This is a genomic window from Kineococcus sp. GCM10028916 (assembly GCF_042674865.1).
Taxonomy (GTDB): domain Bacteria; phylum Actinomycetota; class Actinomycetes; order Actinomycetales; family Kineococcaceae; genus Kineococcus.
Map to the genome: position 1 here is coordinate 55,735 of NZ_JBHTFM010000020.1, position 112,526 is coordinate 168,260.

The following is a 112,526-nucleotide window of genomic DNA, read 5'->3' on the forward strand; positions in this document are numbered from 1 at the left end:
ACGGCGGGCGGCGGGTGCGGATGTACGAGATCGCCGACGGCGGCGACGCGGGGGCCGCGATCGCCGCCCGGGGGCGGTTCGCCCGCAACGCCGTCGTCCAGGGTGCCGCCGCGGAACTGTTCAAGGCGTGGGCGGCGACGGTCCGGGCCGGGTTGTCCGGCACCGGGGGACGGATCGTGCTGTGCCTGCACGACGAACTGCTGCTGCACGTCCCGGAGGCCGAGGCCCAGCAGGCCGCGGAGCTCCTGACCGCCGCCCTGGACCAGACCGCCGCCCGCTGGTCGGCGGGCAGCGGGGTGCGCTTCGTCGCCGACGTCTCGATCGTCAGGCGGTGGTCGGAGGCGAAGTAGGACACCCCGACCCCGCCCGGGACCGGGGTGCGGTCACTGGCCGCCGAAGGCGCTGACGTGCTCGGCGGCGAACTCACCGAAGGACCACGGCTGACCCGTCGCCTCCAGCACCGACCACCACAGGTCGCCGTGCGGGTCGACCTGGTTGCGGGCCGAGACGGCGAGGGCGATCGGGATGTGCACGAAACGCCGGCGCCAGCGGCCGACCACCATGTTCGTCCGGCCGGCCATCGCGGCGTGGACCGCGGCGTGCGCGAGGCGGATGCAGTAGACGCTGTCGTAGGGGTTCGCGGGGACGCTGCGGATGACGTAGCTCGGGTCGATGTAGCGCATGTTCAGCTCGAGGTCGTGCTTGGCGAAGTCGTCGGTGATGGCCTGGCGCAGCAGTCGGCCGACGTCCTGGAGCTTCTTGTTGCCCGACGCGTCCTTGAGGCCGTCGTCGTCGAAGAGCTCCTGCCCGGCACCCTCCGCGGCGACGACGAGGGCGTGGCCCTGGGTCGCGACCTTCTCGCGGAGCTTCTCGAGGAACCCGCCGGGGCCCTCGAGGCTGAACGGCACCTCGGGGATCAGCACGAAGTCGGCGTCGTTCTGGGCGAGTGCGGCGTAGCAGGCGATGAAGCCCGAGTGGCGCCCCATGAGCTTGACGATGCTGACGCCGTTGGGCGCCGTCCGCGCCTCGACCTTCGCCGAGCGGATCGACCGGGTGGCCTCGCTGAAGGCCGACTGGAAGCCGAAGCTCTGGTCGATGAAGGGGATGTCGTTGTCGATCGTCTTCGGGATGCCGACGATCGCGATCTTGAGGTCGCGTTCCTTGATCTCGGCGGAGATCTTCTGGGCGCCGCGCATGGTGCCGTCGCCGCCGATGACGAAGAGGATCGAGATGCCCATGCGCTCGAGGCAGTCGACGACCTCGACGGCGTCCTGCTGGCCGCGGGAGGTCCCGAGGATCGTGCCGCCCTCGCCGTCGATGTTGCCCACCGACTCGGGCGTCAGGTCGACGACGTCGTGGCCGTAGCGGGGGATGAAGCCCTGGTAGCCGTTCTTGAACCCGTGGATCCGGCGGACGCCGTAGTGGGTGGTGAGTTCGGAGACCAGGCCGCGGATGACGTTGTTGATGCCCGGGCAGAGCCCACCGCAGGTGACGATCCCGACGCGGGTCTTGGAGGGGTCGAAGAAGATCTTCTTCCGCGGCCCGGTGGGTTCGAGGCTGGGCAGGTCCTCGAGGTCCCCGTCGCGACGGGACACCTTGGAGAGGGTGTCGTCGAAGAGGACGCGGTCGGTCTCCTCGATGTAGTGGTGCGTCGTGCGCCGGGCCTGGAGGCGGGGGGCGAGCGGGGAGTCGACGGTGCGCGGTCCGAGCGCCTCGACGGTGAAGTCGATCGGCTCACGACGCGCGGGACTGTCGATGGGCTCAGCCATGGCTGCGCTGGTCCTTTCCTGGCGACGACGTCGAGGTTCCATCATCGGGCACCCGTCGTGACTCCCGTCACGGCGGGGTCCCTCAGGAGTGGGGTTCCTTCCGGTCGGCGAGGCGCTGCAGCATCGCGTTGTAGTCGTTGAGCTCGGCGTCACCGTCGCGGGCGGCCTTGCGGTCGCTGCGGCGGTTCTCGCGGGTGTCCGAGCGGGACCAGCCGATGGCCACCCCGAGCACCAGCAGCAGGGTCGGGAACTCGCCGATGCCCCAGGCGATGTCGCCGCCCTCCTGCTGCTTGGCGAGCAGGTTCGCGGTCGGGGTGATGTGGGCGAACCAGTCCGGTGCGAGCAGCGTCGTGCCCACCATCAGCGAGACGCCGAAGAAGGCGTGGAAGGCCATGGTCGCCAGCAGCAGGATGAGCCGCAGCGGGTAGGCGGGCCGCTGCGGGCCGGGGTCCACGCCGATGAGCACGGAGGCGAAGAGGTACCCCGTGCTCAGGAAGTGGACCATCATCAGCTCGTGCCCGACGTGGGTGCGCAGCGCGAGCTCGAAGAGCGGCGAGAAGTAGAAGACGATGATCGACCCGGCGAAGAGCACGGCCGCCACCAGCGGGTGCCCCAGGATCGCGAAGTAGCGCGAGTGGACGACCACGAGCAGCCACTCGCGTGCGCCGCGGGAGTGGTCGCGACGGGCGGGCAGCACCCGCATCGCGAGCGTGACGGGGGCTCCGAGGACGAGCATCGGCGGCACCGCCATCGTCAGCAGCATGTGCTGCATCATGTGCGTGCTGAAGCTGATCCGGCCGTAGGCGGCCGGGCCCCCGTTGGTGACGAAGAGCAGCGCGAGGCAGCCGAGCACCCACCAGATCGTCCGGCCCACGGGCCAGCCGTCGCCGCGCCGGCGCAGCCGCCGGACCCCGACGAGGTAGCCGACCAGCAGCAGGCCGCCGATGGTCAGCCACAGCAGGTCCGGGCTGGTCCGGGTGAACCAGCGCACGATGGTGAACGCCGGCGGGACGGGCTCACCGAGCAGCGTCGCGGCGGCCGAGGAGCTGGGGTCGCTGTCCGGGACGGGGGTGGGGCTGCGGCTCAGCGCGACGCCGAGGCCCGTCGCGGCGCCCATCAGGACGAGTTCGCCGGCGGCGATGCGGAGGAAGGCCCGGGGCCGCTCGGCGAGCAGCGGGATCGTGCGGCGGCGGTGCCAGACCCCGAACGCGCCGAGCCCGACGAGGGCGACGACCTTGCCGACGACGAGCGCGCCGTAGGCCGAGTCCAGTCCGGACCAGCCGCCGAGGCGGACCGAGGCGTTGAGGACCCCGGACAGGGCGACGGCCGCGAAGCACCACAGGGCGACGGTGGAGTACCGGGTGGCGAGGGTGGTCAGGTCGACGGCACGGCGCCCCTTCGCGGGCCCGGCGGAACGACCGGTCAGGGGTGCGACGAGGAGCACGGCCCCCAGTCCCCCCACCCAGAGGGTCACGCCGATGAGGTGCATGGCCAGTGAGCTGACGGCGGTCTCGTGCGAGGACGACCCCGACGCGTGCCCGGACAGGGAGAGCGGGAGGAGCGCGATCACGCTCACCGCCGTCCCCCAGGCGGCGCCGGTGGGCCCGGTCGCGGCGGCTCCGATCGTCGCGGCGACGGCGGCGAGGACGGTCGTGACCAGCAGGGCGCGTCCGAGGTCGATCGACTGGGCGAACTGCGCGAACTGCGCGCCGAAGTCCGAGCCCCCGGGGGCCGCGCCGATGATGTCCATGGCCGTGAGGACCAGGACGAGGAGCGCGGCCACGGCCCACACCCCGGCGGCGACCCCGCCGATCCGCACGGCGCGGGTGAAGGCGTCGCTGGGTTGCGGGAGCAGGAACGTCGCCACCGCGAACCCGCCGACGGCGAGCGCCGCGGACAGGTCGTGGACGGTGCGCGCGATCGGCAGCCCGTAGCGGACGAGGGCTCCCGGGTCACCGAGGGCGGGGACGGCGAGTCCGCCGCCGAGGGCGAGGGCGGTGAGCAGGACCGCGAGCGCGGCGAGGAGGACGGCTGCCGAGGTCAGCAGGGCGCCGGTGATCGGGGTTGCGCTGCGGGCCGGGCGGGTAGGTGCGGCCACGTGGCCAGGGTAGGTCGTCACCCTGGGGATCGCCGCCCCGTCCGGGGCGTCCTCGGTCACACCGGCCGACGAGGGGCTCGCCGGCGGGGACCCGGAGGGTCAGGCGCTGGCGCGGACGGGGGCGACGGCGGTCGCGACGTCGAACCAGACGGTCTTGCCGTAGCTCTCGACGTCGACGCCGTGGGCGTCGGAGAGCGCTTCGACCAGGGCCATGCCGCGGCCGTTGAGGGCTTCGGGGTCGACGTCGCGGCGCTGCGGGAGGCGGGTGTTCTCGTCGCCGACGCCGACGCGGACGTGCGACCCGGCGTGCCCGACGCGCAGGACGACCTCGCTGCGGCCGTGCAGGACGGCGTTGGTGACGAGTTCCGCGGTCAGCAGCAGCAGCGTGTCGACGACGTCCCCGAAGATCCCCTCCGCGATGCACCAGTCGGCGACGAAGTGCCGGGCCGCGCGCGAGGACATCGGGACGGGCGCCAGCGTCGTCTCGTGCGACCAGTCCGTGAACGACACTCCGTGACTCTCCCGATACGTAGGGTTACCAAGCACCGTAGCGCAGCGTCGCTCGAACGGCGTAGTCCGTCGCGTCGGTACGTGCAGGAGTCCGTGCGAGGACCCGGACCGGGCCTGTTGATCCATCACCACGCTGTACCCCCCGATACGTGCTTGCGGCTGGTAACTTGTTTGTAGTTGCATGTAGCAGTCAAGGATCCGACCACCGCGTCCGATGACCTCGCAGACACCGTCTGGGCGGTCATCTCCCGGGTGGTACTTCGTCCCGCCCGCACTCACCGTTACACCCAGTGAGTACAGCCAGTGAGCGGCGGGGCGCACCGGTAACGTCAGCCCACCTCCCTGGAGCCCACGCATGACCTCTCCCACCCGGAGCGCACGGCGGTGACCACGACCACCGAGCCTCCCCGCACCAGCACTGCACTGCCGCAGCCGACCCCCGCGACGCCGGTGCCCACGCACGAGCAGCAGCTCGCCGCGCTCTCCGACGAGGTCAGCCGCCAGGTGCGTGCCCTGCACTCCCTCAAGGCCCGGATGGCGCGCGGGCAGTCGGAGGTGGAACGTGCGATGCACGTCGTCCTCTTCGTGCTCGCCGACGCCGGACCCCTGCGGGTCAGCGCCCTCGCCGAACGCCTCGGCACGGACCCGTCCACGACGAGCCGCCAGACCGGCGAGCTGGTCAAGCGCGACCTGCTCCGCAAGCTCCCCGACCCCGACGACCGTCGCGCCAGCCTGCTCGCGGTCACCGACGCCGGCCACGACGTCGTCGCGACCATGAAGCAGCGCCGCCACGAGCAGCTCGCGGCGGCCGTCGACGGTTTCGACGCCCGCGAGCTCACGGTGTTCACCAGCCTGCTCGCCCGGTTCGTGGACGGCCTCGAAGGGGCCCACCCCGAATGCCTCCGCCCCACCTCCACCCCCGCCGCCCAGGAGAACGCATGAGCAACACGACCGCCGGTTCGTCACCGGCGCACTCCCCCTCGGCTCCGGAGATGCCGGTGCTCACGCACCGGCAGATCCTGGCGATCCTCTACGGGTTGCTGCTGGGCATGTTCCTCGGTGCGCTCGACCAGACGATCGTCTCGACCGCGATCCGCACCATCGCCGACGACCTCGACGGGTTCTCGCTGCAGGCCTGGGCCACGACGGCGTTCCTCATCACGTCGACGATCTCCACGCCGCTCTACGGCAAGTTGTCGGACATGTACGGACGGCGGCCGTTCTTCATCGCCGCCATCGTCATCTTCGTCGTGGGTTCCGCGCTCTGCGGCATCTCGACCTCGATGTACGAGCTCGCCGGCTTCCGCGCCCTGCAGGGTCTCGGCGCCGGCGGTCTGATGTCGCTCGCGCTGACGATCATCGCCGACATCGTCCCGGCCCGTGAGCGTGCGCGCTACCAGGCCTACTTCATGATGGTCTTCGGCACCTCGAGCGTGCTGGGCCCCATCGCCGGCGGTTTCCTCTCCGGTCAGTCGACGATCCTCGGCCTCACCGGGTGGCGCTGGATCTTCTGGATCAACGTGCCGCTGGGCGCCCTGGCCCTGACCGTGGTCCTGAAGAACCTCAAGCTGCCCAAGCGTTCCACCAAGCACCGCATCGACTGGCCGGGTGCGCTCACCCTGATCATGTGCCTCGTGCCGCTGCTGCTCGTGGCCGAGCAGGGCCGCACCTGGGGCTGGTTCAGCGCCGGTTCCATCGCCTGCTACGCCGTCGGCCTCGTCGGTCTCATCGGTTTCATCCTCGCCGAACGCGCCTACGGCGAGGAGGCGCTGCTCCCGCTGCGCATGTTCCGCGGTCGCACGTTCTTCGTGGGCAGCCTCAGCAGCCTGATCCTCGGCATGGGCATGTTCGGTGGTTTCGCCGTCCTGCCGCAGTACCTGCAGGTCGTCAAGGGCTCCACCCCGACGGAGGGCGGTCTGCAGATGCTGCCGATCGTCCTGGGCATCATGTCGGCCAGCATGATCTCCGGGAAGGTCATCGCCCGGACCGGGAAGTACAAGTTCCTGCCGGTCATCGGCACGGGCCTCATGGTCATCGCGCTGTTCGGGTTCTCCCGCGTCAACGCGGACACCCCGATCTGGCAGACCATGATCTGCATGCTGCTCATGGGCTGGGGCCTCGGCGGCAACATGCAGCCGATCATCCTGGCCGTGCAGAACGCCGCCGCCCGCACCGAGATCGGTGTCGCCACGAGTTCCGTGACGTTCTTCCGCCAGATGGGCGGGACCCTCGGTACCGCGGTGTTCCTGTCGATCCTGTTCTCCTCGCTCGGCGGCCACATCGCCGACGAGTACGCCAAGGCCGGCCCGACGCCGGCCTTCCAGGCCGGGCTCGCGCAGGCGAAGCTCGACCAGCCCGGACTGCAGGCGACGCTGGCCAAGGCGACGGACAACACGTCGATCCTCTCGACGCTGCCCGACGCGGTGACCCACCCGTTCAAGGTCGGTTTCACCGACTCGACGAGCCTCATCTACCTCGTCGCGGCGTGCGTCATGCTGCTCGGCTTCATCACCGTGCTCTTCCTGCCGGCGCTCCCGCTGCGGGGCGCACCCGGTGCGGCTCCGGCCGGCCCCGGCCCGGAGGGTGCCGCCGCGGCCCCCGTCGAGGCAGCCGGCGCCCCCACCGAGGCGATGGCCCTCACCGCGCAGGGGAAGGCGCCGTCCACTGGCGGCTCTCCCTCCTCCGCCGGTACGGTCGCTGCCGTGGACGGGATGGCACCGGGAGAACTGGCCGAACGCATCCGCAGCGGTGTGCAGCAGGCGAAGGCCGCGCAGCTCGCCATGGAGGAACTCGCCCTCGAGGCGGGACGCCGCGAGGCCGCGTTCGACACCGCCGTGGAGAACCTCCGCGAACTCGGACTCGACGAGTCCTCGATCGAGGCCGCCCTCGGTGAGGAGGCCTCGGCTCCCCGGGGTCGCCACGCGGGTGCCCCCGAGGAGGCCGTCGAACCGGCGCGCGAACAGCTGGGTGCGCAGAACTGACGCGCTGACCTGACGCGCCGACCTGACGCGCTGACCTGACGCAGGACGGCCCCGGAACGCACCCGCGTTCCGGGGCCGTCCTGCGTTCCCCCTCGTCACGGAAGACAGCCTTCCCTTGCCATGCGTAGGCTCACCTTATTTTGACAAAAGCAAAAGAAGAGGTATGTTCGTCGTCATGAGCCCGCTGGACGACACCGCGACCGAGGAGCTGCTGCGCACCGCAGGCCTGCGCAGCACCGCACCCCGCCGCACCGTCCTGCAGGTCCTGGAGGACCACCCGCACCAGACCGCCGCGGGTGTGGCGGAACTGCTCGGGGAGGCGGGAGCCGGCATGTCCCGCCAGAGCCTCCACAACGTGCTGGAGGACCTGACCCGCACGGGTGTCCTCCGCAGCATCCAGCCCGTCGGGTCCGCCCCGCGCTACGAGACGAAGGTGGACGACAACCACCACCACATCGTCTGCCGCGAGTGCGGTGCCGTCTCCGACGTCGCCTGCGCGACCGGGCGGGCCACCTGCCTGACCCCGGCGTCGACCCCGGACTTCGCGGTCGTCGAGCACGCCGACATCACCTGGTCGGGGTTGTGCGTCAACTGCGCTCCCACCACGACACGCTGACCCGCCCGACCCGCTGACCCCACCGAAACCCAGGAGGACACCGTGACCACCGTCGACGACGTCAAGACCGCCGGCCTCACCCAGGAGAAGGTCGCGGGCTTCAACGCCAGCTCGCGTCTGAACAGCGGCCTGCAGGAGGTCCTCGTCGACCTCACCGCACTGCACCTGCAGGGCAAGCAGGCCCACTGGAACATCGTCGGCGCGAACTTCCGCGACCTGCACCTGCAGCTCGACGAGCTGATCGACGCCGCCCGCACCTACGCGGACGACGCGGCCGAGCGCATGCGCGCCGTCGGTGGCATCCCCGACGCCCGCCCGGGCACCGTCGCGAGCACCACCAGCATCGGCGACTTCGGCGCCGACGAGATCTCCACCTCCGCCGCTGTCGAGGCGATCGTCGCGATGACGCGACGCACCATCGACACCATCCGCCGCGTGCACGACCCGATCGACGCCGAGGACCCCTCGACCGCCGACCTGCTGCACGGTTTCATCCTCGGCCTCGAGAAGCAGGCCTGGCTGATCGGTTCGGAGAACCGGGCGCCGCGTCGTCGCTGAACGACGACAGCCCCGGTGGGGCTGAGACGACACAGCCCCGGTGGGGCTGAGACGACACAGCCCCGGTGGGGCTGAGACGACACAGCCCCGGTGGGGCAGGATCGGCACCATGCCGAGCCTGCTCATCACCGGGGCCGCCGTCGTGACGGTGGACGCCGCCGGGACCGAACACCCCCAGGGGTACGTCCTCGTCCGCGACGGGGTGATCGCCGCGGTCGGTGCGGGCGAGCCTCCGGCCGGGACGACCGCCGACCGCGTCGTGGACGCCCGGGGCCACCTGGTGACCCCGGGCTTCGTCAACACCCACCACCACCTCTACCAGTGGGCGACGCGGGGTTTCGCCGTCGACAGCGGGCTCTTCGACTGGCTCACGACGCTCTACCCGATCTGGGCGCGCCTGGACGCGACCGACGTCGAGGCCGCGGCGCGCGCCGGCCTCGCGCGGTTGGCCCTCACCGGCTGCACCACGTCGATGGACCACCACTACCTGCACCCCCACGACGGCGGCGACCAGCTCGCCGCGAGCATCGAGGCCGCCCGCACGGTGGGGCTGCGCTTCTCCCCCACCCGCGGGTCGATGGACCTGGGGAACTCCGCCGGCGGTCTGCCGCCCGACTCCGTCGTCGAGACGATCGACACCGTGCTGACCGCGACGGCCGACGCGGTGGCCCGCCACCACGACACCTCGGCGGGATCGATGGTCCGCATCGGGGCGGCTCCGTGCTCACCGTTCTCGGTCACCCCGGACCTGTTGCGGCAGACGGCCGCGCAGGCAGCGGAACTCGGGATCCGCCGGCACACGCACCTCGCCGAGACCGACGACGAGGAGGAGTTCTGCGCCCGCACCTTCGGCGCCCGTCCGGTCGAGGTGCTCGAGGACCTCGGGTGGCTCGGGCCGGACGTCTGGCTCGCGCACTGCGTCCACCTCTCCGACTCCGACATCGCGACGCTGGCCCGGACGGGGAGTTCGGTGGCGCACTGCCCGAGTTCCAACGCCCGCCTCGGCGCGGGGATGGCCCGCACCCGCGACCTCCTCGCCGCGGGCGTGACCGTCGGCCTGGGCGTCGACGGCGCCGCGTCCAGCGAGCAGGGCAGCCTCGCCGACGAGCTGCGCCAGATGGTCTACACCGCCCGCCTGCGCGGCGGCCCCGACACCATGAGCGCCCGGGACGCGTTGCGCGCCGCCACGATCGGGGGCGCCACCTGCCTCGGACGGCAGGAGGAGATCGGTTCCCTCGAGGTCGGCAAGCGCGCCGACCTCGCTCTCTGGGACCTGCGCGGCCTCGGTCACGCCGACCTCGACGACCCCGTCGTCGCGCTGGTCATCGGCCCGACCCCGCCGTTGGCGTTGTCGACCGTGGAGGGCCGGGTCGTCGTCGAGGACGGTGAACTGCGCACCACCTCGCAGGAGCAGGCCGTCGCCGACCTCGTCGCCGCCCGCCGCCGCGTCCTCAGCCGGCGTTGACCACCGGCCGCCGGCTCCGCGCCACCAGGAGACCGGCGGCCACCGCCCCGAGGGCGAGCGCCACCCCGCTGGCGAACACCGAGGTGTGCACGCCGACGACCGCGCCGAGCAGTCCGACGGTGAAACCGCCGCCGACCCGCAACCCGCCCGAGGCCATCGAGTAGACGCCGACGGTCCGGCCCCGCACCGCCGGATCGGCCTTGAGCTGGACGATCGTCTGGGTCACCGAGACCGACACGATGTTGGCCAGGCCGCCGACGACCAGGACCGCCACGGCGAGCGGGAGGTTCCCGCTGACCGCGAACGCCGCGACGGCAGCACCGAACAGGAACGTCGAGACGACGGCCGCCGCGAGGTTCGGGCGGACCCAGCCGGTGGCCTCCAGGACGATCCCGCCCACGACCCCACCGAGGCCGTTGGCGAACAGCAGGACCCCGTAGGCGGTGTCGGCGGTTCCCGTCCCGAACTGCTCGGCGAACTCGGGCATGACCGTCTGCAGCGCGGAGCCGAGGAACAGCGAGGTGAGACCGGCGACGGCGATCGCGCCGGCGATCTCCGGGTCGCGCATCACCTGCCGGGCCGAGCGCAGGGCACCGAGCGCACCGATGCGTTCGCGCGCGACGATCCCCGAACGGGTGTGGCCGGTGAACCTCGTGCGCAACAGGAAGACCGTGAGCGGCAGGTAGATCAGAGCGTTGACGAGGATCCCCGTCTCGGGTCCGAACCCGACGAGCAGCGCCGACCCGGCGACCGGGCCCAGCAGCACGCCGAGCCCCTGGAACGTGGAGTTCATCCGCACGGCGCTGGGGAGTTCGTCACGCCCGACGAAGTCCTGCAGCATCATCTGCTCCGCCGGTCGCCAGAGCGAACCCGCCGTCCCGTGCAGCACCAGGAGGACGCAGGCGGCGGGGATGCTGAGGTGGTCGGTCACGAACAGGACGCCCCAGGAGATCGAGACGGCCATGAACAGCAACTGGGCCACCTGGATCACCCGCCGGCAGTCGTAGCGGTCGGCCAGTCCGCCGAACCACACCGAGAGCAGCAGGAACGGCGTCCAGTGGCTGATGACCTGGAAACCCGTCAGCGCCGGGGAGTGGAACTGCTGCCAGAGCACCCAGTAGGTGATGACGTGCTCGACGTTGTCGGCCATCATCGACAGCATCCCGCCGACGAGGTAGGGGCCGCAGTCCCGGTTGCGCAGGGCGGCGAACCGCCGGACGGGCGCGGGCCCGGCGGCGACGGGTTCCGGGACGTGGGTGGGGTTTCCGCAGCCGGCGCACACGGGCGGGCCCTCCTCTCGACGGTGGGTCAGTGCCTCGGCAAACTACCACCATTCCGAGACACGGTGTACCGGTATGGTCGGGGGATGACCACCGGACCCGTAGGCCGCCCGCGCAGCGAGTCCGCGCGCCACGCCGTCCTGCGCGCCGTCGACGACCTCCTCGTCGAGGTCGGCTACGCCGGGGTGACGATGAAGGGGATCGCCGAACGGGCGGGGGTCGGGCGCCAGACGGTGTACCGGTGGTGGTCGACGACGGCCGAGATCCTCCTCGAGGCCTGCGTGGACGACGCCCGCGAGGAACTGGCGACGGCCCCGCAACCCGACGCCCACCGCGAGGTGCACGGGTACCTGCGCCTGCTGGAGGCGTTCCTGCTGCACTCCCACGCCGGCGCCTGCTACCGCGTCCTGCTCGGGGAGACGCAGCACGACACGAGGGTCCGCGACCTCGTCGCGCGCGCCGACATCCTGGCCCCGAGCGCCCGGGCCTGCCTGGAACGGGTCGGCGCGCACCTGGGACGGGACCGCCTCACCGACGACCTCCACGTCGCCGAACTGGTCGGTCCGCTCGTCTACTCCGTCCTCACCACCGGCCGTGGCCCCGACCTCGACGCCCTCACGACGCACCTCCTCACCGCCTGGGCGTGAGACTGGCCACTCGAACGGGCGCGAGGACGGACCGGGCGGCGCGTCGGCGCTACCGTCGGTGCCCATGACCGCAGAACGCAAGGTGCACATCGTCGAGCCCCGCTACGCGCGCACGTGGTTGCTCGTCAACGCCACCCGGACCGAGCTGTTCGACGTGGCCGCCGCCTCCCGGGCCGACCAGGTCGTGCTCGACCTCGAGGACGCCGTCGACCCGAGCCACAAGGACTCCGCCCGGGACGACGCCGTCCGCTGGCTGAGCGACGGCGGAGAGGCCTTCGTCCGGATCAACGACGTGACGACGCCGCACTGGCGCGACGACGTCGACGCCCTCAAGGGTGTCCCCAACCTGCTGGGCGTGATGCTGGCCAAGACCGAGGCCGGTGAGCAGGTCGAGGCGACCTACCACGCCCTGGGCGGTCAGACCCCCGTCGTCGCGCTGTGCGAATCGGCCCTCGGCATCGAGGAGGCCCGCGAGATCGCCTGCGCCCGAGGGACCTTCCGTCTCGCCTTCGGCTCCGGGGACTACCGCCGCGACACCGGTGCCAGCGCCGAGGACCTCGCGATGGCCTACCCCCGCAGCCGTCTCGTCATCGCCAGCGCGATCGGCAAGCTCCCCGGACCGATCGACGGCCCGACCACGGGCGGCGGCCACCCCGAGCTGCGCGAGGCCTCCTCGGTCGGGGTCGCGATGGGGATGATGGGCAAGCTCTGCCTCGACGCCGAGCAGTCCAACGTCATCAACGAGGTCATGAGCCCCAACGTCTCCGACGCCACCTGGGCCCGCGACTTCATCGAGAACTTCGAGAAGAGCGGCGGGGTCGTCCGCGACGGGTCCGACCTCCCGCGCCTCGGCCGGGCCCGGCGCATCCAGGAACTCGCCGACGCCTTCGGGATCCAGCCGCTCTGAGCCCGTCGGCAGGTGCACGGGGAATCTGAACGAACCAGCGCACGCTCCACCCGGACGGCGTAGTTTCTACCCTGGATACTACTGAGCGTCGTCCAGGGAGAACAGATGGTCACAACGATGACGCACGGACGGCAGCGACGCTCCTGGCGGGCGGTGCTCGCGGGGACGGCACGGACCGTCGGACGCGCGGGCGCCGCCCGAGGACGGGCCACCGCTGCCCCCGCGACCGTGCTGCGACGCACCGCCTACGGCCTGGCCACCCTCGCGCTCGCCGCGGGCTCGACGACCGCGCTCGCCACCTCGGCGAACGCGCTGGACGCCGGCGCCCGACCCACCCTGAAGACTGTGCGGTCCCTGCCCTTCACCGGTCACGGCGACGAGGACGGCAACGGGGACGGGGGCCGGGGGACGGTCCGGGCGAACGCCGCCGTGAGCGCGGCCTGCAACGGCGGGAACCCGATCTCCGCACCGCAGTGGTACTCCGTCGGCAAGAAGGTGACCGGCTCGCTGCGGGTCGTCGTCGACGGGGTCTGGTACCCGCGCGGGATCGACCAGTTCCCCACCGGTTCGGCCGTCGTCGACCACTGGAGCGGGGAGGTGCTGGCCTGCACGGGACAGACGCTGCCCCGGGCCAGCCGCCCCGTGGACGTGGTGGGCTTCACCACCGTGCCCTACGGCTACTCGCCCTACAGCCCGTTCGACCTCGTCACGACCATCGTCCCGGCGGCCTCCGCGCCACCGGCCAACGACGAGGTGATCGACGCCCAGCCCGTCCCGGCCCTGCCGTTCACGTCCCACGTGGACACCTCCCTCGCCGACGCGGACGGTCCCGACCTGATCGACTACGAGCACTGCCTGCTCTCAGCCATCAACCCCGTCAAGGCCGGCACGGCCTGGTACCGCTACCGCCCGACGAAGACCGGTCCGGCGCCCGTCGTCTCCGTGTCCCCGTCGACGAACTGGACCGCGGGCAACACCGACGGCGGGGTGGGCCTGCGGTCGGGGATCCTCGAACTGCGCAGCGACGGCAGCACCCGGCTCGTCACGAACGACGACCCCTGGGACTGCGACACCCCCGTGCGGCTCACCAAGGGCAGGACCTACCTGATCGGCGTCGCCTACACCTGGGACGAGTACAGCGACTCGGTGCCCCTCACCGGAGGCCCGATCGACGTCTCGGTGACCGCCCGCTGAGCTGCGGCCAGGTCGTCTCGCCATGATCTTCAGCAGCAATGTCACGGAAAGTACCCGAGCGATCACCTTGAAGACGTAACTTCCTCCTGGGGAGTGACAGAGAGTCAAATCAGGGGGATCTCATGAACGCACGTCCGTCCGTCGCCGCCCGCCGCCGCACGCGGTGGTCGGGAATCGTCGTCGGGGCCGCCCTCGCCGGCGCCGTCGTGGCCGCGGCGCCGGCCCAGGCCGCCACCTCGAGCTCGACGGCGGCCACCGTGCGCACCCTCCCGTTCAGCGGCAGCGGCAGCGCGGACGGCACCGGCACCGGCGGACACGGCACGGTCCGGGCGAACCGGGCGGTGGCCGCGGCCTGCAACGACGGCCGGGCCCTCAGCGCCCCGCAGTGGTTCGCCGTCGGCAAGAAGGCCACCGGGTCCCTCGTCGCCACGGTCACCGGTAGCGGCGCGGGCACCGCGGTCATCGACCACTGGAGCGGCGCGGTCCTCGCCTGCACCGGCGGGACGGTGGCGCGCGCCAGCCGCCCCGTCGACGTCGTCGCCTACTTCAGCGCCCCGACCGGTGGCGCCCGCTTCGACGTCACGATCGCCGGACCGTCCGCGACCGCGCCGTCGAACGACCGGCTGGAGAACGCGCACCCCATCTCCGCGCTGCCGTTCACGACCACCGCCGACACCTCCGCCGCCGACGCCGACGGCCCGGCGCTGAAGGACTACGAGCACTGCGAACTCTCGAACTGGTCCCCGACCCAGGGGAACACCGTCTGGTACAGCTACCGCGCGGCCGTCACGGGCCCGGCCCCGGCGATCTCCGTCTCCCCCGCCACCGGCTGGGCCGACGCGGACACCCACGGGAGCTGGGCGCAGCAGGCCGGGATCCTCGAGGTGCTGCCCGACGGTGGGACCCGGCTCGTCACCAACGACGACCCGTGGGACTGCGACACCCCGGTCACCCTGCAGCAGGGCACGACCTACCTCATCGGCCTTTACTACGGCTGGGACGCCGACCAGGACAGCGTCCCGGTCAGCGGCGGCCCGGTGAAGCTCTCCGTCACCGCACGCTGACCGGGAACCCTCAACTCCGGACGAACGCCGAACCGTCCACCCGGACGACCTGGCCGAGGTGCGCGCCGAACCCGAAGATCCCGGCCGTGCTCCACGCCGTGGAGTAGAGCTGACCGTCCACGACCTTCAGCGACAGCGGCATCGTCACCTGCGCCGCGGTGCGCACACCCGCCCGGTCGACGCGGACGATCCGGCCGACGGTGCTCGGGTCGAAACCGGCCGGCGGCGGCCCGTCGCCCGCGGGCAGTCCCTCCAGGAGTTCGGAGACGTAGACCGCCCCGGAGTCCCCGACCGCCACACCCGTCGGGGCGCTGAACCCGGAGATGGTCCCGAGGACCTTCCCGCCGAAGGGGTCGAGCACGTAGACCCTGCCCTGTCCGGGCGCCTCCCCCGAGAGGGTCGAGACGTAGAGGTTCCCGTCCGGGCCCCACGCCAGACCGGTGGGGACCGGGTCGCAGCCCGTGTGCTGCGGGTCGTTGTTGGGGCGTCCCTTGCAGGGACCCGTCGTGACGACCGGCGGCACGAAGAACGTGCTCACCTTCCCGTCCGGGGCGGCCACGAGCACCGCGTTCGCCCCGGCGTCGGCGACGAAGACGCGGTTGTCGAAACCCCGGCCGGCGAGGACGGCGAACGGGTTGCTCAGGGCGTCCAGCGGAGCCCCGTCGGGCCCGAACTGCTGCTGCCCGTCGGGGTTGTTGGCGAGTTCGTAGGCCGCGAGGTCGGCGATCCTGTGCCGGGGCTTCCCGGTGACCGTCGAGTACAGCGTCGACGCGCCGGGGGTGCCCGCCTCGCCGGTGACGAAGTAGAACGTCTCGAACTTCCGGTCGACCCCCGACGGTCCGGGGATCTTGTTCAGCCGGGTGTAGGGGCGCGCCCCGGGAGCGAAACCGCTGATCTCACCGGTCGAGCTCTCGGAGACGTAGAACCTCCCCGCCCAGTTCGACAGGCCCGTCGGGTCGTCGAAACCGGTCGCGACGACCGTCACCGGCGCGGGGGCCGGCGCGGCGTGGACGGGGGTGGCCAGGACCACCGAGGCGGTGGCGGCCACGAGGAACACTGCTGCAGAACGGAGGCGTTGCACCATTGCACTTCTCCTCGGTCACGGGAACCTCACAGGCTCCCCTGAGCGAAGAAGGTAGACCTCCGAACACCCCGGTGAGAAGACCTCACCCGGAGTGATCACCGGAGGGGGTGCCGGATCAACTCCAGGTGAGCGCCCGCGCCGGGTCCTCGAGGATGGCGGCGATGTCCGCGAGCGCCCGCGAACCGCTCTCGCCGTCGAGCATCCGGTGGTCGAAGGAGAGGCCGAGCGTCGCGAGGTAGCGGGGTTTGACCTTCCCCTTGTGCACCCACGGCCGCTGCTGGATCTTGCCGACCGCCAGGATGGCGGCCTCCCCCGGGTTGAGGATCGGCGTGCCGGTGTCGATGCCGAACGTCCCGACGTTGCTGATCGTGATCGTCCCCTCGGCGAGGTCCTTCGGCGAGGCCTTGCCCTCCCGCGCCGTCCCCGCGAGGCCGTTGAGGCGGACGGCGAGGTCCTTGAGCGACAGTTCGTCCGCGTCCTTGATGTTGGGGACGAGCAACCCCCGCGGCGTCGCGACGGCGATCCCGAGGTTGACGTAGTTCTTCACCACGATGACCTGGTTCTTCTCGTCCCAGGTCGAGTTGATGTCGGGGTTGCGCTGCACGGCGACGATCAGGGCCTTCGCGACGAGCAGCAGCGGCGAGACCTTGATCCCGGCGTACTCGGGGTCGAGCTTCAGCCGCTGGACGAGCTTCATCGTCCGGGTCGCGTCAACGGTCGTGAACACCGTGACGTGCGGGGCGGAGAACGCGCTCTCCACCATGGCCGCCGCGGTCGCCTTGCGCACGCCGCGGATCGGGACGTGGCGTTCCCGGGCGTGCTGCTCGACGCGGCGCTCGGGTTCGGGGGGTGCGGTGGGGACGAGCGCCAGGACGTCGGCCCGGGTCACCGTGCCGCCGGGGCCCGTCGGGGTCGCGTCGGCCAGCAGCACGCCGAGGTCGCGGGCCAGCTTGCGGACCGGGGGTTTCGCGAGGACGTGCGGGACGACGTCGCGGCCCACCGGGGCCGCCGGAACCGCCGGGACCGCCTGCGGGACAGGCGCTTCCACGCTCGGTACGGCGCCGCGGCGGCGCCGGCCCACGGTCTCCCGGGTGCCGTAGCCGACGAGGGTCGCCCCCGAGCCGCCGTCCTGCGCCCCGGCCGTCGCCGGAGCGGTCGCCTCGGGGGCGGGCTCCGCGGGCGCCGTCGTCGTGGACGCCGTCCCGTCGTCGACCACGACGATGTCCCGGCCCACCTCGACGGTGTCACCCTCGGCGACCAGCAGTTCCGCCACCACCCCGGCGTAGGGGCTCGGCAGTTCGACGAGGGACTTCGCGGTCTCGATCTCGAGGAGGACGTCGTTCACGGCGACGGTGTCACCGGGTTTGACCTTCCACATCACGATCTCGGCCTCGGTGAGGCCTTCACCGACGTCGGGCAGGGCGAACCGCTGGTTCAACGGAGTCCTTCGGGGGTCTCGAAGTTCTGGGAGTTCTGGGAGTCGGGGTGCAGGAGGTTCAGGCGGCGAGGGACTGCTCGACGGCGTCGAGGACGCGGTCGACGCTCGGCAGGTAGTGCTCCTCGATCCGGGCCGCGGGGTAGGGCAGGTGGTACCCGCCGACCCGCTTGACCGGCGCCTCGAGGGAGTAGAAGCACGCCTCCTGGATCCGGGCCGCGACCTCGGCCCCCGGGCCGTGGAACACCGGCGCCTCGGTGACGACGACGAGACGTCCGGTGCGACGCACCGATTCCGCCACCGTGTCGACGTCGAGCGGGGAGATCGAGCGCAGGTCCACGACCTCGAGGCTGGTGCCGTCCTCGGCCGCGGCGGTGGCCGCGTCGAGGGCGAGCTTCACCGTGGGGCCGTAGCAGACGAGCGTCGCGTCGGTCCCGGCGCGCAGGACCCGCGCCCTGTGCAGCGGGGTGACCTCACCCGGGCCGAGGTCGACGTCCACGTCGCCCTTCTCCCAGTAGCGGCGTTCGGGTTCGAGGAAGACGACCGGGTCGGCCGAGGCGATGGACTGCTGGATCATCCAGTACGCGTCGTGCGCGGAACTCGGCATCACGACCCGCAGACCCGCGGTGTGGGCGAACAGCACCTCGGGGCTCTCGGAGTGGTGCTCCACGGAACCGATGCCGCCGCCGCTGGGGATGCGCAGGACGACGGGCACCGACAGCTTGCCGTGGGACCGGGCCCGGAGCTTCGCCAGCTGGGTGGTGATCTGGTTGAACGCGGGGAAGACGAAACCGTTGAACTGGATCTCGCAGACGGGGCGGTACCCGCGCAGCGCCATCCCGATCGCGCTGCCGACGATGCCGGCCTCCGCGAGCGGGGTGTCGATGACGCGGTGCTCGCCGAAGTCCTTCTGCAGACCGTCGGTCACGCGGAAGACGCCGCCGAGGGGTCCGATGTCCTCCCCCATGAGCAGCACGCGCGGGTCGCGGTCCATCGCGGCCCGCAGGCCGGCGTTGATCGCCTTGCCGATCGGCATGGTCTCCATCAGGACGCCCCTCCGACGAGTTCTCCGTGAGCTTCGCGGTCGTGCTGTTCCCAGGCCGCGAGGAACTCGTCGCGTTCGGCGAGGACCTGCGGGTGCGGTTCGGCGTAGGCGTGGTCGAACATCGACACCGGTTCGGGGTCGACGAGGGCGATGACCCCCGCGCGCAGTCGGGCGGCGAACTCGTCGGCCTCGGCGTTCAGGGCCGCCTCGTAGTCGTCGTCGAGGATGCCCTCGGAGCGCAGGTACGTCCGGAACCGGTCGATCGGGTCCTTCTCGCGCCAGGCCTCGGTCTCGGCGGAGAGGCGGTAGCGGGTCGGGTCGTCGGCGGTGGTGTGCGCGCCCATGCGGTAGGTGTAGGCCTCGATGAACGTGGGGCCACCCCCGCTGCGGGCGCGTTCGAGCGCGGCCCGGGTCACGGCGAGCACGGCGAGGACGTCGTTGCCGTCGACGAGGACACCGGGCATGCCGGCCCCTTCGGCGCGGCGGTGCAGCGGGACGGTCGACTGGCGGGCGACGGGTTCGGAGATCGCCCACTGGTTGTTCTGGCAGAAGAAGACGACGGGGGCCTGGAAGACCGCGGCCCAGTTGAGCGCCTCGGACGCCTCGCCCTGCGAGGTGGCGCCGTCACCGAGGTAGGCGACGACGGCGGTGTCGCGCGCGGGGTCGCCGGTGCCGACGGCCCCGTCGCGCTGGACGCCCATGCCGTAGCCGACGGCCGGCAGCAGCTGCGCGGCGATCACGAGGGTGTAGGGGTGGACGCCGTGCTCGACCGGGTCCCAGCCGCCGTGGTCGACACCGCGGAAGAGGCTGAGGACGTGCACCGGGTCGATGCCGCGGGCCAACGCGGCACCGTGGTCGCGGTAGGTGGGGAAGACGTGGTCCTGGCGGCGGGTGGCCTGCGCGGAACCGACCTGCGCGCCTTCCTGGCCGCGGGTCCCGACCCACAGACCCAGCTGGCCCTGGCGCTGGAGCGCCTCGCCCTCGGTGTCGAGGCGGCGCAGCACGACCATGTCGCGCAGCAGCCCCAGGAGCTCCTCCGGTTCGAGGTCGACCTCGTGCTCGGGGTGGTCGCGGCGGACGCCGTGCTGGTCCAGCAGCTGGACCATGTCGTCGTGCCGTCCGGGTACCTCGTGCTCGGCCCGGTCCGGGCCTTCCGCTGCGTCGCTCACGTGCGTCCTCCGCGTGTCGGGGGGTCGTTCGGTGCTGCCTGTGGTGCACGTCCCCGCGGCGAACCTACGGTTCCGTACGTTACGGGAGCGTACGTTACGGGTCCGTAGCTTGGGAACCGCCACACGGGGCCGAACACGAACCCTCCCCACCGACCGGGGGACGCTCCGGGGGTCAGGACACGAGGGTGGCGGCCACCTCGAGGAAGCGCTCGTTGGCGACGGTCTCGGCCACCGTCACGCGCACACCGGCCCCCGCGAAGGCCCGCACGACGAGCCCCTCGGCGGCGAAGGCGTCGGCGAGCTCGAGCGCCCGCTCGCCCACCGGCAGCCAGAGGAAGTTGCCCTGCGCCTCGGGGACGTCCCAGCCCTGCTCCCGCAGCCCGGCCACGACGCGGTTCCGCTCCACGACCAGAGCCCCCACCCGCTCCATCAGCTCCGCCTCGGCCGCGGTCTGCAAGGAGGCGACGACCGCGGCCTGCGCGATCGCGGACACCCCGAACGGCGTGGAGGACCGGCGCAACGTCGACGCGACGTCCGGGTGCGCGAGCGCGACCCCGATGCGCAGGCCCGCCAGCCCGTAGGCCTTGGAGAAGGTCCGCAGCACGACGACGTTCGGGTGCTCGCGGAACACCTCGACACCGTCCGGCACGTCCGGGTCGTCGACGAACTCGCGGTAGGCCTCGTCCAGGACGACCAGCACGTCGGCCGGCACCTGGGCCAGGAAGTCGTTCAGCTCACCCCGGCGCAGCGCCGGCCCCGTCGGGTTGTTCGGCGAGCACAGGATCACCAACCGGGTCCGCTCGGTGATCGCCGCGAGCATCGCGGGCAGGTCGTGCCGGGCGTCCGCGGTCAGCGGCACCTCGACCGTCGTGGCGTCGGAGATGGCCGCGACGATCGGGTACGACTCGAACGCCCGCCACGCGTAGACGATCTCGTCGCCCGGGGCGCACGTGATCTCGGCCAGCTGGGCCAGCAACCGCACGCTGCCGGTCGCCGCCGCGAGGTTCTCCACCGCGACACCCCAGCGCGTCGCGACGGCCGCGAGCATCGCCGTGGCCGCCGGGTCGGGGTAGCGGTTCACGTCGGCGGCGGCCCGCGAGATCGCCGTCAGCACGCTCGGCAGCGGCGGGTACGGGTTCTCGTTGGAGGAGAGCTTGTAGACCTCCAGCCCCTGACGGGCCACGGCCGGCTTCCCGGCGACGTAGGCCGGGACTCCCGCCATGTTCGCCCGCAACCGCGGAGCCGCAGAGGTGCCGGGGATCGTCGTCATGGGCGTCAGGGTACGGAGACCCCGCCCCCCACCCGCTCCAGGTAGGCCTGCGCCGCGCCCAGGTCCCACAGCTCGGCCATCTTCTGGCCCATGTCGAAGAGGTTCGCCGCCTGCACCGAGGCGTCCCGGTCCCCGCAGGCGTCGGTGACGACGAAGGGCGTAAACCCGTGCTGCAGGGTGTCGAGGGTGCTCGCCCGCACGCAGCCCGACGTGCTGAACCCCCCGATCAGGACGGTGTCCACCTCGAGGGCGTGCAGCCGCGCGGCCAGGTCGGTCCCGAAGTAGGCGCTGGGGTACTGCTTGACGATCTCCACCTCCCCCGCCTCCGGGGCCAGCCCGTCGACGTAGGCGGCGAAGGGGCTGCCCGGCCCGAACGCGCGCAACCCCGGCACCTTGCGGAAGAAGACCCCCGCGTCGCTGCCGTCGGCCGCGATCGCGACCCGGGTGATCACGACGGGGACGCCGGCCGCCCGGGCGCTCGCCAGCAGGCTGCGCATGGCCTCGGCCGCCGCGAGCGCCGGCGGACCGGCGTAGACGTGGCAGCCGGGGTCGGTGTAGGCGCAGGCGGGATCCACCAGCAGCAGGGCGGGGCGCGCTCCCGGGGTGAGCCCGGCACCGAACCCGGCCCCGGCGTAGTCGTCGACGCTCATGTCTCAGGTCTCCTCGGGGGTTGTGGACGCGACGCGGGTGCTGCGCCGGACGGGAAGGGCCACGCAGGCGGCCAGGGCCAGGAAGGCGAGGACGGACAGCACGACGAGGGCCGCCCGCACCCCGTCACCGAAGCTGCCCAGCGCCGAGGGCGCCGCCGACAGCGCACCGGAGTAGGCGTCGGCGCGGTCGGCGCCGGACAGCCCCCCGGTGGCGATGCCGAGCGCCACCGCCGTGCTCAGCAGGAACCCGACGTTCTGCAGGGCCGAGCGGACACCGTTCGCGATGCCGCGCTGGGCGGCGGGGACGGTGAGCATCAGCAGGCTCGTCCCGGGGGTCATGAACAGCCCGGTGCCGGCCCCGACGGCGAACAGCCCGACGAAGACGCCGGTGTAGGCCCCGTCCGGGGTCAGCACGACGGCGAGCAGCAACGTCCCGACCAGGACGACCGCACTGCCGGCGGTGACCATCGTCCGGGCCGCCACCCGCCCGACGAGGTTCCCCGCCACGACCGCCGCGACGGTCGTCCCGAGGGCGAGTGGGCTCACGAGCAGGCCCGCGGCGAGAGCGTCGTGGCGGCCGGTGGACTGCAGGACGAGGGAAGCCAGGACGACGACGGCGTACTGCGCCGCCGCGTTCAGCAGCACCGCCGCGTAGAGCGGGCCCCGCATGCGGTGCACCAGGACGCCCAGGTCCACCAGGGGCGAGGGGCGCCGCCGTTGCCGCGCCACGAAGAGCACCCACAGCAGGGCCGCCACGACGCCGCAGACCACGGCCGGGCCGACCCCGTCGAAACCCGTCGCCGCGAGGACGTCGGGCGACAGCGTCAGCAGGGTCGCCGCCAGGGCGAGCGCGGACAGCACCGCCCCGACGCCGTCGAAGCGTTCCCGCGGGGCGGTGCTGCGGGCGGTCCGTGGGAGGACCGCGGCGGACCAGACGAGGCCCACCAGGCAGATCGGCAACGTCACCAGGAAGGTGCCGCGCCAGCCGAGCAGGGTCGTCGCGGCGCCCCCGGCCAGCGGGCCGATCGCCTGCGTCACCGCCGCGACGGTCGCGTTCAGCCCCAGCCCCTTCCCCAGCGACGCGGCGGGGAAGGTGTCGGTCAGCAGCGCCGTCGTGTTCGTGACCAGCGCGGCCGCGCCCACGGCCTGGACCGTCCGTGCGGTGATGAGGAGTTCCGGACCGGACGCCAACGCGCAGGCCGCGGTGGCGAGGGTGAACACCACGTAGCCCGCGAGGTAGAGCGGTCGGCGCCCGACGATGTCCGCGAGCCGGCCGATGGCGAGGATCAGGGCCGTGGTGACGAGCATGTAGGACAGCAGGACCCAGCTCGACTGCGCCGCGCTCGCCCCGAGTTCCCGGGCGATCGTCGGCAGCGCGACGTTCACCCCGGAGATGTTCAGGAACACGGCGACGACTCCGGTGCTGGTGGCCGAGAAGACCGTCCAGGGGTTGCGCGCGCTCACGTCGGCACGACCGCCACGAGGCCGGGCGGGGCGGCGAGGTGGTGTTCGGTGACCGACTGGAAACCCACCCCCACCCCGAGCAGCACGGCCTCCGCGAAGGGGCGCGCGACGAACTGCACCGCCACGGGCAGGTCGTCGCGGCCACGGCCGGCGGGGACCACGAGGGCGGGGAAACCCGTGAGGTTGAACGGTGAGGTGTTGCGGGGGACGATCTCCTGCAGCGGGACGCGCTCGCCGTCGACGTCGGTGGTGAGGTCGTCGAGGTGCGGCGCGGTCGTCCCGACGCCCGGGGTGAGCAGGACGTCGACCCCCGCGGCGTCCATGACCGCGAGCTGCTCGCGCTGGGCCACGGCCCGTCCGCGCAGCGCCCGCAGGTAGTCCGCCGCGCTGGCGGCCGCACCGCGGCCGAGGCGTTTCCGGGTTCCCGCGTCGAAGAGTTCCAGACGCTCGACGTTCTCCTCCTGGGTGGCCGTGAGCTCCCCCGAGAGGACGACCAGCGCGTCGGCGTACGCGTCGGCGGCGGTGGGGAGGTCGACGTCCACCACGAGTGCCCCGTGCGCGCGCAGGACTTCGACGGCGGCGTCCACCGCGGCGACGACGGCCGCGTCGCAGCGTTCCTCGAACCAGCCGCGGACCCGGCCGATCCGCCGGCCCACCAGGCCGCTCTGCGCCCAGACCTGGGCCGGTCCGACGCGGGGCACGTCGTGGGCGGCGGTCGGGTCCGACCCGTCCGGGCCGGTCACGACGGACAGCACCAGGGCGGCGTCGGCCGCGCTGCGGGTCATCGGACCCACGTGGTCGAGCGTCCACGACAACGCCGCCACCCCGGTGCGGGGGACCAGACCGTGGGTGGGTTTCAGGCCGGTGATCCCGCACAGCGCGCTGGGGACGCGCACGGAACCCCCGGTGTCGGTGCCGAGGGCGAAGGGCAGGACGCGGGCGGCGACGGCCGCGGCGGAACCCGTCGAGGAACCTCCGGTCCAGCGGCCCGCCCGCCACGGGTTCTCGACCGCGCCGTAGCGCGCGTTGACCGCGAGCCCGCACGCGAACTCGGTGGTCGCCGTCATGACGACGGGGATCGCCCCCGCGGCCCGCAACCGGGCCACGACGGTCGCGTCGCTCGTGGCGACGCGGTCGCCGGTCTGGTGCGAACCGCAGGTCACGACCGTTCCGGCGACGTCCACGATGTCCTTGACCCCGAAGGGGATCCCCTCCAGCGGGCGGGCCTGCCCGCTCGTCCAGCGCCGGGAACTCTCCCGCGCCGCCTCGCGGGCCCCGGCGCAGACGGCGAGGAACGCCGTGGGGGCGGGACCGTCCGGGCCGGTCGCGGCCAGGACGTCCTCGACCACGACGACCGGGTCGGCACTGCCGGCGGCGTAGGCGCGCAGCAACCCGGCGACGCCCAGCGTCCCCTCGGGGGGTTCCGGCACCGGACCGGTGGCAGGTTCGGGGCGAGGAGCCGTGCGGAGGAACTCCTGCGCCGCAGCCGGTTCGGGGACCTCCGCCGAGGGTGACGCGGGGTGCGGGCGGGCCCGGCGACCGGCCAGCAACGCCTGGAACTCGGCGTCGGACGCCGCCTCGGTCCTCAACTGCTCGAGCAACGCCCTACCCCGTTCGATCGATCAGACGTGCTGGTTCCTCGTGCTGGTTCTCGTGCCGTTCCTCGTGCCGGTGTTCCGCGTCAGGCCGTGGCCGGTGAGGGGGACGGGATCTGCGCCCGGCTCAGCATGAGGGGCTGGATGCGTTCGCCGAAGGCGTCCATGCCCCCGAGGAAGTCGTCGAAGGTGAGCATGATGCCCTTGACCCCCGGGATCTGCGCGACCTCGTCCAGCATGCGCGCGACGGATGCGTAGGAGCCCACGAGGGTCCCCATGTTGAAGTTCACGGCCCCCTCGGGCAGGGCGATGGTCTTCGCGGTGGAACCCTCACCGGCGGTGGCGTCGGCACCGGCCTCGTCGGCCTGGTAGTTCAGCGCCGCCAGGTCGGCGTTGTCGTGGTAGTCGTGCCACTTCGCCATCGCGAGTTCGTCGGTCTCGTCGGCGATGACCATGAACAGGGCCAGCGCACCGGAGTCGCGACCCGAGGCCGCGACGGCCTTGACGTAGCGTTCGGCGGTGTCGCGCATGGCCTGCGGCGTGTTCACGCCGGTTCCGAGCAGGAAGTCGTAGTCGGCGTGCTCGGCGGAGAACTGCATGCCGGTGTCGGACTGCCCGGCCGCGACGATGTCGATGTGTCCGGGTCTCGGCGACAGGACGCAGTCGTCCATCCGGTAGAACTCGCCCTCGAGGTCGCTGCGACCCGTCTCGGTGAGGTCCCGCAGGACCTGGACGTACTCCCGGGCGCGCGCGTAGCGGTTCTGGAAGTGCTCGTCCCCCGGCCAGACGCCCATCTGCGCGTACTCACCCGGAGCCCACCCCGTCACGATGTTCACCCCGATGCGGCCGGGGGCGATCGAGTCGATCGTGGACACCATGCGGGCGACCAGCGCCGGCGGCAGGGTGAGGATCGCGGTCGAGGCGTAGAGCTTGATCTTCTCGGTGACGGCGGCCAGGCCGGCCATCAACGTGAACGACTCCAGCGCGTGGTCCCAGTACTCCGTCTCGCCGCCGAACCCGCGCAGTTTGATCATCGACAGCGCGAAGTCGAAACCGTACGCCTCGGCCTTCTGCACCACCTGCTTGTTCAGGTCGAACGTGGGCATGTACTGCGGGGAGGACTTGGAGATCAGCCACCCGTTGTTGGCGATGGGGATGAACACGCCGATGTCCACGAGGAACCTCCTGGGTCGTCTGCTGCAGCCGTGACTGCGAATGTACGAGGGCGGTGTTGCTCGTTCGTCTCGCTCAGGTGAACGCTGTGTTTCGCCGTCGTCCCCGTTCCCCGGGTACGTCAGAGGCGCGTCAGCGGCGCGTGGAACCGCGCTCGACGAGCTCGACGCCGAACTCGCGGACGAGGTGCGGGGCGTCGGGGTCGGCCATCCGGGCGAACAGCGCGTCGGCCGCGACCCGGGCCATCTCGACCAGGGGCTGACGCACCGTGGTGAGGTCGATCATCGACCAGCCGGCCCAGTCGAGGTCGTTGTAGCCCACGACCAGGAGGTCCTGCGGAACCCGCAGCCCCAGACGCCCCGCGGCATCGAGGACCCCGAGGGCGATGTAGTCGGTGTGGCCGAACACCGCGTCCGGGCGCACGTCGGCGGGCACGTCGAGCAGCTCGAGGGCGGCGGTGAGCCCGAAGGCGGGGCTGACGGGCCCGCGCCGGACGTGCGCCGGGTCCACGGACACCCCGTGCCGGCCCAGTTCCTCGGCGAACCCGGCCGCCCGCCGGGTCAGGCTGGGGTTGTCCTGCGGGCCGGCCACGACCGCGATCCGGCGCGCTCCCCGCTCCCACAGGTGCCGCGCGACGAGTCGCCCACCCCCGACGTTGTCGGAGGTGATGCGGTCCACCCGTTCGCCGAGCTCGCCGTCGACGTCGCGGTTCAGCACGACGAGCGGCAAGCCCACGTCGACGAGCTCGGCGACGGCCGCGGCGTCCGTGCGCGCCGACAGGTAGACGATGCCGTCGACCAGTCCACCCCGCAGGGAGTGGAGGTCCTCCTCGAAGCGTCCGGACTCCTCGTCGTGGTCGGCGAACAGCAGCACCCGGTGCGCCCGCGCGTGGAACTGCTCCTGCAACGTCTGCACGAGCAGCGGGAAGGAGGGGTTGCGCAGATCCCCGGAGACGATCGCGATCGTCGCCGTCCGGCGGGTGATCAGGCTGCGGGCCGAGAGGTTCACGACGTAGCCGAGCTCGCGGGCCACCTGCCGGACGCGCTCGCGCGTCTGCGGGACGACGCGGGTGTCCCCCCGCAGGGCGCGGGAGACCGTGGACTGGGAGACGCCCGCGGCCCGCGCGACGTCGTAGCCGGTCACGGGTCCGCTGCGGGCGGTCTCGGCCGGGGTGACTGCGGAGTCGCTCACGGTACGGATCCAACCAGCGACCTCCCCCGGACACCGCTCCAGGACCGCGACCGCGCGGCGCAACGAGTTCGATCACTCCGGCGAAACGCCCGGGAAACAATTGCGGTTGACTCTGTCAACGTCACGTCACCACCACTCGACCCACGCTGGAGAGGTACCGCCCGTGTCCGACGCCCCTGGAACGACTCCCCTCGAACTGGTCGCCTTCGAGGACGACCCGATGGCCCTGCGCACCACCTTCGCCCTCTTCCCCTCCGGCGTCGCCGCCCTCTCCGCGATCGTCGACAGCGGCGACGGACCCGAACCCGTCGTGCTGGTGGCCTCCTCCTTCCAGGTCGGCATCTCCCTCGACCCGCCACTGGTGCTCTTCGCCGTCCAGCACACCTCCACCAGCTGGCCCAAGCTGAAGGCGGGCGCCACCGCCGGTGGCCGCATCGGCGTCTCCGTCCTCGGCGAGGCCCACGACCTCGCGGCCCGCCAGCTGGCCTCCAAGGCCGCCGACCGCTTCGCCGGCATCGACACCACCACCCTCGACTCCCGTGCGAACTTCGTCCACGGTGCTCCCGTCTGGCTCGAGTGCTCGATCTACTCCGAGGTCCCCGCCGGTGACCACGACGTGGTCCTCCTGCAGGTCCACGCGATGGGCAACGCCCCCGACACCGAGCCCCTGGTGTGGCACTCCTCCGCCTTCCGCACCCTGACCCCGAAGGCCACCGCCTGATGCGGACCGTCGTCGTCTGCGGCAACCCCAAGGTCGCCTCCCGCACCCTGACCGCCGCGATCACCACGGCGCAGCTGCTCTCGGGAGGTGACGAGGTGGGCCAGGTCGTCGACGTGGCCACCCTCGGCCCCGGCCTGCTCGGCTGGGGCGACCCGACGGTGGCGCAGGCCGTGACCGACGTCGCCTCCGCCGACCTGCTCGTCGTCGCCTCGCCCACCTTCAAGGCGACCTACAGCGGGCTGCTGAAGCTGTTCCTCGACCAGTTCGCGGGCGGCGAAGGCCTGCGCGGGGTCACCGCGGTCCCCCTGATGCTGGGCGCCGCCCCCACCCACGCGCTGGCTCCCGAGCTCCTGCTCAAGCCGGTGCTGTCCGAGCTGGGTGCGGCGTGCCCCGCCCCCGGGCTGTACCTGATCGACCGGGAGGCGGAGGAGAAGGGCGCCGAGACGCCCGCCCTGACCGCCTACGTCGAGCGCTGGGGCTCCACCCTGCTCGCGACCGCCGGCGCGGGGTCGACCCTCTCGGCGTAGTGGTCGAAGGTCTCCACCCGGGCTCCGGGAGCGTCGAAGAAGGCGCTCCCGGAGTCGCGGAAACCCTGCAGCGCAGGGTCTCCCGACCCGTCGACGAGCTGCGCCGTCGCGATGTAGGCCGACCAGCCGTGGGCCTTCAGCGGGTCCTGCGCGATGTCGGCGGCGAAGCGGGGGTCGTCGCCGACGTCGCGGGCGACGACGGTGCGGTGCGCCGAACCCGCGGCGGTCTCGCCGTCGAGAGCCGGTACGAGGTCGCCCGTGTGCTCCAGCGAGAGCACCTCCACCGAGTCCGGGACGTCGATCCCGTCGATGGGGGAACCCGCCGTCACGACGTGGGTGACGTCGAACTCCGCCCGCACCGCGGGGTCGGCGGCCAACGCCGCCGCGGTCAGCCCACCCTGGCTGTGACCGGCGAGCATCACCGGTTGACCCGCGCCGACCCCCGCCTGCCGCATGGCCTGCACGACGGCGTCGGCGGTCGCCGTCGGTTCCCCGGCGACCGCGCGCAGGTTCGTGGTCAGGTCCATCGGGGTCCTGCCCGCAGCCGGGACCGGTGTCCAGGTCTGGGTCCCGGGGATCTCCACGACCCACGCGACGCCGCCGTCGGCCTGGGTGATCCGTTCCAGCCGGATCCCGCCCGGCGCGGGTGTCCCGGCAGGGGCCAGGCGGCCGCCCACGGAGGCCTGTCCCTCGTACCCCGTCGACTGGTGCGCGACGCCGTCGAGCACCTCGGCGATCCCGCGCGGCGGCCGGCTGGGGGTCGCCCGGGCCGTGGTCGCGGGACGGACCGCGACGCCGGTCTCCCGGAACACCGGGGCGACCGCGCCCAGGGCGGTCAGCGCCCCGGCGACGCCCGCGACCCCGTCCACCCGGGGGAGCCCCGCCGCCTCCAGCAGGTACGGGGTCGTGGCCACGACCTCCTGGGCGACCTCCGGGTGCGCCGCGAGGAACCGGCCGACCCCGCGGAGGTCGTCCGCCACCGCGTCGTCGACGCCGGCGAACTCCTCGCCCGCGTCCGCGCCGAGCTCCGCCAGGTCGACGGTCCCGGTCCGCAGGACCTGCGCCACCGCCCCGGCCAGGACCCGGTACTCCGCGGTCCCCACGTGCCGCAGCACGTCCGCGCCGACGACGACGGCCGTGGCGCCGGCGATCTCGGGAGCCCACTCCACGACGGCCTGCGCCACGGCCCGTCGGGCGACGGCGACGACCGCGTCGGCGACCTCGTCACCGACGCGGTAGCGCAGGGCGGCGGTCTCGACCTCGACCGCCAGCGCGGCCAGCGTCGCGGCCGCCGCGACGGGGGTCCGACGCCCGACCAGGAGGTCCCCGATCGCCGTGGCGACCCGCGCCGCACTGGCCGGGGCGATCGCGGCGCTCGCCGCGAACGCCGGGTCGGTGGCGATCGAGACGAGGTCCAGTCCCACCACGCCGAGGTCGGCGGCGAGCGCGGCCAGGCGGGCGGCGGCCGCGTCCAGGGCGTCGGGGTCCACCGCGTACCCGGTGTCGACGGTGAGGTCCGCGCTCACGACGCCACCAGCTCGAGCGCGCGGACGTGCTCGGTCACCCGCCCCGACAACCGGTCGCACGTCTCGGCGACCCCGGCGACCTCCTGGGCCGCGTCGCCCAGCCTCGCCCGGAACCGGGCCGCCGCCAGCCCCGTCCAGTCGCCCGTGTGCACCGCACCCAGCTGCCGGTGCACCGACCGCACCCGTTCGGCCACCTCCTCCACCCGGCGCGTCAACGCCACCTGCCCCAGATCCATCCGTCCTTCTCCCTCCGTGGAACCCCAGCCCGTGGACGGTAGGCAGGCGAGGGTGGCGTCGCCGGGGATCGGCGACGGTCTGTGGACGGTCCGGCCCGACGTGCCCGCTGTGGAGACCGCGGTGACCATGGACCGGTGCCGTCCACCGCCTTCGTGAAGCAGCAGACCGGGGTACCCGCCGCCGCCTTCGCCGCCGAGGCCGCGGGGCTGCGGTGGCTCGCGGACGCCGGTGGGGTCGCCGTCTGCCCGGTGCTCGAGGTGCGCCCCGACGCCCTGGTCCTGGAGCGGGTCCGCGAGCAGCGTCCCGACGCGCGGGCGGCCGAGCGGTTCGGACGTGACCTCGCCCGCACCCACGCCGCCGGGGCACCGCGCTTCGGAGCCCCACCTCCCGGCGTGGACGGCGACACCTGGATCGCGACCCTCCCGCTGCCGATGACCGGGCCCGTGACCGGGCCCGTGACCGGGCCCGTGACCGGGGGCGACGCGGGCTGGGGGACGTTCTACGCCGAGCAGCGCGCGCAGCCCTACCTCCGCCTGGCGCGTGACGCGGGCACGTTCGACGCCGCCGAGGTGGCTGTCGTGGAACGGGTCTGCGAACGACTCACGGCCGAGGACCCGGCCCTGGTCGCCGGGGCGGACGGGCCCGCGCGCCTGCACGGCGACCTCTGGTCGGGCAACGTCCTGTGGTCCGCCGACGGCGCCGTCCTCATCGACCCCGCCGCGCACGGCGGGCACCCCGAGACCGACCTCGCGATGCTGGAGCTGTTCGGGCTGCCGCACCTGGCGCGCGTCCTGGACGCCTACGGGGAGGCGGCCGGCACCCCGGACGGCCGGCGGGAGCGGGTTCCGCTGCACCAGCTGCACCCGTTGCTGGTGCACGCCGTCCTCTTCGGTGGCGCGTACGCCGCGCCGGCGCTCGAGGCCGCGCAGAGGGCGTCGGCCCTGTGACGCACAGCTACCCCGTCGAGGTCCTGCACCTGCTCGTCTCCCCCGAGCACGCCTACTTCGGCCGTCCCCGCGAGGGCGCCGCCGACGTCGAGACCCACGACCTCGACGCGGTGGAGGTCGTGGCGGGCAAGGGGATCCGCGGCGACCGGTTCTTCGGCAAGGCCGCGCACATGGACGCCGCGATCACGTTCCTGGCCGTCGAGGCGTGGGAGGCGGTCGCCCACGACCTCGGACTGGCCGCGGTCCCGGACCCGCTGCTGGCCCGGCGCAACGTCGTGGTCCGCGGCGTCGAGCTGGACCCGCTGCGGGGGCACGACTTCGACCTGGTGACGGCCGCGGGGTCGGTGACCGTCCACGGCGGACGTCCGGCCGCCCCGTGCGCGTGGATGGACCGGATGGTCGCCGACGGCGCCCACGCCGCGTTGCGCGGCCGCGGCGGGTTGCGCTGCACCCCGCTGACCGACGGCAGGATCGCCCGCGGGCCGGGGGTGCTGCACTCCCCCGTCGAGCTCGACCCCGCTCGGGCCGGGGAGGCCGTGCGGCGGCGGACCCCGCTGCCCTGAGGTGCGCGCGGGCCGGGTCGACGCCACGGTGGAACCATGGTGAAGAAGGGCGACGAGGTCAGCTGGAACACCCCGCAGGGCAGGACCGAAGGGGAGGTCGTCGAGGAGAAGACCGACGACTTCGAGCTCTACGGCAAGCACCGCAAGGCCTCCGAGGACGACCCGCAGGTGATCGTCAAGAGCGGCAAGTCCGGCAAGGAGGCCGCCCACAAGGAATCCTCCGTCGACGAGACCTGACTCCCGCGGGGGCGTGGGACCATGAGGCACGTGACCGACTCGGCCGTTGCCGCCTCCCCGTCCAACGCCCCCGCCAGCTTGGGCGAGCCCGCGCTCGGCCCGCTCGACGGCCGCTACCGCCGCTCCGTCGCACCGCTCGCGGAACACCTCTCCGAAGCCGCGCTGAACCGTCGCCGCATCCACGTCGAGGTCGAGTGGCTGGTCTTCCTCGGCACCCACGACGTGGTCCCGGGCGTGCGCCGGCTCACCGCCGACGAGATCGCCTTCCTGCGCGAGCTGCCGCTGCGCTTCGACGCCGCGGCCGTCACCGAGCTCGGCGAGATCGAGCGCGTCACCGTGCACGACGTCAAGGCCGTCGAGTACTGGATCAAGCGTCGCCTCGAGGGCACCTCGCTGGTCGACATCGCCGAGCTGACCCACCTCTTCGCGACGAGCGAGGACATCAACAACCTCTCCTACGCGCTGATGGTCCGTGACGCCGTCGCCCAGGTCTGGCTGCCGGCCGCGACGAGCCTCGTCGACGACGTCGTCACGATGGCCCACGACCTGCGCGACCTGCCGATGCTGTCGCGCACCCACGGCCAGCCCGCGACGCCGACGACGCTGGGCAAGGAACTCGCCGTCCTCGCCCACCGCCTGCGCCGCCAGCTCACGCGCATCGCCGGTGCGGAGTACCTCGGCAAGTTCAACGGCGCGACGGGGACCTACGCCGCGCACAAGGCCGCCGTCCCCACGACGGACTGGCCGGCCGCCTCCCACGAGTTCGTCACCGGCCTCGGCCTGACCTGGAACCCGCTGACGACGCAGATCGAGTCCCACGACTGGCAGGCCGAGCTCTACGCCGACGTCTCCCGCTTCGGCCGGGTGCTGCACAACCTCTGCACCGACGTGTGGACCTACATCTCCCTCGGCTACTTCGCGCAGGTCCGCGGGCAGGGCACCGTGGGGTCCTCGACGATGCCGCACAAGGTGAACCCGATCCGCTTCGAGAACGCCGAGGCCAACCTCGAGGTGTCGGGCGGGTTGTTCCGGGTGCTGGAGGAGACCCTCACGACGTCGCGCATGCAGCGCGACCTCACCGACTCCTCGATGCAGCGCAACATCGGCGTCGCGTTCGGGCACTCGTTGCTGGCCATCGAGAACGCCCAGCGCGGCCTCGCCGGGCTCGACGCCGCCCCGGCCGCCCTGGCCGCCGACCTCGACGGGAACTGGGAGGTCCTCGGCGAGGCCGTCCAGTCCGTCATGCGCGTGCACGGGCTGCCCGAACCCTACGAGCGCCTCAAGGAACTCACCCGCGGCCGCAAGGTCGACCAGGCCAAGCTGCGGGAGTTCGTCGCGGGTCTCGGCCTGCCCGAGGGCGAAGCGGCCCGGCTGTCGCTGCTGACCCCCGGCGACTACACCGGCGACGCGTCGGCCCTCGTCAGCGTGCTCGACGAGGCGTGACGTGCGCGCGGTCCTGATCGAGGAGTTCGGCGGGACCCCCCGCCTCGCCGACGTCGACGACCCCACCCCCGCGCCGCACGGGGTGGTCGTCGCCGTCGAGGCGACCGGGGTGTGCCGCAGCGACTGGCACGCCTGGCAGGGCCACGACGACGACGTGACCCTGCCGCACGTCCCCGGTCACGAGCTCGCCGGCCGGATCGTCGCCGTGGGCGCGGACGTGCGGACCTGGAAGGTCGACGACCGGGTGACCACCCCGTTCGTCACCGCCTGCGGGCGCTGCCCGGAGTGCGCGGCCGGCCAGCAGCAGGTGTGCCGGGACCAGACCCAGCCGGGGTTCACCGGCTGGGGGTCCTTCGCGGAACTCGTCGCCCTCGACCACGCCGACGTGAACCTCGTCGCGCTGCCCGAGGGGTTCTCCGCCGCGACCGCCGCGGCCCTGGGCTGCCGGGTCGCGACGGCCTTCCGCGCCGTCAGCGACGTCGCACGGGTGAGGCCGGGCGAGTTCGTCGCCGTCCACGGCGCGGGTGGGGTCGGCCTGTCGGCCGTCGCGATCGCCGCCGCGGCGGGCGCCCGGGTCGTCGCCGTCGACCCCTCCCCCGCCGCGCGGGAGCTGGCGCTCGCGTTCGGTGCCGAGCACGCCGTCGCGGACGACGTGGTGCGGACCGTTCGCGACCTGACCGACGGCGGGGCCCACGTCTCGATCGACGCCGTGGGCCTGCCCGTGACGTGCGAGAACTCCGTCCGGTCCCTGCGCCGACGCGGCCGGCACGTGCAGATCGGCCTGCTCCCGGCCGCCGCCGGGAAGCCGTCGGTCCCGATGGACCTCGTCATCGCCGGCGAGCTGCAGGTCCTCGGCAGCCACGGGATGGCCGCCCACGACTACCCGCGCCTGCTCGCCCTGGTGGGTTCCGGCCGGTTCCCCCTCGCCGACCTCGTCACCCGCGAACTGCCCCTCGAAGCGGGACCGCGCGCGCTCGCCGAGGTCGGTACCGCGACCACCGCAGGGATCACCGTCCTGCGCCCCTGAACGCAGGCCGACCACCCACCGGTCGCGGCGTCGTAGGGTCCGCTCGTGGAGATCGCGATCGCGCTCGTGGCGCTGACCGTCGGGGTGTGCTTGGTGTCGGCGGTCTGCGACCGCTTCGGCTGGCCGACCCCCCTCGTCCTCGTCGTGGTCGGCGCCGTCGTCTCGCTGGTGCCGGCCGTCCCGGACTTCAGCCTCGGCTCCGAGGTCGTCCTCAACGGGTTGCTGCCCCCGCTGCTCTACGCGGCGACGGCCAGCACGTCACTGGTCGACTTCACCCGCAACAAGACGGCGACCGTGCTGATGTCGGTGGTGCTCGTCGTGTTCACCACCCTCGCGGTGGGGTGGACGACGTCGCTGCTGCTGCCGGGGGTCGCCCTCGCGGCGTGCATGGCACTGGGTGCCGTCGTCGCCCCGCCGGACGCCGTCGCCGCGAGCGCCATCGGCCGCCGCCTGGGGTTGCCCCGCCGGGTCGCCACCCTCCTCGAGGAGGAGAGCCTCCTCAACGACGCCTCCGCCCTCATCGCCCTCGCCGCGGCGACGTCCGCCCTCACCACCGAGCTCTCCCCGCTGCACATCGGGGGCGAGTTCCTGCTCGCCGTCGTCGGCGCGGTGCTCATCGGCGGGGTCGTCGCCGCCGTCCTGGCCCTGGTGCGGACCCGGATCCGCAATCCCGTCCTGGACACCGCGGTCTCCTTCGTCGCGCCCTACCTCGCCTTCCTGCCCGCCGAGGCGCTGCACGTCTCCGGGGTCCTCTCCGTCGTGGTGACGGGGCTCGCCATGGCGCACGTCTCACCGAAGGTGCAGACGGCCGCGTCCCGGGTCGCGGAGACGCTGAACTGGCGGACGGTGGCGTTCCTGCTGGAGAACGCGGTCTTCGTGCTCATCGGTCTGCAGTTCCCGCTGCTGCTGCGCGGAGCCGCCGACAGCGGGTTCTCCGGTGGTCGCATCCTGCTGGTCTGCCTCGGTGTGCTCGTCGCGACCATCGCGGCCCGGTTCGTGTTCGTCTTCGCCTCCGCCGGGATCTTCCACGCCGTGCCGCACCTGCGCCCGAAGGCCTGGTCGCCGGGGATCTCGCTGCTGCTGTCCTGGGCCGGCATGCGCGGGGTCGTCACCCTCGCCGCCGCGCAGCTCATCCCCGAGGACGTCGAAGGGCGCGACGTCCTGCTCCTCGCCGCGTTCGCCGTCGTCGTCGGGACCCTGCTCGTGCAGGGCCTCAGCCTGCCCTGGGTGGTGCGCCGCGTCGGGCTGCCCGCACCGGACCCGGCGGAGGACGCCCTGCAGGCCGCGGCCCTGGGCGACGCGGCCGCCCAGGCCGGGATGCGGCGGCTGGACGAACTGCTCACCGGGGAGGAACCCCGGCACGTGGTGGTGCAGCTGCGCGGCCGGTCGAAGTCCCGTTCGCACGCCGCCTGGGAACGCCTCGGCCGGCCGTTGTCCGACTCGATGACCCCGTCGGCGGTCTACCACCGCCTCCGCCTGGAGATGCTCGCCGCCGAGCGCACCGTCGTCGTCACCGCCCGCGACCGCGGCACCGCGGAACCCGAGGTGCTGCAGCGGGCGCTCGCGGACGTCGACTTCGAGGAGGCCCTGCTGGACCGCCTCGAGGACCTCGAACCCCTCGCCCTCGACCGCCGGCTCGCCCCGCGCGGTGACGGCGGCTGTGCCCACCTGCGCACCGCGTGCTCACGCGACGAGGCGACCGAGCGCTACGGCGAGCCCCCGACCGAGTGCGCGGAGTGCGTCGCGGCCGGGGTGGCCTGGGTCCACCTGCGGACCTGCCTGGCCTGCGGCTACACCGGGTGCTGCGACTCCTCCGAGCTGCGGCACGCCCGGGCCCACTTCGGCGAGACCGCGCACCCCGCCATGGTCAGCGCCGAACCGGGCGAGGCGTGGCGGTGGTGCTGGATGGACGAACTCCTCGGCTGACACGAGGTCAGGGTCGGGCGACAGGTGTCAGTGGTCGCGAGGTGGGTGCGGGACGAGCGGTGGCTCGTCACCTCCGAGAACCACGTCGTGAGACCCGGACGAGCAGTCCCGGTCCGATCCGGCGACCTACCGGCACGCCTTCCCGGTCGGACGGCACGGGTTCCGCCGCCCCGGTTCTCCCGGCGGGCCACGGTGCACCCGCTCCGACGGCACCATGACGGGGACCCGTCCCACTTTGTTGAATGCTGTAGCGTCGCGGAGATGAGCCGAATCGTGGGGATCATCGTGGGGATCGTCATCACCGCCGCCGGCGTCCTCTTCACCCTGCAGGGTCTGGACGTGCTCGGTGGATCGGGGATGAGCGGCAGGACGCTCTGGGCGGTGCTCGGCCCGATCATCGCGATCGTCGGGTTGGTCCTCGTCGTGCGCAGCGCCCGACGCCGGACCGCGCGCGGCGACCTCCGCTGAACGTCCCCGCGATGGACCGGCCGACCAGGAACACCACCTCCTCCTCCGTGTTCCCCGACGTCCCGGAGCCGCTCGACACCCAGATCGACCTGGTGCCCGACAACCGGACCGTCGTCGTGGAGCGCGCCGGGTGAAGTTCTACGCCGACCGACGCGCCCGCCGGAACCGGCAGCTCACGGCGGACCTGCTGTGGTTGCTGGCTGTGCTGGCGAGCGTCCTCGCCGGAACCACCGTGCACGGGGTCATCGCCGGTGCCGTCGACCCCGCGCGGCAGTTCTCCGCGGGTTCGAGCGACCTCGCCGACCGTCTCACCGCCGCCGGGCGGACCGCTGCGCAGACCCCGCTGATCGGCGACGACCTCGCCGGGGTCCTGGACCGCTCGGCCGACAGCGCCACCTCGCTCGCCGGTGCCGCCGATGCGCAGATCGAGTCCGTCCTGCACGTGGCGACGCTGCTCGGGGTGCTGACCGCCCTGCTGCCGATCCTGTTCGTCACCGCGATCCACCTCGCTGGACGCCTCCGGTGGGCGCGACGTGCGCGCGAGGCCGGGCGACTCGCCGGCACCCGTGGCGGCGACCGCGTCCTGGCTCTGCGCGCTCTGACGTCGAGCCCGCCGGACCGGTTGTTCGCCGTGCACGCGGATCCGGCCGCCGCCTGGCAGAGCCAGGACCCGGCGGCGGTGCGGGCGCTGGCCGACCTCGAACTGGCGCGGCTGGGACTGGACCGGCCTACTGCAACGCCGACGTCAGGCGGGACAGGTTCTCCTTGATGACGTTCCAGCGCGGCCGGGCGAGCCACTGCTCGAGGGTGAGTTCCGTGCACTTCGCCCGGTACTCGTCCTGGACCCGGCGCAGGTCGTCGCAGAACTCCCGCCCGCACACCATCAGCGTGAGTTCCAGGTCGAGCAGGAACGAGCGCATGTCCATGTTCGAGGAACCGATGACGGCGACCTCCTCGTCGACGGTCATGTGCTTGGCGTGCAGCACGTACGGCGCGGGGTAGCGGTGGATGCGGACCCCCGCGCGCAGCAGGTTCTCGTAGTAGGAGCACTCGGCGTAGTGGACGAGGGCCTGGTCGCCGAGTTCGGAGACGAACAGTTCGACGTCGACACCGCGTTCGGCGGCCGTCGTGATGGCGGAGAGCATGGACTCGTCCGGCACGAAGTACGGACTGGTGATCGAGATGGTGCGCTGCGCGGAGTACAGCAGCGCGTTGAAGAGCTTCAGGTTGTTCTCACCGTCGAACCCGGGGCCGCTGGGGACGACCTGGCACTCGAGGCGCCCGGGTGATCCGACCGGGGAGACCTCGGGTCGTTCGGTCTCCAGGAGCTCGTCGGTCTCGGAGTACCAGTCGGTGATGAACATGGCCTCGACCCCGGCGACGATCGGCCCTTCGAGGCGCACCATGAGGTCCTGCCACTGGAGTCCGCGCTTGAGGTTCCCGCGCTTGTTGTAGCTGCGGTCCAGAACGTTCTGCGACCCCATCCACGCGACGTCGCCGTCGATGACGAGGAGCTTCCGGTGGTTGCGCAGGTCGGGACGCTGGTACTTCAGCTTGTGCAGCTGGACGGGGAGCATCGGGTGCCACTCGACGCCGACGTCCTCGAGGAAGCGGATCGTGCGGCGGTAGCCGGGGTAGCGCAGCGACCCCACGTGGTCGAGCAGCAACCGGACCTTGACCCCGCGCTCGACGGCGCGTTCCAGGGCGGTGAAGAACGGCTCGCTCGTGGGGTCCTTGGTCATGATGTAGAACTCGACGTGCACGTAGTCGCGGGCGCCGTCGATGGAGCGCGCCATCGCCCGGATCGCCTCGTCGTACTCCCCCTCGAGCTGGGCGTGGTTGCCGCCGACCAGCGGCATCGCCCCGAGGTTGCGGTTCAGCTCGACGATCCCGGTCAGCCACGGCGGCCACGGGTGGTCGGAGGAGACGAGGTCCATCCCCTTGGTCGAGGACAGGATGAGTTCGTTGATCTCCCGCTGCTTGCGGCGGCGCTTGCGGGGCAGCTTCGGGTTCCCGATGATCAGGAACGCCACGACCCCGATGTAGGGGATGAAGAAGATGGTCAGCAACCAGGCCAGGGCGGAACTCGGACGCCGGTTGACGGGGACCACGGCGATCGCGGTGAGGCGCACCACGAGGTCGACGACGAGCAGCGCGATGGCCGAGGCCGTGATCGAGGGGATCCAGCCGGGCAACCAGTCCATCAGATCTCGACGGTTCCGCGCGGGGTCTCGAAACGGACCGAGCGCAGCCCCGTGCTGCGCGGTCCTCCGACGACGTCCAGCCAGGTGAAGTCGATGCGGTCGGCGCTGAAGTCCGGCGGCAGGCCGAGCCAGCCGCGGACCCGTTCGCGCTGGCCGGCGATGGTCAGCCCCGCCAGGCGGCTGCCGCCCGCGAGCGCGATGGCCGAGGGGTGCTGGGTGTCGGGCCCGTCCCACTCGATGAGCAGCGGCAGTTGCGGTTCCTCGCTGAGCGCGGGCGCACCGATCTGGTGCCAGCGCAGCTCGACCCCGTCGGGGCGGCGCCGGACACCCTCCTCGGCGGTCTCGCCCAGGCGTTCCGCGAAGGAGGCCAGGTCCTCGACCACGACCGACCAGTTGAACCAGCCCCCGCCCTGGAGCGTCCGTTCCCGCACGGCCCGCCCGAAGAGCGCCTTCTCGGCGACGGGGTGGTCGAGGACCTCGACGACCTCGACGTAGCTGCCCCCGGACAGCGGCAGGACGACGTTGCGGGTACCGAAGCGGGGGTGGGGACCCCCGTCGACGACGCGCACGCCGAGTCGCGCCGCCAGGGACCTGGCGGTCTCCTGCAGCCCCTCGGGGCCCGCGGCGAAGCCGACGTGGTCGACGCGCATGGGGCTCACCCTCTCAGGTGGGTCCCGGTGGCAGCCGCCTGGTCCCCCCCGACGCTCGCCACGAGCGCCCGGACGTCCTGCACCCCGAAGGCCCTGGGCCCGAGGCCTCCCCGCACGGAGGCGTCGGCCAGGACCTGCAACGCCTCGTTGACCGGTGTCGCCACCCCGTGCTCGCGACCGAGCCGGACGACCTCGCCGTTGAGCCAGTCGGTCTCGACGGAGCCCCCGCGGTGCAGGCTCTGCCAGCTGGAGGACCCGAGCCGTTCGCTGCCCGCGACCGGGGCGGTGTGGAAGCCGATCTCGGCGAGTTCCGGCAGGGCCTCGGCCCGGCCCAGCGGTGGCGTTCCCGCGGCCTCCAGGACCCGGAGCCCTTCCGCGCGGGCCTCCTCCCGCAACGCGTCGCTGCCGGCCTCGGGACGGCAGACGGCGTCGAGGGCGTTGCCGGTGTTGTCGATGAGCTTGCCGCGCTTGGCGGCCATCACGTCGTCGCTGACGGTCGTCGCGAACCCGGCGCCGGCCAGGTCGGCGGCGATCTGCTCGACGAGCTCGTCCCGACCGCGGGGGTAGCGACCGAGGACGAAACCGCCGGACACCGGGGCCCCTTCGGAGCTGACGACGCCCGGTTCGAGGTGCGTCGCGGGCAGGAACACGCAGACGCCGACGACCCGGCGGAACCACCGCAGGGCCAGCCGTTCCCCCTCGACGCCGTTCTGCGCGCAGACGATCGGCAGCTCGTGCCCGGCGGTGGAGTCACCGACCGGGGCGGCCGCCCAGTCGGCGAGCAGACCGGCGGCGTCCTGGACCTTGACGGCCAGCACCAGCACGTCGTCGGGGGTGAGGACGACGTCGGCCGGGGAGTTGGCCACGGGGGCGTTGAGCTCCACCGGACCCGTGGGGGTGAGGAGTCGCAACCCCTTCTCCCGCAACCTGTCCGCGTGAGATCCGCGGGCGACCAGGACGACCTCGTGACCGTGTTGGCCGAGTCGTCCACCGATCGTCCCGCCGATCGCTCCTGCCCCGATCACGACGTAGCGCACCCAGGCAGTGAAGCACCGACTTCCGGCACCGGCTCCCCCACCCCGGGAGCTCGCCCACCGGTGGGAGCCGGTGGAGGCGTTCACGCCCCGGACCTCCTCGACCGGAGCGCCGGCCGCGACGGCGCCGCGCGGCAGCAGGGACCAGCCCGAGAAACGTCGCGGCGGCAGCCGGAGGTGGCCCGTGGTGGGGCGGGAGGCGAGGTCGGCCGGGGCCTCGAGCCGCTCGGTGACGGCGAGGCGGACGGGGCGGCAACGCGGCGAACGAGCGCAGGTGCGAGCGACGGACGACGTCGACGGCAGACCCGGGAACAGCACCACGACGAACGCCGCGCCCCGAGGTCGCCGGGGCCGGCCTCGCTGCTGTCCCGCGCGGCCAGCAGCAGCAGCGCGACGGCGGGTCGTCGACCCGTGCCCGGACCGCGACTCGCAGCACCTCGACGGGTGCGGGCGTGCTTGACTGCCTCACCACGAGGGAGGTCCGGTGCGGAGTCTCGGAGGGCTCGTCCTGCGCGGGTGCGACGCGTGGATGCGTCGGCACCCCTGGGACCACAACGCCCACCACCGGTGGATCCTGCGCCGTCTGCCGGGACGGGTGGACCGCGCCCTCGACGTGGGGTGCGGGACGGGCGAGTTCGCCCGTCGGCTCGCGGGCACCGCCCGCCACGTCGACGCCGTCGACCGCGACGCACGGGTCGTCGCGACGGCCCGCACACTCACCCACGGCCTCCCTGTCCACCACCGCGTCCACTACCAGGTCGCGGACCTCGGGGACGCGCCCCTGGAACCCGGTTACGACGTCGTCACCGCCCTCGCCGTGCTGCACCACGTCCCCTTCGAACCCGCGCTGCGCCGGTTGCGCGAACTGCTGGCCCCCGGCGGAACCCTCGTCGTCCTCGGCGTGTACCGGGAGGAGTCCCGCAGCGACGTCGCCCTCAGCCTGCTCGCCGTACCGGCGAACCTCGTGGTGGGCTGGGTGGAGAACCTGCGGCAGCGTCGGGTGGCGGGTTCCGCCCCGACGGCTCCTGCGGTGTCGACCCTCACGCAGGTGCGGGCTGCGGCCGCTCGTCAGACCCCCGGGGCGGCGATCCGTCGACACCTGTTCTGGCGGTACTCCCTGGTGTTCTCGGCGCCCGCGTGAGGCGGGAGGGCCGGGTGACCCGGATCGAGGTAGTCACCGTCGTCGAGGCGGAACCCGGCGTCGTCTTCGACCTGGAGCTCGACGTCGACGTGCACGCGGCGTCGCTGGCCGGGAGTTCCGAGACCGCCTCGGCGAGTTCCGGTCGACGGGTCCTGGAGCTGGGCGACGACGTGACGTTCTCCGCGCACCACCTCGGGGTGTGGTGGACCATGACGAGCCGGATCACCACCCACGAACGCCCGGGGTTCTTCGTCGATGAACAGGTCGACGGGCCGTTCGCCCGGATGCGGCACGAACACCTGTTCGTGGGCGTGGGGCCGGGAAGGACCCTGATGCACGACCGGATGGACGTGGTACTCCCGTGCGGCGCAGCCGGTTCTGCCGTCGCCCGGGTCGTCCTCGCGCCGTACCTCCGACGGCTCCTGCGGCGGCGGGGTCGCGCGGTCGCGCTCCTCGCGGCGGGTCCCGTCGCGCCGAGCGGCAGACTGGCGCCGTGACCACTGCTGCAGAGACGCGGAACATCGGCATCGTCCTCTTCGACGGTGTCGAGGAACTCGACGCCGTCGGTCCCTGGGAGGTGCTCGCCTTCTGGGCGCGCGGTTTCCCCGACGACGGCTGGTCGGTGAGTTGCCTCTCGCGGACGGGGGGACCCGTGCGGTGCGCGAAGGGCCTGCTCGTCGGGGCGGACCACTCCTTCGCCGACGCCCCACCCCTGGACGTCCTGCTCCACCCCGGGGGTCGCGGCACCCGCCCCCAGCTCGTCGACCCCGAGCACCTGGACTGGGTCCGCGCGCAGCGCGAGGCCGTCCCGCTCATGACGAGCGTCTGTACGGGGTCGCTGGTCTACGCGGCGGCGGGTCTGCTGCGCGGCCGCCCCGCCACGACGCACTGGGGTTCCCTGGACGTGCTGGCGGAGCTCGACCCGAGCATCGACGTGCGCCCCGACGACCGCTTCGTCGACGACGGTGACGTGATCACCTCCGCGGGGGTCTCGGCGGGCATCGACATGGCGCTGCACCTGGTGTCCCGGTTGGCCGGGGTCGAACGGGCGCGCGAGGTGCGGCGCGGGATCCAGTACGACCCGCAGCCGCCGGTCTGAGCCCCGCCCGGTCCCGGGGACCTGTGGACGGCGGTGGGCCCGTGTCGGACGTCGGTGGCAGAGTCCTGCCCATGCCCGCCGCCACCGTCCCCTCCGCGACGACCCTCGACCGCACCGCCCTGCGCGCCGAGGCGGAGCAGGTGCTGCAGCGGCTCGTCGGCAGCCCCGACGCGCGGCTGCGCGAGGACCAGTGGATGGCGATCGAGGCCCTGGTGGCGGATCGTCGCCGCGCGCTCGTCGTGCAGCGCACCGGGTGGGGGAAGTCGGCGGTGTACTTCGTCGCGACGGCGCTGCTGCGCGCCCGCGGGGCCGGTCCGACGGTCATCGTCTCCCCCCTGCTGGCCCTGATGCGCAACCAGATCGCGGCCGCCGAACGGGCCGGGGTGCACGCGGTGACGGTGAACTCCACGAACGGCGAGGACTGGGGCCGGGTCTACGAGGACGTCCGCAACGGGGCGGTCGACGTCCTGCTCGTCTCCCCCGAGCGCCTCAACAACCCCGGGTTCCGCGACGAGGTCCTCCCGCCGCTGGCCGCCACGACGGGCCTGCTCGTCGTGGACGAGGCGCACTGCGTCTCCGACTGGGGCCACGACTTCCGGCCGGACTACCGGCGGATCCGGACGTTGCTGGCGGACCTGCCCGAAGGCATCCCGGTCCTCGCGACGACGGCGACGGCGAACGAGCGCGTGACGGCCGACGTCGCCGAGCAGTTGTCGGTGACGGGGACGCGAACCCTCGAGGACGTCCTGGTCCTGCGGGGTTCCCTCGACCGCGAGTCCCTGCGGTTGGCCGTGGTGTCGATGCCGACGCACGCCCACCGCCTCGCGTGGCTGGTCCAGCACCTGCCGGAACTCCCGGGTTCCGGGATCATCTACGTGCTCACGGTGTCGGCGGCCGCGGACGTCGCGGCGCACCTGCGCGGGCACGGGATCGAGGCCGTGCCCTACACGGGGCAGACGGACCAGGGCGAGCGGTTGCAGGCCGAGGACGACCTGGTGAACGACCGCATCAAGGTGCTGGTCGCCACGAGCGCCCTGGGGATGGGTTTCGACAAGCCGGACCTCGGGTTCGTCGTGCACCTCGGGGCGCCGAGTTCCCCGATCGCCTACTACCAGCAGGTCGGGCGTGCGGGTCGTGGCATCGACAACGCCGAGGTCGTCCTGCTGCCGGGCGCCGAGGACCGCGACATCTGGCGCTACTTCGCCTCCATCGGCTTCCCCGCCGAGGACGACGTGCGGCTCGCGCTGAGCGTCCTCGGTGACGCCGGAGCACCGATGTCCACTCCGGCCCTCGAGGCACGGGTCACCTTGCGCCGCAACCGGTTGGAGATGATGCTCAAGGTCCTCGACGTGGACGGCGCGGTCAAGCGGGTCCGCGGCGGGTGGCAGGCGACGGGCGCGGAGTGGAACTACGACACCGAGCGCTACGTCCGGGTCGCGCAGACCCGTGAGGTCGAGCAGCAGTCGATGATCGACTACGTCGCCACGACGGGGTGCCGGTTGGAGTTCCTGCGCCGCGCCCTCGACGACCCAGACGCCGCTCCGTGCGGTCGCTGCGACAACTGCGGCGGGTTCCAGGTGTCCCGCGACGTCGACGAGAGCGTCGTCACCCGGGCCGGGGCCGACCTCGACCGGCCGGGGGTTCCGCTGGAACCGAAGAAGATGTGGCCCTCGGGCATGAAGGCCCTCGACGTCGCCGTGTCGGGGAAGATCGCACCGGCCGAACAGCCCGGCACCGGACGCGCGGTCGCCCGCACGACGGACCTCGGCTGGGGCAACGCCGTCCGCGAGCTCTTCGCCACCGGTGTCCCCGACGGCGAGACCCCCGTCCCGCTGCGGCACGCGGCCGCTGCGGTCCTGGACGACTGGGCCCGCGACCTGGCCCTCGACGGCATCGTGGCGCTGTGTTCCGCCTCGAGGCCCCAGCTCGTCGCGCACCTCGCCGACGGTCTGTCGCGCTACACCGGTCTCCCGGTCCTCGCGACGTTCCGCCTGCTGGACGACTCCCCGACCCGCAGCGACGTGAACTCCGCCCACCGCTTGTCCCAGGTCGCGCGACGGTTCGAACTCCCCGACGACGCCCCCGTCGCCGGCAAGCGCGTCCTGCTCGTCGACGACCGCACCCGCAGCGGGTGGACGTTGACGGTCGCCGCCCGGCAGGTGCGTCGTGCGGGCGCGGACGCGGTGTACCCGTTCGTCCTCGGCGACGGCGAGTAGGGGTCAGTCCCGCACCTGCCGTCCGGAGTGGACGTGCACGTGCAGGTGCTTGGAGTCCTGGTAGGTGCCGAGGTTGGTGAGGACCGCTGCGGCGCCCTCGCGGACCTCCACCTCCCGGGCGATCCGCTGCACGACGCGCAGGAGCGCACGGACCGTCGACTCGTCGGCGGCCGTGACCGTCGTGAAGGACGCGATGTGCCGTTTCGGGACGATCACGACGTGGGTCGGCCAGAACGGTCTCGTGTGGTGGAAGGCGAGGACCTCGTCGTCCTCGTGCACGACCCGGAGGGCCTGCGGGTCCGGCAGGGCGACGTCGCAGTAGAAGTCGTCGCCGGTGTAGTCCGTGCCCGGGCTGGTCGGCACGGGTCCTCCTCGGGTCGGGTCAGTCGGCCGTCGCCCGGACGGCGTCCTCGTACTGCCGCCGGTCGAAGGTGAACGGTCGCAGTTCGCGGTAGTCGGCGTCCAGGAACCCGTGGTGGTAGTCGGACCAGGTGACCGTGTCGTCCTCGACCCGCACGACGGCGGAGAAGGGCCAGCAGCCCGCCTCGCCGCAGGTGCAGCCCAGCAGGACGGTCCCCGAGCCCGTGGCGGGTTCCCCGAGGTGGTACCGGGAGGGCCAGCGGATCCCGGTCCCGGTCAGCCCGGCGTACCAGCCGGCCAGGGAGAGGTCCCCCCGTCGTCGGGCGGCCGGGAGTTCGACCTCGCGCAGCAGGTCCGCGAGGGGAACACCGCTGAGGAAGGGGGCGATCGAGGGGTGCAGACCCGTCGGGAACTGCTCCTCGAGAATCCGGAACTCGATCGTCTCCACCCCCGGACGCTACCTCCGGCGACCCCGATCGGTCAGCGCGTGGGTCCCGACGCACGCTCGGCGACGGTCCGGCGCACGAACTCCACGACCTCCGGGGAGGGGAACGCCCGCCGCGGGACGGCCAGGAACAGCCTGGTGCCGAGCTCCAGGACGAGGACGTGCGGCCGCTCCGCGATCCCACGGACGTCGGCCCAGACGGTGTGCGACGTCGAGCCGCTCGCGGTCCGCACGTGCACACCATCCTCGGCCACGACCAGCTCGCGGCGGGCCCGTGCGATGGGCAGTCGCCACGCCCGGCGGGCCGCCAGCCGCCACCCGAACGACCGCCAGGCGAGCAGACCCGCGGCACCGCCGAACCCCACCAGCGCCAGGAACGGCGTCCGCAGCAGGGCGCCTCCGACGAGCACGAGGACCAGGCCGATGAGCGACACCAGGAAACGACGACCGGCACTGGCCGCGAACGCGGCCCGGAACGCCTCGTCCAGTTCGTACCGCTCGGGAACCCAGTCGAGGAGGACGGGCAGGGCCGGGGAAGAACTCACGGAACCACGGTAGGCGTTCCGGTGCGCGCGACCAGCCAGCGGCCGGGGGCCACCGCGACGAGACCCCCGCCGGGGCGGTGCAGGACGTTCTCCAAGGTGCAACCCGGACAACCACCGTGCACCCGCTCCACCGGCGAACAACGGGCTCCCGAGGAGGCCCGCGGCGACGTCCACGGTCAGACCGCTCGCGCGGCGACGACGGCGTGCGGACGCCGTCTGCCCTCCTGGCCCCGCTGCGCCCGCTCCACCTCCTCGAACCCGGCCGCGCTCAGTCGGCGGACGAACTCGTCGATCGGCCACCGGTGGGCGGTGATCACCGTGTGCGCGAACGGTTCGCACACCTCGCCGTCGAAGAACCCGACGACCAGCGAACCTCCCGGCGTCAGCATCCGGCGGAGCTGAGCGAGGACCGTGTCGAGGTCGGCGGGGTCGATGTGGATCAGCGAGTACCAGGCGAGGACGCCGGCGACCGTCCCGGCGGGCCGGTCGAGTCCGGTCAGCGAACCCACCTCGAACGGAACCCCGGGGTAGGTCGTGCGGGCGTGGGCGATGAACTCCGGCACCAGGTCGATCCCCGTCACGTCAGCACCAGCCGCGTGCAGGTGGGCGGTCAGGTGCCCCGGGCCGCACCCGAGGTCGAGCACCGGCCCGCGGCGACGCCCGAGGTGCCGCTCGATCAGCCGGAGGTCGTCGGGGTGCACGACGTCCATGGTTCCCAGGGTCTCGACGTAGCGGTCGGCGAGCGCCGAGTACGCGCGCTGGACGTCGCCGGGGTTCACCGGGGTTCACCGGGCGGAGCCTACTCAGACCTCGGCGCGGCGGCGGGGCCACGCGAGCGAGGTGGACGCCAGGCTCAGGACGGCCAGGGCGGCGACGCCCACGAGCACCGCCTCGGGGTTCCAGACCTCCGCGAGGGCCTGGATCACCACGGGGGCCGCGAACCCCACGTAGGTCAGGGCGTAGAACACGGCCGTCGCCACCGCCGCGTGCTGGTCCGGCGCGAGGGCCTGGACCAGTCGGAGCCCGCTGACCAGGAGCAGGCCGTAGGCGGAGCCGAGGACCACCGCCGTGACGACCAGCAGGGTCAACGACCCGGTCGCGACCGTGAGGGTGGCGACCAGCATGCCCACGATCACCGCGAGGACCCCGACCCGGAACGGTGTGGCGGGAGATCGTCGCTCGAGACGTTGCACCAGCGGCTGGACGAGGATGCCCGAGCCGAGCGTCGTGGCGGCGATCACCCCGCTGCCGACCGCACCGTAGCCACCGAGCGGCACCAGGACGGGGAGCGCCGCCAGGGCCGTGGTCGCGGCCCCGAACACCCACGGTGCGGTGGTGACGATGGCGAACAGGAACCGTCGCCCGCCCAGCACGGTGCGCAGACCGGGTCCGGGGAGCGTGCCGGCGCTCGGTCGGGCGGCCGGCGGTTCCGGCGTTCCGCGCAGCGCCAGCAGGGCCGCTCCGACGAGCACCACGTGGAGCAGGTACGCCACGGGGCGGGGCGCCGGGAACCACTGGACGACGATCCCCGAGACGAGTGGCCCCAGGGCGAACCCACCGGTGAGCGCGCTCGCGGCCCGGCGGGCACCGGCGGCCCCGGAGCCCGCGTCGTCGGAGAGCCGCCGGATCCAGGCGGTGGCCGGGGCCAGCGCGGCACCGGCGCTGACCCCGACCAGCACCCGCCCGGCGAGGATGCCGGCGAAGTCGTTGCCGGACAGGAGGATCACCAGGGTTCCCGCGGCGGACAGGACGAGTCCGGAACTCAGCACGGCCCGTCGTCCCCACCGGTCGGAGAGTCGGGCCAGCACCAGCAGCGCCGGGATCAGCCCCAGCGCGTAGGCGCCGTACAGCGTGGTCACCTGTACCTGGCTCAGATCGCCCCGGTAGGTCTGCAGCAGGGAGGCGAACATGTTCGCGCCCCAGGCGACGACCAGCGCCCCGAACGCAGGGCGCCGCCAGGCACCCCGCTCGAGCGGCTGGACGGAGGTCGGGGAACCGGGCGTGTCGAGGGTCACGACGACGAGACTAGACGCGACTAGACCGGTCGTCTAGTGTTCTGACCACCGCCGGACCACCGGCCGTACCGACCAACTCCAGCGAGGCGCACTCCCCATGAAGGTCCTGATCGTCCTGACCTCCCACGACCAGCTCGGCGACACCGGCCGCACGACCGGCTTCTGGCTGGAGGAACTGGCCGCGCCGTACTACGGGCTGAAGGAAGCCGGCGCGGAACTCACGCTCGCCTCCCCCAAGGGCGGCCGGCCCCCGCTGGACCCCAAGAGCAACGAACCGGACTCCCAGACCGAGCTGACCCGCCGCTTCGAGAACGACCCCGAGGCGCTCGCCGCGCTCGCCTCCACCGAGGTCCTGTCCACCGTCGACGCGGCCGACTTCGACGCCGTGTTCTACCCCGGCGGCCACGGGCCGCTGTGGGACCTCGCCGAGGACCAGCACTCGATCAGCCTGATCCAGGACTTCCTGCGGGCCGGCAAGCCCACCGCACTGGTCTGCCACGCCCCGGGCGTGCTGCGCCACGTGGTGGACGAGGACGGGACCCCGGTCGTGAAGGGCAAGCGGGTCACCGGTTTCACCAACTCGGAGGAGGAGGGCGTCGGCCTCACCGACGTCGTGCCGTTCCTGGTCGAAGACGAACTCGTCGCCCTCGGTGGCGACTACTCCAAGGGCGCCGACTGGGGCTCCTACGTGCTCGAGGACGGGGTCCTGATCACCGGTCAGAACCCGGGGTCCTCGGCCGCCGCGGCCGACCTGCTGGTGCAGGCGCTGACGCGACGGTCCTGAGGCCGATCCGCTCTGCGGTGCACGGGGACCGCGGTGACGACGCCCTGCGTCGTCAGGTCCGGGCCCTGCCGGCGAACACGCTCTGGGACCGGGGGTTCCGCACGGCCCGACGGGCCGAGGACCACCCGACCAGAGCGGTTCCGGCGCCGACCAACGCCGCCACCGCCGCGGTGCGGTGCTTCTCCAGTTCCAGGTAGTAGCTGCGACGGCGGTACCAGCGGCCCTGGTGGGTCCCGCGTTCGTGCAGGCCGTACCCGGCGTGGTGCAGGGCACTGGCCTCGTTGTCGCCGGAGGGACGCTCGGCGACCTGGGAGCTGTAGCCGTACGTCCGCATCACCCGGTCGACCAGCCGCGGCGCCGCCTGCGAGAGGAGGACGAGCGCCTTGGACTGTCCTCCGATGAACAGGTCCCGCACCGGGTGGGCCGCCGCGTGCAGGACCGCCTCGGCCACGGCCTCCGGCGGGTAGATCATCCCGCGGTGGGCGGGCTGACGGCCGGTGTACGCCTGCGCGTGCTCGTTGTACGGGGTGTCGATGCGGCCGGGGTGCAGCAGGGTCACCGGCACCCCCTCGGCCGCCATCTCGACCCGCATCGCCTCGGTGAAACCGTGCACGGCGAACTTCGCGCTGGAGCAGGTGGACTGCAACGACGGAGCCCGGTCACCGAAGAAGCTGCCGACGTTGACGATGGCTCCCGCGGGTCCGCGGCGGTCGCGGAAGTGCTCGATCGCGGCCCGCGAACCGTGGACGACGCCCCAGTACACGGTGTCGAACATGCGGTGCATGTCCGCCGTGGAGACCTGGTCCACCTGTCCGAAGATCGACACCCCGGCGTTGTTGACCCAGGTGTCGAAGCGACCGAACTCCGCGACCGCGGCGGCCGCGATGCGGGCGACGTCGTCCTCCTTCCCCACGTCGGCGACCACGTGCACGGCGCGACCGCCCGCGTCGCGGATCTCCTGCGCCACCTGCGCCAGCGCCTGCTCGTTGCGACCAGCCAGCACGACGGCGGCTCCGCGCCGAGCCGCCGTCCGGGCGGTCACCAGGCCGATGCCGCTGGACGCGCCCGTGATGACGACGACCTGCTCCTCCACGGGGAGCAACTGCAGGGACGTGCTCTCCTCACCTCCGGTTTCCCCGGCCTCGGCCGGGGTCGTCCCGTTCACCTACCCACCCCGGCACCGCTCACTCCTGACCGGGACGGGTTCCACCACTCCGGTGTTCTCGTCGTGCACGCGACCTCGTGCGGCGGCGGACCCAGCGGGCGTCAGTCACCCCGGGCGGGGTGCTGGGTCCGCGCGCGCAGCCGGTCGACGACGACCGAGGTGACGAGCCCGTACACGCTCTTGTGCAGGGTGTCCACGGCCAGCAGCCGAGCCGGCCAGGCCAGCGGAGAACGCTCGACCCCCGTGGCGGTCTCGAGGACGTGGTCGAAGCCGACACGGACACCGACCGACGTGAGGATCCCGGGAACTCCCCGGAGTCCGGCCCGGCCCGCGAGCCCGGCGGCCACCCCCAGGAACACCCCGGTCCCCCAGTGCATGGCCAGGTTCCAGCCGACGCTGTCGTGGGGGTCGTCGCGGCCGAGCAGGCGCCGGAGGGTGTGCCCGGGCACGAAGGAGTTCGGCCGCCCGGTCAGGGCCTGCTCCAGCTTCTCCCCGCCGGTCATCACCGCCGTTCCGACCAGACCGGCCAGAGCTCCCTGACCCGCGGCCCGGCGAGCGGTGCCGATCGGTGCCCGGTGGTCGACGGCGTCCTTCACCCGGTCGGACACCGCCAACCCGACCCCGGCGACGACGTTGCCCGGTGGGTGACGGGACACCTTCGGGTGGGGACGGGTGGGCGAACCACGTCGGGCCGCCTCCCACGCGGCGCCGATGACCCGCAACTCCTCGGGGCCGGCCACCTGTTGCAGCCGGGGCAGCAGGTCGTCCTCCTCGTCGTGGGCGTCGTGGCGGATCACCTCGAAGACGCGGCGGACCTCGTCGTCGTACCCGGGTGAGCGCGGGTCGGCGCGCTGCAGGTCCTTCAGCAGGTCGTTGACCTGCTGGTGGTCGCCCTCGATGTGGGCGGTCAGCTCGTCCCGGTCACCGGGCAGGTGCCTGCGGTAGGCGGGGAACAGCACCGTCTCCTCGGCGAAGGCGTGCCGCAGGGCACGCTCCGCCAACTCGGCCACGACGCGTCCCCTGGCGTCGACGTCGGGTTCCGCGGCGTAGGCCGCCATCAGAGCGTCGAGTTCCGCGTGGTCCGCGCTCTGCCGCGACAGGATGCTGCCCGGGCCACCGCGTTCTTCTTCGCTCTGGTCGGCGACGGACGTCAGGCCGTTGTGGCGTGGGTTCGTCATGTCCTGGTTCTACCCACCGGACAGCAGCGCACACCGTGGATCCCGAGATGCGCGTCGGCGCGCGGCGCGTCACCGTGGTCGGACCGTCCAACCCAGCGGCGCGACCTCCTCGACACCAGGCCCACCAGCCTTTCGAAGGGAACGCCGTGAGCTCCCACCGACCCACCTCCACGACCGACGACGTCCGCGCCCTCGGCAGCTCAGCCGTCGAGATCACGAAGACCAGGGGCGGCCCCGTCCGGCGGCACGCCCAGGCCACCGGTCTCCTGCTGGGCCTGCTGGGGGTGCTCGGGCTCGTCCCCGGGATCACCACGCACTACGACGAGATGGGGTTCTTCCGCAGTGGCGCGCAGTTGTTCGGCGTGTTCACCGTGTCCGTGGTGAGCTCGGTGCTGCTGTTCTTCTACGGGATCACCGTGCTGGTGTTCGCCGGCTCGGTGCGCCAGGCGCACAAGAACGTCGTCCTGCACGCTCTCGTCCTCATCGGCATGGGTTTCGCCGGGATCGGCATCGTCGCCAACTCACCCGATCCGGTCCTGCCGACCGACGCGGCCAGCAACTGCCTCTACCTCGGACTGGGCGTGTTCTTCCTCATCGGGGGCAACCTGTCCCGGCGTCGGGAGATCCGGGATCACGGTGCGTTCTGAGACCGGCGACGGGACGCTCCGGGGTGGTCAGCGGGGAGACGGGCAGAACCCCGGCCGGACAGCTGCTCCCGCAGGGTTCCCGTCGTGGGGGCCTGGGGCAGACGGCCACGCTCGCGCAGGACCGGGACCACGAGGGCGACGAAGTCCTCGACGTCGCCCGGCGCGAAGACCGGCTCCAGCATGAAACCGTCGAGGTCGGTGGCGTCCAGGATCCGTTCGAGCCCGTCGGCGACCTCCACGGGGTCCCCGGTGATCGCGAAACCCCGTGTCCCGCGGCCGCGCAGGGCGTCGAGCACCTCGCGGACGGTCTTCGCGGGTTCACCGTCGCCACCGGTGAACCGGGTGATGTTCGTCTGACCGGTCTGGCCCGCCGCTCCCCGACCGAGGACTTGCTCGAGGGTTCCGTCCGGGTCCAGGGAGAGCAGGTCGATGCCGGTGTTGTGCGAGTAGAGCGCGGCGACGATCTCGTCCGACTGCAACGCCTCGAACTCGCGGCGGCGGGCGACCGCCTCCGCGTGGGTGGGGGCGACCACGACGGTGACCCCGATGATCGTGGTGACCGACCGCGGATCCCGCCCGTGGGCGGCGACCTTGGCCCGGATGTCGGCGACGGCCTGCGCGGTGGCGTCCATCGTGGTGGCCTGCACGAACACCGCTTCGGCGTTGCGGGCCGCGAAGGCCCGTCCGCGCTCCGACGTCCCCGCCTGGAACAGCACGGGTGTCCGCTGGGGTGAGGGCGGGGAGGCGAAGTAGCCGGAGGACCGGAACCAACGGCCCTCGAACGACACCCGGTGGATCTTGGCCGGGTCGGCGTAGAACCCGGCCGCACGGTCCACGACCAGGGCGTCGTCCTCCCAGCTGCCCTCCCAGAGGTTCAGGGCGGTGTCGACGTACTCGTCGGCCATCGCGTACCGCTCGTCGTGCAGGATCATCTCGTCGTGCCCGAAGAGTTCGGCGACGACGTCCTGCGCCGACCCCGTGACGATGTTCCAGCCGATGCGGCCCTCGGTGAAGTGGTCGAGCGTGGCGAAGCGCCGAGCGGTCTGCACGGGGTGGTCGAGACCGGTCGGGGAGGTGACGACGAACCCGAGGCGTTCCGTCGCCCGCGCCAACGCCGTCACGACCACCGCCGGGTCCAACGTCGGGAAGTTGATGCCCCGGGCCGCCGCCGTCTCCGCCAGTTCGCCGTCGGCGGTCGGGTAGCCGAAGGTGTCGGCCAGGAACAGGAAGGTGAAACCCGCCCGGTCGATGACCTGGGCGAGGTGCACCCAGTGCTCGAGCGAGGTGAAGTTCGCACCGGCCGAGCGGGGATGGGGCCAGCTGAGCGTCCCGCCGACCTGGGGACCGAGGACTTCGAAGACTCCGAGGTGCATCTGCTTCACGACACGACTGCGCTTTCGGGAGAGACGTCTCACCTGCGCCGCGCAGGCCGTTCACCCGCCGGTCGGTGGGTCGTGAGGTGGAGCGGGGTGAGTGGAACACACCGGACCCCGACCGGGCAAGACTCCCCCGGTGGGGTGGGCCGGTCAGACCTTGCCGCGCAGCAGACGGTGCCAGTACGTCTGCGGGAGCACGTAGCGGTCGAGCAACCACGCGGCCCGGCGCGGCGCGAACGGGTCCGGGAGCTTCAACGGGCGCGGGCCCTTCCGGTCGGCCTGCACCAGCATCAGCCGGTCGCGGGCGGTCGTCACCGGCATGACGGTGTACCCGTCGTAGGAACGCAGCCGGCGTCCCCGGGCGGCCGCGGCGATGTTGTGGGCCACGACCGGGACCTGCTTGCGCAGGGCCCCGCCCGAGGACCGGGTGCCGATCGAGGCGGCGTCCCCGATGGCCCAGACGTCCCCGAAGCGCTCGTGCCGCAGGGTCGCGGGGTCGACGTCGACGAGTCCGGCCGGGCCCGCGTCGCCGAGGCCGCTCTCGGTGATCCACTCCGGGGCGCGGTAGTGGGGCACGAGGTGGGCGTAGGCGACGTCGTCCACCCGCCGCGTCCCGGCCGGCGTGGCGATGTCCACCGCACGCAGCACCGGATCCACGGCCTGCACCCGCGAGCGCCGCAGCACCGTGATGCCGTAGGACGCGAAGGCCACCTCGAGGTGCTCGTCGGCCCCGACCACCCCCAGCGCCTGCTCCTCGGGGATCACCAGGGTGACGTCGAGATCGGCCAGCACGCCGCGACGGCGCCAGTGGTCGCAGGCCATGAAGAGGGGTTTCAACGCCGTGGGCGCGCAGGGCGCGGGTTCCGGCGGCATCGAGAAGACGACCGGGCCCGACGTGATCCCCGTCAGCGCCGGCCACACCAGGGGGGCGGAACTCGGGACGTAGGTCGACCCCGCCCAGCCGGAGCTGTAGGCGTCCTGCAGGCCCGGGGTGGCCGCCCAGTCCTCACGCATGCCCGGGCAGAGCACGAGCGTGGTGTAGCCGATGCTCGTCCCCCGCCGGGTCCGCACCGTGCGGGTCTCGGCGTCGACCGACGCGACGGCGTCCTGCACCCACCGGCAGCCGTCCGGGACCACCGAGGCCATGGGCCGTTCCACGTCGGCCGGGGTGGCCTGACCCGACCCGACGTAGTTCAGCAGCGGGCGGTAGCGGTGCACCGGGGACGGCTCGAGGACCACGACGTCCTGCGCACCGTCACGCAGCAGCTTGGCGGCCAGCGAGATTCCCGCGTTGCCACCGCCGACGACGAGGACCTCCGCGTGGGTGACCGGATCGGTGGGGCGGGGAGCTCGACGGGGGGTGGTCACGGGGCCACCATCCGCGCCAGACGGTGAGCCCGCCAGTCGTGGGTCGTGGCCGGGGTCCGCCGGGCAGCGGGACGCCCCGGCCCGCGGTGCGCGGGCCGGGGCGTCCCCGAGTTCCGGTGCCCTGGTTCAGAACTCCCGGGTGGTGGTCAGCGCAGGTCGAAGCGGTCGAGCTCCATGACCTTCTGCCACGCCGCGGCGAAGTGCCGCACGAACAGCTCCTGCGCGTCGTCGCCGGAGTAGACCTCCACGATGCCGCGCAGGATGGAGTTCGAGTTGAACACCAGGTCGACGGCGGTGGCCGTGCGGACGACGTCGCCGGCGGCGTTCAGGCCCTCGTAGACGCCCTCGGTGTCGGTGGCCGTCCGCCACTGCACGCCCAGGTCCAGGAGGTTGCGGAAGAAGTCCTGGGACAGGACGCCCGGGGTCTCGGTGAACACCCCGTGCTGCACGCCGCCGGTGTTCGCGCCCAGCACCCGCAGACCGCCGATGAGGACGGTCATCTCGCGGGCAGTCAGCTCGAGCATCCCGGCGCGGTCCAGCAGCAGCGTCTCGGGGTGCAGCTTGCTCGACGGGTCGATCCAGTTGCGGAACCCGTCGGCGCGGGGTTCGAGCCAGCGGTAGTTCTCGACGTCCGTCTGCTCCTGGGTGGCGTCCGTGCGGCCGGGCGAGAACGGCACCGTGACGGAGACGCCCGCGTCGAGCGCGGCCTTCTCCACCGCGGCGCTCCCGCCGAGGACGATCAGGTCGGCGAGGGAGACCTTCTTCCCCGTCGCCGCCTCGAACTCGCCCTTGACGCGCTCGAGGACCGGCAGGACGTCGGCGACGCCCGCGTTGACGGCCCAGCCGAGCTGCGGCTCCAGGCGCAGGCGTGCGCCGTTGGCGCCACCCCGCTTGTCGGTGCTGCGGAAGGACGCCGCCGCGGACCAGGCGGTGTGGACCAGTTGCGAGACGCTCAGCCCCGCGGCGAGCAGGCGCTGCTTGAGGTCGGCGACCTCCGCGTCACCCACGAGTTCGTGGTCGACGGCGGGGGTCGGGTCCTGCCAGACCAGTTCCTCGGCCGGGACGTCCGGCCCGAGGTAACGGCTGCGCGGGCCCATGTCGCGGTGCAGCAGCTTGAACCAGGCGCGGGCGTACTGGTCGGCGAAGTACTCCGGGTTCTCGTAGAAGCGCTTGGAGATCTCGTGGTAGACGGGGTCCGCCATGAGCGCGAGGTCGCTGGTGAGCATCATCGGGGCGTTGCGCTTGCCCTCGATGTGCGCGTCCGGCACGAGGTCGCCCGCCGCGGGGTCCTTGGGCTTCCACTGCTTGGCCCCGGCGGGACTCGTCGTGAGCTCCCACTCGTGGGAGAACATCGTCTCGAAGTAGGTGTTGTCCCACTGGGTCGGCGTGGGGGTCCACGCCCCTTCGAGGCCGCTGGTGATGGCGTCCGCACCCTTGCCGGTGCCGAACTCGCTCTTCCAGCCCAGGCCGTTGCCGTGGACGGGGCAGCCCTCGGGCTCCACACCGACCAGTTCGGGGTTCCCGGCGCCGTGGGTCTTGCCGAACGTGTGGCCGCCCGCGACGAGCGCGACGGTCTCCTCGTCGTTCATCCCCATGCGCCCGAACGTCACGCGGATGTCGTGGGCCGAGCCCAGCGGGTCCGGCTGTCCCTTCGGGCCCTCGGGGTTCACGTAGATCAGGCCCATGGTGACCGCGGCCAGGTGACCCTCTTCGAGGTCCAGCGGGGTGTCGTCCTGGTAGCGCTCGTCGCCGAGCCAGGTGTCCTCGGGGCCCCAGAAGACCTCACCGGGCTGCCAGTTGTCGGCGCGGCCGAAGGCGAAACCGAAGGTCTTCAGGCCCATGTCGTCGTGGGCGACGTTCCCCGCCAGGACCAGCAGGTCGGCCCAGGAGATCTTGCGGCCGTACTTCTGCTTGATCGGCAGCAGGAGGCGACGCGCCTTGTCGAGGTTGGCGTTGTCGGGCCAGCTGTTCAGCGGCGCGAAGCGCTGTCCACCCTCGCCGCCACCACCGCGGCCGTCGGCGATGCGGTAGGTGCCCGCCGCGTGCCAGGACATCCGGATGAACAGGGGGCCGTAGTGGCCCCAGTCCGCCGGCCACCAGTCCTGCGAGGTGTGCATGACCTCGACGAGGTCGCGCTTGAGTTCCGCGACGTCGAGCTTGGCGAACTCGGCGGCGTAGTCGAAGTCCTCCCCCAGCGGGTCGGAGTCGCGCGACGGCTTGTTCAGCACGGACAGGTCGATCTGGTTCGGCCACCAGTCCTGCGCGGTGCGGGGCCGGCCGTTCGTGGCCGGCGTCGGCGACTTGATCGCCGGGTTCTCGCTCTCGCTGGTGGACTGGGACTGGGCCTTGTCGAGTTCGGTCACGAAGTGCTTCTCTCTGCTGGAGGAACGGGTTCGGAGGGGTCGGCGGAGGGAGCCGGGGTCGTCGCGCAGGACCGGCACCGGCCCCAGTAGATGACCTCGGCCTCGTCGACGTCGAAACCGTCGACGAGGGGTGGCGTGACGCACGGCGCCTGCTCGGTGGCGCAGTCGACGTCGGTGATGTCCCCGCACACCCGGCACACGAGGTGGTGGTGGTTGTCGTGCACCCGTGCCTCGTAGCGGGCCACGGAACCCTGCGGCTGGATGCGTCGCACCAGGCCGTTGTCGGTCAGGACCCGCAGCACGTCGTACACCGCCTGGTGCGAGACCCCGTCCACGCGGGACCGGGCGGCGACGATGAGGGCCTCCGTGTCCGCGTGGGGCAGGGCGTGCACCGCGTCGAGGACGGCGAGGCGCGGTTGCGTCACCCGCAGGCCCGCACCGCGCAGCACGCGCTCGAGCTCTTCGGTGGTGGGCACACGGCCATCCTGCCCGCCCAGCTTGAACGGGTCAAGAACGGGAGGGCTGGGAGTCCCCTGAGGGACCGCCGGGACCGTGAGCCCCTGGGTACGCTCGACCCACCCCTCGTGATCCCTCCCACTGCATCCCTCCCACTGCACCCCTCACACGGCGAACGGAACCGACATGGCCGCACCCGAGCTGGTCGCCACGTGCTGGACGACCGCTGGGACCGCGCGTCCTCTCGACCCCTCCGAGGTCTCCCCCCTCACCCCGTTCGAACGCATCGACGCCGTCGCCGCCGGCGGGTGGGCCGGACTCGGCTTCGCCCACGAGGACCTCGAACTCATGAGGTCGACGACAGGTTTCGACCAGGTCGCGCAGTACGCCCGGGAACGGGGGCTGCGTCACCTGGAGGTCGAACTGATCGCAGACTGGTGGCTGCCGGAGGAGGCCTGGCGCGAGCGCTGGGACCTCCTGCTCGAGGCCGCGAGCGCGTTCGGCTCGCCCTTCGTCAAGGCGGGAACCGCGTTCGGTGAACCCTGGAGCGACCTGTCCCCGCTCGTCGACCCGTTGCGGCGTCTGGCGGTCGAGGCGGCCGGCGTGGGCACCCGGGTGGCTCTCGAACCCCTGCCGTTCTCGAGGGTGGGTTCCCTGCCGGCCGGCGCGGACCTGGTCCGCGCGGTCGACCACCCCGCCGCCGGCCTCGCCGTCGACTTCTGGCACGTGTTCCGCGCGGGCACCTCGCTGGCGGAACTGGGACGGAGCCTGACCCTGGAACAGGTGGCGGCCGTCGAACTGGACGACGCGGACGCCGAACCGGTCGGCGACCTGTTCGAGGACACCCGCGATCGCCGGCGCTACTGCGGGGAGGGCGTGCAGGACGTCACGGGGTTCATCCGCCTCCTCGAGGATCTCGGGTGGAACGGTCCGTGGGGGGTGGAGATCCTGTCCGACGAGCATCGACGGAACGGGTTGACCCTGGGTCTGGAGCGGGCCCGCGCCACGACGACCGCCTGCTTCGACCGGGCGCGCAGCACCTCCCCCTGACGACGGGGTGAGCGTCGGGTCGGAACTCCGGTCGGGTCAGTTCGCCGCGGAGATCCCCGCCGACGCACACGCGGCGCTGGCCGCACCCGCGCACAACGCGTCGACGGTGGTGTACCCGTCGGCGAGCACCTTGCTCTGCACCTCGGCCTTCCCGACGGCCTGCGGTTGGAGCAGGACGGTGGGAACCGCACCCGCGCCGTTGTCGGTGGTGCCGGTCGTCTCGGGGGTGCGCCCCTTCAGGACGTCGTCGACGAGGTCGGCCGTCGTCCGCGCCTGGGCGGGGAGGTCCTTGTAGATCGTCATGGTCTGCGTGCCGCCCAGGATCCGCTGCAGCGCAGCGGTCTCGGCGTCCTGCCCGGTGATCGGAACCCCGCTCAGACCCGCGTCGCCGAGCGCCTGGAGGGCACCGGCGGCCAGTCCGTCGTAGGCGGTGTACACGCCCAGGAGACGGCGGTTCCCGAGGTCCTGCAGCGCCGACCGCATCTGCACGGCGGCCTCGTCCGAACTCCACCCGGTCACGTAGCGTTCGGTGGCGATGTCGACCTTGCCGTCCAGGACGGAGTGCGCCCCGGCGGCGAACAACCCGGCGTTGTTGTCCGCGGGGTCCCCCTCGAGCATCACGATCGCCCCACCGGCGGTGTCCTCGCCGACGGCGTCCAGGATCGCCTGGCCACCGAGCTTCCCGACGGCGTTGCCGTCGAAGGAGACGTAGTAGTCGATGGGCGCGCCCTTGACGAGGCGGTCGTAGGCGACGACGGGCACGCTCGCGGACCTGGCCGCGTTCACCAGGTCTCCCGCTTCGGCCCCGTCGAGCGCCACGACGACGAGGGCCTCGGCGCCGGCGGCGATCGCCTGCTGCGCCTGGGTGTTCTGGGTCGCCTGGTCGGGGGCGGTCTGGACGTCGACGACGCACGTGGGGCACTTCTCGGCCAGTTCCACCGAGAAGTTCGGGACGTCGTAGGCCATCGACCGCAGGGAGGTGGACGGGACGAGGAACGCGACGTGCGGTCCGTCGGCCGGGGCCGCGGCGGCCGTCGTGCCGGGGGCGTCGGCGCCGCACCCGGCGAGAGCGCCGAGGAGGGCGGCACCGGCGAGGAGGGCGCCGGCGGTGCGGCGGGTGGTCGTTCTCATCGTGGGACTCCGGCCTGGACGTCGTGGGTCAGCGGTGGGTCAGCGCGGGTCCGCGCGGGTCAGCAGGTGGAGTGCGAGACGGTGCGCATCCGCGCCGCCGTCTCCGCGCGAGCAGGCCGCCGGCCATCACCGGCACGGCCGCCGCGAGCGCGGCGAACTCGGTGCCGGCGGCCGGTCGGCGAAACGCCGCCGGCGGTCAGCCCGGCCGTCGGCGTCGGGACCGACGATCCCCTCAGTCATGCGGATGTCTCCTGTGCTCCTGGCGGCCGTCGGGCCGCTCCGGGGGCCCATCGGCACCTCGGACCGGTCACCTGAGCACGGTCGACGCCCCTGACGCTCCGCGGACGCAGCGGAATGCTCTCCTCCCGGGGCGCCTTGCACGGGACATGAGCATCATCGGCATCATCGGCAGCGGAAACATCGGCAGCGTCCTCGCCCGTCTGGCGGTGGACGCCGGGTACGACGTCGTCATCGCCAACTCCCGCGGTCCGGAGTCGCTGGCCGGCCTCGTGGAAGAGCTGGGGCCCCGGGCACGCGCCGCGACGACCGCGGAGGCCGCCGCGGCGGGGGACCTCGTGGTGGTCACCATCCCGCTGGGTCGCGTCCCGGAGCTCCCGGCGCAGTCCCTGGACGGCAAGGTCGTCATCGACACCTGCAACTACTACCCCGAACGCGACGGCGACATCGCCGTCCTGGACAGCCACGAGCTGACCACCAGCGAGTTCGTGCAGCGCCACTTCGCGGGCGCCCGCGTCGTCAAGGCCTTCAACAACATCTTCGCGCAGAACCTCGGGGAGCTGCAGCGCCCCGCCGGGGCACCCGACCGCGCGACGCTCACGATCGCCGGGGACGACGAGGCGGCCGAACGCGTCGTCACCGAGTTCATCGAGGCCATCGGCTACGACGTCTTCGACACGGGCCCCCTGGCCGAGAGCTGGCGCTTCCAGCGCGACCAGCCCGCCTACGCCGGGGTCTACACCGAGAGCGGGGATCCCGCCGAGCCGCGGCGCCGGACCCCCGACGAGCTGCGAGCCCGGCTCGACCAGGCGGACCGCTCCATCCGCTGAACGGGTCCACCCCGCGTTCCCCGAAACCCCGGGAGGAGTCGGTGCCGACTCCTCCCGGGGTGGTCGGCGGGGTCGGGAGACCAGAGATCTCCACGTGACCCGAGCCGTCCGTCAACCAGAGTTGACAACCCCACGATCGTCAACCACAGTTGACGCATGAGCGAACCGGACGGCACCGACCTGCTGGTCACCCGCGGGACGGATCCCGACCCGGCGGTGGGCCTGCGCGCCGTCGCCGCCCTCCGACGCCTGCTCGAACGGCTCGAGGACCTCCAGGTCGCCCGGGCCCGCGATCTCGGGTGGTCGTGGGCGGACATCGCCCTGGCCCTCGGCGTCAGCAAGCAGGCCGTCCACAAGAAGCACTCCCGGAAACTCTGACCCGGAGGAGAAACCTGTGTTCGAGCGCTTCACCCGACCCGCCCGCGAGACCGTCGTGCACGCCCAGACCGTCGGGCGGGAGTTCCGCCACACCGGCATCGGGTCCCAGCACCTCCTGCTGTCCCTGCTCGCCACCCCCTCGGTGGCGCAGCGGGTCCTCGTCGGCGCGGGCGCCGACGAGGCCACCCTCGCTCCCGTCGTCCGCGACTCCGCCGGGCCGGCCGCGGACGCGGCCGCACTGCGGGAACTCGGGATCGACGTGGACGATGTGCGACGCCGGGCGGAGGAGTCCTTCGGGCCCGGTGCGCTCGACGGGGAACCCCGCCGACGCAGGTTCTTCGGCGGAACGGGTCCCGGCCACCTGCCGTTCGACAGCACGGGCCGGGAAACCCTCACCGACGCCCTGCGGGTGGCGATCTCGCTGCGGCACGGCTACATCGGCACGGAACACCTCCTGCTCGCGATCCTCGACCACCCGGAGGGACCGGCCGTTCGCGCGCTCCGCGCGGCGGGAGTCGACCTGGACCGCGAGACGGCGACCGGCCTCGTCCTCGCGGAGATCCGCCGCTCGACCTGAACGAACGCGCCTCACGCTCCGGCGGACCGCACTTCATCCTCGAGGCGGAACCGGATCCAGTGCCCACGACGTCAGCAGGGGGAGGGCGAGCGCCGTCGCCGAACCCGGTTCGCAGGTGTACACGATCAACCGCTGCCCGGGGTCCAGCGGACCGACGAGCACTTCCACCCCGAACGTCAGGGTGCCCGCGGCGGGGTGCTGGATCCGCTTCGTCATCGAGGCGTAGTCCCGCACCCGGTGGTCCTCCCACCAGCGGTCGACGTCCGGGTCGGTGCGCAACCTGGCGATCTCGGCGTGCAGGCGGCGGTCGTGCGGGCGGCGGGCCGATTCCCGACGCAGCGCCGCGACGGCGTACTGGGCGAACTCGACCCAGTTCAGGATGCGTTCGCGGGCCACGGGATCGGTCAGCAACCAGTCGGAGAACACCCGCCCCGGTTCCATCGGGTCCCCCAGCACCTCGCGGAGCAACGCGTTGCGGGCCAGGACCTGCGAGCGGTCGCCCAGCAGCAGCACGGGAACGTGGTCGAGGGTGGTCATCACCCGCAACAACCCCGGGTCGGCGACCTGCGGCGGTTCCCGGACCGTGCCGGGTCGTCCTGCGGGGGCGGCCAGGTCGTGCAGGTGCTGCCGTTCCACGTCGTCGAGGCGGAGCGCGCGGGCGAGTTCGTCGAGGATCCCCACCGAGACGTTCGCCTGGCGACCCTGTTCCAGCCGGCTGTAGTAGTCGGGGCTGAGTCCGGCGAGGACCGCGAGTTCCTCCTTGCGCAGACCGGGAACCCGCCGCGGGCCGGGGAACGGGGTCATCCCGGCCTGGGCGGGGGTGAGCCGGTCACGGCGCGAACGCAGGAAGGCCCCCAGGGCGGAACGGTCGGCAGGCACGGCTCCACGGTACGACCCGCCACCAGGATCGACCTGGTCCTGCCGTGACCAGGTTGGACAGGCTCTGGTCCGGTTCACCGAACCCGGTTGGACTGTGGTCATGACGACGAACGAGACCCCGAACCGAACCGCCCTGGTCACCGGATCCACCAGCGGGATCGGCGAGGCCATCGCCCGCACCCTCGCCGCCGCCGGCACCCACGTCCTGGTGAGCGGGCGGGACGCGACCCGCGGCGAGCGCCTGGTCGGGGAACTGCGCGCCGCCGGGGCGAAGGCCGACTTCCTCGCCGCCGACCTCTCCCGTCCCGCCACCGAACTCCGCACCCTCGTCGAGACCGCGACGCAGCTGCTCGGGGGTCGCATCGACGTGCTGGTGAACAACGCCGGCATCTACCCCGTCGGCCCGACCGCGAGCGCCTCCGACGAGGACCTCGACGCGATGCTCGCGGTGAACGTCCGCGCCCCGCACGTCCTCGTGGGGCAGATCGCTCCGGCGATGGTCGCCCACGGTGGTGGTGCGATCGTCAACATCGGGTCGTGGATGTCGCGGACGGGGGTGCCGTTCGGGGCCATGTACACGGCGACGAAGGCCGCGGTGGAGCAGATGACCCGGACCTGGGCCGCCGAGTTCGGCCCCAGCGGGGTGCGGGTGAACACCGTCGCCCCGGGCATCACCCTGACGCCCGGCAACGACTACGCCCGCGAGGTGGTGCTGGCCCAGGCCGCGACCACTCCGGCCGGGGCACCTGCTGCGCCGCAGGACGTCGCGGACGCCGTGGCCTTCCTCGTCTCGGACGCGGCCCGGATGGTCCAGGGGATCACGCTGGACGTGGACGGCGGACTGACGGCGACCCGCCTGAGCTGGTGACGTGACGGGGGTTGACGTCGAGCTGTTGTGACTGTTCAATCACACACATGACAGCGACGAGGTCGACGGCACAGGCCCAGCGCGCACTGGCCGTGGCCAGCGCGGTCCGGGTCTTCGCGCGCAGCGGCTACCACGCCACCCCGGTGGCGGCCGTCGCGACGGAGGCGGGGATCTCCCCCGCCTACGTGTTCCGACTCTTCGACGGCAAGCTCGGCCTCTTCACGGCGGCCCTCGACCACTGCTACTCGCTGGTCGCACGGGCCTTGCGCGAAGGGGCCGAGCAGGCTGCCGACCCCTCCCCCGCGGGGGTCCTCGACGCGATGGGGGGCGCCTACGCGCAGCTGATCGCCGACCGCGACCTGCTGATGCTGCAGGTCCACGCGCAGAGTTCCTGCGACGTCCCCGAGATCCGCGACGCGGTGCGCCGCGGTCTCGCCCTGGTGACGCAGACGGCCACCGACCTCTCCGGCGCGGGCCCCGACGCCGTCCAGCGCTTCCTGGCCTACGGCCAGCTGTGTCACCTCGTCGTGACGGCCGACCTCCACGACCTGCCGCACGCGTGGGCGGACACCCTCACCCACGGCATCCGCCACCCCTGAAGAGCGCTGCACCGCAGCGCTCTCCAGCGTGCTCCACGAAGTGACTGATCAATCACACACAAGGAGACACCATGACCACCACCCGAGTCGTCCTCCCCGGTGTCGTCGAACCCGAGGGCCTGCGCCTCGAGCAGGTCGACCTCCCCGCGCCCACCACCGGCCAGGTGCTGGTGGCCGTCGAGGCCAGCGGCATCTCCTACGCCGAGCAGCAGATGCGCCGGGGCCGCTACTACGACCAGCCCGCGTTCCCCTTCACCCCCGGCTACGACCTCGTGGGGACCGTCGTCGACCTCGGACCCGGCACCCCCGCCGGGCTCCTCGGACAGCGCGTGGCGGCCATGACGAAGACCGGCGGCTGGGCCACCCACGCCCTCGTCCCGGCCGGGGACCTGGTGCCGGTGCCGTCCGGCGTGGACCCCGCCGAAGCCTCGACCCTGGTCGTGAACGGGATCACCGCGTGGTCGATGCTGCACCGGTCCGCGAAGGTCCGGGCCGGTCAGACGGTCCTCGTGCACGGCGCGAACGGCGGCGTCGGGACGGTGCTCGTCCAGCTCGCCCGCGACGCGGGTGCCCGGGTGATCGGCACCGCCTCGCCACGCCACCACGACGCGCTGCGCGACCTCGGGGTCGAACCCGTGGACCACCGCGGCGACGTCGAGGCGCAGGTCCGGGCCCTCGCCCCCGACGGGGTCGACGCCGTCTTCGACCACGTCGGCGGGGCAGGCCTCTTCGCCTCCCACCGGTTGCTGCGACGTGGCGGCACCCTCGTCTCCTACGGGAGCGCCGCCACCCGCGACGACAGCGGGAACCCGACCTGGCCCGTCCTGAAGCTGGTGGCCCGACTCGCCGGGTGGAACGTCCGGCCCGACGGCCGACGCGCGACGTTCTTCAACGTCTGGGCCGGCCGCCGGAACCCCGCACGGTTCCAGGCGAGGATCCGCGAGGACCTCGGCAGCGTCTTCGCACTCCTCGCCCAGGGTCGGTTGAGCACCCACGTCGCCGCGACGTTCCCGTTGGGCGAGGTCGCCGAGGCGATGCGCCTGGCCGAGTCGCGGACGGTCGTCGGCAAGGTCGTCCTGCTTCCCTGACGTTCCTCAGCCGGCGAGCTCCGGGGCGTTGCGGAGCCAGGTCGCCACCCGCCGGAGGCTGGCGTCGAACTGCGGTCCCGGCCGGTTCAGGTGCCCGTGCTCCGTCCCCGGTTCGCACACGGACAGCACCGACGTCCCCTGCGCGGCGAGCCGCCGGACGAAATCGTCGGCCGAACCCCGCAGGCCGTCGACCTCGCTGGTGAGGACGAAGGCGGGCGGGAAACCCGTGAGGTCGGCGGTGCCGGGGACGGCGGCGGCGGGCGCCGTCGCGGGGTCCCCACCGACGAAACCGCGGTACATCGCCTCGACGGTCGGTGCCGGCCAGCGCTCGTCCTCCGGGAGTCGCTGCACCGCGGCGTCCGCAGCCGGGGAGGCGAGCGGCGGGACGGCGTGCAGGGTGGGGTAGGCCAGGAAGACGGCCGCCGGGACGGGTTCTCCGGCCGCGAGCAGGCGCAGCACCGCGCCGGCGACGAGGTTCCCGCCCGCGCTCGCCCCGCCCAGCTGGACGCGGTCACGAGCGACCCCCGCCCCGAGGGCGTGCTCCAGGCCCCACCGCCAGGCGGTGAGGACGTCGTCGGAGGGGACGGGGTAGAACGTACCGGGGCCCGCGAGCCGGTAGCCGACGGCGACGACGAGCAGCCCGGCGCCGGCGAGGGCACGGGCCACGGCGTCGGACTCCGGCATGTCGAGGTCCCCCGCGGCGAACCCACCGCCGTGGACCCAGACGAGCGCCGCGTCGGGGGTGCCGGTCGGTCGGTAGACGCGCAGGTCGACGTCGCCGTGCGGTCCGGGAACCGCCTGCGGGTGTCCGAGCACGGTGTCCTCGATCGTCACGTGGGTTCCTCCGGGGTGCGCAGCGGTGAGCGGTGGTGGGTGCTGCGCAAGCTACCCGTCCCGCCGGGCCCCGTCAGTTCATCCGGCGATGTACCGTCGGAGGGTGATCGCGACGCACGCGCAGGTCCTGGCCCGCTTCGGCCACGCCCTCTCCGACCCCACCCGGTCCCGGCTGCTGCTCGCGCTGCGCGAGGCGCCCGGGTACCCGGCCGAACTCGCGGAACTCCTCGGGGTCTCGCGGCAGTCGCTGTCCAACCACCTCGCCTGCCTGCGCGGGTGCGGCCTCGTCGTGTCCGTGCCGGAGGGACGTCGCGTGCGGTACGAGATCGCCGACGCCCGGATGACGCACGCGCTGGGCGACCTGCTCGGCGTGGTCCTCGCGGTCAACGACGAGGCGTGCCCCGAACACGCCCACGAGGAGGTCGCGTCGTGAGCCACGGCCACGGCCACGGCCACGGCCACGGCCACGGGGGGGACGGGGCGGCCGAGCAGAACCGTCGGAGGCTGGCGGCCGCGCTCGCCGTCACGGCCACCGTCCTCGTCGCGGAGGCGATCGGGGCGTTCGTCTCGGGCAGCCTCGCCCTGCTGGCCGACGCGGGGCACATGCTCACCGACGTCGCGGGCCTGGTCATCGCCCTCATCGCCGCGACGCTCGCGGCGCGTCCCGCGTCCGCCCAGCGCACCTGGGGTTACCGGCGCGCAGAGGTCCTCGCCGCGACGCTGCAGGCCGCCGCACTGCTGGCGATCGGCGTCTTCGTCCTCGTCGAAGGGGTCCGGCGCCTGCTGGAGCCACCGGAGGTGCACTCCGGCGCGATGCTGACCTTCGGGGTGATCGGCCTGCTGGGCAACGTGATCGCCCTGTGGCTGCTCCTGCGCGGTGGGGGTGAGCGCAACGTCAACGTGCGGGCCGCGATCCTCGAGGTCGTCAACGACGGTCTCGGCTCGGTGGCCGTCATCGTCGCCGCCGGGGTCATCGCCCTCACGGACTGGACCCGCGCCGACGCCCTGGTGTCGCTGCTCATCGGCGTCCTCATCGTCCCGCGCACCCTGGGTCTGCTGCGGGAGACGACGGCGGTGCTGCTGGAGTCCACCCCGCCGGGGCTGGACCTGGAGGACGTGCGCCGGCACCTGCTGGAACTCCCGCACGTGCACGCGGTCCACGACCTGCACGCCAGCCAGATCACCTCGGGCCTGCCGGTGCTGTCCGCGCACGTCGTCCTCGACGAGTCCTGCTTCCGCGACGGTCACGCACCCGAGATCCTCGACCGGCTGCAGGAGTGCGTGGCCGAGCACTTCCCCGTCGCCGTGGAGCACGCGACCTTCCAGCTCGAACCCGTCGGCCACAGCGGTCACGAGACCTCGACGCACGACTGACGCTCCGCACCACAGAGCTGTGGTGTGGGCACAGTGCACCTCGATTCTCTGCGTCGAGGGCACATTGTCGCCCGTGTCCAGGGTTCCTAGGCTCACGGCCATGACCTCGACGTTCACCTTCGCGCCGCAGGTCAGCCCACGAGCTCACGGTGGCGACGAACCCGTTCGTGCGCACCGCGAGGCACCCTGCCCCCGCAGTTCCTCCCGAAGGGTTGCAGCATGACCAGGAAGCACCTCCGCGTGTCCGCGGCGATGGCCGGCAGCGCCGTCACCGCCCTGCTGCTCGCCTCGTGCAGCGGTGGATCGCAGGACACCCCGGACCCGGGTTCGTCGGAGGTCGTCTCCGGCGGGACCTTCACGGTGGCCCTCAACGACGACCCGGGCAGCCTGTCGCCCCTGACGGGTGTCTCGCTGGTGCAGCGCGCGATCGTCGCCTACGCCTACGACTCGCTGACCTACGTCACCGAGGACGGCGACTTCGTACCGTGGCTCGCGAAGAGCTGGGAGGTGACCCCCACCTCGATCACGTACACGCTCCAGGACGGGATCACCTGCGCCGACGGTGCGCCCTTCACCGGTGAGACCGTCGCCAACAACGTGGCCTACCAGGCGAACCCCGCGAACGGCACCTTCTGGCACGGCTCCAACATCACCGAAAGCATGGCCGCGACCGGCGACGCGCAGACGGTCACGATCACCAGCGCCACGCCGAACCCGTTCCTGCTGGCCTCCACCGGCAGCGTCGAGATGGTCTGCCAGGGCGGGCTCGACGACCCCGCGTCCCTCACCGACGCCACCGACGGCACCGGGCTCTACCAGCTCAAGGCGGCGACCCCCGGCAGCGACTACGTCTACGCCAAGCGGTCCGGCTACACGTGGGGCCCGCAGGACGTGACCAGCGACACCAAGGGCCTGCCGGACGAGGTCGACGCCAAGGTCGTCACCGACGAGGCCACGGCGGCGAACCTGCTGCTCTCCGGCGACCTGAACGCGGCCGCCGTAGCCGGCTCGGACCGCGACCGGGTGCAGGGGGCGGGTCTCACGTCGAAGGGCGTCAACAACCCGATCGGGGAGATGCTCTTCAACGAGCGTCCCGACCGCCCGACCGCGGATGTGAAGGTCCGCCAGGCGCTGACGACGGCCCTCGACCGGAAGGCGGTCGGGGAACTCGTGACCAACGGGAACTACGAGGAGATGACCTCCCTGGTCATCGCGAACCCGTTCCTCTGCGTCGCCGACGGGCCCCGGTGGACCCTGCCCGCGACCGACGTCACCGCCGCGGGCGCCCTGCTCGACGAAGCAGGCTGGACCAAGGGTTCGGACGGCAAGCGCAGCAAGGCCGGCACACCGCTCTCGATCCGGTTCCTCTACGACGCCGGGACCCCGAACCACGCCGCCGCCGCCGAAGAGGTCCAGGCGGAGTGGAACGACCTCGGGGTGACGACCGAACTCGTCGCTGAGGACCCCACCGGCTGGTCCACCGACCTCTACCAGACCTACGACTGGGACACCGGGTTCATCCAGCTCGCTCCGGGGACACCCGTCGTCCTGAGCCAGTTCTTCCTCGGCGCGACCTCGGAGAACGGCGGGTTCAACTTCATGTCCGTCGCGAACCCTGAGTACAACGCCCTGGCCGAGCAGGCCATGACGGCGCCCGACGCCGACACCGCCTGCGGCACGTGGCAGGACGCTGAGAAGGAACTGGTCGACCGGGTCGACATCTTCCCGCTCGCCCAGATGCAGTCGCCCACGTGGTTCCAGGGCGCGACGGCCGACGTGCCGGGGACGATCGCCCCGACGACCATCCGGATGCTGGGCTGAGGAGATGACGTTCCCCCCGACCCCGGGTCTCACCACCACGCCCTCCGCGCCGGAGGTCGCGCCGGGGCGGGGGGACGTCCGCGTGGTCCTCAGCCCGCGGCTCACGTTCGTCCTGCGCCGACTGGGGCGGGCGGCGATCTCGCTGGTGATCGTCCTGGCCGCCTCGTTCTCCATGGTGCAGCTCGTACCCGGTGACCCGGTCCGGGCAGCCCTCGGGCCGACCGCCCCGGCCGCCACCGTCGCGGCCCTGCGGCACTCCCTCGGCCTCGACCTGCCGCTGTGGAACCAGTTCACGAACTACGTCACCGGGTTGCTGCAGCTGGACTTCGGCACCTCGGTCACCTCGCAGCGTCCGGTCGCCACGACGCTGGCGGAACGCCTGCCCACGACGGTGTTCCTGGCGGTCGTCTCGTTCGTCGTCGCCGTGGTCGGCGCGTTCCCCATCGGGGTCGCGACGGCCGTCTCGGCCCGCGGTGGTCGACGTCGATGGGTCGACCTCGGAGTCTCCGGGATCCTCGGGGTCGTCATCGCGATCCCGAACTTCCTGCTCGCGGTGCTGCTCATCGCGACGCTCAGCATCGGGTGGGGGGCCTTCCCTCCCGCCGGCTGGGGTTCCGCGCAGCAGGCCGTGCTGCCCGTGCTGGCCCTGGCCGTCGGGCCGATGGCCTACCTGGCCCGGATCGTGCACATCGAGATGGTCCGGGTGCTCGACGCGCCGTACCTGACGACGGCCCGCAGCAAACGTCTCCCCGGGCACCTGCTCCACGTGCGGCACGCCCTGCCGAACATCGTCACCGCGGCCCTGACCGCCGGGGGTGTGGTCCTCGTCGGACTCATCGGCGGGACCGTCCTCGTGGAGACGGTGTTCACCGTCCCGGGCATCGGTTCGACGATCGTCTCCTCGATCACGGCCAAGGACTACCCGCTGATCCAGGGCATCGTCCTCGTCTACGCCGTGCTCGTCCTCGGCGCCAACCTCGTCATCGACCTGGCCCTCGCGGTGATCGACCCGCGCTCGGCCGTTGCGGAGGCCTGAGCCGTGAACTCCCGGACGCTGCGTTCCCCGCAGGGGATCGCCCTGCTGGTCGGCCTCCTGCTCGTCGTGCTCGCCGCACTGCTCGGCAACGCGGTGTTCGGTGACGCCGCGACCGCTCGCGACATCGCGAACCGGCAGGCACCGGCGAGCCTCGCCCACCCCTTCGGCACCGACGACCTGGGCCGCGACCTGTTCGCCCGGGTCGTGGTCGCGACCCGGTTGTCGTTGCTGGTGACCCTCGGCGCGACAGCGATCTCCGTCGTCGGCGGTGTCGTCCTCGGTGTCGTCGCCGCGGTGCTCCCCCGCCCTGCCCGCCGGGCGCTGACGGCGCTCATCGACATCCTGCTGTCGTTCCCCTGGTTGCTGCTGGCGTTGTTCTTCTCGGTGATCTGGGGAGCGACGGCGACCGGAGCCGTGCTGGCCGTGGGTTTCGCCGGGGTTCCCGTGTTCGCCCGGCTGGTGTCCACGTCGGCGGCGTCCGTCGCCGGTAGCGACTACGTGCACGCGGCGCGCATCCTCGGCAGTTCCCCGTGGCGCACCGCGCGCCGGCACGTCCTGCCGAACATCCTGCCGCCGGTCCTGGTGAACACCGCGGCGCACGCCTCGGTGACGCTGCTGTCCTTCGCGGCACTCTCGTTCCTGGGTCTCGGCGTGCAGGCCCCGGAGTACGACTGGGGCCGGCTGCTCAACGAGGGCGCGAAACGCATCTACGTCTCCCCGATGGCCGCGGTGGGCCCGGGGATCGCGATCGTCTTCACCGGTGTCGTGTTCTCCCTCCTCGGGGAGCTGCTGAGCGAGAAGCGGACCCGAGCCGTCCGGGCGGTCGCGGTGCCCGACGAGGCCGCGTCCGTGGACACCGGTGACGCGGTCGTCGACGTGCGGGACCTCAAGGTCGCGTTCCGCACCGAGGACGGTTCGCTCGTCGAACGCGTCCACGGGGTCGACCTGCGGATCGAGGCGGGCGAGGTCGTCGGCATCGTCGGGGAGTCCGGGTCGGGGAAGTCCGTCACCGCGATGGCGATCGCCGGACTCCTCGGGCCGGAGGCGCGGATCACCGCGCGGCGGCTCAGCTTCCAGGACATCGACATGCGCCGGAAGCTCTCCGGCGGGCAACGGCGGACGTTGGGCCTGGAGCAGGCCATGATCTTCCAGGACCCGCTGTCCTCGATGAACCCGTCGCTGACGATCGGCCGGCAACTCACCGAGGCCAGCGAGGTGCACGCCGGCGCCACCCGTTCCGCCGCCCGGGAACGCGCGGTCGCCGCCCTGGCCCTGGTCCGCATCCCGCGACCCGCCGAGCGGCTGAAGCAGTTGCCGCACGAGTTCTCCGGCGGCATGCGGCAGCGCGCGATGATCGCGATGGGCCTCATGGGATCACCGCGACTGATCCTCGCCGACGAACCCACCACGGCTCTCGACGTCACCGTGCAGCGCCAGGTGATGCGCGCCCTGCGCGACGCCCGCACCGAGACCGGTGCGGCCATCCTGCTCATCTCGCACGACATCGCCCTGGTCAGTGGTTTCTGCGACCGCATCGTCGTCATGAAGGACGGTCTGGTGGTCGAACGTCTCGACGCCGACCGCCTCCACGAGGCGCAGCACCCCTACACCAGGGGCCTCATCGCCTGCGTGCCCGACATGGCCACCGACCGGACGCGGGCGCTGCCCGTGCTCGGGGTGGTCGCCGATGAGGAGGTCCTCACGTGAGTCACCTGGAGTTCCAGGACGTCGTCGTCCGGTTCGGACACGGCCGGTCCGCGCACACGGCCGTCGACGGGGTGTCGCTCACCGTCCGGCCGGGAACCACCCACGGGTTGGTCGGTGAGTCCGGGTCGGGGAAGTCGACGGTGGCGCGGGTCGCGGTGGGTCTGGAGACCCCCACGTCCGGTGTGATCCGCCTCGACGGGGTCGACATCACCGACCGCTCGCGCACGGCGAAGCTCGCCCGACGCCGGGTGCAGATGGTGTTCCAGGACCCGATGGCGGCGCTCGACCCGCGAATGCCGGTGGGGTCGTCGATCGCCGAGGGACTGCTGGCGACGGGCCGGGCGGTGAACCGCGTCGACCGGGAGGCGCGGGTGCGCGAACTGCTGCACCTCGTGCACCTCGACCCCGCCCGCGCGGGCGACGTCCCGGCGCGCTTCTCCGGCGGCCAGCGCCAGCGCATCACGATCGCCCGCGCGCTCGCCGCGGAACCCGCGGTCCTCGTCGCCGACGAGATCACCTCCGCCCTCGACGTCAGCGTCCAGGGCGTGGTGCTGAACCTGCTGCGGGAGCTGCAGAGCGAACTCGACCTGACGATGCTGTTCATCTCGCACAACCTCGCCGTCGTGCGCTACGTCAGCGACGAGGTGAGCGTCGTGCGCGGCGGCCGCGTCGTCGAACACGGTGCTGCCGACGACGTGCTCACCGACCCCTCGGACCCCTACACCCGGGAACTCCTCCGCTCGATCCCCGTGATGGGCGAAGCCCTCGACCTCGAGGACGCGATCTGATGCCCAGGTTCAGCACCCCGGCCGGCGTCGAGGTCCACTACGAGACCGCGGGTGACCCCGCCGGTCGGCCGCTGGTCCTCGTGCACGGCGGCGGCGCCCAGCTCATCGGCTGGCCCGAGGAGTTCGTCGACCGCCTGGTGGAGGCGGGGTTCTTCGTCGTGCGGGCCGACAACCGCGACGTCGGTCTCAGCCAGATGACCGCCGGACCCGACGACCTCACCGCGACGTACGACCTGAACGACATGGCCGACGACGTCGTCGCGCTGCTCGACCACCTGGGGATCGGGGCGGCGCACCTCACCGGGATGTCGATGGGCGGTTTCATCGTGCAGCTGGTGGCGATCCACCACCCCGAGCGGGTCGCGAGCCTCGGGTTGATGTCGACCTGCCCGTCCAGCGACCAGGAGTTCCTGGCCCACCCCGTCGGCGACGGCGAACCCCTCACCGAGCTGCCGGAACTCCTCGCCCGCGACGCCTACGTCGAGATGTTCGTCGGTGGCCAGCGGGGCTACGCCTCGCCCGGTTTCCCGTTCGACGCCGAGGAGTCCGCCGCGCTGGGCGCCCGCTACCACGACCGGATCTACCGCCCGGACGGTCTGCTGCGGCAGTTCAACGCGATGCTCCGGGGGCCGCTCGAGCGGCGTGCCGCGCTGGCGGAGGTCCGCGTCCCCACCGTCGTCCTGCAGGGACGGGGCGACCAGAGCGTGCACTGGCGCTCGGCGCTGGCCCTGGGCGAGCTGCTGCCGCAGGCGGAGGTCCACGTCTACGAGGAGATGGGCCACGACATCCCCCGCGAGCTGTGGCCCGAGTTCGTCCTCGCCCTCAGCCGCACCGCGCAACGGGCCGAGCGGCCCGTGTGACCGGCGGCCGCACCCGCCGTCGCGCAGCGTCCACGCTGCGCGGCGGCGCCGGTCTCAGCGCTTGGTGCCCTTGACGCTGTCGCTGACCGCGTCGGAGGCGCTGCGCGACGCGCTCTTGGCCTTCTTGTCGACGCGCTTCTCCTTGAGGGACTTGCCGGTCTTCTTCGCACTGGTGTTGCGGGGCGACTTGTCCATGGTGGGTCTCCTGTCCGCCCGGGGGCCGGGCGTTCGCCGCGAACGGCGGGGTACCGCGTGGCCGTCGACTCCAGCCGTGCGCCCTCCTGCTCGGACCGGGTGACGTACGGGGCTCAGCGCCCCGTGCGGTCATCGCACAGTACGCGCCTCCGTGAGCGCGCACACCACCCGGCGGGCGCTACCCCCGGGTGGTGCTCAGCAGCCGCACCCGGCACGCCAGCTCCACCGCGAACCGGGTGTCGGGATCGTCGAGGTCGAGCTCGAGGACCGCCCGGATCCCCTTCAGCCGGTACCCCACCGCGTTCGGGTGCAGGTGGAGTTCGCGGCCGGCGTGGGCCAGGGAGTTGCGGTGGGAGAGGTAGGACAGCAGCGTCCGCACGGCGGTCTCGGAACGCTCCGCACCGAGGTCGTCGAGGGGTCGCAGGACGTCGACGAGGAGTTTCCGGCTGATCGGGGAGGCGAAGAAGTCCAGCAGGACGCGCCGCAACCCCGTCACGTCGGTCAGTTCCACCTCCCCCGCCCGTCCGTCCGCGATCGCCGACTCGGCGGCCATCCGCGACTCCGCGGCCGAGAGCCGCAAGCCGACCGCGCCCATCTGCGGGGTCCCGAGGCCGAGGGTGTAGTCCCAGCCCGGGCCGGCCAGCGCCCGCGCCTGCTGCTGGATGCGTTCCCCGACCTCGCGCAACCGGCGCTGGTGGTCGGCGGCACCGTGCTCCTCGGAACTCACGAGGAGCAGGTCCGACTGCAGGAAGGCGACGTGCCACGTCTCCGGGCGGCCGTCGACCAGCTGCAGGGCGAAGAGCTCCAGCGCGGGTTGGACGCTGCGCGGCGCCGGCGCGTCCGGGTCCTGGCGTCCGGTGGGTTTCAGCCAGGCCACGACGTGCTGCTGCTGCAACGGGAACCCCAGCCGGGCGGCCTGCCCGACGAACGCCTCGACGCGCGACGACTCCGCGAGCACCAGTTCCACGAGCAGGTCGGCCCGTGACTGGGTGCCGGCGTAGCGATCGGACATCTGCCGCTGCGCGACCCGCGACAGCAACGAGGCGATGACGGGCAGCGCGACGGGGGTCGCGGCGTCCGGGGCTCCTGCGACGAGCCGGCCGATCGGGACCTCGCCGATGCAGACGGCGTCGACCGCGGACCAGACCACCCCCGGTTCGTCGACGACGGTGAGTTGCGTTCCCAGGGCCGTGCTGGCCGCGGAGAGGATCGCCGCCACCGTCCCGTCGGGTCCCGCCGCGACCTCGGTGGCCTTCTCCACGGCGTGCTGGGCGCGCATCATCGCCTCCGAGGCCCCGCCGGCGAGCAGGCGGTCCACGGCCATGGCGAGGTCGGCCGGGTTCACCCCCGGGGCGATCAGGACGGGGACACCGCCCCGTTCCGCCAGCAGGGACGCGGTCGCGGGTAGCGCCACCGCGGTCACGAACACCAGACCTGCGAGCCCGCCCGCGCCGGCCCGGCGCAACGCCACGTCCATCCGGTACGGGGCGGGGTTCTCCTCCCCCGCCACGATGACCAACGTGCCGGCGGCGACGGTGGCCAGCCGGTCCAGCGCGACGACGTCGACCCGGGTCACCGGGCGGTCGTCAGCGGGGCCCGCCGCCCTCGACAACCCCAGCCGGTCGGACTGCGCGAGGAGGTCGGAGATGGTCAGCTGTCCCACGGGCACAGTATGTGGGAATTCACTGTCCCCGGAGAACATGGTGACGGTTTTGGACGAGCCCTACGGTGAGTCCATGGTTCAGCCACTCCTCGACGCGCCCACCCAGGACCGCCTCACGGCGGTGACGGTGTCCGACGTCCCGGCCCTCGCGGCCGGCACCGCGATCTTCGGCACCGGTGGCGGTGGCTCCGTCTACACGTCGCAGATGGTGACCGAGCAGTCGATCGCCGAGCACGGCCCGGTCCCCCTCGTCACCGTCGACGACCTCGGACCGGAGGACCTCGTCGTCCTGGTGTCCGGGATCGGCGCCCCGACGGTCGGCATCGAGATGCTGTCCTCCGCCACCCAGATCCAGACCCTCGTCGACGAGGCCGAACGCTGCGCCGGTCGCCCCGTCACGACCCTGATGGCGGCCGAGATCGGTGGCAGCAACGGGGTCAGCCCGGTCGGCTGGGCCGCGAAGCTGGGCCTCAAGATCCTCGACGCCGACGGCATGGGCCGCGCCTTCCCCGACGCCGCGATGGTCGCCATGAACGTCGCCGGAGTTCCCTGCGAGTTCTCGGTGCTGAGCGACGTCGTCGGCAACGTCTCCGTCCTGCGGACCGTCGACATGCACTGGCTGGAGCGGCACGCCCGCGCCCTCACCGTCGCCAGCGGCTCCATCTGCCTCGGCCTGCACTACCCGATGACGGCCGAGACCGTCCGCGGAGCGGTCATCGAGGGCACCGTCAGCGCCGCGATCCGCGTCGGGCACGCCCTGCTGTCCTCGCCGGAACCGGTGCGGGCGGTGGCCGCCGAACTCGGTGGTTCGATCCTCCTCACCGGCAAGATCAGCGACCTGGACCGCCGTACCGAGGGGGGTTTCTCCCGCGGGTCGGTGACCATCACCGGGACCGGCGAGGACCGCGGTCGGTTGCAGCGCCTCGAACTGCAGAACGAGAACCTCATCGTCCTCGAGGACGGCGAGGTGATCGTGAGCGTGCCCGACAACGTGACGATCATCGACGCCGAGACCGGTCACGCGATCACCACCGAGATGCTGCGCTTCGGACAGCGCGTGTGCGTCCTGGCCTGGGCCGCGGATCCGATCTGGCGTTCCCCCCGCGGTCTGGAACTCGCCGGTCCGCAGGCGTTCGGCTACGAACTCACCTACACCCCGTTCGAAGGAGCCACCCGATGAGCGCCCGCGACCTGTCCATCGGTGTCGACGTCGGCGGCACCAACACCGACGCCGTCGTCATCGACGGTGCCGGATCGGTCCTGGCGCACACCAAGCAGGCCACCACCCTGGACGTCACGGGCGGCATCCGGGCGGGGATCTCGACCGTCCTCGCCGCGATCGGGGAGGACCGTCCGCGGGTTTCCCGGGTCATGCTCGGCACGACGCACGCCACCAACGCCATCGTCGGCCGGCAGCAGCTGGACCGGGTCGCGACGATCCGTCTCGGCGCCCCGGCCGCGACGGAGTACCCGCCGCTCCTCGGCTGGCCCCGGGACCTGGTGGACCTCGTCCTCGCGGGTTCGGCGATGGTCCGCGGCGGGCACATGGTCGACGGAACCCCGATCGCGAAGCTCGACCGTGACGGGATCCTGCGTTTCCTGGACGGTCTCGACCACTTCGACGCGGTCGCGGTGACGGGGATCTTCAGCCCGTCCTCGCCGGAGCAGGAGTTCGAGGTCGCCGACCTGGTCCGCAACCACCTCGGTCCCGACACCCGGGTGTTCCTGAGCCAGGACATCGGCCCGACCGGGTTGCTGGAACGCGAGAACGCGACCGTCCTGAACGCCGCGCTGTACGGGGTCGCCCGGTCGGTGACCGAGGCGCTGGTCACCGTCGTCGCCGAGGAGGGCCTCGACGCCGCGACCTTCTTCGCCCAGAACGACGGCACCCTCATGTCGCTGGACTACGCCGCCCAGTACCCGGTGCTCACCATCGGTTCCGGACCGGCGAACTCGATCCGCGGTGCGGCGTACCTGTCCGGCACCGACGACGCGATCGTCGTCGACGTCGGGGGGACCACCTCCGACCTGGGCGTCGTGGTGAACGGCTTCCCGCGCGAGTCGACGTTGCCGCGGGAGATCGGTGGGGTGCGGACGAACTTCCGGATGCCCGACATCCTGAGCCTCGGCATCGGCGGCGGTACCGTCGTCGACCGGGTCACCGGTGCCGTCGGCCCTCGTTCCGTCGGCTACCGGATCGCCACCGAAGGGCTGCTGTTCGGGGGTTCCACGCCCACCCTCACCGATGCGGCCGCCTTCGCCGGAGCCTCCGTCGACGGCCGCACCCTGCCCCGGCAGAGCGCGGCCGCGCAGGAGATGCTCCGCGCCGCCCTGGCCCGAGCCCACGAGCGTCTCGAGGAGGCGGTGGAACGCCTGTCGCTGGGACGGGGCGACGTCCCGCTGGTCGTCGTCGGCGGTGGGGGTTTCCTCGTCCCCGACGACCTGCCGGGGATCGGGTCCGTCATCCGTCCCGATCACGGCGGCGTCGCGAACGCCGTCGGCGCCGCGATCTCGCTCGCCGGTGGGCGTGCCGACCAGCTCAGCCCGCTCGAGGACCGCGACGCCGCGATCGCGGCCGCCTCCGAAGCGGCCGTCGCGAAGGCGATCCAGGCCGGCGCGGATCCGCTGGAGGTCACCGTGGTCGACGTCCTGGAGACCCCGGTCACCTACACCGAGCGTCCGACGGTCCGCGTGTCGGTCAAGGCGGCCGGTCCGCTGGCCCGCCTCGGCGAACGCACCGTCGCCGCCGTCTGAACCCCGACACCGCTGTGGAGAGACCCGTGACAACCCCCGCGCCGACCGTCCTCCGCGCTGCCCGGATCCCGGGAGACCCGGGCCTGCACGACATCTCGATCGTCGCGGGGCGGATCGAGGCGATCACCCCGCACGTCGGCGGACCCGGTCCGGACCTGCAGGGGCGGTTCGCGTTCCCCGGCCTGTGGGACGCCCACGTCCACTTCACCCAGTGGGTCGTGACCCGCACCCGGCTCGACCTGTCCGCGACACGCAGCGCCGCCGAGGTGATCGCCCTCGTCGCCGGTTCGGCCCCGGGGACCGACCTCACGGGGTACGGGTTCCGCGACGGGCTGTGGCCCGACGAACCGACGCTCGCGGCTCTCGACGCGGTCTCCGGCGATCGTCCGGTCGTCCTGGTGAGCGGAGACCTGCACTGCGCCTGGCTGAACTCCGCTGCGATGCGTGACATGGGAGTTCCACTGCGCGACAGCGGGTTGCTGCGCGAGACCGAGTGGATCGCCGCCCTCGACCGGTTGGACCGGCGCAGCTCCCCGCCCGTCGCTGCGTACCGCGCGGCCGCCGAGGACGCCGCCCGTCGCGGCGTCGTCGGCGTCGTGGACTTCGAGAACACCGACAACCTCACCGAATGGCCCGCCCGCGTGGCTCAGGGCGCCGACCACCTCCGGGTCGAGGCCTCCGTGTGGCCGCACCGCCTCGAGCAGGCGATCGCCGACGGGTGGCGCACCGGGAACCCCGTCGGGGACGAGCACGGCCTCGTGACGACGGGTCGGTTGAAGGTCGTCGTCGACGGTTCGCTGAACACCCGGACCGCCCTGTGCCACGACCCCTACCCCGGTCTCGACCCCTTCGCGCCGGACGCGTGCGGGATCCAGTCCGTGGCACCCGGGGACCTGCACGACCTGCTCGTCCTGGCCCGGGACCACGGCATCGAGCCGGCCGTCCACGCCATCGGCGACCTCGCCACCCGTCAGGTGCTCGACGCGTTCGAGGCGCTCGGGATCGCGGGCACCGTGGAGCACGCGCAACTGGTGGGTTCCGCGGACTTCGAACGTTTCGGTCGCCTCGGCCTCACCGCCAGCGTCCAGCCCGAGCACGCCATGGACGACCGCGACGTCGCCGACCGGCACTGGGCCGGACGCACCGACCGCGCCTTCGCGTTCCGCTCCCTGCACGCCGCCGGCGCCATCCTCCGGTTGGGTTCCGACGCACCGGTCGCGCCGCTCGACCCGTGGCACGCGGTCGCCGCCGCCGTCGGGCGGTCGTGGGACGGACGCGAGGTCTGGCACCCCGAGCAGCGGCTACCGCGCGACGTCGCCCTGACCGCTTCCACCCGTGGCCGCGCCCGCGTCGCGGCGGGGGACGTCGCCGACCTCGTGGTGCTCGAGGCGGACCCGCTGACCGTGGACGACGCCGGACTGCGCGACATGCCGGTCGCCGCGACGATGGTCGGTGGCCGCTGGACCTGGAACTCGTTGTGAGGGAGAACCCCGAGTACTCCCTCACCGACACCGACGCGGTGCGCACCCTCCTCCGGGAGTTCCCCTGGGCCACGATGGTGAGCGCCACCGACGACGGCCTGGTCGCCTCGCACTACCCGTTCCTGCTGGACGACACGAACCCCGACGACCTGGTGCTGCTCTCCCACGTGGGCCGTCCCGACGAGGTGCTGCACCAGTTGGGGGCCAGGGAACTGCTCGTCGTGTTCCACGGTCCCAGCGGGTACGTCTCACCCGGGTGGTACGACGTACCGACCGCGGTGCCCACCTGGAACTTCGCCGCGGTCCACTGCTACGGCACGCCGGAGATCCTGTCCGACGGTGAGAACCTCGCCGTCCTCGAGCGCCTGGTGGACCACTTCGAGGACCCGCTGCCGAACCCGTTCCGGATGCACCGCTCGCTGGAGAACACCGCCTACGCCGAACGCATCGTCGGCGGGACCGTGGGTTTCTCGATGCGGGTGGAACGGTTCGTCGGCAAGGAGAAGATGAGCCAGGACAAACCCGCCGAGGTCGTCGAACGCATCGTCACCGCATTGCGCGGCCCGGGGCCCCACCGCAACCCGGAACTGGCCGATCACATGGACCACGTGCACGGGAGGACGTCGTGACGCTCACCGAGGAACTGATCGCCCTTCGTCGGGGACTGCACGGGAACCCCGAGATCGGCCTCGACCTGCCGCGGACGCAGGAGGCCGTCCTGGAGGCACTGGATCCGCTCGACCTCGAGGTCGGCGTCGGGAAGGGGTTGAGCTCCGTCACCGCCGTCCTCCGGGGCGCACGGCCCGGCCCGACCGTCCTGCTGCGCGGCGACATGGACGCGCTGCCGATCACCGAGAACACCGGACTGCCGTTCGCGTCGACGAACGGTGCGATGCACGCGTGCGGGCACGACCTGCACGTCGCGGGCCTCGTCGGCGCGGCGAGGCTGCTCGCCGCCCGCCGGACGGAACTCGCCGGGAGCGTCGTGTTCATGTTCCAGCCCGGCGAGGAGGGTTTCGCCGGTGGCCGGACGATGATCGATGAAGGGGTCCTCGACGTGACGGGCGGACGTCCCGTCGCGGCGTACGCCGTCCACGTCGACTGCCAGACTCCCTCGAGATCCGTCGTCACCCGGCAGGGCCCGATCATGGCCGGGGTCAGCGTGCTGCGGATCCGCGTCTCGGGAACCGGCGGTCACGCCGCCCACCCCCACCACGCGGTGGACCCCGTCCCCGTGGCCGCCGAGATCGTCCTGGCCGTCCAGGCGTTCGTGGCCCGGCGGGTTCCCGTCGCCGACCCGGCCGTCGTGTCGATCACCCGGATCTCCTCGGACTCCGCCGCGGGCAACGTGCTGGCCACCAACGTCGACCTCGAGGCCAACGTCCGGACGCTCTCGCGCGAGACCCTGGCCCTCGTCCGCCTCGAACTGCTCAGACTCGTCACGGCGCTCGGCGAGGCCCACGGGTGCGGCGTCACCACGGACTTCGTCGACTCCTACCCGGTCACCGTCAACGACCCGGCCGAGACCGCCCACGTGCTGGAGTTCCTCGACGAACGCCACGGCGACGCCGTCGTGCGGATGCCCTCTCCGGCCATGGCCTCGGAGGACTTCGCCTACGTCCTCGACCAGGTTCCCGGCACCCTGGTGTTCCTCGGGGTGGCACCGGCCGAACCCTCCGGTCCGATGCACTCCGAGCACGCCGTCTTCGACGACTCCCTGCTCGGCGAGCACGCGACGCTGCTCGCCGATCTCGCCCGGCGACGGCTCGCCCGGGCCCTGCTGGGGTGAGGCCCCGCGGTCAGAGCATCCGCGGGTCGCGGTGGACGTCCTCGACGTGGACGTGGGTGTGGATCCGGGCGATCTCCGGGGCGAGGACCCCGAGGACCTCCTGCAGTTCCACCAGGGCCCGGGCCTGCACCGCGTCGGCGAGGGTCACCAGGTGCGCTCCGTAGGCGGCGACGAGCTGGATCGTGACCGAGACGAGGACGTCCGACCCGTCCGTCTCGCAGGTGATGTCCGAGGCCGCGGCCTGCGGTTCCGCGTCGACGCTGCGGCGCAGCAGGGCGACGAGCGCGTCCGCGGCGACGAAGAAGTCACCGGCGCCGTGGCGGCCGCGGACCGGCGCAGAGGGCCGGAAGCTCCGCAGGGCGCGGTCGAGCAGGTCGTCGCGCAGCGCCACCCAGCCGTTCTCGGTGTGCCGGCGGATCAGCCGGGCGCCGAGGTCCTGGAACTCCACGCGGGGTTCACCGCTCACCGCCAGTCCTCCAACGTGCTCGCGAGGGTCGTCCGCGCGCGGGCGAGGAGGCCGCGGACGACGGTGGGGCCGACGTCCAGGACGATCGCGATCTCCGCGTAGCTCAAACCCTCGACCTCCTTGAGCAGCCAGGCCGAACGTTGCCGCTCGGGGAGCAGGGTCAGCGCGACGTCGACGGCTTCGAGCGACCCGGACTCCACGCTGGTCCGGGCGGGATCGTCTCGCAGGTCCGCGATCCGGTCCAGCACCTCGGCGGGGTCGACGTGGGGCAGCGAGCCGGACTCCGGGACGCGCCGGCCGTGGGCGAAGACCTGACGCCGGGCGATGGTGAACAGCCAGGTCCGGACGCTGGCCTGACCACGGAACCCGCGCAGGCCCTTCCAGGCCGCGATCAGCGTCTCCTGCAGGCAGTCCTCGACGGCACCGCGGTCGCGCAGCATCCTCGACACGTGGCGGTGCAGCCCCGGGCCGTGCCGATCGACGAGGACGGCGAAGGCCGCCTTGTCACCGAGCCCGGCCCGGCGGGCCAGTGCCTCGTCGGGCACGCCCTCCAGGTCCCACCCGGACGGGGCCTCGCCCCCGGGTCCACCACTCGTCACGTCCTGCGGTCCTTCCACCGGTCCCCCTCCTGCGGCAGCACGTCCTCCCCCGACCACGGCACCCGGGGGTCGGCCGTGCGGAGGTGGGGCACCCGCCCCGATCACCACCGCCTCCGCGAGCAGGTCGGGACCGGCGGGCCGGGCGCCGTGCTCCTTCGTGCCCTTGACCTCCTTGGTCCCCCACCGGGGTGAGGTCCCGCGGAGCGCACCGGCGTCGAGGACGACGAGAGGTTCCGCGGAGTCTCCGGGTCGAGCTGTGGGAACCATCGCCATGCCTCTTCGTGCGCCAGGAACGACTGCGTCGGGGAATGGGACCACCTCCGGAGCCCACGAGCCAGTTGAACTCTTGACTACTAGAAGACCTGGGGAAGTGACGCACGTCACGGTCTCGACGGCGTGACGAACGAGGGGTTCGAGCACTCTCAACGTCGACCGGGTCGTGATCAGCCCCGGGTGCGGCTTCGAAAGGACGACGACGATGTGGGTTCTGCTCTCGCAGGGACTGCGCCGCTGGGTGATCGCCTCCGTGGCGGTACCCCTGGGGATCAGGACGATGGGGGCGATCGCCGGGAGGCTCGAGCGCTCCGAGGGCCCGACCGCGTTGTCCCGGGGCCTGCGGGGGGCGTCGGCGTTGGCCGGCCATCGCAGCCGCGCCTCCGCGAAGCGGGTTGCGGGCCGTCGTCGGGGGGTCGGCGGCCGGTGAGCTCACGCCCGGACACCACCCGCCCCGGCGACGCGGTGGGCACCCTCCTCGTCGACCCCGCCGCGCGGTGCACGACGATCGCTCTGCGCGGCGAGGTGGATGCAGGCCTGGAGGGGGAACTCTCCGCCCTGTGCTCCCGCATCGTCCTGGACGGGGCCGAGGCCGAGCACGTCGTCGTGGTCGACCTCGGGGCGGTCACGTTCATGGACTCCTCGGGCATCGCCTTCCTGGTGAGGCTCACCCAGCGCATCGCGCCCCGCCGCCTGCGCCTGCGGCACGCCCCGGACCAGGTGCGCTTCCTGCTGGACGTCACCGGGATCGAGTCCATCCTCGACGTGGACTGAGCGCGCCGCGGGGTCCAGGACGGCCGGAGCGGCGCCCGGTGACCTCAGCCGGCGAAGGCCTCCGCGAGCAGGCGGAACTTCTCGCGGGGGAAGTCCCCGCCGCCACCGAGCACCTGCACGGGGACCTCGTCGGCCCCCGCCGCGAACTGCTCCTCGAGGCGCGCGGCGACCTGCTCGACCGTGCCCCAGGGGATGAGGGCGTCGATCGCCCGGTCGCTGCCGCCGTCCAGCAGGTCCGCGTCGCCCCAGCCCAACCTGCGCAGGTTGTTCGTGTAGTTCGGCAGGGCCAGGTACACCGCCGCGTACTCCCGGGCGATCGCCCGCGCCCTCGACGGGTCGGTCTCCAGCACGACGGCCACCTCCGGGGCCAGCAACGGCTCGGGGCCGAGGGCCTCGCGCGCTGACACCGTGTGCTCGACGGTCGTGAAGTACGGGTGGGCCCCGGCCGCCCGGGTCCGCGCCAGCTCCAGCATCTTCGGGCCGAGCGCCGCCAGGACCCGCCGGTCCGCGGGGACCGACGGGGACAGCGCGTCGAGCTGGTCGAGGTACTCCGCCGTCCGGGTGAAGGGCTTCTCGTAGGCCCGCCCCTGCCCCTCGACGGCGGGGGCGTGGGAGTTCCCGAGCCCCAGCAGGAACCGTCCCGGGTGGTCGCGCTCGAGATCCGCGAACGCCGTGGCGGACTGCGCCGGGGTGGCCGTCCAGATGCTCACGATGCCGCTCGCGACACCCAGCGAGGTGGTCGCCGACAGCAGCTCACCGAACGCGGGGAGGATCCCCGGTGCGAAACCGCCGGAGAACCACAGCCGCGCGAACCCCAGCTCCTCGACCTCCGCGGCGACCTCGCGGGCCTCCGCCACGCGGGTCGGGTCCTGCCAGGGGCCGCCGCCCCAGAGGCTCAGCCGGCGGGGGGTCGTGGATGTGCTCATGTCGGCGCCAACCCCGGGCCCCCCACGGGGTGTTCCCGTCACCCACCGTGTCCACCACCGGGAGTGCACCCCCGATCGGGCGAATGAGTCGGACCCGGGACCCGCCGATACGTCAGGTGGTCCCGGGCCTCTGGGAGCGAGGACGTTCAAGGGGAGCCGATGTCGAAGCGAGCCGCCGCGGTGCTGGCCGTCCTGGGCCTCCTCGGTCTCGCCGTGGCGTTCCTGCCCAACGCGACGGGTCCCGGACCGGCCGATCTCGTCGTCGCCTTCGTCCACGCCGCCGCCCTGCTCGTGACCGCGCTGGGGGTGCGCCGGCACCGACCGACCCTGCCGCAGGCCTGGGCGGCCGTCCTAGCCCTGGTGACGACCGGCCTCGTCGCCGCCGTCGCCGCCGTCCTGCGTCCGGGCGACCTCGGGGTCGCCCGCTGGGGAGTCGTCGGCGTCCAGGTCGTGGGCCTCGCCCTGGTGCCGTTCGTCGTCCGGACGCTGCGCCGCGAAGGGTCGTCCCGCACGACCTGGCCGGACGTCCTCCTCACCCTCTGCGGCGGCGGACTCGTCGTCGTGCAGGTCCTGGGGATGCTGCACGAGACCGGACTCGGCGACGAACCGGCGGTCCTCATCGGCACGGCCGCCGACGTCGTCCTCGTCGTCGTCCTGCTGCGCATCCTCTCGACCCGCACCGGCATGGCCCCGGCCACCGCGCTCGTGCTGTCCGCCTCCGGTGGGCTGCTCGCGATCGCCTCGTTGGTGACCGCCCGCGGCGACCTGCTCGGCCAGGCGCGCGTCCTGCCCGCGCTGGAGTGCCTCGCCATGGTGCTGCTCGCCACGGCCGCCTGGCACCCGAGCATGCGCCACTTCGGCACCCCCCACGCCGGCGGCACCCTGCGCCGCGACGGGCAGCGCCTGCTCACCGTCGTCCCGGTCTTCCTCGCCGTGCCCGTGCTGTGGGTCCTCGGGAACCTGCACGTCCTCCCCGACGTCGCCGTCCAGGTCGTGGCGCCCAGCGGCTACGTCCTCGCCTGCGCCGGCGTCGCCCTCGCCTCGCTCGCGGTGCGCCGCGCCGAACGCAGCGCCGACCGCGACCCCCTCACCGACCTGGTCAACCGACGGGGTCTGCCCAACGCCACCCGCGAGCTGCAGCAGCGCCTGCGCGGCGAGGACCTGCACCTGTGCCTGGTCGACCTCGACGACTTCAAGCAGATCAACGACACCCGCGGCCACGCCGTCGGCGACGCCCTGCTCGTCGAGGTCTCGCACCGGCTGCGACGGGCCGTCGGGGTGCGCGGCGTCGTCTCCCGCACCGGTGGCGACGAGTTCATCGTCGTCTGCTGGACCGGGCCCGACGACGAGGAGGGACCGGCCGACCTGATGCTCGCGGCCCTCGACGCGCCCTTCGAGTTCAGCGGGCTGCCGTACCAGGTCAGCGCCAGCATCGGCATCGCACCGCTCCCCGCCGGGGTGACCCTCGAGGTCGCCCTCGTCGACGCCGACATCGCGATGTACGCGGCGAAGCAGGCCGGCAAGGGCCGCGCCCAGGTCTACCGGCCCGAACTGCGCGAACGGGTCCTCGGCGGGCTCACCATGCAGCAGGAACTCCGCCGGTTGCTGCTGCACGACGGGTCCCCCGCGGACGTCGGCGAACTGGTCGTCGTGCACCAGCCGATCGTCGAACTCGGTGAGGGGTCGTCGGTGCGCATCGTGGGGGTCGAGGCGCTCGTCCGCTGGCGCCACCCGCGGGCGGGGACGCTGATGCCCGACGAGTTCCTCCACCACGCCGAGGCGGCCGGTCTCGGGGCCCGCCTCGACGAGCACGTCGCGACGCGCGCGGTGCGCCACCTCTCGCAGTGGGACGCCCTCGGTGTCCCGCCGCTGCACCTCGCCGTGAACCTCGGGGTCGGCAGCCTGCACCGCCACGGCCTCGCCCGGTGGATGACCACCCTGGCCGCCGCGCACGGCATCGCCCCCGAACGGATCCACCTCGAGATCACCGAGCACGAGGAACTCCCCGACGACCCCCGCATCGCGGAGTCGTTGCGCGAGACCGTCGCCGCGGGGTTCCACCTCGACCTCGACGACTTCGGCATCGGTTACACCTCGCTGTCCTACATGCGCCGGTTCCCGATCTCGACCGTCAAGCTCGACCGTTCGCTGACGACGCTGGTGACCAGTGGGGACACGTCGCTGCTCGAGGGCATCGCGGCGCTCTGCCGGGCGATGGACCTGAGGATCCTCGCCGAAGGCGTCGAACGCTCCGAGCAGGTGGGACCGTTGCTGGCGCTCGGCGTCCACCGCGCCCAGGGTCACTGGTTCGGGAGCGCCGTGGCGGCCGACGACGTCCCCGGTCTCGTGCAGCGCACGCACGCCGAGGACGGCCAGGAGAGCGACGGCGTCCTGATCTGACGGTCCGTCCCCGGCCCGCCCTTCCGCGCGATCCGTCGATCAGGCAGTCTGGCGCCCACGAATCCGCACCCGAGGAGCCTTCCGTGGACGACTTCCAGTACATCGACGGATCCCGCAGGACCGGCGGCGGGCAGCAGCTCGTCGTCGAGGACCCCGCCACCGGCGCGGTGATCGCCACGGGTGCCGCCGCGACCGCGGCCGACGTGGCCGAAGCCGTCGCCTCCTCGGCGAGGGCCTTCACCGCATGGTCGCGCAGCACCCCGGCCGCACGGGCCGAGGTCCTCGCGACGGCCGCCCGACTGCTGGCGGAACGGGCCGAGGAGTTCGCCGCCGCCGAGACCGCGCAGACCGGCAAGACGCTGCGGATGTCGCGCGAGTTCGACGTCCCCGGCAGCGTCGACAACACGGTGTTCTTCGCCGGCGCCGCCCGGGTGCTCGAGGGCAGGGCGGCCGGCGAGTACGACGGCGACCACACCTCCTACGTGCGCCGCGAACCCCTCGGCGTGATCGGGTCGATCGCCCCGTGGAACTACCCGCTGCAGATGGCCGCGTGGAAGGTCCTGCCGGCGCTCGCCGCGGGGAACAGCGTCGTCCTGAAACCCGCCGAGAACACACCGCTGACGACCCTGCTGTTCGCCGAGGTCTTCAGCGCCGCCGGCCTTCCCGACGGGGTCTTCAACGTCGTCACCGGGACCGGGCCGGAGGCCGGGGAGGCCCTGGTCGGCGACGCGCGGGTCGCCATGAGCTCCTTCACCGGTTCCACCGCGGTGGGGCGACGGGTCATGGAGGTGGCCTCGCGCACCGGGAAGCGCGTCCACCTCGAACTCGGCGGCAAGGCGCCGTTCGTGGTGTTCGACGACGCCGACCTCGAGGCCGCCGCCCAGGGAGCGGTGGCGGCCTCCCTCGTCAACGCGGGCCAGGACTGCACCGCGGCCACCCGCGCCTACGTGCAGCGGCCGTTGTTCGACGACTTCGTGGCCCGGACCGCGGAACTCATGGCCGGGGTCCGCGTCGGGTCCCCCACGGACCCCGCCACCGACATGGGCTCGCTCATCCACGTCCGCCAGCGCGACAAGGTCGCCGGCATGGTCGAGCGGGCCGTCGACGCGGGCGCGAAGGTCGTGACCGGGGGCCACGCGCCGTCCGGTCCGGGCGCGTTCTACTCCCCCACGCTGCTGGTCGGCGCGGTGCAGGACTCCGAGATCGTGCAGGAGGAGGTGTTCGGGCCGGTGCTGGTCGCCCTGCCCTTCGACACCGACGACGAGGGTCTCGCCCTCGCCAACGACACGCCGTTCGGGCTGGCGGCCTCGGCCTGGACGCAGAACGTCTACCGCTCGATGCGGGCCAGTGCGGAACTGCGCGCCGGGTGCGTGTGGATCAACGACCACATCCCGATCATCAGCGAGATGCCGCACGGTGGGGTGAAGGCGTCGGGCTTCGGCAAGGACATGTCCACCTACTCCCTCGACGAGTACACGGCCGTCAAGCACGTGATGTTCGACCGCACGGGCACCGCCCGCAAGGAGTGGCACCGGACCGTCTTCTCCTGACCCGCGGCTGCGGAGGGGGGGGTTGGGACCGTTGACGCTTCGGGCCAATGAGTTCGGCCCGTAGCGTCAACGGTCCACCACCCCCAGCCCGGCTCGGCTCGGCTCGGCTCGGCTCGGCTCGGCGCGGGGTGAGGGATCACACACCGGGGGCGGTCCGGGGGTCTCCTACGGGGCGTCAGACTTGGGGGAACGACCCCGCCAGGAGGAGGATCCCCATGACGTCCGGGCCGCTCGCCGCCCGCTGGTTCCGCGTGATCGCGACGTTCGAGGCGATCTCGTGGACCGCGCTGCTCGTCGCGGTGTTCCTGAAGCGCGTCGTCGACGCCCCGCACGAGGGGGGTGTGCCGGTGGTCGGGATGATCCACGGGGTCGGCTTCGTGATCTACCTGATCTCCACGGTGTGGGCCGCTCGCCGATTGCGGTGGAGCCTCCGGGTGACGCTCGTCGGCCTCGCCGCGAGCATCCCGCCGCTGTGCACGCTGGTGTTCGAACGCTGGCTCGTCCGCCACGGCAAGCTCACCACGGGATCCGCTCGAAGCTCCGGCGCAGTCGCTGCCCCTTCGCGGGGTTGACGAACTCGACCCGGCTGACGCGCCCCTCCAGGTGGGCGCGGAAGTCGGGGTGCGCGGCCCGGTCCTGCGACGCCGGGCCGTGCACGACGCAGTTGTGCAGGACGGCCTTCAACCGGTCGAACTCGTCCCGCGGGACGTTCGGGTGGTCGTTGACGACGAGCCCGGTCACCAGTTGACGGGCGCCCCGGCCGCGGGTGCGGGTCTTCACCGGGTTCAGGACGAAACCCTCGTCGGCGACGATGCGGCTCACCGAACGCGCCAACGCCGCCGGGTCGAGCCCGGTCGTGGAGGAGAACGTCAGGTCGTCGGCGTAGCGGGTGAACGTCGCCCCGACCGCCCGCGCCAGCCCGTCCAGCCGCCGGTCCACCGCGTGCGCGCAGAGGTTCGCCAGTGCCGGTGAGGTGGGCGCCCCCTGCGGGAGGTGCGCCTGGGAGAGGTTGCGCCGCAGTCGGAACCGCGCGTCGGCGGCCCCACCGTCGGGCATCGTGCGCAGGACGGTCAACGGGGTCACGTGGGTCGTGAGCCCCGTGAGGACGTGGGCGACGGGTTCGGCGTAGCCGATCAACCGGAACCTGCCGTAGACCCGCGACGCCGGGACGGAGGCGAAGAAACCCTCCAGGTCGAACCGCACGACCGTGCGGGCCTGGACGTGGTCCCACGCCCCGGTCAGCGCGGACCGTCCGGGGACGAACCCGTGGGCGACGTCGTGAGCGGGCACCCGGTCGAGGACCTCGTGCAGGACCCGCCTCTGCAGGTGCTTCAGCCGGGGTTTCGGCGCCTCCAGCAGTCGCGGGACACCGCGTTTCGCGGTCCACGCGGACCGGTAGTGGTGCAGGGCCCGGCCGGCGGCCCGGACCTGGTGGCGCCGCAGGTCCGCGAACCAGTCGAGGTGTTCCGGATCGACCTCGAGGAACTCCGCGACGTCGAGGACGGTGTGCAGTTCGGGGACACCGAACCGGTTGCCGCGCATGCGGGTCGTCCCGACCGCCAGGTGCGCCATCCGCAGCGGGACCCCGCGCCTCGCGGCGGCGTGCTTCGCGCTCCCGTACGCGGTGCTGCGCAGGATGCAGGTGTGGAGTTCCCGCGGTGCGTCGTGCGGCGGTCGGTGGAACTGCTCGAGGACCGCGGCGGCGACCTTCGCGACCCACCCCGCCCTCGGCGACCCGACGGCGGCCCGACCACGGTGCGTGAGGCCCTCGGGGGTCCAGGCTCCGTCGAGGAACGCGGCCGCCAGGGCGACGACGACGGTGTCGGCGGAACTGTCGGTTATGCGTGCGCGCGGTGGTGCCGGGCGACCGGTCCTGTGCTGCGGGGACGAGGGCGCGCGGAGCGCGCTGACGTCCCTGCGACGTCGTGCCGAACCTCTCGTGCTGTCCCCGGGGTGACCCCGGAGCTGCTCGACCGGCGTCGGTGCACCGACGCTCGACGAGCCCTCTCGCCCCGGCACCACCGCACCCCGTCACGATCACACACGGCCGGGCGTCCTGTCAGTCCTTCGGGTCCCGTCCCCGATCGGCGTCGCGGTGACCGTCCCGCACGGCGGCGCGCACGACCCGGTAGAGGAGGTAGACCACCACCGCCAGCACGACGAGCCCCAGCAGCAGCGGGAGGACGATCAGGACGGCCGGGTGGTCGACCAGGTTGCGGAACACGCGCACCTCCGGGGTGTGACAAGATCACCGACCCTGCCACGGATCGGTGCGGACCGGAAGGCACCCTCGGGAGGGCCGTCCCGCGGGGCCGGGGGCAGGATGGTCCCGTGCTGCTCGCCGACGTCGTCGCGACCTCGACCACCGTCGCCGCCACCCGCTCGCGGACGGCGAAGGTGGCCGCCCTCGCCGACCTGCTGGGACGGCTGGACCGCGACGACACCGACCGGGCTGCCGTCGTCGCCTCCTACCTCGGCGGCAGCCTGCGCCAGCGCAGGACGGGTCTGGGGTGGCGCGGGCTCAGCGCTCTCCCCGACCCGGCCGAGGCGGCGTCGCTGACCGTCGACGACGTGCACCACCGCTTCGAGGGCATCTCGGCCCTGGGCGGGGCCGGTTCCGCCGCGAAGCGTTCTGCCGCCGTGGACGACCTCTTCGCCCGGGCGACCGCCGACGAGCAGCGCTGGCTCCGGGGCGTCGTGACCGGGGAACTGCGCCAGGGGGCGCTGGACGCGCTGGTCCAGGACGCCGCGGCGGTCGTCGCCGGGGTTCCCGGACCGGACGTGCGGCGCGCGGCGATGCTGGCGGGTTCGACCGTCGACGCCGTCGTCGCCGCCCTGCACGGCGGCGCCGGGGAACTCGCCGGTTTCCGGCTGCACGTCGGCCGGCCCCTGCTGCCGATGCTCGCCTCGAGCGCGACGTCGGTCGCCGAAGCGGTCGGGGGTTTCACCGGCGAGGTGGCGGTGGACACCAAGCTGGACGGCATCCGGATCCAGGTGCACCGCGGTCCCGAGGGGATCCGGATCGCGACCAGGACGTTGGACGACATCACCACCCGGTTGCCGGAGGTCGTCGAGATCGTCCGGGAACTCCCCGCGCACGAGTTCGTCCTCGACGGAGAGGCCCTGGCGCTCGGCGACGACGGCCGACCGAAGGCGTTCCAGGACACCGCGTCCCGGACCGCTCAGACGTCGGGGACGATCGTCACCCCGTACTTCTTCGACGTGCTGCACCTCGACGGCGTCGACCTCCTCGACGTCCCGCTGCGCGACCGGCTCGAGGCCCTCGACGGTCTCGTCCCGCAACGCTGGCGGGTTCCCCGCCTGGTGACCGCCGACGCGGAGGCGGCGAGCGGGTTCGCGGACGACGTCGTCGCCGCCGGTCACGAGGGTGTCGTGGTGAAGGACCTGGACTCCCGCTACGCGGCGGGTCGCCGCGGGGGCGCCTGGGTGAAGGTGAAACCCGTCCACACCCTCGACCTCGTGGTGCTGGCCGTCGAGCAGGGTTCCGGCCGCCGCTCGAGGTGGCTCTCGAACATCCACCTCGGCGCCCGCGACCCGGAGACCGGCGGTTTCGTCATGCTGGGCAAGACGTTCAAGGGGATGACCGACGAGGTGCTGACCTGGCAGACCGCGCGGTTCCGCGACCTGCAGACGGAGGACCCCCGCAACGACACGGGCCACGTCGTGACCGTCCGCCCCGAGCAGGTCGTCGAGATCGCCTTCGACGGCCTGCAGCGCTCGACCCGCTACCCCGGCGGGGTGGCCCTGCGCTTCGCCCGGGTGGTCCGGTACCGCGACGACAAGACGGCGGACGAGGCCGACACCCTGGAGACGGTCCTGAAGCTCGCGCGCTGACCGGCGAGGGGGTGGTCCGGTCAGTTCGAGGGTTGACGGTTAGAGCTCTAACAGTTAGTGTTCTGACCATGGACGCACCCGAGCTCACCAGCACCCTCGACCTGGTCCGCTGGATCGGGTGGGCTCAGCGCAAGGCGGGCGAGGACTGGATCCGGGCCCGCGAGGTCAGCCACGAACAGGCCTTCGTGCTCGGCTACCTCACCCAGAACCCGGGGGCGATCCAACGCGACCTCGCGGAGATCACCCGGACCAGTGCCGCGAGCGTCTCGAGCCTGCTCAAGGGACTCGAGGCCCGCGGTCTCGTCGAGCGACGCACGGTGCCCGGCGACGAACGCAGCAAACGCGCCTTCGTCACCCCGGCCGGCTCCGAGGTGATCGCGGGCTTCGACACCGCCATGGCCGCGGCCGACGAGACGATCCTCGCCCCGCTCGACCCGGCCGAGCGGGACGCCCTGCACGCCCTGCTCGCCAAGATCACCGCCGACCTGGAACGTCACTCCCGCTAGTCCCCCACCTCCTGCGACGCGCCCACCCCGGTCGGCGTGCGCTCCACCCTGCCCGGAAACGGAGCCCGCCGTGAACCCACCCGACACCTCCCCGGAGGTGGGCACCAACCGCTGGTACCTCACCTCCGCCCCGATCGTCAGCGCGCTCCTGCACCTGTGCGTGCCGATGGCCGCCGCGCTGATCGTCGGTGCGCTCTACAACGTCGTGAACGCCGGTTTCATCGGCTCCCAGCACGACACCGCCCTCCTCGCCGCCGTGACCCTCGGATCGCCGGTCCTCGGACTGGTCATGGCCGTCGGGAACGTCTTCGGCGTGGGCGGCGGGGCGCTCGTCTCCCGGTTGCTCGGTGCGGCGGAGAACGACCCCACCCGGGCCGGTGAGATCGAGCGCGCGTCGTCGTTCGCCCTCTGGGGTTCCGTCGTCGTCGGGATCGTCGTCGCCGTCGTCGGGCTGCTCCTGCTGCACCCCCTGGTGACCCTGCTCGGCGCCGACGCGACCGCACTGCCCGCGACGCGTGAGTTCGTGGCCGTCCTGCTCGTGTTCGTGCCCGTGCTCGCCGCGGCGATGTGCCTGGAACAACTCGTCCGGGCCGAGGGAGCGTCCCGCACCGTCATGGTGGGACTCGTCGCCTCGACCGTCGCGAACGTCGCCTTCGACGCCCTGTTCATCCTCGTCCTGCACCGGGGCGTGTCCGGGGCCGCCCTCGCGACCGGCCTCGCGAACCTCGTCACGGTCGTGTACTTCGCGATCTGGCTCACCCGCAACAGCGACCACGTCAGCCTCGCCCCGAAGTGGTTCACCCTCTCCGGTGGCGTCGTGAGACCCGTTCTGGGAGTGGGGGTCGGGGAACTCCTGCAGGCGGCGTTCCTCATCGTCACGTCGCTGGTCCTGAACAACCTCGCCGCGAACTACGGTGACGGCCCACTGGCCGCCATGGGCGTCGCGGTCCGCATCGCCCAGGTGCCGGAGTTCCTCGTCATGGGCGTCACCCTCGGCGTCCTGCCGCTGCTCGCCCACTCCTTCGGCCGGGGCGACCGGAACCGGTTGACCGCGGCCGTGCGCGGTTCCGCGGTGACCGTCGGTGGGATCGCGCTGGTCTTCGCGGTGACGGTGTTCCTCCTGCGCGACCAGGTGTTCTCCGCGTTCGTGTCCGACCCGTCGACCCTCTCGATCGGCGCCACGATCATCACCGCCCAGCTGGTCGCGATGGTCGCCAACGGGTTCACCGGGCTCATCACCTCGCTGTTCCAGGCGACGGGCAAGGCCGTGCCCGCGACGGTCATGTCGCTGACGCAGGGCGTGTTGTTCGTCCCGACCGTGGTCCTCTTCCACCTCTGGTTCGGGTTGAGCGGGATCGTCTGGGCGCTGACCGTCACCGAGGTGGCGGTGCTCCTGGCCGGGATCGTGCTGTGGTCCGTGTTCCGCGCCTCGATCGACCGCGACCTCGCCGAGGGCAGCCCGGAACGGGCCGGGGCCGTCCTCGACGAGGGGTGAACCTCAGAGGTAGCGCAACGGGTCGAAGTCCGCGAGGGGGATGATCCGGACCCGCGGCAGCACGACGTTGAACGCGCGGACGTCGTCCTCGAGGTCGAAGACCTTCAGGCCGCGCTCGTGCAGCCCGGCGTACTGGGAGTTCATGAACTCCCGGAACCCGACCATCCCGACGAGGCGGTCGCCGGTGAGCAGCCGGTCGATCTGGGGCAGGAAGTCGACGTCGTGGCTGCCGAGCAGCACGTCGCCGTCGCGGTCGACGAGGGCGTCCAGCGTGCGCTGGATGCCGATGTCGACGACCTTCTCGCCCGGACCGCCGGCCAGCGGGATCGGCTGGTAGCCCAGCGCCAGCAGGGCCTGCACGAAGGACATCGGCAGGTGCCCGGAGGAGGCGTTGAGGAAGAACAGACCCTTGGCGGGCTGCTGGAACGTGGTGCGGGCGAAATCCATCAGCCGCTCCCAGCGCGGCCGCTGCTCCGGGGCGGGCCGTCCCTCGAGGATCGACGCACCCAGCGTCGCGTCGATGTTCTCGCCGTCGACGACCACGTAGGTCGTCCGCTCCGCCGCACCGCTCGTCACAGTCACCACGCTGGGAGGCTATCGCGCCGCCGACGGCGTTCCGGCCCCCTCAAGACCGCAGTCACGCGCGCCGACATCGTGGACAGGAGAAGTCCACACCCCACCGACGATCCACGAGGTGCTCCAGATGAACGCACGTCCCGCAACGCCCCGCCCCGTCGACCTCGACGCGCCGGCGCTGCAGCAGGCGCTGACCGCCCTGGTCGCCGACCGGGACGCGCTCCTGGTGGTCGACACCGCCACCGGTGAACTGCTGCACGCGGACGCGCGGGCCGTGGAGTACCTCGGCGCCACCGCGGAGCACCTCACGGGCCGCACGCTGGGCGACCTGCTGACCGTCCCGGGCCCCGGGGAGGTCCGCGAGCTGCTCACCGGTCGACCCACGGTCCTGGAGGCGCTGGTGACCGGGACGGGACGCTGGCTGCGTTGCGCGACGCACACCGTCGCCGGCACCTCGGCCACCCTGGTCGTCGCCTCGGACGTCACCGCCGCACGCGACGAGCTCTTCGACCTGCGCAGCAAGGTCCGCGCCATCGAACGCGCCCAGGCGGTCGTGGAGTTCTGCCCCGACGGCCTGGTCCTGCGAGCCAACGACACCTGCCTGGAGCTCCTGGGGTACGAGGCCGAGGACGTCGTCGGACAGCACCACCGGATGTTCTGCGACCCGGCCTACGCCGCCTCCACCGACTACGTGGCGTTCTGGCGTCGTCTGCGGTCCGGGTCGACGGAGGCCGGGGAGTTCACCCGCTTCGGCGCCAAGGGACGCGAGGTGCGCATCCGGGCGACGTACAACCCGGTGTTCGGCCCCGACGGCAAGGTCGTCAAGGTCATCAAGTACGCCTACGACGTGACCGACGCCGCCGTCCGCGGGGTCGAGCTCGAAGGCCGCGTCGCCGCCATCGACCGCTCGCAGGCCGTCATCGAGTTCGCCCTCGACGGCACGGTGCTGACCGCGAACGGGAACTTCCTGGACCTGCTGGGGTACTCGCTCACCGAGGTCCAGGGCAAGCACCACCGGATCTTCGTCGACCCCGAGGACGCGGCGGGCAGCGAGTACCAGCGCTTCTGGGAGAAGCTCGGTCGCGGCCAGTACGACGAGGGAACCTACCGCCGCCTCACCCGGGACGGTCGGGACATCTTCATCCAGGCCACCTACAACCCGATCCTCGACCCGGAAGGCCGGCCGATCAAGGTCGTGAAGTACGCCGTCGACGTCACCGGGACCACCGTGCAGAGCGCCGAGTTCGCCAGCCGGGTCCAGGCCGTCGACCGCGCACAGGCCGTCATCGAGTTCGACCTCGAGGGGAACATCCTCACCGCCAACGAGAACTTCCTGCGCACCATGGGCTATTCCCTGAAGGAGCTCCAGGGTCAGCAGCACGCGCTGTTCTGCTCCCCGGAGTACCGGGTGTCGGCGGAGTACCGCGACTTCTGGCTGCGGCTGCGCAAGGGCGACTTCATCGCGGGTCGGTTCCACCGCGTCGGGAAGTACGACCGCGACGTGTGGATCCAGGCGACGTACAACCCGATCTTCGACCTGCGCGGCAGGCCGTTCAAGGTCATCAAGTACGCCTACGACGTCACCGTCCAGGCGCAGCTCGAACAGCTCATCGCGGCGAAGAGCGGCGAGATGAACGAGACCGTCGCGGAGCTCTCGCACTCGATCGACGAGATCGCCTCCAACGCGGTGCAGGCCCGCGACCTCGCCTCCGAGACCCACTCCAACGCCCAGACGGGTTTCGAGGCGCTCAAGCGGTCCCTCGAGGCGATCGACCTCATCCGCCGCTCCTCGGGTTCGATCGCCGAGATCGTCCGCGTCATCGGCGAGATCGCCGCGCAGACGAACCTCCTGGCCTTCAACGCCTCCATCGAGGCCGCCCGGGCGGGCGAGCACGGCGTGGGCTTCTCGGTCGTCGCCGGTGAGGTCCGCAAACTGGCGGAACGGTCCTCGACGGCAGCGGGGCAGATCGCCGAACTGATCGCGGAGTCGGAGACACGGGTGACCGAGGGCGCCGAGGTCTCGCGCGCCGCGCAGACCGCCTTCGAGAGCATCGTCACCAGCGTCGCCCGGACGTCGGAGTCGATCTCGACGATCGCCGGCGCGACCAGGTTGCAGCAGGACACCTCCGCCGTCGTCCGCACCCTCATCGCCGATCTCGCCGCCCGGACCAGCGAGGGGTCGTGAACACCGACGGGTCGGTGCGGGTCGGCCTGCTGCGCATCGAGGACGCCCTCGTCGCGCTGCCCGTCGACGTCCTGCGCGAGGTGGTTCCGCTGCCGGACCACTTCGACGCGCTCCCGACGGCGGCGGCCGGTCTCGTCGGGGCGCTCCTGCTGCGGAACTCGGTGCTGCCGGTCCTCGACATCGGGACCGTCACCGGGAGGACCCGGCACCGGGAGGCGATGGGGGTCGTCGTCCTCGTGCACGAAGGTGGTGCCCTCGGTCTGCTGGTCGACGGGGTGCACGACGTCGTCGACCTCGAGGCGGGCGCCCTGCAACCGGTCGTCGAAACGCCCGACGGGGCTCCCCGGTTGTTCTCGGCGACGTTCGCGCGGCCCGGGACCCAGGAGATCGGCAGCCTGCTCGACCCGGCCGCCGTCCTGGGTTTCCCCGGTGTCCTGGCGATGGCGGCGAGCCACCTCGGCGACGGTGGCTCGACCGAGTTCGCGGCCGCCGCGACGTCCGCGTCGCTCGACCCCGCCTACCTCGTCGTGCGCTGCCGCTCCGCCGACGGGACCTCGGTGCTGCTCGGCGTCGACGTCGCCGACGTCCAGACCACGCTGCCCGCGCTCGCCCCGGCCCCGTCGCAGCTCAGCTCGGACCTGTGCCTCGGGGTCACCGACTACGGCGACGTCCGCCTGCCCGTCGTGGACCCGTTGCGACTGCTGGGGTTGCCGCCCGTCGCGGCGACCGGTCCCTGGCAGGCCCTGCTGGTGCGCTCCGACCGGGGGCTGCTCGCCCTCGTCTTCGACGAGGCGCTGGACATCGTCCGGCCGGCGCCGGCCGCACTGCTGCCGCCGCCGCCGGGCACGGGACGGGCACGGGACGCGGTGCGCGCCGTCGCCCGGATGCCGCACGGGCACACGTTCGTGCTCGACGTCGCGGCACTGCTGGCCGACGACGAGATCAGTGCGCTGACCGCGCTGAACACGGCCGCCCGGACCGGGGGGCCGGGTTCCGGAGGTCCTCGGACGCGGGTCCTCGGCGACGCCCTCCCCGTGGCGCCGCAGTACGACCCGGTCGTGGTGTTCCGCGCCCGGGGAACCCTGACCGCGCCGTTGGCCCAGGTCGACGGCGTCGTCCCGTTCCCCACCGATCCGACGCCGTGGATCGGCGGACGCTCAGGGCTGGGTTCGCTCGTCACCCGGCACGACGTCGTCCCGCTGGTCGACCTCGCCGACCACCTGGGGCGCGGGAGGGTCGCCGATCCGCTCGACGCCGTGGTCCTGCTCGTCCGGGTCCCCGCCGAGGACCCGGACGCCGCCCCGCAACGGGTGGGGCTGGTCGTCGAAGGGCTCAGCGACATCGAGCGGCCGGTCTGGCGGGAGGACCTGGACGAGGCGGCCGCCGAGGAACGCTCCCCCCTCGTCCGGGTCGGGTCCGAGCAGGGTCCGCTGCTGCCGTGCGTCGACCTCACCGTCGTCGCGCTGTCGGTCGTGTCGCCCCGGCGCGCACCCCGGATCACCGTGCCCTGACCCGCGGTCCAGCGGGGTCCCCAGGGGCGGAGTGACTCTGGGCGCAGGTGCTTGTGGCACGCTGTCGGACGTGAGTGAGCAACAGGTGGAGACCCCCGCCCCACGCCGCGGACGCCCTCCGGCCTCCTCCCGCGAGGAGATCGAGACCGTCGCGGTGGAGTTGTTCCTGCGCAAGGGTTTCGAGGAGACGACCCTGGCGGAGATCACCGCCGGGGCCGGGGTGAGCAAGACGAGCTTCTTCCGGTACTTCCCCTCGAAGGCCTCGATCGTCTGGTGGCGCTTCGACGAGTACACCCAAGGTTTCGCCGGGCTGCTCGACGAGGCGGTCGCCCGCGAGGACGCGACCCTCGACCTCGTCCGGGGGGCCGTCCTCGGCGCCCTGTACCGGGTGATCGACGGCCAGGGCATGTGGATGCAGCGCTTCCGGGTCATCGACGAGTCCACCGAACTGCGTTCGGGGGAGTCGGAGCAGTGGGCGCGCTGGCGCGAGCACGTCGCCTCGTTCGTGGCCCACCGCCACGACATGGCCGTCCTCGACATCGCCCCGCAGGCCGTCGCGGGAGCCGTGCACGCGGCCTACCTCTCGGTGCTGCGCCGCTGGCTGGCCGTCGAGCACCCCACCGAGGAGCTGGTGCCCGAGCTCGACCGGGACCTGCAGCCGCTCTGCACCGTCCTGCAGGGGTGGCTGGACGGGACCGCGCAGCCGTCCTGAGGACTCACAGGATCGTGTATCCCCCGTCGACGACCAGGGTCTGACCGACGACGTAGCTCGACGCCGAGCTCGCGAGGAACGCCACGGCGTTCGCGACGTCCTCGGGTCGGCCGAGGTCGCCGGCGGGGATGCGGGAGCGCCACTCCGCGACGCGGTCGGGCAGGTTCTCCACGTCCCAGCGGGTCATCTCGGTCCGGACGTAGCCCGGCGAGACGGCGTTGACCCGCACCCCGAACCCGATCCACTCCAGCGCGAGCGAGCGCATCAGGGACTCGACCGCGGCCTTCGACGCGTTGTAGGCGCTCTGGCGCTGCGGGACGTTGACGATCCGTCCGGAGATCGACCCCACGACGACGACGCTGCCGCCCCGGTCGGCGTCCCGGCACGTCCGCGCGAAGGCCTGGGCCACGAGCAGCGTCCCCGTCACGTTGACGGCCATGACCTGCTCGAGCCGTTCCCGGGTGACGTCGAAGGCGTCGTCGTTGCCGGGGATGCCGGCCGCCGTCACCAGCACCGAAGGCAGCCCCAGCGTGGCTCCGACCTCGGCGACCGCGGCCGTCACGGCGTCGGGGTCGGTGATGTCGACCGCCACCCCGAGGGCGGCGACCCCGTGCTCGGTCGCGAGGCGCGCCGCCGCGTCGCTCACCTCGGGACGCAGGTCCAGCAGCGCCACCGACGCCCCCGACCGCGCCAACCGCTGCGCGCACGCGAAGCCGATGCCGCGTCCACCGCCGGTGACGATCGCCACGCGACCCGCCAGGTCCCCCAGGAAGTCCTCCACACCCCGATCCTGCCGGAACTCCCGGTCGGGGAGGATGCGGGCATGGAGTTCGGGTTCTCGGCGCGGTTGTGGCGGTGGGAGGCGCGGACGGAGCTGTGGGTGTTCGTGAGCCTGCCGGGAGAGGTGAGCGAGGAGGTCCGGGACGTCCCGCGACCGCGGTCCGGTTTCGGCGCCGTCCCCGTCCGGGTCACCTGCGGCCGCTCCACGTGGACGACGTCGATCTTCCCCGGCGTCACCGAGACCTACGTCCTGCCCGTGAAGAAGTCCGTCCGGACGAAGGAGGGGCTCGAGCTCGGCGACCTGGCCGAGTTCCGCCTGGAAGTGCTGGGCTAGGCGCGTTCCCGCAGCGTGACGACCTCGACGTGCTGGGCGTGCGGGAACACGTTCCCACCCTCGTACCGAGCGTGACGCAGTGCACCCCAACGGTTGTGCTCCACCACCGGTGACGGAGTCCACCACCGCGCGCCCGACCTGCGTCCGGAGGACCACCGACCGTGTCCCCCGGTACCGAACGGTCGAGGGCGCGCCGGTATCCGTGCCGGAGGCGTCATCGATCGCCGGTCGCGGCCAGTCGGTTCCGCCCCGCTCGACGGGCGTACCTTCGACCGGTGTGGGGCACGGGTCTCAGGTGGCAGCCGCCTGGGCGGCTCCCACCGCCTGCGCGGCGAGCGTGGCCGACAGGTTGTTGCCGAAGACCGGCGACAGGGCGAGGAGTTCGAAGTAGGTCTGGACGGTCTCCACCCGGTCGTAGTCGCGTTGCAGCTCCGTGGCGAACGAGAGCCACGAGGTCGGGGTCACCCCCAGGGAGGTCATGCGCGAGACAGCGGCGTCGTGGATCACCGGGGTCTCGCCCGCGGTCGCGTCCACCACCAGTGAGACCTGGTAGCCGCGGCGCAGCGCGCCGAGCACCGTGAAGAGGACGCACCCCTCGGTGGCCAGTCCCGCGATCGCCAGGTGCCGGCGTCCGGTGCGGGCGACGGCCTCCTCGAACCCGGGGAAGTCGAAGGCGTCGAAGGAGCCGAAGGAGCCGGCGCGGTGCACGACCGGGTGATCACCCAGGACGGCGGTCAGCTGCGGGTACAGCGGGCCGCGGGGATCCTGCTCGGGACCGGCGCTGACGACCAGGGGGACTCCGTACCCGAGCGCGGTCTTGGCCAGGGCCACCGCCCCCGTCACGTTCTCCGGGATCGTCTGCGACCGGAAGGTGTTGGCGAACCCGGTGACGTGGTCGATGAGGACGACGGCGGTGTTCTCGGGAGTTCGTCGTTCGATGTCCATGGTGCTTCCTCACTGCGTGCAGGACGGGCAGGGTTTCGGGCCGGGTTCGGGCGGCCGGGAGGTGCTCGGGGTCGGTGGGGCGATCAGCGCGCGGAGGCCGTTGCCCGCTGCCCCACCTGGGCGGCGAGGTCGGCCGCGACCTCGTCGGGGCTGGCCATGGCCGTGATCTCGTCGCGCGCCGACCGCGCGGCGCGCGCGAAGGCGGGGTCGTCGAGGATCCTGCGCACCGCAGCACGCAGGTCGGCCGGGTCGGGGCTGGAGGTGAGGGCGATCCCCGCCCCCAGGCGCTCTACGGCTGCGGCCTGCACGAACTGGTCGGCACCCTGGGGGGTGACGACGAGCGGGATCCCCCGGGACAGGACTGCCAGCACCGTTCCCGCACCGCCGTGCGTGACGACGGCGTCGGTCTCCTCGAGCAGGGTCCCCATCGGCTGGAAGGGCACGATGCGCGCGCGGGCGGGGTCGAGGCCGGAGGCGTCCGGGGCCGCGAGCAGGCCCGCGGTCGCGACGACCTCGACGTCGAGGGCGCCCTCCCCCTCGACCAGGCCGCGCACCACCCCTTCGACGACCTCCGGGTCGGAGAAGACCGATCCGAAGGAGACGAGCACACGGGGACGGTCCGACGGCGAGGTGGTCGCGGTGGTGCGGGCCGGCTCGGCGCCCGGAGCGCGGTGCGCCTCCGGGCGCAGGGTCAGGCGCTGCGTCCCTGCGGGAGCGGGGGTGGACCCCAGGCCGTCGGGGCAGATGTCGAGGAGCCAGTCCCCCGCCGACAACCCGGCCGGTGCCGGTAGACCGCGATCGGTGAAGCTGGCGGCGGCCGAGGCCGCGATGGCGTCCAGGAAGGCCGTCGGGGTGGCCGGCCCGGTCGTGAGGGTGGCCCGCGGCACCCGCAGGTCGGCGGCGACCAACGGACCCACGAGGTCGAACAGCTCGTGGACGACGAGGTCCGGGCGCCACGCGCGCGCGGCGACGAGGGCGTCCTCCCCGCCGAGGTCGAGCCGTGTCGCGCCGAAGAACTCCGCCACGCCCTCGGGGGTGGGCGCCGCTGCAGGGTCGCCACCGGTGCGGCGGGCGACTTCGGCGAACAGGTCCGCCACGGCAGCGCCTGCGGGCAGGTGGGTGAGGGGTTCGCCGATCAGCGCGGCGGCCAGGTCGGCGTTCGTGAGGAGGGCGACGTCGTCGCCGCGGCGGGCGAACGCTCGGGCGAGCGGTAGAACGGGATACAGGTGACCGATGGCAGGTGTACATGAAAAGAGGATGCGCATGGTGATCAGAATGCCTTTCTGGTGAGTATCAGGACCGTAGCATGGACCCATGAGCGAGGAGAAGCACCGCGGGACACGGCGCCAGGAATCAGCAGCCGAGACGCGCCGCCTCGTCCTGGGGGCCGCCCTGCAGGAGTTCACCCGCAGCGGGTACACCCGGTGCACGGCCGCCGACATCGCCCGCGCCGCAGGGGTTTCGGTGGCGACCGTCTACACCAGCGTTGGTCCCAAACCCGACCTCCTGGAGGCCTTGGTCCGCGAGGGGATCCAGAGCGCGCACGTGGCGGAGGCCCTGGAGAGGGTGGCCGGGGCCGACTCGGGCCACGACGTGCTGCACGCCATCGCCAACGGCACCGGAGCCACCTGGCAGGAGCGGGCGGACGTCATCACCGTCCTGCTCGGCAGCGCCGCCGCCGAACCGCGGGGAGCCCTGCTGCTCGCCGAGGCGCAGACCGCCTACCGCTCCGCCCTCGACCGCGCCGCGGAGCGCCTGGTGGAGCTGTCCGCTCTGCGCCCGGGGATCGACGCCGCGCAAGCCTCGGTGGCGTTGTGGTTCTACTTCGGTCTGCACTCCTGGCCACGACTGGTCGACGAGGCGGGTTGGAGCTGGCAGGAGGCGGAGTCCTGGTTGCTGACCGCGGCCGCGCGCACCCTGCTGCCCGAGCCCACGGCGGTACCGCGGCGATCGCACGACCGCGGCACGACGGACTGAGCAGCACGTCGGGCGACGGGGGTCATGGGGTCTCCCACCCTCTCCCCGACCGGACCACCAGCGTGATCCACGACTCAGCACCCCCGGACGTGCCGGCCCTGTCTCCTGGCCGACCGCACGGCTGTGCTTGGATGGCGCGGGACGTTCGGTGCGTCGTTCGCGACGGCGCTGCGGTCCTTCATTGACGAGCAGGGCGCGATCGCGAAGTCCCTGGCGCCGACCCCGCTGTGGTCCTCCGGGACCGTCGCGTCGTACTGGCTGAGTGGGGATGCGCAGTTCAGGCTCGTCAACGAGTCCCTCGTCGTCCACCTGGTCTCGACGCACGAGGACGACGAGGGCATGGAGTTCTCTCACTGGACGAGGAAGAGCATCGACCTGGTCCCGGGGAAGCCGCACATCGTCGGGGAGTACGGGATGCTCGCCGCCCAGGGCCAGTTCGGGGCCCGCGCCGCGCGGTACCGGACGAAGAACGCGGCCTACCTCGCCGAGCCGAAGGTCGCCGCCGCGATGGCGTAGGCAGTGCAGCCCGGCAATGGCGGGTCGGCGAAGAAGTACGGCAACGTCGAGGCCGACACCGACAGCCTCGCCGTCATCAACGGGGCGAAGCGATGAGGGACCCGTTCGCCGGGGACCTCGGCTGACCTGACCTGCACCCGGAACCCGTCCTCGACGCGGCGACAACAATCCGCACCCTCGGCCTCATCGTGGGCACCCTGGTTGCGGTCCTCGGCATCTTCGGCGTAATGGTCTCCGACGACCTCCTCGCCCAGATCACGACGGCCATCACGCTGGTTGTCGGTGCCGCCGCCGCGGTGTGGGCCCTGGTCGTGCCGCTGCGCGCGGCGTGGCGAGTGCGGGCCCAGGTGACACCGGTGGAGTCCCCACGCGACGTCGACGGCACCGCGCTGGTCCGGGTGGATGGCAAGCCCCCTGGCCTGACCCGTTCGGCCCTGTACAGAACAGAGCGCCCCCACCCGATTACGTCGGGTGGGGGCGCTGCTGTCGGTACTCTGTGTGATCACCGGGCCAACGGCGACCAAGGAGCACTGTGAGCAAGGATAGCGACCCCTCGAAGTGGGTCATGGAACCGCACACCCATGTCAAGCACGTGATCTTGGACCGTTACCTCAAGGGATGGTTCCCCATCCTGTCGAGCTTCGCTGGTCGCATCGTGTTCCTCGACGGGTTCGCGGGGCGCGGTCGGTACACCGGCGGCGAAGTTGGGTCACCGATCATCGCTCTCAGGGCACTCCTCGACCATGCGTACTTCGACAGGATGCGGCACAGGGAGTTCGTGTTCCTCTTCATCGAGGCCAACAGGGAGAACGCCGAATCACTGCAGGCCGTCATCGATGAGTTCAAGGCCGAGCGGGCCCCGTGGCCGAGCAACGTCAAGGTTGACGTCATCAACGCCGCCTTTGAGGACCACGTCACCGAGATGGTGAAGTACCTCCAGGAGCAGAAGAAGAAATTGGCCCCGACCTTCGCCTTCGTGGACCCGTTCGGGTACAGCGGTCTGCCGATGGCTTTGCTCGCCGACTTGCTCAGCTACCCGCAGGCGGAGGTCTTCGTCAACTTCATGGTGGGGCACGTGCAGCGATTCGTCGGCCGTGACGGCCAGCAGAACGCCATCGAGGGGCTCTTCGCCCTACCCCGCGATGAGGTCGTGGCGAACCTCGACGGGACCGACGATCGTGTCGCCCAGCTGCGGAGTCTCTACAAGCAGCAGTTGCACAACGTCGCGGGGTTCGAACACGTCAGCGCCTTCGAGATGAAGGTGATGAACGGGAACGTGGGCTACTACCTGCTGCACGGCACCAAGCACAGGATGGGCGTCAAGGTCATGAAGGAGGCCATGTGGAACATCGACCCCACCGGCCAGTACACGTTCTCGGACCGCTTGGCAGGGAGTGAGGTCCTCTTTACCCCTGAGCCCAACCTCAAGCCGTTGGTCGAAGCTCTTCTCCGCGATCACGCAGGGCGAGTTGCGGTTCCGGTGGAGGATCTACGGTGGTACAGCCTGCTGCAGACCCCTTACCGCGAAACGCACCTGACGCCGGTTCTGAAGCAGCTCGAAGCCGAGAACCAGATCAGCGTCCGGCGACTGGGGAAGTGGGGCTATCCCAAGGACAAGACCTGGATCAGTTTCCCCGGCTAGAGCTTGGGTACTCGTCCCACAGACGCCCGTCGAGATAGCGGCCGTTCGCCTTCGGGGTGCGGCCGCCCCACTGCTTGAAGAAGAACGGCACCTCGGCGTCCACGCACTGATCACGGATGTCGGTAACCCAGTCCGGGTCAACCGGACGGGCGTGGTGCCCAGACTCTCCACCAACGATGACCCACCCAATGCCTTGGAGATCAATCTCACCCAGGTTGGACAGCAACGGTTCGCAGGATAGGAACCGCACAGCGGCAGGAACCCGGCGGAGCTCGTCGATGCGGCCGAGCACCCCCGGTTCCTCTACCGAGGTCCCCATCCACACGTTCGCTGGCCAATCCAGCTGATCGGCCATCTTGCGTGCTCGCATCGGCCGCTTCGTCAAGATCTGGTAGGTGTGCTGCGGGGTTGCCTTCATGACGTCGAAGACGTCGCGGACGAAAGAAGTCGGCACCTTGGCGTGAAAGAGGTCACTCATGGAATTCACGAAGACCGTCTTCGGGGACTTCCACTTCAGCGGCTGCTCGAGGGCGCGCGGGTGGACAGTCACACCGAACCCGGGACCAGAGGTCACGGGGTTGCCATCGTTCTGGTACTTCTCGGCCCCCATAGCCTTCAGCCTCTTGGCCAACACCATGGCGTAGCAGTTGTCGCACCCTGCCGAGACGCGATCGCAACCGGTCACCGGGTTCCAGGTGACCTCGGTCCACTCGATGCTTGTTTTCTGGGCCACCTCGACAAGGTAGTCTTCGAACGCGCGTTCGATCAAGAATCTCGCCGTGGTGTACGTCACGATCTGATGCCGTTTCTCTGCACTCAGGTCAGCCGCGGAACCGCAGTACCGCCCGCCCGGCGGCCGTCAGCTCCACCTCGAGCGGCAGGGCGTCGCTGCCGAACCACTCTGCGGCGAGCAGCCCCTAGGCGTCGAGGCGGCGGTAGACCGCCCCGACCGCAGGCGCGCACTCCTGCACGTTCTCCAGCATCTGGCCGAGCGAGGCGTGCTCGAGGATCGCCCGATCCAGACCGGTGAGCATCATCGCGGGATAAGGCGCCGGGGCCCCTCAAAGCGGATGTGGTTCCCGCAGGTCCAAACGTCGATGACCTCCTTCTCCTTGCCGCTGGTCGCGAACCCCACCGTCTCAACGGTGTAATCAGCAGCAACATCAGGAGTCGTGCAGCCCACTACTGAGCAGGGTGGCTGTGCCTCGACAGGTGTGTCAGTGCTCTTGTCCATGCTTTCCTCCATGAAGACGTACCGGGTCTCGTTCGAGCAGCCGCCGGGCGGTCGGCCCCACCGCCCCTCCGTCGTCATTTAGGCCACCGACGACCAGGCCGCAATGACACAGGTACAGGCGACGTGGTCACAGGACGAGATCATCGCTGTGCACGGGGTCGGCCCACAGGACGGAACGCAGTGGCGGGTCTGGGTGCGGCTTTGAGCCTCAGAGGCCCGTCTTGGAGACGCCGTAGTCGGCCTCGCCGGGCGTGAAGCCTTCGAAGACCAGCTGCTCGGTCAGGCTCTGGCGCGAGAAGGACGACATGTCGAGGTAGCTGGCGGCCTTCTTCGCGGCCTGGTCGTTCCAGTCGACATCGATGTGGTCGACGGCGTAGGTCGCGTCGTCGGTGGAGAAGCCTTCGAACTCCATCTGCTCGATGAGACCCGAGCGGGAGAAGGCGGCGAACTCGAGGTAGCTGTCGGCCTTCCGCACGGCGTTCTTCTGCGCCACGGACTGGTCCGGAGCTGCCTGCGTTTGGACAGGGGCGGGGGCCTCGCTGGTGGGCGGGGCGGGCGCGGGAACTGACTGCTCGACAGTGGGCTGCTCGGTAGCCGACTCGGCTACGACGGGCGCCTCAGCGACGGCTTCCTCGCTGGTCTCAGCGGGCGCCGCGATGGACGTCGTAGAGGTGTCGGTGTCCATGCCCGAACCGATGGCGCTGAAGAGGATGCCCCAGCCGATGACGCCGAGGGCCAGCGAGATGGACGAGACGATGATGCCGGCCTTGATGCGGGCGGGGTTGATCTCGCCGCGCTTGGCCTTGCCGCGGGCGACCAGGCCCAGAATGAGGCCGATGACCGAGCAGATACCGACGACAAAACCGATGGCGCCGAGGACGACGCTGGCCGTGGCGATGCCGGCAGGCTGGTTGGTCGGCTGGTACTGCTGCGGGGGCTGAGTCGGGTACTGGGTGGACACGGGAGTCTCCTGGGTCGTGGCTGGGTTGCTACTGAGAGTCGCACTGAACATCGACCCTGAGTAACGAAACGTCACAGATCGCGTGGCACCCTTTCGAGGGTCAGAACCGAGCGCACCTCATGCGCCCGATGTGACAGGGCGCACTGCGGCGGGGGTTCCTAACCGGTCCTCACGGACCAGCGTGCGGCACGACCAGATCCTCGTCGTGCGCCCTTCGTGCGCGCCCTTGCGCCCCGGTAATGCCCTGTAGCCAGATCACGCCAAGAAACAGAACAGGATCGCTGCAGGTCAGCGGCTCGACGGGTCCCGGGCCAACAGGACCACGACCTCCACGTGCTGGGTGTGCGGGAACATGTCGAGCATCCTGGCCCGCACCGGTCGCAGCGACGGCATGGCCGCGAGGTCCTTCGCGAGCGTCACGGGGTTGCAGCTGGAGTACACGACGTGACGGACACCGGAGGTCTCCAGCCATCCGCTGAGCTCGGCGCCGATCCCCCGTCGGGGTGGGTTCACGACGACGAGTTCCGGCGGTTCCGGCGCGTCGAGGGCGAACCTGGTCGCGTCGCCGACGGCGAACTCGACGTCGGGCCGACCGACGGCGGCGGCGCGGGCGCTCTCGACCGCCTCGGCGCTCACCTCGATCCCGGTCACCGCTCGACCCGGTGCCGCGCAGTGCAGCGCGAACCCGCCCACCCCGCAGTAGAGGTCCCACAGGCTCGCGGGCGCTACCTCGTCGACCCAGCGCGCCACCTGGGCGTAGAGCTCCTGCGCCACCAGGGAGTTCGTCTGGAAGAAGCTCTGCGGGCGCAGGTCGAGGTCCACGGCGCCCATCGGCATCCGCAACGTCGTCCGCTCGGTGAGGGGGATCTCGACGTCCCCCTCGACGACGGCCTTGTGCTCGGGCAGCAGGTTGGCGGTCGCGACGGTGATCTGCGGAGCCTGCGCCAGCAGCCAGGGCAGGTGCTTGCGCAGGGCGGCCACCCGGTCCTGGGACCGCAGCACGAAGCGGACCATCTGCTCACCCGTCCTGGACTCGGTGACCAGGACGTACTTGAGTTCCCCCCGGCGGCGGGGGACGTCGTAGGGCACCAGCCCGGCGCGGGTGACGAACCGGGCCAGCACCGGCAGGACGTCGCGGATGCCGGGAGCGCAGACGGCGCACTCGCGCAGGTCGACGCCGCGGCCCGCCGCGTCGAGGATGCCCAGCGTCGGCCGCTCGAGCGTGCCGCCGGCGACCATCTTCGCCTTGTTCCGGTACCCGGCCTCCGGGCTGCGGACGCTCGGCAGCCAGCGCAGGCCGTCGTGGTCGGCGAGCAGTTCGCGGCAGCGTTCTTCCTTGTCCCGCACCTGGTCCGGGTACGGAAGCTCGATCAGGGTGCAGGAGCGACACACGTGGGCGTCGTAGTAGTCACACTGCATGGCCCCTCGAGTGTAGGAGCAGTTCGACCGCGACACGGATCTCGTCCCGGAAGGCCTCCCGGGAGGACGTCTGCTGCTTGACCCCGATGGCGGCGCTGATCATCGTGCGCACCACCGCGTCGGTGGTTCGCGGCGGTCGAGCGGGGTCCGCCGCCGACACGGCGGCGCGCACGAGCCCGGCGAAACGCCGCGGCGCGTCGAGGGCGTCCGCGGTCATGACCTCGCGGTGGGCCTCGACGACGGCGAGGAGTTCGCCCCCGACCGCCCCGAGGTAGCGCCCCGTCCAGGCGCCGAAGGCGTCCACCAACCGCTGCTCCAGCGGCACCGCACCGTCCCCGAGCGCCTGCGCCACCCGCTGCAGGTCCTGCTGCAGGGCGCGTTCGACGGCCGCGGCGAAGAGTTCCTGCTTGGAGCTGAAGAGGAAGTACAGGCCGGGACGCGAGATCGACGCCGCCCGGGCGACGTCCTCCATCGAGGTCTTCCGGTAGCCGTAGCGGAGGAAGGCCTCCACCGCGATCGCCAGAACGCTCTCGCGGCGGTCCGGACCGGCGCTCACCTGCTCCACGAACGGACCCCTCACCTCGGCGTGCTTTACAGATCAAGCCTACTCTGTAAAGCAAGAACGCTCGAACCGACTCCTGAAGACACCGTCGTGCCGGAACTCATCACCACCCGCTTCGACGCCACCAGCACCGCCGCGGACGTCGTCGAGGGCGTCGACCTCGACGGTCGCCGTGCGATCGTGACCGGGGCCTCCTCCGGACTGGGTCTCGAGACCGCCCGCGCCCTCACCGCTGCGGGGGCCGAGGTGACGCTGGCCGTGCGCAACGTCGCCGCCGGCTCGGAGGTCGCCCGCCGCATCGCGAGCGAGACGGGTCGTCGGGCACCCGGGGTCCGCGCCGTCGACCTCGCCGATCCCGCGAGCGTGGCCGCGTTCGTGGACGCCTGGAACTCCCCGCTCGACGTCCTGGTCGACAACGCCGGGCTCGTCACCTCCGACCTGGAACGCACCGGGCGGGGCTGGGAACTGCAGTTCGCCACCAACCACCTCGGGCACTTCGCCCTGACCACCGGCCTGCACCGGCACCTGGCCGCCGCGGCACGGGGTGGTTCCCGCGTGGTCGTCGTGTCCTCGACCGCCCACATGCGGGCCCCCGTCGACCTCGCCGACCCGCACTTCGAGCACGGGCCCTACGACCCCCAGATCGCCTACGCCCGGTCCAAGTCGGCGAACTCCCTCTTCGCCGTCGAGGCCACGCGGCGCTGGCGCGACGACGACGTCGTCGCGAACGCGGTGAACCCGGGCGGGGTGGCGACGGGTCTGCAGCGCAGCTTCTCCCCCGTGCAGCGGGCCTCGTTGGCGGCCGCATAGGCTGCGGGGACGTTCTCCTGGAAGACCTCCGCCCAGGGGGCGGCGACGATCCTCGTCGCCGCGGTCTCGCCGGAGTTCGCCGCCGTCGGCGGCCGCTACCTCGACGAGTGCCGCGAGGCCCACGTCGTCCCCGACGACGCGACGCTCGCCGAGCACCCGCACGGTGTGAAGCGGTGGGCCGTGGACCCCGACACGGCCAGGGCCCTGTGGCGGCTCAGCACGGACCTGGTGTCGTGACCCGACGGGCCCCGCGCCCGTCTCGGCCCGCCGCTGAGCGCGGCGGGGGGTTCTGTCCACCCCTCAGGGGGTGAGCTCGATCCGTTCCAGCCAGTCGGCGACCAGCGCCCGGCACGCCGCGGGGCGGTCGAGCAGCGCGTTGTGACCGGCGGTGTCCAGCACGGCGAACGTCGCCCGCGGGTACTGCTCGAGCTGCGCCAGCGGGTCGCGGTAACCGGTCATGTCGTCCTGCCGGCCGGTCACGACCAGCGAGGGACGGGCGAACACCGCCCGGGGTTCGACGGTGAGCGCGTAGTTCTGCTCGATCGCCTCGAGGGAACCGGGGTGCAGCCCCCGCACCCCGGCGAGCACGGACTCGGAGAACGCGGCGAAGTTCTCGGCCGTCTGCACCACCGAGACCTGCTCGTACTCCGCGCGGTCACCCGGGTCGAGACCGGCGAGGAGGTCGGGGTCGTGGACCAGCACCGGTCGCGGCGGCAGGTCGCGGCGGGTCCGGTCGGCGACCACCGCGGGGCAGAGCAGGCCCATCCCGAGGACCTGCGCGGCCCGGCGTTCCACCAGACCCCGGGTCAGCATCCCGCCCCAGGAGTTCCCCAGGACGGCGAACCGCCGGTCGCCGAGTTCGGCGCCCACGAACCCGTCGAGCTGGTCCAGCACGGCGTCACTGCCGTCGATCCCCGGGTGCCAGCGGTTCTCCCCCGATCCCGGGAGGTCGACGTACCAGCGTTCCCAGGTGCCGTCGAGGTGCGGGTCGGCGGTGAAGAGCTGTTCCAGCGGCAGCAGAGCCCGGTGGTCGACCCCCGCCCCGTGGATCAGCAGCAGCGGGGTTCCCCGTCCTTCGCGACGCGCCAGCACCCGGTCATGCTAGACCGTCGCGGTGACCCCCAACCGGCCCAGGAGTTCCGGCAGGACCTCCTGCAGCGCAGCGTCGACCTTCAGCGTGGCCTTCTCGTCACCCCGCGTCGGGCCGGCGGTGACGATCGCGACGGGCTGGGCGTTCTTCGCCGCGTGCAGCACGAACCGGTACCCGGACATGACGGCGAGGGAGGACCCGAGGACGAGCAGCACGCGGGCGGCGTCGAGGAGTTCGAAGGACCGCGCGACCCGGTCCTTGGGCACGGTCTCCCCGAAGAACACGACGTCCGCCTTGAGCGCGTCCTCGCCGCACCGGCGGCAGGCCACCGTGACGAAACCCTCGAGCTGGGCGTCGCTCAGGTCGGCGTCGCCGTCGGGGTTCAGCGCGTGCAGTTCCTCCACCCGGGCACCGAACCCCGGGTTCGCCTCCGCCAGCCGCACGGCGAGTTCCGCGCGGGCCGTGACCTCGGCGCAGTTCAGGCAGACCACCCGGTCGAGGTTCCCGTGCAGTTCCACGACCTCCCGCGTGCCGGCGGCCAGGTCGAGGCCGTCGACGTTCTGGGTGATCGTCCCGGTCACGAGACCCGCTCGTTCCAGGGCCGCGACGGCCCGGTGGGCCTCGTTGGGACGGGCGCGCCGGAAGTGCTCCCAGCC

General features: G+C 72.4%; 112 protein-coding genes and 1 pseudogene (2 of these 113 only partly in view). 63 read left to right on the plus strand and 50 right to left on the minus strand.

Features of this window, described 5'->3' with window-relative positions:
• On the plus strand, positions 1-350 hold the final stretch of the coding sequence (locus ACFQ46_RS20860) for a DNA polymerase (protein WP_380261672.1). It extends 1,390 nt beyond the left edge of the window; only the last 350 of its 1,740 coding nucleotides appear in the window; the start codon falls outside the window, past its left edge; it ends in the stop codon at positions 348-350.
• A 33-nt stretch (positions 351-383) separates the two neighbouring features.
• Here the strand turns inward: ACFQ46_RS20860 and ACFQ46_RS20865 are convergent, their stop codons facing one another.
• The 3 genes from ACFQ46_RS20865 to ACFQ46_RS20875 all read right to left on the minus strand — a co-directional run bounded on the left by ACFQ46_RS20865 (position 384) and on the right by ACFQ46_RS20875 (position 4,377).
• Positions 384-1,769: an ATP-dependent 6-phosphofructokinase gene (locus tag ACFQ46_RS20865; protein ID WP_328293348.1), complete on the minus strand. Its 1,386-nt coding sequence runs from the start codon at positions 1,767-1,769 to the stop codon at positions 384-386.
• Between the two features lie 82 nt (positions 1,770-1,851).
• The gene (locus tag ACFQ46_RS20870; RefSeq protein ID WP_380261674.1) at positions 1,852-3,867 is read right to left on the minus strand and encodes a cytochrome c oxidase assembly protein; all 2,016 of its coding nucleotides are present in this window, start codon (positions 3,865-3,867) and stop codon (positions 1,852-1,854) included.
• Between the two features lie 99 nt (positions 3,868-3,966).
• Positions 3,967-4,377: an ATP-binding protein gene (locus ACFQ46_RS20875; protein WP_380261676.1), complete on the minus strand. Its 411-nt coding sequence runs from the start codon at positions 4,375-4,377 to the stop codon at positions 3,967-3,969.
• Positions 4,378-4,761: 384 nt separating this feature from the next.
• On the opposite strand from ACFQ46_RS20875, the gene ACFQ46_RS20880 reads away from it, so the two are divergent.
• The 5 genes from ACFQ46_RS20880 (at position 4,762) to ACFQ46_RS20900 (ending at position 9,997) form a co-directional block, all read left to right on the plus strand.
• Positions 4,762-5,319 carry a MarR family winged helix-turn-helix transcriptional regulator gene (locus ACFQ46_RS20880; RefSeq protein WP_380261678.1) on the plus strand — a complete coding sequence of 186 codons (558 nt, stop codon included), beginning with the start codon at positions 4,762-4,764 and terminating at the stop codon, positions 5,317-5,319.
• Positions 5,316-7,358, plus strand: a complete 2,043-nt coding sequence (locus ACFQ46_RS20885; protein WP_380261680.1) for an MDR family MFS transporter — start codon at positions 5,316-5,318, stop codon at positions 7,356-7,358. Before ACFQ46_RS20880 ends, ACFQ46_RS20885 begins: the two co-directional genes overlap by 4 nt.
• A 175-nt stretch (positions 7,359-7,533) precedes the next feature.
• On the plus strand, positions 7,534-7,974 hold the full coding sequence (locus ACFQ46_RS20890; RefSeq protein ID WP_380261682.1) for a Fur family transcriptional regulator: 441 nt from the start codon (positions 7,534-7,536) through the stop codon (positions 7,972-7,974).
• 42 nt (positions 7,975-8,016) lie between these two features.
• Positions 8,017-8,532 (plus strand): DNA starvation/stationary phase protection protein, encoded by a 516-nt coding sequence (locus ACFQ46_RS20895; protein WP_328293354.1) that lies wholly within the window; start codon positions 8,017-8,019, stop codon positions 8,530-8,532.
• A 109-nt stretch (positions 8,533-8,641) separates the two neighbouring features.
• The gene (locus tag ACFQ46_RS20900; RefSeq protein ID WP_380261684.1) at positions 8,642-9,997 is read left to right on the plus strand and encodes an 8-oxoguanine deaminase; all 1,356 of its coding nucleotides are present in this window, start codon (positions 8,642-8,644) and stop codon (positions 9,995-9,997) included.
• On the opposite strand, the gene ACFQ46_RS20905 is transcribed toward ACFQ46_RS20900, so the two are convergent.
• Complete coding sequence (locus ACFQ46_RS20905) at positions 9,984-11,279, minus strand: MFS transporter (RefSeq protein ID WP_380261686.1); 1,296 nt, start codon at positions 11,277-11,279, stop codon at positions 9,984-9,986. The genes ACFQ46_RS20900 and ACFQ46_RS20905 overlap by 14 nt on opposite strands.
• Before the next feature lie 84 nt (positions 11,280-11,363).
• Between ACFQ46_RS20905 and ACFQ46_RS20910 the strand changes: the two genes are divergently transcribed.
• The 4 genes from ACFQ46_RS20910 (at position 11,364) to ACFQ46_RS20925 (ending at position 15,089) form a co-directional block, all read left to right on the plus strand.
• Positions 11,364-11,924 carry a TetR/AcrR family transcriptional regulator gene (locus tag ACFQ46_RS20910; RefSeq protein ID WP_380261688.1) on the plus strand — a complete coding sequence of 187 codons (561 nt, stop codon included), beginning with the start codon at positions 11,364-11,366 and terminating at the stop codon, positions 11,922-11,924.
• Positions 11,925-11,988: 64 nt separating this feature from the next.
• Positions 11,989-12,831: an HpcH/HpaI aldolase/citrate lyase family protein gene (locus ACFQ46_RS20915; protein WP_380261690.1), complete on the plus strand. Its 843-nt coding sequence runs from the start codon at positions 11,989-11,991 to the stop codon at positions 12,829-12,831.
• Between the two features lie 117 nt (positions 12,832-12,948).
• Positions 12,949-14,025, plus strand: coding sequence for a hypothetical protein (locus tag ACFQ46_RS20920; protein ID WP_380261693.1), 1,077 nt, complete (start codon positions 12,949-12,951; stop codon positions 14,023-14,025).
• Between the two features lie 122 nt (positions 14,026-14,147).
• Positions 14,148-15,089 (plus strand): hypothetical protein, encoded by a 942-nt coding sequence (locus tag ACFQ46_RS20925; protein WP_380261695.1) that lies wholly within the window; start codon positions 14,148-14,150, stop codon positions 15,087-15,089.
• A gap of 10 nt (positions 15,090-15,099) precedes the next feature.
• On the opposite strand, the gene ACFQ46_RS20930 is transcribed toward ACFQ46_RS20925, so the two are convergent.
• The 10 genes from ACFQ46_RS20930 to ACFQ46_RS20975 form a co-directional block, all read right to left on the minus strand.
• A complete protein-coding gene (locus ACFQ46_RS20930; protein WP_380261697.1) occupies positions 15,100-16,173 on the minus strand; it encodes a ScyD/ScyE family protein in 1,074 nt (357 codons plus the stop codon).
• A gap of 115 nt (positions 16,174-16,288) precedes the next feature.
• Positions 16,289-17,611 (minus strand): dihydrolipoamide acetyltransferase family protein, encoded by a 1,323-nt coding sequence (locus ACFQ46_RS20935; RefSeq protein ID WP_380261699.1) that lies wholly within the window; start codon positions 17,609-17,611, stop codon positions 16,289-16,291.
• A 58-nt stretch (positions 17,612-17,669) separates the two neighbouring features.
• Positions 17,670-18,653, minus strand: coding sequence for an alpha-ketoacid dehydrogenase subunit beta (locus ACFQ46_RS20940; RefSeq protein WP_328293363.1), 984 nt, complete (start codon positions 18,651-18,653; stop codon positions 17,670-17,672).
• Complete coding sequence (gene pdhA, locus ACFQ46_RS20945; protein WP_380261702.1) at positions 18,653-19,822, minus strand: pyruvate dehydrogenase (acetyl-transferring) E1 component subunit alpha; 1,170 nt, start codon at positions 19,820-19,822, stop codon at positions 18,653-18,655. Before pdhA ends, ACFQ46_RS20940 begins: the two co-directional genes overlap by 1 nt.
• A 172-nt stretch (positions 19,823-19,994) precedes the next feature.
• Positions 19,995-21,092, minus strand: coding sequence for a histidinol-phosphate transaminase (hisC, locus tag ACFQ46_RS20950; RefSeq protein WP_380261704.1), 1,098 nt, complete (start codon positions 21,090-21,092; stop codon positions 19,995-19,997).
• 5 nt (positions 21,093-21,097) lie between these two features.
• The gene (locus tag ACFQ46_RS20955) at positions 21,098-21,742 is read right to left on the minus strand and encodes an isochorismatase family protein (protein WP_380261706.1); all 645 of its coding nucleotides are present in this window, start codon (positions 21,740-21,742) and stop codon (positions 21,098-21,100) included.
• A 3-nt stretch (positions 21,743-21,745) separates the two neighbouring features.
• Positions 21,746-23,206 carry an MFS transporter gene (locus ACFQ46_RS20960; RefSeq protein WP_380261708.1) on the minus strand — a complete coding sequence of 487 codons (1,461 nt, stop codon included), beginning with the start codon at positions 23,204-23,206 and terminating at the stop codon, positions 21,746-21,748.
• Complete coding sequence (locus tag ACFQ46_RS20965) at positions 23,203-24,807, minus strand: amidase (protein WP_380261710.1); 1,605 nt, start codon at positions 24,805-24,807, stop codon at positions 23,203-23,205. Before ACFQ46_RS20965 ends, ACFQ46_RS20960 begins: the two co-directional genes overlap by 4 nt.
• 80 nt (positions 24,808-24,887) lie before the next feature.
• Positions 24,888-25,976 (minus strand): pyrimidine utilization protein A, encoded by a 1,089-nt coding sequence (gene rutA / locus ACFQ46_RS20970; RefSeq protein WP_380261712.1) that lies wholly within the window; start codon positions 25,974-25,976, stop codon positions 24,888-24,890.
• Between the two features lie 130 nt (positions 25,977-26,106).
• Positions 26,107-27,165, minus strand: coding sequence for a LacI family DNA-binding transcriptional regulator (locus ACFQ46_RS20975; protein WP_380261714.1), 1,059 nt, complete (start codon positions 27,163-27,165; stop codon positions 26,107-26,109).
• Between the two features lie 220 nt (positions 27,166-27,385).
• On the opposite strand from ACFQ46_RS20975, the gene ACFQ46_RS20980 reads away from it, so the two are divergent.
• Both ACFQ46_RS20980 and ACFQ46_RS20985 read left to right on the plus strand, forming a co-directional pair.
• Positions 27,386-27,886 (plus strand): flavin reductase family protein, encoded by a 501-nt coding sequence (locus ACFQ46_RS20980; protein ID WP_380262019.1) that lies wholly within the window; start codon positions 27,386-27,388, stop codon positions 27,884-27,886.
• The gene (locus ACFQ46_RS20985) at positions 27,886-28,413 is read left to right on the plus strand and encodes an NAD(P)H-dependent oxidoreductase (RefSeq protein ID WP_380261716.1); all 528 of its coding nucleotides are present in this window, start codon (positions 27,886-27,888) and stop codon (positions 28,411-28,413) included. Before ACFQ46_RS20980 ends, ACFQ46_RS20985 begins: the two co-directional genes overlap by 1 nt.
• Here the strand turns inward: ACFQ46_RS20985 and ACFQ46_RS20990 are convergent.
• Together ACFQ46_RS20990 and ACFQ46_RS20995 are read right to left on the minus strand one after the other, a co-directional pair.
• A complete protein-coding gene (locus tag ACFQ46_RS20990; RefSeq protein ID WP_380261718.1) occupies positions 28,347-29,939 on the minus strand; it encodes a hypothetical protein in 1,593 nt (530 codons plus the stop codon). The two genes, ACFQ46_RS20985 and ACFQ46_RS20990, sit on opposite strands and share 67 nt — an antisense overlap.
• Entirely contained in the window at positions 29,936-30,175 is a 240-nt protein-coding gene (locus tag ACFQ46_RS20995) for a hypothetical protein (protein WP_380261720.1), read from the minus strand. Before ACFQ46_RS20995 ends, ACFQ46_RS20990 begins: the two co-directional genes overlap by 4 nt.
• 135 nt (positions 30,176-30,310) lie before the next feature.
• On the opposite strand from ACFQ46_RS20995, the gene ACFQ46_RS21000 reads away from it, so the two are divergent.
• From ACFQ46_RS21000 to ACFQ46_RS21040, 9 genes are all read left to right on the plus strand, one after another.
• Positions 30,311-31,123, plus strand: coding sequence for a fructosamine kinase family protein (locus tag ACFQ46_RS21000; protein ID WP_380261722.1), 813 nt, complete (start codon positions 30,311-30,313; stop codon positions 31,121-31,123).
• Positions 31,120-31,686 (plus strand): molybdenum cofactor biosysynthesis protein, encoded by a 567-nt coding sequence (locus tag ACFQ46_RS21005; RefSeq protein WP_380261724.1) that lies wholly within the window; start codon positions 31,120-31,122, stop codon positions 31,684-31,686. Before ACFQ46_RS21000 ends, ACFQ46_RS21005 begins: the two co-directional genes overlap by 4 nt.
• 36 nt (positions 31,687-31,722) lie before the next feature.
• Positions 31,723-31,923 carry a DUF2945 domain-containing protein gene (locus ACFQ46_RS21010; protein ID WP_328293377.1) on the plus strand — a complete coding sequence of 67 codons (201 nt, stop codon included), beginning with the start codon at positions 31,723-31,725 and terminating at the stop codon, positions 31,921-31,923.
• A gap of 21 nt (positions 31,924-31,944) precedes the next feature.
• Entirely contained in the window at positions 31,945-33,366 is a 1,422-nt protein-coding gene (gene purB, locus ACFQ46_RS21015; protein ID WP_380261726.1) for an adenylosuccinate lyase, read from the plus strand.
• Position 33,367: 1 nt separating this feature from the next.
• Entirely contained in the window at positions 33,368-34,393 is a 1,026-nt protein-coding gene (locus ACFQ46_RS21020) for a zinc-dependent alcohol dehydrogenase family protein (protein WP_380261728.1), read from the plus strand.
• Between the two features lie 45 nt (positions 34,394-34,438).
• The gene (locus ACFQ46_RS21025) at positions 34,439-36,319 is read left to right on the plus strand and encodes a cation:proton antiporter (protein ID WP_380261730.1); all 1,881 of its coding nucleotides are present in this window, start codon (positions 34,439-34,441) and stop codon (positions 36,317-36,319) included.
• Positions 36,320-36,580: 261 nt separating this feature from the next.
• The gene (locus ACFQ46_RS21030; protein ID WP_380261732.1) at positions 36,581-36,787 is read left to right on the plus strand and encodes a hypothetical protein; all 207 of its coding nucleotides are present in this window, start codon (positions 36,581-36,583) and stop codon (positions 36,785-36,787) included.
• Between the two features lie 11 nt (positions 36,788-36,798).
• The gene (locus ACFQ46_RS21035) at positions 36,799-36,921 is read left to right on the plus strand and encodes a hypothetical protein (protein WP_380261734.1); all 123 of its coding nucleotides are present in this window, start codon (positions 36,799-36,801) and stop codon (positions 36,919-36,921) included.
• Positions 36,918-37,556, plus strand: a complete 639-nt coding sequence (locus ACFQ46_RS21040; protein ID WP_380261736.1) for a hypothetical protein — start codon at positions 36,918-36,920, stop codon at positions 37,554-37,556. The genes ACFQ46_RS21035 and ACFQ46_RS21040 overlap by 4 nt, the downstream gene beginning before the upstream one ends.
• Here ACFQ46_RS21040 and cls read toward each other — a convergent pair.
• From cls to ACFQ46_RS21055, 3 genes are read right to left on the minus strand one after another with little or no spacing between them, the layout of a single operon-like run.
• Entirely contained in the window at positions 37,516-38,991 is a 1,476-nt protein-coding gene (gene cls, locus ACFQ46_RS21045; RefSeq protein ID WP_380261738.1) for a cardiolipin synthase, read from the minus strand. The genes ACFQ46_RS21040 and cls overlap by 41 nt on opposite strands.
• Positions 38,991-39,641, minus strand: a complete 651-nt coding sequence (locus ACFQ46_RS21050; protein ID WP_328293387.1) for a VOC family protein — start codon at positions 39,639-39,641, stop codon at positions 38,991-38,993. The genes cls and ACFQ46_RS21050 overlap by 1 nt, the downstream gene beginning before the upstream one ends.
• Positions 39,642-39,646: 5 nt before the next feature.
• Positions 39,647-40,996 (minus strand): ketopantoate reductase family protein, encoded by a 1,350-nt coding sequence (locus ACFQ46_RS21055; RefSeq protein WP_380261740.1) that lies wholly within the window; start codon positions 40,994-40,996, stop codon positions 39,647-39,649.
• 163 nt (positions 40,997-41,159) lie between these two features.
• On the opposite strand from ACFQ46_RS21055, the gene ACFQ46_RS21060 reads away from it, so the two are divergent.
• From ACFQ46_RS21060 to ACFQ46_RS21075, 4 genes are all read left to right on the plus strand, one after another.
• Positions 41,160-41,816: a class I SAM-dependent methyltransferase gene (locus ACFQ46_RS21060; RefSeq protein ID WP_380261742.1), complete on the plus strand. Its 657-nt coding sequence runs from the start codon at positions 41,160-41,162 to the stop codon at positions 41,814-41,816.
• 14 nt (positions 41,817-41,830) lie between these two features.
• Entirely contained in the window at positions 41,831-42,313 is a 483-nt protein-coding gene (locus ACFQ46_RS21065; RefSeq protein ID WP_380261744.1) for a cyclase/dehydrase, read from the plus strand.
• Complete coding sequence (locus ACFQ46_RS21070) at positions 42,310-42,915, plus strand: DJ-1/PfpI family protein (protein WP_380160257.1); 606 nt, start codon at positions 42,310-42,312, stop codon at positions 42,913-42,915. The genes ACFQ46_RS21065 and ACFQ46_RS21070 overlap by 4 nt, the downstream gene beginning before the upstream one ends.
• Before the next feature lie 71 nt (positions 42,916-42,986).
• Positions 42,987-45,131, plus strand: coding sequence for a RecQ family ATP-dependent DNA helicase (locus ACFQ46_RS21075; RefSeq protein WP_380261746.1), 2,145 nt, complete (start codon positions 42,987-42,989; stop codon positions 45,129-45,131).
• A gap of 3 nt (positions 45,132-45,134) precedes the next feature.
• Here the strand turns inward: ACFQ46_RS21075 and ACFQ46_RS21080 are convergent, their stop codons facing one another.
• From ACFQ46_RS21080 to ACFQ46_RS21100, 5 genes are all read right to left on the minus strand, one after another.
• Positions 45,135-45,494, minus strand: a complete 360-nt coding sequence (locus ACFQ46_RS21080) for an HIT domain-containing protein (protein ID WP_380261748.1) — start codon at positions 45,492-45,494, stop codon at positions 45,135-45,137.
• Positions 45,495-45,513: 19 nt separating this feature from the next.
• On the minus strand, positions 45,514-45,939 hold the full coding sequence (locus ACFQ46_RS21085) for a hypothetical protein (RefSeq protein WP_380261750.1): 426 nt from the start codon (positions 45,937-45,939) through the stop codon (positions 45,514-45,516).
• A 32-nt stretch (positions 45,940-45,971) separates the two neighbouring features.
• Positions 45,972-46,481, minus strand: coding sequence for a YcxB family protein (locus ACFQ46_RS21090; protein ID WP_380261752.1), 510 nt, complete (start codon positions 46,479-46,481; stop codon positions 45,972-45,974).
• 176 nt (positions 46,482-46,657) lie between these two features.
• Positions 46,658-47,260: a class I SAM-dependent DNA methyltransferase gene (locus tag ACFQ46_RS21095; RefSeq protein WP_380261754.1), complete on the minus strand. Its 603-nt coding sequence runs from the start codon at positions 47,258-47,260 to the stop codon at positions 46,658-46,660.
• 24 nt (positions 47,261-47,284) lie between these two features.
• Complete coding sequence (locus tag ACFQ46_RS21100; RefSeq protein WP_380261756.1) at positions 47,285-48,496, minus strand: MFS transporter; 1,212 nt, start codon at positions 48,494-48,496, stop codon at positions 47,285-47,287.
• Positions 48,497-48,593: 97 nt separating this feature from the next.
• Between ACFQ46_RS21100 and ACFQ46_RS21105 the strand changes: the two genes are divergently transcribed.
• Entirely contained in the window at positions 48,594-49,280 is a 687-nt protein-coding gene (locus ACFQ46_RS21105; protein WP_380261758.1) for a type 1 glutamine amidotransferase domain-containing protein, read from the plus strand.
• A 52-nt stretch (positions 49,281-49,332) separates the two neighbouring features.
• Here the strand turns inward: ACFQ46_RS21105 and ACFQ46_RS21110 are convergent, their stop codons facing one another.
• A complete protein-coding gene (locus ACFQ46_RS21110; protein ID WP_380261760.1) occupies positions 49,333-50,445 on the minus strand; it encodes an SDR family oxidoreductase in 1,113 nt (370 codons plus the stop codon).
• A 101-nt stretch (positions 50,446-50,546) separates the two neighbouring features.
• Positions 50,547-51,623 (minus strand): hemerythrin domain-containing protein, encoded by a 1,077-nt coding sequence (locus tag ACFQ46_RS21115; protein WP_380261762.1) that lies wholly within the window; start codon positions 51,621-51,623, stop codon positions 50,547-50,549.
• 146 nt (positions 51,624-51,769) lie between these two features.
• On the opposite strand from ACFQ46_RS21115, the gene ACFQ46_RS21120 reads away from it, so the two are divergent.
• Positions 51,770-52,270 (plus strand): DUF4383 domain-containing protein, encoded by a 501-nt coding sequence (locus ACFQ46_RS21120; protein ID WP_380261764.1) that lies wholly within the window; start codon positions 51,770-51,772, stop codon positions 52,268-52,270.
• Here the strand turns inward: ACFQ46_RS21120 and ACFQ46_RS21125 are convergent.
• The 4 genes from ACFQ46_RS21125 to ACFQ46_RS21140 form a co-directional block, all read right to left on the minus strand.
• Positions 52,255-53,643: an NtaA/DmoA family FMN-dependent monooxygenase gene (locus ACFQ46_RS21125; RefSeq protein WP_380262021.1), complete on the minus strand. Its 1,389-nt coding sequence runs from the start codon at positions 53,641-53,643 to the stop codon at positions 52,255-52,257. The genes ACFQ46_RS21120 and ACFQ46_RS21125 overlap by 16 nt on opposite strands.
• A 153-nt stretch (positions 53,644-53,796) precedes the next feature.
• Positions 53,797-55,014 (minus strand): FAD-dependent oxidoreductase, encoded by a 1,218-nt coding sequence (locus tag ACFQ46_RS21130; protein ID WP_380261766.1) that lies wholly within the window; start codon positions 55,012-55,014, stop codon positions 53,797-53,799.
• A 146-nt stretch (positions 55,015-55,160) separates the two neighbouring features.
• Positions 55,161-57,377 carry a catalase/peroxidase HPI gene (gene katG, locus ACFQ46_RS21135; protein WP_380261768.1) on the minus strand — a complete coding sequence of 739 codons (2,217 nt, stop codon included), beginning with the start codon at positions 57,375-57,377 and terminating at the stop codon, positions 55,161-55,163.
• Positions 57,374-57,853, minus strand: coding sequence for a Fur family transcriptional regulator (locus ACFQ46_RS21140; RefSeq protein ID WP_380261770.1), 480 nt, complete (start codon positions 57,851-57,853; stop codon positions 57,374-57,376). Before ACFQ46_RS21140 ends, katG begins: the two co-directional genes overlap by 4 nt.
• 166 nt (positions 57,854-58,019) lie before the next feature.
• Here ACFQ46_RS21140 and ACFQ46_RS21145 point away from each other — a divergent pair, with 166 nt between their 5' ends.
• Positions 58,020-58,883, plus strand: coding sequence for a sugar phosphate isomerase/epimerase family protein (locus tag ACFQ46_RS21145; RefSeq protein WP_380261772.1), 864 nt, complete (start codon positions 58,020-58,022; stop codon positions 58,881-58,883).
• Between the two features lie 36 nt (positions 58,884-58,919).
• Here the strand turns inward: ACFQ46_RS21145 and ACFQ46_RS21150 are convergent, their stop codons facing one another.
• On the minus strand, positions 58,920-60,014 hold the full coding sequence (locus ACFQ46_RS21150) for a sugar ABC transporter substrate-binding protein (protein ID WP_380261774.1): 1,095 nt from the start codon (positions 60,012-60,014) through the stop codon (positions 58,920-58,922).
• 386 nt (positions 60,015-60,400) lie between these two features.
• On the opposite strand from ACFQ46_RS21150, the gene ACFQ46_RS21155 reads away from it, so the two are divergent.
• From ACFQ46_RS21155 to ACFQ46_RS21165, 3 genes are all read left to right on the plus strand, one after another.
• Positions 60,401-61,081: an NADPH-dependent F420 reductase gene (locus ACFQ46_RS21155; RefSeq protein ID WP_380261776.1), complete on the plus strand. Its 681-nt coding sequence runs from the start codon at positions 60,401-60,403 to the stop codon at positions 61,079-61,081.
• Positions 61,082-61,237: 156 nt separating this feature from the next.
• The gene (locus ACFQ46_RS21160) at positions 61,238-61,459 is read left to right on the plus strand and encodes a helix-turn-helix domain-containing protein (protein WP_328293418.1); all 222 of its coding nucleotides are present in this window, start codon (positions 61,238-61,240) and stop codon (positions 61,457-61,459) included.
• A gap of 16 nt (positions 61,460-61,475) precedes the next feature.
• Positions 61,476-62,036 (plus strand): Clp protease N-terminal domain-containing protein, encoded by a 561-nt coding sequence (locus ACFQ46_RS21165; protein WP_380261778.1) that lies wholly within the window; start codon positions 61,476-61,478, stop codon positions 62,034-62,036.
• A 33-nt stretch (positions 62,037-62,069) separates the two neighbouring features.
• Here ACFQ46_RS21165 and ACFQ46_RS21170 read toward each other — a convergent pair whose 3' ends face one another.
• Positions 62,070-62,915: a helix-turn-helix transcriptional regulator gene (locus ACFQ46_RS21170; protein WP_380261781.1), complete on the minus strand. Its 846-nt coding sequence runs from the start codon at positions 62,913-62,915 to the stop codon at positions 62,070-62,072.
• Between the two features lie 100 nt (positions 62,916-63,015).
• Between ACFQ46_RS21170 and ACFQ46_RS21175 the strand changes: the two genes are divergently transcribed.
• From ACFQ46_RS21175 to ACFQ46_RS21185, 3 genes are all read left to right on the plus strand, one after another.
• A complete protein-coding gene (locus ACFQ46_RS21175; protein ID WP_380261783.1) occupies positions 63,016-63,783 on the plus strand; it encodes an SDR family NAD(P)-dependent oxidoreductase in 768 nt (255 codons plus the stop codon).
• 47 nt (positions 63,784-63,830) lie between these two features.
• Complete coding sequence (locus tag ACFQ46_RS21180; protein ID WP_380261785.1) at positions 63,831-64,382, plus strand: TetR/AcrR family transcriptional regulator; 552 nt, start codon at positions 63,831-63,833, stop codon at positions 64,380-64,382.
• Between the two features lie 71 nt (positions 64,383-64,453).
• On the plus strand, positions 64,454-65,470 hold the full coding sequence (locus ACFQ46_RS21185; protein WP_380261787.1) for a medium chain dehydrogenase/reductase family protein: 1,017 nt from the start codon (positions 64,454-64,456) through the stop codon (positions 65,468-65,470).
• Between the two features lie 6 nt (positions 65,471-65,476).
• Here ACFQ46_RS21185 and ACFQ46_RS21190 read toward each other — a convergent pair whose 3' ends face one another.
• Entirely contained in the window at positions 65,477-66,304 is an 828-nt protein-coding gene (locus ACFQ46_RS21190) for an alpha/beta hydrolase (protein ID WP_380261789.1), read from the minus strand.
• 88 nt (positions 66,305-66,392) lie between these two features.
• Between ACFQ46_RS21190 and ACFQ46_RS21195 the strand changes: the two genes are divergently transcribed.
• From ACFQ46_RS21195 to ACFQ46_RS21225, 7 genes are all read left to right on the plus strand, one after another.
• Entirely contained in the window at positions 66,393-66,737 is a 345-nt protein-coding gene (locus tag ACFQ46_RS21195; protein ID WP_380261791.1) for an ArsR/SmtB family transcription factor, read from the plus strand.
• Positions 66,734-67,678, plus strand: coding sequence for a cation diffusion facilitator family transporter (locus ACFQ46_RS21200; protein WP_380261793.1), 945 nt, complete (start codon positions 66,734-66,736; stop codon positions 67,676-67,678). The genes ACFQ46_RS21195 and ACFQ46_RS21200 overlap by 4 nt, the downstream gene beginning before the upstream one ends.
• A gap of 219 nt (positions 67,679-67,897) precedes the next feature.
• Positions 67,898-69,499: an ABC transporter substrate-binding protein gene (locus tag ACFQ46_RS21205; RefSeq protein ID WP_380261795.1), complete on the plus strand. Its 1,602-nt coding sequence runs from the start codon at positions 67,898-67,900 to the stop codon at positions 69,497-69,499.
• Between the two features lie 4 nt (positions 69,500-69,503).
• The gene (locus ACFQ46_RS21210; RefSeq protein WP_380261797.1) at positions 69,504-70,535 is read left to right on the plus strand and encodes an ABC transporter permease; all 1,032 of its coding nucleotides are present in this window, start codon (positions 69,504-69,506) and stop codon (positions 70,533-70,535) included.
• Between the two features lie 3 nt (positions 70,536-70,538).
• Positions 70,539-72,242: a dipeptide/oligopeptide/nickel ABC transporter permease/ATP-binding protein gene (locus tag ACFQ46_RS21215; RefSeq protein WP_380261799.1), complete on the plus strand. Its 1,704-nt coding sequence runs from the start codon at positions 70,539-70,541 to the stop codon at positions 72,240-72,242.
• The gene (locus tag ACFQ46_RS21220) at positions 72,239-73,030 is read left to right on the plus strand and encodes an ABC transporter ATP-binding protein (protein ID WP_380261801.1); all 792 of its coding nucleotides are present in this window, start codon (positions 72,239-72,241) and stop codon (positions 73,028-73,030) included. The genes ACFQ46_RS21215 and ACFQ46_RS21220 overlap by 4 nt, the downstream gene beginning before the upstream one ends.
• Entirely contained in the window at positions 73,030-73,890 is an 861-nt protein-coding gene (locus ACFQ46_RS21225) for an alpha/beta fold hydrolase (protein ID WP_380261803.1), read from the plus strand. Before ACFQ46_RS21220 ends, ACFQ46_RS21225 begins: the two co-directional genes overlap by 1 nt.
• A gap of 54 nt (positions 73,891-73,944) precedes the next feature.
• Here ACFQ46_RS21225 and ACFQ46_RS21230 read toward each other — a convergent pair whose 3' ends face one another.
• Positions 73,945-74,085 (minus strand): hypothetical protein, encoded by a 141-nt coding sequence (locus ACFQ46_RS21230; protein WP_328293433.1) that lies wholly within the window; start codon positions 74,083-74,085, stop codon positions 73,945-73,947.
• A gap of 178 nt (positions 74,086-74,263) precedes the next feature.
• Entirely contained in the window at positions 74,264-75,748 is a 1,485-nt protein-coding gene (locus tag ACFQ46_RS21235; protein ID WP_380261805.1) for a PucR family transcriptional regulator, read from the minus strand.
• 73 nt (positions 75,749-75,821) lie between these two features.
• On the opposite strand from ACFQ46_RS21235, the gene ACFQ46_RS21240 reads away from it, so the two are divergent.
• From ACFQ46_RS21240 to ACFQ46_RS21260, 5 genes are read left to right on the plus strand one after another with little or no spacing between them, the layout of a single operon-like run.
• Positions 75,822-76,928, plus strand: coding sequence for a DUF917 domain-containing protein (locus ACFQ46_RS21240; protein ID WP_380261807.1), 1,107 nt, complete (start codon positions 75,822-75,824; stop codon positions 76,926-76,928).
• Positions 76,925-78,502, plus strand: a complete 1,578-nt coding sequence (locus ACFQ46_RS21245) for a hydantoinase/oxoprolinase N-terminal domain-containing protein (RefSeq protein WP_380261809.1) — start codon at positions 76,925-76,927, stop codon at positions 78,500-78,502. The genes ACFQ46_RS21240 and ACFQ46_RS21245 overlap by 4 nt, the downstream gene beginning before the upstream one ends.
• A gap of 26 nt (positions 78,503-78,528) precedes the next feature.
• Positions 78,529-79,983: an amidohydrolase gene (locus ACFQ46_RS21250; protein WP_380261811.1), complete on the plus strand. Its 1,455-nt coding sequence runs from the start codon at positions 78,529-78,531 to the stop codon at positions 79,981-79,983.
• Positions 79,980-80,612, plus strand: coding sequence for an FMN-binding negative transcriptional regulator (locus tag ACFQ46_RS21255; RefSeq protein WP_380261813.1), 633 nt, complete (start codon positions 79,980-79,982; stop codon positions 80,610-80,612). Before ACFQ46_RS21250 ends, ACFQ46_RS21255 begins: the two co-directional genes overlap by 4 nt.
• Positions 80,609-81,772 carry a M20 family metallopeptidase gene (locus tag ACFQ46_RS21260; protein ID WP_380261815.1) on the plus strand — a complete coding sequence of 388 codons (1,164 nt, stop codon included), beginning with the start codon at positions 80,609-80,611 and terminating at the stop codon, positions 81,770-81,772. The genes ACFQ46_RS21255 and ACFQ46_RS21260 overlap by 4 nt, the downstream gene beginning before the upstream one ends.
• 10 nt (positions 81,773-81,782) lie before the next feature.
• Here the strand turns inward: ACFQ46_RS21260 and ACFQ46_RS21265 are convergent, their stop codons facing one another.
• Both ACFQ46_RS21265 and ACFQ46_RS21270 read right to left on the minus strand, forming a co-directional pair.
• On the minus strand, positions 81,783-82,238 hold the full coding sequence (locus ACFQ46_RS21265) for a hypothetical protein (RefSeq protein ID WP_380261817.1): 456 nt from the start codon (positions 82,236-82,238) through the stop codon (positions 81,783-81,785).
• Positions 82,235-82,837, minus strand: a complete 603-nt coding sequence (locus ACFQ46_RS21270) for an RNA polymerase sigma factor (protein WP_380261819.1) — start codon at positions 82,835-82,837, stop codon at positions 82,235-82,237. The genes ACFQ46_RS21265 and ACFQ46_RS21270 overlap by 4 nt, the downstream gene beginning before the upstream one ends.
• Positions 82,838-83,315: 478 nt before the next feature.
• Between ACFQ46_RS21270 and ACFQ46_RS21275 the strand changes: the two genes are divergently transcribed.
• Both ACFQ46_RS21275 and ACFQ46_RS21280 read left to right on the plus strand, forming a co-directional pair.
• Complete coding sequence (locus tag ACFQ46_RS21275) at positions 83,316-83,540, plus strand: hypothetical protein (RefSeq protein ID WP_380261821.1); 225 nt, start codon at positions 83,316-83,318, stop codon at positions 83,538-83,540.
• Complete coding sequence (locus ACFQ46_RS21280; protein WP_380261823.1) at positions 83,537-83,884, plus strand: STAS domain-containing protein; 348 nt, start codon at positions 83,537-83,539, stop codon at positions 83,882-83,884. The genes ACFQ46_RS21275 and ACFQ46_RS21280 overlap by 4 nt, the downstream gene beginning before the upstream one ends.
• Before the next feature lie 44 nt (positions 83,885-83,928).
• Here the strand turns inward: ACFQ46_RS21280 and ACFQ46_RS21285 are convergent, their stop codons facing one another.
• Positions 83,929-84,810: a TIGR03620 family F420-dependent LLM class oxidoreductase gene (locus tag ACFQ46_RS21285; RefSeq protein ID WP_380261825.1), complete on the minus strand. Its 882-nt coding sequence runs from the start codon at positions 84,808-84,810 to the stop codon at positions 83,929-83,931.
• Positions 84,811-84,969: 159 nt separating this feature from the next.
• On the opposite strand from ACFQ46_RS21285, the gene ACFQ46_RS21290 reads away from it, so the two are divergent.
• The 3 genes from ACFQ46_RS21290 to ACFQ46_RS21300 all read left to right on the plus strand — a co-directional run bounded on the left by ACFQ46_RS21290 (position 84,970) and on the right by ACFQ46_RS21300 (position 89,332).
• Complete coding sequence (locus ACFQ46_RS21290) at positions 84,970-87,210, plus strand: putative bifunctional diguanylate cyclase/phosphodiesterase (protein WP_380261827.1); 2,241 nt, start codon at positions 84,970-84,972, stop codon at positions 87,208-87,210.
• Between the two features lie 83 nt (positions 87,211-87,293).
• Positions 87,294-88,760: an aminobutyraldehyde dehydrogenase gene (locus tag ACFQ46_RS21295; RefSeq protein WP_380261829.1), complete on the plus strand. Its 1,467-nt coding sequence runs from the start codon at positions 87,294-87,296 to the stop codon at positions 88,758-88,760.
• A gap of 215 nt (positions 88,761-88,975) precedes the next feature.
• Positions 88,976-89,332, plus strand: coding sequence for a DUF3817 domain-containing protein (locus ACFQ46_RS21300; RefSeq protein ID WP_380261831.1), 357 nt, complete (start codon positions 88,976-88,978; stop codon positions 89,330-89,332).
• Here ACFQ46_RS21300 and ACFQ46_RS21305 read toward each other — a convergent pair.
• Positions 89,277-90,779: a reverse transcriptase family protein gene (locus ACFQ46_RS21305; RefSeq protein WP_380261833.1), complete on the minus strand. Its 1,503-nt coding sequence runs from the start codon at positions 90,777-90,779 to the stop codon at positions 89,277-89,279. The genes ACFQ46_RS21300 and ACFQ46_RS21305 overlap by 56 nt on opposite strands.
• 40 nt (positions 90,780-90,819) lie before the next feature.
• Positions 90,820-90,984: a hypothetical protein gene (locus ACFQ46_RS21310; RefSeq protein WP_380261835.1), complete on the minus strand. Its 165-nt coding sequence runs from the start codon at positions 90,982-90,984 to the stop codon at positions 90,820-90,822.
• A gap of 107 nt (positions 90,985-91,091) precedes the next feature.
• Between ACFQ46_RS21310 and ACFQ46_RS21315 the strand changes: the two genes are divergently transcribed.
• The 3 genes from ACFQ46_RS21315 to ACFQ46_RS21325 all read left to right on the plus strand — a co-directional run bounded on the left by ACFQ46_RS21315 (position 91,092) and on the right by ACFQ46_RS21325 (position 94,616).
• The gene (locus tag ACFQ46_RS21315; protein ID WP_380261837.1) at positions 91,092-92,615 is read left to right on the plus strand and encodes an ATP-dependent DNA ligase; all 1,524 of its coding nucleotides are present in this window, start codon (positions 91,092-91,094) and stop codon (positions 92,613-92,615) included.
• Positions 92,616-92,683: 68 nt separating this feature from the next.
• On the plus strand, positions 92,684-93,121 hold the full coding sequence (locus tag ACFQ46_RS21320) for a MarR family winged helix-turn-helix transcriptional regulator (RefSeq protein WP_380261839.1): 438 nt from the start codon (positions 92,684-92,686) through the stop codon (positions 93,119-93,121).
• Positions 93,122-93,191: 70 nt separating this feature from the next.
• On the plus strand, positions 93,192-94,616 hold the full coding sequence (locus ACFQ46_RS21325) for an MATE family efflux transporter (RefSeq protein ID WP_380261841.1): 1,425 nt from the start codon (positions 93,192-93,194) through the stop codon (positions 94,614-94,616).
• Positions 94,617-94,619: 3 nt separating this feature from the next.
• Here ACFQ46_RS21325 and ACFQ46_RS21330 read toward each other — a convergent pair whose 3' ends face one another.
• The gene (locus ACFQ46_RS21330; protein ID WP_380261843.1) at positions 94,620-95,201 is read right to left on the minus strand and encodes a nuclease; all 582 of its coding nucleotides are present in this window, start codon (positions 95,199-95,201) and stop codon (positions 94,620-94,622) included.
• A gap of 118 nt (positions 95,202-95,319) precedes the next feature.
• Between ACFQ46_RS21330 and ACFQ46_RS21335 the strand changes: the two genes are divergently transcribed.
• The 3 genes from ACFQ46_RS21335 to ACFQ46_RS21345 all read left to right on the plus strand — a co-directional run bounded on the left by ACFQ46_RS21335 (position 95,320) and on the right by ACFQ46_RS21345 (position 99,600).
• A complete protein-coding gene (locus ACFQ46_RS21335; protein ID WP_380261845.1) occupies positions 95,320-97,377 on the plus strand; it encodes a PAS domain-containing protein in 2,058 nt (685 codons plus the stop codon).
• Positions 97,374-98,888: a chemotaxis protein CheW gene (locus ACFQ46_RS21340; protein WP_380261847.1), complete on the plus strand. Its 1,515-nt coding sequence runs from the start codon at positions 97,374-97,376 to the stop codon at positions 98,886-98,888. The genes ACFQ46_RS21335 and ACFQ46_RS21340 overlap by 4 nt, the downstream gene beginning before the upstream one ends.
• A 70-nt stretch (positions 98,889-98,958) precedes the next feature.
• Positions 98,959-99,600, plus strand: a complete 642-nt coding sequence (locus tag ACFQ46_RS21345) for a TetR family transcriptional regulator (protein ID WP_380261849.1) — start codon at positions 98,959-98,961, stop codon at positions 99,598-99,600.
• A gap of 4 nt (positions 99,601-99,604) precedes the next feature.
• Here ACFQ46_RS21345 and ACFQ46_RS21350 read toward each other — a convergent pair whose 3' ends face one another.
• Positions 99,605-100,381, minus strand: a complete 777-nt coding sequence (locus tag ACFQ46_RS21350; RefSeq protein WP_380261852.1) for an SDR family NAD(P)-dependent oxidoreductase — start codon at positions 100,379-100,381, stop codon at positions 99,605-99,607.
• Between the two features lie 42 nt (positions 100,382-100,423).
• On the opposite strand from ACFQ46_RS21350, the gene ACFQ46_RS21355 reads away from it, so the two are divergent.
• On the plus strand, positions 100,424-100,714 hold the full coding sequence (locus ACFQ46_RS21355) for a DUF1905 domain-containing protein (protein ID WP_380261854.1): 291 nt from the start codon (positions 100,424-100,426) through the stop codon (positions 100,712-100,714).
• A gap of 291 nt (positions 100,715-101,005) precedes the next feature.
• Here the strand turns inward: ACFQ46_RS21355 and ACFQ46_RS21360 are convergent, their stop codons facing one another.
• Positions 101,006-101,659, minus strand: coding sequence for an isochorismatase family protein (locus ACFQ46_RS21360; RefSeq protein ID WP_380261856.1), 654 nt, complete (start codon positions 101,657-101,659; stop codon positions 101,006-101,008).
• Positions 101,660-101,742: 83 nt separating this feature from the next.
• Positions 101,743-102,924, minus strand: coding sequence for a glycosyltransferase (locus ACFQ46_RS21365; RefSeq protein ID WP_380261858.1), 1,182 nt, complete (start codon positions 102,922-102,924; stop codon positions 101,743-101,745).
• 49 nt (positions 102,925-102,973) lie between these two features.
• Between ACFQ46_RS21365 and ACFQ46_RS21370 the strand changes: the two genes are divergently transcribed.
• The 4 genes from ACFQ46_RS21370 to ACFQ46_RS21385 all read left to right on the plus strand — a co-directional run bounded on the left by ACFQ46_RS21370 (position 102,974) and on the right by ACFQ46_RS21385 (position 105,794).
• The gene (locus ACFQ46_RS21370; RefSeq protein WP_380261860.1) at positions 102,974-103,636 is read left to right on the plus strand and encodes a TetR/AcrR family transcriptional regulator; all 663 of its coding nucleotides are present in this window, start codon (positions 102,974-102,976) and stop codon (positions 103,634-103,636) included.
• Between the two features lie 123 nt (positions 103,637-103,759).
• A complete protein-coding gene (locus ACFQ46_RS21375) occupies positions 103,760-104,152 on the plus strand; it encodes a hypothetical protein (RefSeq protein WP_380261862.1) in 393 nt (130 codons plus the stop codon).
• A 188-nt stretch (positions 104,153-104,340) separates the two neighbouring features.
• Complete coding sequence (locus ACFQ46_RS21380) at positions 104,341-104,688, plus strand: hypothetical protein (RefSeq protein WP_380261863.1); 348 nt, start codon at positions 104,341-104,343, stop codon at positions 104,686-104,688.
• Positions 104,685-105,794: a three-Cys-motif partner protein TcmP gene (locus ACFQ46_RS21385; protein ID WP_380261865.1), complete on the plus strand. Its 1,110-nt coding sequence runs from the start codon at positions 104,685-104,687 to the stop codon at positions 105,792-105,794. Before ACFQ46_RS21380 ends, ACFQ46_RS21385 begins: the two co-directional genes overlap by 4 nt.
• Here ACFQ46_RS21385 and ACFQ46_RS21390 read toward each other — a convergent pair.
• The 4 genes from ACFQ46_RS21390 to ACFQ46_RS21405 all read right to left on the minus strand — a co-directional run bounded on the left by ACFQ46_RS21390 (position 105,778) and on the right by ACFQ46_RS21405 (position 109,988).
• Positions 105,778-106,527: a DUF5131 family protein gene (locus ACFQ46_RS21390; protein ID WP_380262023.1), complete on the minus strand. Its 750-nt coding sequence runs from the start codon at positions 106,525-106,527 to the stop codon at positions 105,778-105,780. The two genes, ACFQ46_RS21385 and ACFQ46_RS21390, sit on opposite strands and share 17 nt — an antisense overlap.
• Before the next feature lie 709 nt (positions 106,528-107,236).
• A complete protein-coding gene (locus tag ACFQ46_RS21395; protein WP_380261867.1) occupies positions 107,237-107,989 on the minus strand; it encodes an Ltp family lipoprotein in 753 nt (250 codons plus the stop codon).
• Positions 107,990-108,277: 288 nt separating this feature from the next.
• Positions 108,278-109,408: a 23S rRNA (uracil(747)-C(5))-methyltransferase RlmC gene (rlmC, locus tag ACFQ46_RS21400; RefSeq protein ID WP_380261869.1), complete on the minus strand. Its 1,131-nt coding sequence runs from the start codon at positions 109,406-109,408 to the stop codon at positions 108,278-108,280.
• On the minus strand, positions 109,398-109,988 hold the full coding sequence (locus tag ACFQ46_RS21405) for a TetR/AcrR family transcriptional regulator (protein ID WP_380261871.1): 591 nt from the start codon (positions 109,986-109,988) through the stop codon (positions 109,398-109,400). Before ACFQ46_RS21405 ends, rlmC begins: the two co-directional genes overlap by 11 nt.
• A 72-nt stretch (positions 109,989-110,060) precedes the next feature.
• Here ACFQ46_RS21405 and ACFQ46_RS21410 point away from each other — a divergent pair.
• Positions 110,061-111,017, plus strand: a pseudogene (locus tag ACFQ46_RS21410) (SDR family NAD(P)-dependent oxidoreductase).
• 63 nt (positions 111,018-111,080) lie between these two features.
• On the opposite strand, the gene ACFQ46_RS21415 reads toward ACFQ46_RS21410, so the two are convergent.
• Both ACFQ46_RS21415 and ACFQ46_RS21420 read right to left on the minus strand, forming a co-directional pair.
• Positions 111,081-111,872, minus strand: a complete 792-nt coding sequence (locus ACFQ46_RS21415) for an alpha/beta fold hydrolase (protein WP_380261873.1) — start codon at positions 111,870-111,872, stop codon at positions 111,081-111,083.
• A 9-nt stretch (positions 111,873-111,881) separates the two neighbouring features.
• Positions 111,882-112,526, minus strand: the 3' portion of a protein-coding gene (locus ACFQ46_RS21420; RefSeq protein ID WP_380261875.1) for an NAD-dependent protein deacetylase. 201 nt of this gene lie beyond the right edge of the window; 645 of the gene's 846 nt are visible here — the last part of the coding sequence; the start codon falls outside the window, past its right edge — the gene reads right to left on this strand; the stop codon is at positions 111,882-111,884.

Excerpts from the sequence above, each read along its gene's own strand:
- ACFQ46_RS21175 (WP_380261783.1), top strand. The coding sequence starts at position 63,016 with ATGACGACGAACGAGACCCCGAACCGAACCGCCCTGGTCACCGGATCC.
- ACFQ46_RS21275 (WP_380261821.1), top strand. The coding sequence starts at position 83,316 with ATGTGGGTTCTGCTCTCGCAGGGACTGCGCCGCTGGGTGATCGCCTCC.
- ACFQ46_RS21290 (WP_380261827.1), top strand. The coding sequence starts at position 84,970 with ATGTCGAAGCGAGCCGCCGCGGTGCTGGCCGTCCTGGGCCTCCTCGGT.
- ACFQ46_RS21320 (WP_380261839.1), top strand. The coding sequence starts at position 92,684 with ATGGACGCACCCGAGCTCACCAGCACCCTCGACCTGGTCCGCTGGATC.
- ACFQ46_RS21335 (WP_380261845.1), top strand. The coding sequence starts at position 95,320 with ATGAACGCACGTCCCGCAACGCCCCGCCCCGTCGACCTCGACGCGCCG.
- ACFQ46_RS20865 (WP_328293348.1), bottom strand. The coding sequence starts at position 1,769 with ATGGCTGAGCCCATCGACAGTCCCGCGCGTCGTGAGCCGATCGACTTC.
- rlmC (WP_380261869.1), bottom strand. The coding sequence starts at position 109,408 with ATGCAGTGTGACTACTACGACGCCCACGTGTGTCGCTCCTGCACCCTG.
- ACFQ46_RS21355 (WP_380261854.1), top strand. The coding sequence starts at position 100,424 with ATGGAGTTCGGGTTCTCGGCGCGGTTGTGGCGGTGGGAGGCGCGGACG.
- ACFQ46_RS21185 (WP_380261787.1), top strand. The coding sequence starts at position 64,454 with ATGACCACCACCCGAGTCGTCCTCCCCGGTGTCGTCGAACCCGAGGGC.
- ACFQ46_RS20985 (WP_380261716.1), top strand. The coding sequence starts at position 27,886 with ATGCGGACCGTCGTCGTCTGCGGCAACCCCAAGGTCGCCTCCCGCACC.
- ACFQ46_RS20910 (WP_380261688.1), top strand. The coding sequence starts at position 11,364 with ATGACCACCGGACCCGTAGGCCGCCCGCGCAGCGAGTCCGCGCGCCAC.
- ACFQ46_RS20955 (WP_380261706.1), bottom strand. The coding sequence starts at position 21,742 with ATGAGCGTCGACGACTACGCCGGGGCCGGGTTCGGTGCCGGGCTCACC.
- ACFQ46_RS20930 (WP_380261697.1), bottom strand. The coding sequence starts at position 16,173 with ATGGTGCAACGCCTCCGTTCTGCAGCAGTGTTCCTCGTGGCCGCCACC.
- ACFQ46_RS20940 (WP_328293363.1), bottom strand. The coding sequence starts at position 18,653 with ATGGAGACCATGCCGATCGGCAAGGCGATCAACGCCGGCCTGCGGGCC.
- ACFQ46_RS21155 (WP_380261776.1), top strand. The coding sequence starts at position 60,401 with ATGAGCATCATCGGCATCATCGGCAGCGGAAACATCGGCAGCGTCCTC.
- ACFQ46_RS21230 (WP_328293433.1), bottom strand. The coding sequence starts at position 74,085 with ATGGACAAGTCGCCCCGCAACACCAGTGCGAAGAAGACCGGCAAGTCC.
- ACFQ46_RS20980 (WP_380262019.1), top strand. The coding sequence starts at position 27,386 with ATGGCCCTGCGCACCACCTTCGCCCTCTTCCCCTCCGGCGTCGCCGCC.
- ACFQ46_RS21125 (WP_380262021.1), bottom strand. The coding sequence starts at position 53,643 with ATGCACCTCGGAGTCTTCGAAGTCCTCGGTCCCCAGGTCGGCGGGACG.
- ACFQ46_RS20890 (WP_380261682.1), top strand. The coding sequence starts at position 7,534 with ATGAGCCCGCTGGACGACACCGCGACCGAGGAGCTGCTGCGCACCGCA.
- purB (WP_380261726.1), top strand. The coding sequence starts at position 31,945 with ATGAGGCACGTGACCGACTCGGCCGTTGCCGCCTCCCCGTCCAACGCC.
- ACFQ46_RS21205 (WP_380261795.1), top strand. The coding sequence starts at position 67,898 with ATGACCAGGAAGCACCTCCGCGTGTCCGCGGCGATGGCCGGCAGCGCC.
- ACFQ46_RS20925 (WP_380261695.1), top strand. The coding sequence starts at position 14,148 with ATGAACGCACGTCCGTCCGTCGCCGCCCGCCGCCGCACGCGGTGGTCG.
- ACFQ46_RS21195 (WP_380261791.1), top strand. The coding sequence starts at position 66,393 with ATGTACCGTCGGAGGGTGATCGCGACGCACGCGCAGGTCCTGGCCCGC.
- ACFQ46_RS21030 (WP_380261732.1), top strand. The coding sequence starts at position 36,581 with ATGAGCCGAATCGTGGGGATCATCGTGGGGATCGTCATCACCGCCGCC.
- ACFQ46_RS21160 (WP_328293418.1), top strand. The coding sequence starts at position 61,238 with ATGAGCGAACCGGACGGCACCGACCTGCTGGTCACCCGCGGGACGGAT.
- ACFQ46_RS21365 (WP_380261858.1), bottom strand. The coding sequence starts at position 102,924 with ATGCGCATCCTCTTTTCATGTACACCTGCCATCGGTCACCTGTATCCC.
- cls (WP_380261738.1), bottom strand. The coding sequence starts at position 38,991 with ATGGACTGGTTGCCCGGCTGGATCCCCTCGATCACGGCCTCGGCCATC.
- ACFQ46_RS21240 (WP_380261807.1), top strand. The coding sequence starts at position 75,822 with ATGGTTCAGCCACTCCTCGACGCGCCCACCCAGGACCGCCTCACGGCG.
- ACFQ46_RS20920 (WP_380261693.1), top strand. The coding sequence starts at position 12,949 with ATGACGCACGGACGGCAGCGACGCTCCTGGCGGGCGGTGCTCGCGGGG.
- ACFQ46_RS20900 (WP_380261684.1), top strand. The coding sequence starts at position 8,642 with ATGCCGAGCCTGCTCATCACCGGGGCCGCCGTCGTGACGGTGGACGCC.
- ACFQ46_RS21145 (WP_380261772.1), top strand. The coding sequence starts at position 58,020 with ATGGCCGCACCCGAGCTGGTCGCCACGTGCTGGACGACCGCTGGGACC.
- ACFQ46_RS21050 (WP_328293387.1), bottom strand. The coding sequence starts at position 39,641 with ATGCGCGTCGACCACGTCGGCTTCGCCGCGGGCCCCGAGGGGCTGCAG.
- ACFQ46_RS21360 (WP_380261856.1), bottom strand. The coding sequence starts at position 101,659 with ATGGACATCGAACGACGAACTCCCGAGAACACCGCCGTCGTCCTCATC.
- ACFQ46_RS21245 (WP_380261809.1), top strand. The coding sequence starts at position 76,925 with ATGAGCGCCCGCGACCTGTCCATCGGTGTCGACGTCGGCGGCACCAAC.
- hisC (WP_380261704.1), bottom strand. The coding sequence starts at position 21,092 with ATGACGACGATCCCCGGCACCTCTGCGGCTCCGCGGTTGCGGGCGAAC.
- ACFQ46_RS21010 (WP_328293377.1), top strand. The coding sequence starts at position 31,723 with ATGGTGAAGAAGGGCGACGAGGTCAGCTGGAACACCCCGCAGGGCAGG.
- ACFQ46_RS21300 (WP_380261831.1), top strand. The coding sequence starts at position 88,976 with ATGACGTCCGGGCCGCTCGCCGCCCGCTGGTTCCGCGTGATCGCGACG.
- ACFQ46_RS21210 (WP_380261797.1), top strand. The coding sequence starts at position 69,504 with ATGACGTTCCCCCCGACCCCGGGTCTCACCACCACGCCCTCCGCGCCG.
- ACFQ46_RS20995 (WP_380261720.1), bottom strand. The coding sequence starts at position 30,175 with ATGGATCTGGGGCAGGTGGCGTTGACGCGCCGGGTGGAGGAGGTGGCC.
- ACFQ46_RS20915 (WP_380261690.1), top strand. The coding sequence starts at position 11,989 with ATGACCGCAGAACGCAAGGTGCACATCGTCGAGCCCCGCTACGCGCGC.
- ACFQ46_RS21075 (WP_380261746.1), top strand. The coding sequence starts at position 42,987 with ATGCCCGCCGCCACCGTCCCCTCCGCGACGACCCTCGACCGCACCGCC.
- ACFQ46_RS21180 (WP_380261785.1), top strand. The coding sequence starts at position 63,831 with ATGACAGCGACGAGGTCGACGGCACAGGCCCAGCGCGCACTGGCCGTG.
- ACFQ46_RS21150 (WP_380261774.1), bottom strand. The coding sequence starts at position 60,014 with ATGAGAACGACCACCCGCCGCACCGCCGGCGCCCTCCTCGCCGGTGCC.
- ACFQ46_RS21105 (WP_380261758.1), top strand. The coding sequence starts at position 48,594 with ATGAAGGTCCTGATCGTCCTGACCTCCCACGACCAGCTCGGCGACACC.
- ACFQ46_RS21115 (WP_380261762.1), bottom strand. The coding sequence starts at position 51,623 with ATGACGAACCCACGCCACAACGGCCTGACGTCCGTCGCCGACCAGAGC.
- ACFQ46_RS21285 (WP_380261825.1), bottom strand. The coding sequence starts at position 84,810 with ATGAGCACATCCACGACCCCCCGCCGGCTGAGCCTCTGGGGCGGCGGC.
- ACFQ46_RS21225 (WP_380261803.1), top strand. The coding sequence starts at position 73,030 with ATGCCCAGGTTCAGCACCCCGGCCGGCGTCGAGGTCCACTACGAGACC.
- ACFQ46_RS20885 (WP_380261680.1), top strand. The coding sequence starts at position 5,316 with ATGAGCAACACGACCGCCGGTTCGTCACCGGCGCACTCCCCCTCGGCT.
- ACFQ46_RS21035 (WP_380261734.1), top strand. The coding sequence starts at position 36,799 with ATGGACCGGCCGACCAGGAACACCACCTCCTCCTCCGTGTTCCCCGAC.
- ACFQ46_RS21370 (WP_380261860.1), top strand. The coding sequence starts at position 102,974 with ATGAGCGAGGAGAAGCACCGCGGGACACGGCGCCAGGAATCAGCAGCC.